This window comes from Pseudomonas sp. QE6, assembly GCF_041379005.1.
In the GTDB taxonomy this organism is placed as follows: domain Bacteria; phylum Pseudomonadota; class Gammaproteobacteria; order Pseudomonadales; family Pseudomonadaceae; genus Pseudomonas.
Genome location: NZ_CP166873.1, coordinates 3565042 through 3680384, shown reverse-complemented (window position 1 = coordinate 3680384; position 115343 = coordinate 3565042). Strand labels below are relative to the sequence as shown.

The window sequence follows — 115343 nt, the reverse complement described above, 5'->3', positions numbered from 1 at the left end:
AGTACGGAAAATAAATCTGTGGCGGATTCAACCAGTTAGTGCAACACCTCTTTATCAGTAGCTGAATCAAAAGCTGTTGCGCTGACCGTTTGAGGCCAAGGTCCCCTATTTCCTCAGGACCGACTCGCTGACGAACCTGTGTCCCCACACCGCATCCAGCAAGGCATCCTTTCTCAGCAGCGTGCCCGGTTCACGGGCAAGCGCGCACAAGAGTGCGAAGGGCGTGGGCGTGAGCGCCACGGCCTGTCCCTGCCGGGTCAGGCAGGCATTGGCCTCGTCGAGTTCGAAATCGGCGAAACGGATCCGCAGGGGATCGGGATTGGGCTGCAGACGCGCCACGTTCGATACCTATTGGCTCGGAAGATCTTTCATCGGTGCGTCTTCGACTCCATCGACGCAGCCCGCCGCAGGGCGCCATTGCGTCGCTCACGCGACACGGCCGCGCTGGGCGCGACGCCCGCCCAGGACAACGCCGGATGCCGGCAACCGACGGCTCCAAAATAGTGACACAAACTCCAATATTGATACTAGTCTCATTTTTAACTAACCTGATCGCGCCTGACGATGGGACCTCGCGTCTCACGATTTCAATCACAACAAGGGCTCGGTATGAACAACAAGCAAACCTCCGAACTGCTTCCGGAAACGGTCGATGTACTGGTAATAGGCAACGGTCCTGCCGGGGCGACGCTCGCCGCGCTGCTGGGACGCCATGGCGTCAGGACACTGGTGCTGGACAAGACCCGGGAGGTCATGCAGATGCCCCGCGCGATCGCCCTGGACAACGAGGCGCTGCGCATCCTGCAACTCGCCGGACTGGCGGAAGACGCCTTCGAGAAGATCGTGATTTCCGAAGTACGGATGCACTCGCCGCTGCTCGGTCAGTTCGGCCGGGCCAACACCGCAGGCTGCATCGATGGCCACCCGAAGCTGGTGACCTTCTACCAACCCGACCTCGAGCACGCGATGCGCGACAAGGTCGCCCAGCTCGATTCCGTCACCAGCCTGGGTGGCTACGAACTGGAACGACTGTCGGAACAGCCGGACGGCGTCGTCGCCTGCGTGCGGGACGAACAAGGCCAGGCGCACTTCATCCGCGCCCGTTATCTCGTCGGTGCCGATGGCGCCAGCTCCAGGGTCAGAAGCCTGATCGACCAGGACTTCGCAGGCGAGACCTATGCCGAGGACTGGCTGATCGTCGACGCCGGCAATCGGCACGCGTCGGCCATCGATCATGTCGAATTCATCTGCGACCCACGGCGTCCCGTGCCGCATATGCCGGCACCGGGCGGCAGGGAGCGCTGGGAGTTCATGCTGCAGCCGGGTGAGACCCGGGAAGAAATGGAGAACCCGGAGAACATCGCGCGCCTGATCGGCCCCTGGGTCGACCCGCGAGAACTGCAGGTCGAACGCAAGGCGGTCTATCGATTCCACGCCCGCTGCTGCAACAGCTTCAGCAAGGGGCGCGTCTTCCTCGTGGGTGATGCCGCCCACATCACGCCCCCCTTCGTTGGCCAGGGCCTGGTCGCCGGTCTCCGCGATGTCGCCAACCTCGCCTGGAAACTCGCCTGGGTGCTGCGCGGCCAGGCCAGCGCGTCGGTACTGGGCAGCTACGACCAGGAGCGTCGGCCCCATGCCAAGGCGATGATCGACATGGCCAAGCTCATGGGCCGCCTGGTCATGCCCAGAAGCAAGCCGGCAGCCCTCCTGACCCATGGATTGATGCGCCTGCTCGGACTGACGCCGGCCACCCGAAGGTACTTCGAGGATCTGGAGATCAAGCCGAAAAACATCTTCAGGCAGGGCCTGTTCAGACGCCATCGCCGCGGCGACCGGCTGGTTCGCGGCGGCCTGTTCCCCCAGGCCTGGGTTCGCGATGCGCAGGGCCGGATTCACCTGAGCGACGACGCACTGGGAGACAGCCTCGCCCTGGTGGGCTTCGGCATCGACCCGATGGCCCAGCTCTCCCCCACCCAGGTGTCGTCCTGGCTGAGCATCGGGGGCAGCTTCCTCCAGGTGGTGCCATGCGGCCAGCGCCCGACAGGCAACTCGACGACAGTGGAGGACCTGAACCACAGCCTCCTGCCGCTTGCGGCCAAGGGCACGCTGGTCGCGGTCCGCCCCGACCGCCACATCATGCATCACGCCCCTGCCGAAGAGGCGAGCGACCTGCTCGCGGCATGCCGCGAACTGATGGCCAGCGACGGCTCCAATGCCGGTGGCGTTTCCGCTACCATCAGCGAGCCTCCCCGATTGCGAGCCTGACAATGCCGTCCCCCACCCCCTCGTCCGAAACGGACTCGCCTCAACCGCTCACGCGCGGCCACAAGAAGCGCGAACGCACTCGCCGCGGCTTGATCGATGCGGCGTTGCGGCTGGTTGCGCGAAAGGAGGTGGGGGAAATCGCCCTGCTCGAGGTCGCCACCGAGGCGGAAGTATCCAACGGCACCATCTACAACTATTTCCGCACCCGCGAAGAAGTGCTCGAAGCCGCGGGCATCGCGATGGCCGACGAGTTTTCCGATGCCATTTATGCCTTGAGCTCTGACGTGCGGAGCGGCGCCCAGCGGCTTTCGATCGGCGTGCGCATGTTCATACTCCGCTCCGCCGATGATCATCAATGGGCCAGCGCCCTGCTGCGTATCTTCCATTTCGACCAGGCGATTCGCTCGCGACTGGCCGCCCACGTGCTCGAAGACTTGCAGGAAGGCCTGCGGGAAGGCGCTTTCAGCTACGACGACGAAGGCATCGCCCTGGACCTCGTGGTTTCCTGCACCACCGGGGCGATGCGCTCGGTCGTCGAGGGGCGCGCGGTAGCCGACCACGACATGCGGGTCGCGGAAATGATCCTCAAGGCCCTGGGGACCACGCCGGCCAGAGCCAGGAAGATCGCCAGCCTTCCACTGCCCACCGCCCCTGCAGGCACCTGATTGCCCCGCCACGGCGGGGAGCAGCGCTGCGGCTGAGTCCCGGCCCGCTCCCCCGGAGTCGGACTCAGCTTCGCCTGCCTGAAGAACATCGCACTGCCCTGATCAGCCCCTGTGGTCTGTCCATCACGCCGCGGGGTCTGTGTGCGAGCCGGCATGGTCGGGTCACACAGCGTCGCGCAGACACCAAAATTGAACATATTCGTTCAAAAATAAGCCTCCACAAGAAGCTGCAAACCCAGTACCACGCCAGGATAGCAGCCTGGCATATAGCTGGAATAACAGCTTTATGCGGCAAGCAATCGAAAATTCCCGTTGACGCAAATTGAACATGAATGTTCAATACCAATCCAGAACCGACTCTGGAGAGTGCATGTGAAACCCCTGAGCCCCGCACAGCGACGCATCCATCAAGCCGCCTTGCGCCTGTTCGCCGAACGCGGCGCGGCCGACGTGAGCATCAGCGACCTGGCGATCGAGGCCAACGTCGCCCGCGGAACCGTCTACAACAACGTGCCGAGCATGGAACAGCTGTTCGAATCGGTTGCCGCTCACCTCAGCGCCGAGATGCATGAACGGATCAATAAGAGTTTCGAGACCCTCGAAGACCCTGCTCAACGGCTTGCCAATGGCATCCGCTTCTTCATTCGGCGCGCCCATGAAGAGCCCCAATGGGGCTCCTTCATTCATCGCTTCGCCATGAGCGACGCGGCCCTGCGCGAGATGTTCGTCAGCCAGGCGACGAAGGACCTGCTGGAGGGCTTCGCCAGCCAGCGTTACCGCTTCCAGCAGGACCAGCTGCTCTCGGTGATCACGCTGATTTCCAGCGCGGTGCTGGGGGCGATGTTCCTGGTACTGGAAGGGCACAAGGCCTGGCGCGAAGCGGGCACCGACACGGCGGAACTCCTGCTCCGGGCGCTGGGCGTGCCCTTCGAGGAAGCCAGAAGCCTGGCGACCACGGAGCTACCGGCGCTTCCCGCGATCGGCTAGATCCGTCGAATGGATGTGGTTGACGCTCCCGTCAGACAGGGGGCGCGGCCGACTTTTGCCTGAAGAAAGTTCGGAGAACAAGAACAATGACCAGCAGTGCTGCATTACTTCGACTGGCGACGCCTCAACCGGCCCGGCACCCCGCTCCCACGGTCAAGGCCCAGCGCCTCGCCCACCTGATCTTCGAGCGCCCCGACCTCGAGGAGGCGGCACGCTTCCTGACCGACTTCGGCCTGACGGTCAGCCATCAGGATGCGGATAGGCTCTATCTTCGTGCAGCCGACCCCACGCCCTATTGCTATCGCATCCAGCGCGCCGCCCGGGCGCGCTTCCTCGGCCTCGGACTGGAAGTGGGCAGCGAGGAGGATCTGGTGCGCCTGACGCGGGTGCCCGGCGCCTCCCCGATCGAACAGATCCAGCATCCGGGCGGCGGCCGGCAGGTCCGGCTGACCGACCCTTCCGGTTTCGTGGTGGAGGCCATCCACGCACAATCGCCCTGCGATCCGCTGCCGCACAGGCCGGCACTTGCGCTCAACTTCGACGAGAGGCAGCCGCGGATCAATGACACCCAGCGGCCTCCGGTAGCGCCGCCCGAGGTGCTGAAGCTGGGCCATGTCGTCATCGAGGTAGCCGATTACCAGGCCACCTGCGGTTGGTACACGCAGCACCTCGGCTTCATTCCCAGTGACGTGCAGGTACTTCCGGACGGCTCGCCGATCGTCGCGTTCATGCGCCTGGATCGGGGTGACACGCCGGCAGACCACCACACCCTCGCCATCGCCCAGGGCTTCATGGCGACCTACAGCCACAGCGCCTACGAACTCGTCGACGCCGATGCCGTGGGCATGGGGCAGCGCGTCCTGCAGGAGCGCAGCTGGACGCATGCCTGGGGAATCGGCCGTCACATCCTGGGCAGCCAGATCTTCGATTACTGGCAGGACCCCTGGGGCGACAAGCACGAGCACTACTGCGACGGCGATGTCTTCACCGCCGCGCACCCCACCGGCGTTCACCTCGTCAGCCCTGAAGCCATGGCGCAGTGGGGGCAGCGAATGCCCAGGAGCTTCACCAAGCCCAAGCTCAGCCCGAGCAACCTGCTCGCCTTGCTGCGCAACCTGCGGCGCAGTCCGGACCTGACGCTGCACAAGCTGAAAGCGCTGATGCGCCTGTTCGCTTAACACCGCGTCAGCGCCCCGATGAATCTCAGCAGACGAGCGGCCCTTCGAGTGAGCGCCGCCCTGGCGGGCTGTGCGCTCATCGGCGGCCCGACCGAGTTCGCCGCATCCCCACAACAAAGCCCCCGAACCCGCGAATACGGGGCAAACGACGCTCCAGGAGTGCCTTCAATGCCAGCCGTACATGTCGTCCGCTTCGAACACCAGAACACCGTCCAATGGGGCGTGATCCGCCAGGGCCGCATCACGCCGATTCCCGGCGAATTCGCCACGACCGGCGACTTCATCCGCCAGAACAGCATCGAGGACCTGGATCTGCTCACGGGCAACGAGTTCGCCGAGAGCGAGGTGAAGGTGCTCTCCCCCGTGACCCGCAACCAGCAGTTCGTGTGCCAGGGCGCCAACTACCGCCAGCACATGATCGAGTCCGGCATGGACCCCGACGCGAAGAAATTCAACATGATCTTCACCAAGGCCACCAGTTGCCTGGTGGCGGCCGACAGCGACCTGATCAAGCCGCGCAACGTGCGCTTCCTGGACTACGAAATCGAACTGGGCCTGGTGATGAAGCGCCCGATCAGCGGTGCCGTATCGGTCACCGACAACAACCTGCACGAGTTCATCGCCGGTGTCGTCGTCGTCAACGACTACTCGGCCCGCGACATCCAGATTCCGCAGATGCAATTCTACAAGGGCAAGAGCTTCCGCACCTTCGGCCCGGTCGGCCCGTACCTCTGCCTGCTGGGCGAAAAGGACATGCACTACCTCAAGGCCTTGCAACTGCGCCTGACGGTCAATGGCCAGGTACGCCAGGACGACAGCACCGCCAACCTGGTCTACGGACCGGCCGAAACCCTTACCGAACTCTCGACGGTCCAGGACCTGGATACAGGCGACCTGATCGCCACCGGCACGCCGGCCGGCTGCGCCCTGTCGATCCCCTCTCCCGCCAAGCAGCGCATCGCCGCCCTGATGCCCGAAGCCACCAAGTGGAAGCTGTTCCTCAAGGCGCAGGAAAGCCGGTCGCAATACCTCAAGGTCGGCGATGTCGTCGAAGCGCGCATTCGCAGTGCCGATGGCGTGATCGACCTGGGGGTTCAACGCAATCGCGTCGTGGGAGAAGCCTGATGACCGTGCAGACACTAGCCGACATCACGGGGCTCGAAAGCATCCCGCTGGCGGAGCGCCACCTGGCCCCGAGCACCTACGAAGCCCTGCGTCGTACCGCCGAACGCGTTCCCGAAGCGCCGGCATTGAGCTTCTTTCCCCAGGCTTCGGACTTCAGACACACCTTCGACTGGAACTACGCGCAGCTCTTCGCGGAAATCACCCGCGCGGCGAACGCTTTCCACGACCTGGGCATAGCGCCCGGGGAGGTGCTCGCCTTCCTCCTGCCCAACCTGCCGGAGACCCACTTCACCATCTGGGGCGGCGAGGCGGCGGGGATCGTCATGGCAATCAACCCCTTGCTCGAGGCCAGGCAGATCACCAGCCTGCTGCAGTCGGCCAAGGCCTCCGTCGTGGTGACGCTGGCGCCCACGTCCGGCAGCGATTCCTGGGCCAGACTGGCCACGCAACTCGGTGACCTGCCAACGGTGCGGCATGTCGTCTGGGTGAGCATGGAAGCCTACGTCGGCGAGCCGCAACGCGCCGCGCTCCGGGCCATGGCAGAAAGGGAGCGTGCGCAGCACAGCGGTGTCTCCATTCATGACCTGCGCACGTTGATGGACGCCCAACCCGGAACCCATCTCAAGAGTGGCCGGCAGATTCGTCCCGACGAGCGCTCCTCCTACTTCTGCACCGGCGGCACCACGGGTCTGCCCAAGATCGCCGCCCGCACGCATGGTTCTGAAGTCTTCAACGCCTGGGCCATGGCGGCCCATCTGCAACCGCGCAGCAGCAGCCAGGTGATCTTCTGCGGCCTTCCGCTCTTCCACGTCAATGGCCAACTGGTCACCGGGCTGATGCCCTGGGCCCTGGGCGATCACGTGATTCTCGGCACGGCACAGGGCTACCGCGACCCCGAGGTCATTCCCCATTTCTGGGAAATGGTCGAGCACTTCGGCATCAACTTCTTCTCCGGCGTGCCAACCGTCTACTCGGCGCTGCTCAGATTCGACCCATCGACCCGCGAGCTGTCGAGCCTTCGATACGCACTCTGCGGCGCCGCACCGATGCCCGTCGAACTGTTTCGCGAATTCGAGCAGCGAACCGGCGTGCGTCTACTCGAAGGATACGGCCTGACCGAAGGAGCCTGTGTCTCCTCGGTGAACCCGCCCGACGGCGAGCGGCGTATCGGCTCCATCGGCATACGCCTGGCCTACCAGGACATGCGCGCGGTGGTCCTGGGCCCAACCGGCGAATACGAGCGCGACGCCCACACCGACGAGGTCGGCGTCATCGCCATTTGCGGCCCGAATCTGTTCGTGGGCTATCTGGATGAAAGCCACAACCAGGGTCTCTGGATCGAAATCGAAGGCCGACGCTGGCTCAACACCGGCGACCTGGGACGCCAGGATGCCGAGGGCTACTTCTGGCTGACCGGCCGCAAGAAGGAGCTGATCATCCGCGGCGGCCACAACATCGACCCGAAGCAGATCGAGGAAGTGCTGCAAGCCCATCCGGCCGTCGCGCTGGCCGCGGCGATCGGCAGCCCGGATGCCTATTCCGGCGAGATTCCGGTGGCCTATGTGCAATTGAAGCCAGGACTGTCCTGCAGCGGCGACGAACTCCTGGCATTCGCCAGCGAGAACATCAGCGAGCGCGCCGCCGTGCCCAAACGCGTCGAAGTCTTGAACGAACTGCCACTGACGGCAGTGGGCAAGATATTCAAACCCGACCTGCAACAGCGGGAAGCCGTCTGCGTCGTCAAACGGGAAATTGCAAACCTGGGACTTCCGGACATTCCGGTAGAAGCCGTGCAGGACAACAAGCGCGGGCTACTCGTGAACATTCACGCAGGAACTTACCAGCAGGCACTGGCGCCGGTGCTGGGACGATACAGCCTGCAGATTCAATGGCGTGAGTGAAGCCAACTCACTTCGATAGATAGAAAGAGCACCGGCTATCGGTGCCATTCCAGTCCAGGTAACGGAAAACCACCCCAAGGGATCCTGACCTATGCGCAGGCGGGCGGAGCTTTGCCTGCTGTTCACGCCTGCGCAATCCAACAAGAACAACAAGAGGTGAAAGATGCATCAGAAGCATTGCGTGAACCCTGAAGAATCCCTTCATCAACAGAGTTGGTTCAAGCTGGCCGTTAGCGCCGTATTGATCGGTAGTTCGACAACGGCACTCGCCAATGGCCTTACGCTCAACGAACAAAGCGCCAGCTCCGCAGGCACGGCCTATGCGGGAAGATCATCGTCCGCCCTGGATTCAAGCACGATATACGGAAACCCGGCCGGGCTGACCAAGTTGCGGCGCAGCGAGGTGAGCGGCGGCGCCGCCATTCTCGCGGTCAGTGACGATATCAGCGACGTCAGAAGCAATGCGTCGGGGACGAACAAGGGCGATTCCGTACCGACGGCCGTCATTCCCTTCGGCTACTGGTCGACCCCCATCGATGAGCGCCTTTCGGTGGGACTCGGATTCTACGTTCCCTTCGGCCTCGTCAATGATTACGAAAGCAGCTTCCAGGGGCGCTACTTCGGTTCTTACAGCAAGACCCGGATCATCACCTTGCAACCGACGATTGCCTATCGCATAAACGAGCATCTATCGATCGGCGGCGGCCCGACCCTCAATCGCTTCGACGCAAAACTTCAGAACAATCTGGCCACCGGCAATCTGAACAATGGCAAGGAGACATTGGTCACGATCAAGGGAGATGATACGGCGATCGGTTACAACATCGGCTTCCTGGTTGATTTCAATGAAGCCACGAGCTGGGGCGTCACCTACCACTCCAAGGTCAGTTATAAATTAAAAGGCCATACGGAAATCTCCGACTCGCCCGACTTTCTATCGTTGAACGGAAAATACAGCGCAACCGTAGACCTCGATACGCCGGAATCGCTGGACACCTCCATCACCCATCACTTCAACGATCGCTGGACCGGCTACCTGGGCACGACCTGGACGCGCTGGAGCCGCCTGGGCAAATTCGAGGCGAGCAACAGCAACGTCTCCCCGATCGGCCAGGCCGCCGGCCTGGGGCGTGTCGGTGAACAGCTGAACTGGCACGACACCTGGTCGACAGCAGTCGGCGCCTCTTATGAGCTGAATCCCCAGTGGCTGCTGCGCGCGGGTTTCGCCTACGACCCTGCACCGGTTCGCAACGCCGACCGTAGCGTGCGCATCCCCGTCGCCAACCGCAAGTCCGTGACTCTGGGCGCCGCCTATTCGCCGGACACCGACATGACTATCGACGTTGCCTACGGTTACCTGTGGGACTCCGAGGCCTCCGTCAATCAATCGAGCGACTCCGGCCTTCAACCGGCGTACAGCGCCAAGTTCAATAGCAGCGCGCACGGACTGGCCTTGCAGTTGACCTATCGCTACTGATCGACGACCGGCCAACGGATCGCGGGCTCCGAACGTCGCCGTCCCCTGACAGGGACCGCGCGCCCGAGCCCGCCAAGCAGCCCCGGCAACAGCGATTAATCCGCGTTGTCGGAACGTGCCCTGACCCGCAGCCGGTGGTCATCAATTGGCTGTCGGCAGAAACCAGCGTTGCGTTGCGCGAATAACCAGTATCGTCTGCCGCGCCAAGCTCGACCTCTCGTTACGGGCTGCTTCGGCTCTGCTACTGCAGCCAGCCCCATTCAAGATCAGTTGGAAAATGGGGTTTCAGCATCCAATTAGGCCAGCCTATGAACAGACCTTTTCCTTGCCCCCGACTGCGTTCTACGTCGGCCAGGCGACTGGCAGAAAACGGCCAAAAGCAGTCATCCATGACCTGCTGCATTCGGTCCAGGCTGTGTGAAAACGCTCGCTCGATTTTGAGGTTCACGTCGCTACGTGAAATCTGCGGATTTTTTTCCAGTTGGCCCGACAGGAATTCGCGAGAACGCGAGAAATCTGCTCTCTTTTTGAGCAGTGCCTGTTCTCAAAAACGTTTTCACACAACCTGGACCCGAAGCAGCCATTCAGCAAGCAATTGCAAACGATGACAGTCGAACGGCAGCGATGCGCTATTCACTAAGACGGCGCCGATGCGACAAAGAGGCCCCTCCAGACGGCGGGGCCTTGGGGGGCACTTCTACGGATTTGGAGTGGATGCGCCACCGCGATACTGCTGGTTCCACATCATGTTGTTCATCATCATCTGCTGCATGTTCAGGTACTGATCCATCATGTACTGCCGCTGGCGAATCTGCTCCGGGGTAAGGTTGGAGTAGTAGCCGCCCATATGGCCCCAGCCGCCGCCCATCATGCCTGGCCCCATTCCGCCATACCCCATCATCCCCGGCCCCCATAACGAATGCATCGAAGCCATGGCGCGCTGCATAGTGCCCGAGTGCTCGTCCAGCAGCTTCTGGCGCTCTTTAGGGTCCTGCGTGCCTTGGAACTTCTGCATTTGCTCCTGCATTGCGGCTAGCTGCTTCTGAACTTGCTCCAGTTGCTTATCAAACTCCGCAGGGTTTGGCGCCTGCGCCTGGGCCTTCTCTCCGGCTTTGGCAGGGCTCTTGTCTGCCCCCATGGCTGGCGCAACGGCAAGGCAGAACGCTAAGGCCGTTGCTAAAGCAATCGAATGATCTTTCATGGGAAGCGCTCTCCGTTTCCTGAGTGGCTGAAAACAACGATGCTTTCCCTTCTTAATCATCTACCCCAGGCCAGAGGGGAATTTGATCTAGATCAGATCACGACAACGCTGTGATCTCGTGAGGCGGTATGCGAGTCGGACTACTCGACTCCTGCCGAGTGTTTTGACCACGCTGCTGTGTCGACCGGTTGAGTCCACAGCCGAAAGCTGGCCTAGGCTCCGGGCATCCGTTTGCGTCCTTCCATCTTCAGCTCGCCGGTCAGGAGGCCCTGCAGCTTGAAGGATTCGTCGCGGCTAACCGACCGCGCTAATAGGCGCTCGCGCCTTGGTCGATTAACTAGCGAGTCTGCCCTTTGACCATTGAAGGGCATTCGCGGCGCTTCGAAGTGATCGAGAACATGAAATTGCTCGGAGCGTGGGCACCTTATCTCGCGAACGATACAGATATAGCAATGGACAAGTACCGAGCATCCATGACCAAGGCTATGAGCACTGGCCCGTGGTGCCCTGATCATCTTCAAGCCGCTCGCCGTCGAACAACCGGGCCATTTATCGACTAATCGGATTGCGCAGATCTAACACAGTACTGATCTGATTGAGATCAAAGTTCGGCATTGGCACCGTGATCATCGTGCAAGAGAAGCGAGCACCCGCTTAGACATGGGAGACCATCATGGCGATCAGTGAGTACTGCAACTGCGATGTCGTTATTGCTGCCCCTAACGTATCCGTCCTGACCGCCGCCAGGCTGATGAGCGAGTATCACGTCGGTGATCTTGTACTGGCTGAGAAAGTCGAGCGGGAGTGTTACCGACCCATTGGGATCATCACTGACCGAGACATCGTGCTCGGGGTTGTCGCGGGCGGCGATATCGAACCGGAACGCATCCAAGCGGCCAACCTCCAATCACGCGATTTGGTGACGGCGAAGGAAAGCGACGACGTGTTCGACGTCATCGCCAAGATGCGCCGGTTCGGCATACGGCGGATACCGATTGTCGATGACCGCGGTCTGTTGGTCGGGATCGTCGCAGCAGATGACCTGTTAGGTGTACTCGCCGAAACATTGCGTGATCTCTCGCAGTTGGTGGCATACCAGAGCTTGCGCGAGGAAGGTGAGTTCGAAAAAGACTATTAGGTAGACGCTAATGCGTAAGTCTCCAAGTGTGGACGTTAAGCCTCAACTGAGTGCTGCGTTGAGCAACGAGCACATAGCACGCGTGTTCGAGGAAATTGCCGATCTGCTTGAGCTGGAAGGGGCAAATCCATTCCGTATCCGCGCCTACCGTAATGCGGCGCGTAGCGTGCTCGCGTCGGAAATAGCGCTCGCTGCGCTTGTGCTTGCCGGTAAACCGCTGCCTAAGCTGCGAGGCATCGGCGATGACCTAGCCGAGAAGGTACGCGTCATCAGCCTCACCGGGAGTTGTCCATTGCTCGAACGCCTCAAAGGCAAGTTTCCGGATGATGGGACCAAACTATTGCAACTGCCTTTTATAGGGGCCAAAAGGGCCCGGCTGCTGCAACAGGAGCTTGGCATCGACACGTTGCCAGCCCTGCAGCGGGCAATGGTAGACGGTCGCCTCGCGCGCCTGCATGGCTTCGGGCCACGCTTGCTGGCGCACTTGGGGAAAGCGCTGCAAGCACTAGGCGGCACGGAGCGCCGCCACCTCCAGGTGGATGCCTTCGGTCAAGCCGAGCCGCTGCTGTCATTCATTCGTGGGCAGAAGGGGGTCATGGGCGTGCAGGTTGCCGGGAGCCTGCGGCGACGACGGGACACCATCGGCGATCTGGATTTCGTTGTGTGCGCGCAAGACAGCACCGAGCCGATTATGCCGTCCTTGCTGAACTATCCCCTGATTGTCGACGTAATGGCCTCAGGAGCGACTCGCAGTAGCCTGCGACTGGACAGCGGAATGCAGGTAGATATCCGCGTCGTTGAGCGGTCCAGTTTCGGCTCGGCGTTGCAGTATCTAACTGGCAGCAAGGCTCATGTCATCGCCCTGCGTCGACGTGCGCATGAGCGTGGCTTCAAACTCAACGAGTATGGCGTTTTCAAAGACACGATGCAGGTTGCGGGAGAGACGGAAGAGGATGTCTATCAGGCGCTTGGCCTCTGCTGGATTCCCCCCGAACTTAGGGAGGACCGTGGCGAAATCGAAGCGGCCGAGCGCAATACGCTACCAGCCCTGATCGAAACCGAGGATCTTCGCGGCGACCTGCACTGCCACACATCCGCGAGCGATGGTCGTCATAGCCTGCGGGAAATGGCCTTGGCGGCGCAGCGCCTGGGTTGGGAATACCTTGCGATAACCGACCACTCGCAACATCAGTACGCTGCCCATGGCTTGGACGCGGACCGCCTGGCTCGCCAGATCGATGAGATCGATCAACTGAATGAAGAGTTGGATTCGCTGACCCTGCTCAAGGGTTGCGAGGTGGATATTCTGCCCGACGGCACGCTGGACCTACCCGACAGCGTCCTGGAACGACTGGACCTGGTGGTGGGTGCCATCCACGGGTATTTCCTCCTGTCTTCTGCGCAACAGACACGCCGAATCCTGAGGGCCATGGATTCGCGATTCTTCACTATCCTTGCGCATCCATCGGGCCGATTGCTTCTGGAACGTGAAGCCTATGCCATGGATATGCCTGCCGTGATAAGACACGCGCGCCAACGTGGCTGCTTCCTTGAACTCAATGCTCAACCTCGGCGCTTGGACCTCGACGAAATCCATTGCCGGCTCGCCAAGGAGAAAGGCGTCTTGGTCAGTGTCAATTCCGACGCGTACCAGCTAGCTGATTTCGCCTTCCTCGACCAGGGAATCGGGCAGGCGCGGAGGGGCTGGCTTGAGCGTGATGATGTGCTCAATACCCGCAGTCTTAAGCAACTGCGCGCACTATTTAGGCAGAGCCGCTGAAGTGGAGGTGAATTTAGAGTGAGGCCGCATTTCATCGACCGCACCGATGCGGGTAGGGTGCTGGCACGGTTGCTGGAAACCTACCGTGGACGCACTGATGTGATTCTGCTTGCCCTCCCGCGCGGCGGCGTACCGGTCGCTTACGAAATCGCCAGCGAACTCGATATTCCAATGGATCTGTTGATCGTGCGAAAGCTTGGCACGCCCCTTTATCCGGAGGTGGCCATGGGGGCGATTGCCAGCGGAAACGTTCGGGTCCTGAACGACGACGTGTTGTTTTCTTATGGATTGGACGAGCGCGCAATCGAGTCGGTACAACGAAAAGAGAACGCGGAGCTGCATCGACGCGAGCGCGTTTATCGAGGCGAGCGGCCACCGCCTATGGTCCGGGGACAGCAGGTGATCCTGGTCGACGATGGTCTAGCAACGGGCGCGACCATGCTGTGTGCCGTGAAGGCCGTGCGTCGACAATTGCCTGCTCGGATCGTGGTCGCGATACCTGTGGCTCCATTGGAAGTGGTTGCCGAACTGCGCGAAGAGGTCGACGAAGTTGTCTGCCCGTACACCCCTGAGCCTTTTTCAGCGATCAGTCGCTGGTATGAACATTTCGAGCAAACGCACGACAAAGAGGTGCTGGAGCTACTACAGCGAGTCTGGCAACGAAAGAAGCAGGCCCGGTGAGCGAGGAGCTCACTGTGTGCTCCTTGAAATGTCCCTGACCAGGTTGAAGCGCCTCGGCACGAATGTCTGGGCAAAAGTGAATTGGCGTATTGCTGTACCTATCTCGAGCGAATGGGGATTGCTGGAATCGCTCTACGCAGGACGTCACTGAATTTGATCCAACGCAATGTTGCTATCACTGAACGTCTGAAACTCAATTCCAGCTCTTCCGCTCAGTGAAGCGACGCTTTGGTCAGTAGTGTGGGTTCTTGTGTGGACCTCGCTTTACCTCAGAGACCGGGATAAGCGCGTTTGCGGATGAGCTTTCGAAGTGAGCTCCCCCAAATGCCAAGTGGGCTGGCTCGCTGATGGCCCGGATCAAAACCCGCGAGGTGTGATATGAGCCAGATCCGCAAATTGTTGTACCTGACCCAACCCGAACAGCACCATTCTCCAGGTTTACAGCGCGCCCTCGCCCTGGCCTCAGCCTGCGACGCTACGCTCCATGTGATGGTCTACGTTGAGCCGTTGGCGACCTACCTGCTTGAAACCAGGCTTAGGATCGAAGTCCGTGACCGCCTTGTCACGCAACAGCGTGAGATGTGGGAAAGCGAGTGCAGAGTCTTGCGAGAGCGGGGAGTGAAGATCACGTCTTCTGTCCTTGCAGCCGAGGATCTGCGGGAAGAAATGCTGCAGAACATCTGCGAGTTGCAGCCCGATCTGGTCATCAAGGATGTTCAGCGTGAGTCAGCACTGATGCGCTCCTTCATTACGCCACTGGATTGGTATCTGGTGAGGCAGAGCCCGACACCAGTGCTGATGGTCAATGAGGTTCGTCACCCCTCGCCGCGAAAGATCGTGGCCGCAGTTGATCCGGCCGATCCGGACACTCAGGTCAGCGGCATCAACGACAAGATCATTTCGGTAGCCAATGGGCTCGCCCTGCAATGCGACGCCGAGCTGCACCTGTTGTTTGTCTACGATGTCATGCCTGTCATGACCGATGCTGGAGGAGGTGGCATAGCCTGGATCAGCCTCGCCGAAGAAATGCGAGGTGAGCTGCATGAGTCGTTCAAGGCTTTGGCGGACAAGTTCGGGGTACCTGAGGAGCGCCGCCATTTCCTGGTGGGGACGGCTGTTCAGAGTATCGCCAGTTTCACAAGGAAGAACGCGATTGACGTCGTAGTGATGGGGCGCATCCACCATAAGACGCTGGACAAGTTAGTCGGCAGCACAACTGAGCACCTGCTCAACCAGATCGACGGAAGCGTACTGACCGTGCGTCCATAGGGTTAGCAACGCGCCAGTGCTGCTCAGGGTGGAAATGACGAAGATGGCTTGGAGGATCTGGAAATGGCACCGACCAATCTCCTCTTCGGTAGCAAGGCACGCGAAAAGGTCCTACAAGGCGCGACTCAGCTCGCCAATGCAGTGCGGGTAACACTCGGGCCCAAGTCCAAGTCCGTCCTGATACGCCGCAGTTGGGGCGCGCCGATTGTATGCAACGACGGCGTGACTATTGCCAAGCAGGTTGACTTGGCGGATCCGGAGGAAAACCTCGGTGCGTTGATGCTCCGTCAAGCGGCAGAGCGCACTGGCGAATCGGTGGGCGACGGAACCAGCACTGCGACTGTACTCGCTCATGCGATTCTGGCTGATGGCATCCGCAATGTCGTAGCCGGTGCGAGTGCAATCGACATCAAGCGAGGGTTGGATCTTGGCTTGCAGTTGGCGGTTGCGTCTTTGAAACAGCAGTCCAAGACAGTTCGCGACCGTAAGGAGAAGGTCCAGGTTGCGAGTATTTCTGCGCACAATGACAGCGTCATTGGCGAACTGGTAGCAGACGCCATGGAAAAGGTAGGTACCGAAGGCGTGATCACCGTTGAGGAATCCCGGACCACCCAGACGGTCGTGGACGTGGTTGAGGGTATGCGATTCGACCATGGTTACCTTTCTCCCTATTTCATTACCGACACCGACAAGATGCAGGTAGTCCTCGAGGACGCCTACCTGCTGTTGAGCGACCAGAAGATCGTTCTCCTCAAGGACCTGATCCCCCTGCTGGAAAACATCGCCAAGAGCGGCCGACCACTGGTCTTCATCGCCGAGGATGTAGAGGGTGAGGCGCTGGCGACACTGGTCGTCAACCAGGTCCAGGGCATTCTGCATACGGTGGCGGTCAAGGCTCCTGGATTCGGTGATCGACGCAAGGAGCTGCTGCAAGACATCGCCGTGCTGACGGGCGGTCAGGTGATTTCCAGCGAACTGGGGCTGCGCATGGAGCAAGTTGATCTGAGTCGGCTTGGGCGCGCCCAGCGGGTAGTTGTGGATCGTGAGAGCACGACATTGATCGGCGGTGCGGGGGAGCGGCAGGCCATTGAGGCACGTATCCAGCAGATCCGCGCGCAAGCTGAGAAGACAACCAGCAGCTACGATCTGGAAAAGCTGCAGGAGCGCCTTGCCAAGCTGTCCGGAGGGGTCGCTGTGATTCGTGTCGGAGCTCCCACGGAGGCGGAGATGAAGACGCGCAAGGATGCTCTGGAAGATGCCATTTCTGCGACAAAGGCGGCTATCGCCGAAGGTCTCGTGCCAGGTGGGGGACTGGCTTTGCTGCGCGCCGTCAAGGCTATTGCTGCGCAAGAGCAGGGAAGCGTTGGCGACATCCGCACTGGTCTTCAAATCTTGCGACGTGCCTTGGAGGCTCCAGCGAGGACCATAGCCGAGAACTCGGCAGTGGATGCCGGCGTGGTCGTTGCGCGTCTTTGCGCCGAAGAAGGAAATATCGGTTTTGATGCCGCAAACAACCAGTATGTGGATATGTACGAAGCGGGCATCGTCGACCCGACAAAGGTAGTACGTATTGCCCTGGAAAATGCTGTTTCCGCTGCCAGCGTGCTGCTGTTGACCGAGGCGACGTTGACCGAGATGCCGGATAAGGAAAGTCGGGGCGGTTCTCCAACGATACCGGAGTAAGCAAGCCCGCGCCGGTCCGCGATTACGGATACGCATAACGAGGTGTCTACTAATTACAGAATCGCTTGGCGATCAGCAGATGGCGGACTTGCACCGTTGTGATCGTGCACACGCGGAGAGCGATTCAGCCGGACCTCTGCCCGTGCCGGACTACATCGATACGGAAGTCGCTTTCGTAAGGTGGAACATTGCATTCGACGATGTCGTTGCACGCCACCTGAAGGTAAATCCCCACAATATCGGCATGGATGGGCTGACGGCGGGCACAGCGGTCAACAAGCACGGCAGTCCGTATGCTTCGAGCCCCGAGTTGGGCAAGGTATGAGCAAGTACGAAGGAGCGAATGCCCTTCATAAAGCACATCATCCACTACCAGTAATGTCGTATCGGCGAGATCCAGCGCACCTAGCTCCTTGCTTTCGGTGAGTAGCGTTTCCGGGTGCAGTAGGCTGAGGTCGTCGGCATAGCGCTTTACCTTGAGGGGGTAGAGCGGTATTTCCTCTCGCCCAAGTTGCTGTACCAGTTTCTGTTGCAGCAGACGCGCCAAGGGCTCACCACGACGCAGAACACCGACCAGGGCGCTCCTACCCTTGGGTAGCAATGGATCGGCTCGACAGGCCATGTCCTGCAAAACGGCCTCCAGCTCCTCGGCTTCATACAAACAGAGGCGCCTGGCTTCGGTCTGGCTACTCATGGTGGAAGTCTTCCGGTGGCTACGATCACTGATTACCCCGCGCATTGGCATACGACTTGACTGCCGTCGGTATTCACCACTCCGCTATGCGCACCTATCAAACTCGATCTAACCCAAGCTCTACTTACACTATGAGTCTAGAAATATTTTTCGAATTTCGGAGATCCTGAGTGGGGGCATGAGCCAACTGGATTGCCATTTCGGCCGTCCGCGTGCTTGGTCGCCCACGACGCTGCTCAGGGAGCGGAGGGGAAATACAGAGCACATTTGATTCGCATCAAAGTGCGGAAACCCACATGGACAGAGGCTGTTTAAATGTCTTCGCGGAGTGCATGAGCAACAGGCCTGTCAGGCCGGAAATACTCGTGTAGCGGCATTGCCACCGGTCATCGATTGAGGAACTCAAGGCACGCCTCAGAAAGTGGGTAGTTTTCGATGAAACTGCGCTCTGTACCAGGACTTCCGTTCTGATGGAGGACTGTATGAATACTGATCGCCCCCATCTCTCCACACCTGGAGTATTGCTGACTGACTTGTACCAGTTGACGATGCTGCAGTCGTACTTCGAGCAGGGAATGTTCGGCACGGCGGTCTTCGAATTCTTTGCTCGAAAGTCGCCGGCATGCCGAAATTTCTATTTGGCGGCAGGGCTGGAGCAGGCACTCGACTACCTTGAGCAACTGAGGTTTTCCGCCGTAGAGCTGGAATGGCTCCGCAGCCAGCGTCTGTTCAAGACGGAGTTCATCGATTACTTGGCTGGCCTGCGCTTCACGGGTGACGTGCACGCCATGGCGGAGGGAACTCCGTTCTTCGCTAACGAGCCGATCCTGCGGGTGACCGCGCCGTTACCCGAAGCCCAACTGGTGGAGTCGCGACTGGTCAATCTTCTGCATTTCCAATCGTTGATCGCCAGCAAGGCCGCCCGCGTCGTTATCCAGGCCCGCGGGGCACGATTGGTCGACTTCGGTCTGCGTCGGGCGCATGGCGCTGAAGCCGGGTTGCTGGCGGCCCGGGCGAGCTACCTCGCAGGTTTCAACGCCACTGCGACTGTACTTGCTGGCGCCCAGTTCGGTATTCCCCTGGCCGGAACTATGGCGCACTCCTTTATCCAGGCCCATGCCAGCGAAACGGAGGCCTTCGAACATTTCGCCCAGAGCCTGCCGGATGCCGTGGTGCTGCTCATTGATACGTACGACACTGAAGCGGGCGCCGCGCGCGTGGTGGAGTTGGAGCCCCGACTGGCGGAGGAAGGGATCCGGGTAAAAGGCGTGCGTATCGACAGCGGCGATCTTGGCAAACACGCGCGAAAAGTGCGTGCAATTCTCGATCATGGTGGCCTTGAAAGGGCCTCGGTGTTTGCCAGCGGCAGCGTCGATGAATACTTGCTGTGCGATTTACTGGAGCAAAGCGCCCCCATCGATGGTTATGGTGTGGGCACAAAGCTGGTTACTTCTGCTGATGTCCCGGCTCTGGATTGCGCATACAAACTGCAAGAATATGCCGGTCTCCCTCGGCGCAAACGCTCTGAAGGCAAGGCTACGTGGCCTGGTCGCAAACAGGTGTACCGACAATACGACCGCGATGGATTCTGCTGTGCAGACGTGCTTACGTTGGAGGACGACAGCGCACCGGGAGTGCCATTGATTCAGCAAGTCATGCATCAGGGGCGACGCCTGAGGCCATCGCCGTCGCTGGACGAAATTCGGAGTTATACGCAGAGTCAGTTGGCCACCTTGCGAGCAACGATGCGTGGTCTACCGCCGGCGACTTATCTGGTGCGCGAGTCAAAGGCATTACAGGCATTGGCCGAGGAGGCCGATCGGCTTATCGAAGGCGCCACTGCCAGACAGTAACCCCGGATCAAAGGCCATTCACCACTGCAACACCGGCTTCGAGCATGACCTGAATGGAGCTTTCAAGCGATCCATTCAGGTCCAGCCCCCGGCAGGCATCGAGTAGCACGACGACCTCGAAGCCTTCTCGACGCGCATCCAGCGCTGAGTACAGTACGCAATAATCGGTAGCCAACCCTGCCAGGAACAGGCGCCTGATGCCCCGCTCACGCAAGTATCCCCCCAGCCCGGTCGGGGTGGTGTGGTCATTCTCGTAGAGTGCGGAGTAGGAGTCGATGGAGTGGCGAAAGCCTTTGCGCAGGATCAGCTCTGCCTTCGGTATGGCGAGCTCTGGGTGTAAAGCCGCACCATGCGTGCCTTGCACACAGTGCACAGGCCATAGTGTCTGCTCGCCATAGGGAAGCTGAATCTTGTTGAAGGGCTCCTGGCCAGGATGGCTGGTGGCGAAACTCTGATGATTGGCAGGGTGCCAATCCTGGGTCAGAACAATATGTTCGAATCGATCAGCGAGGTGGTTGATGATCGGCACCAACGAGTCTGCATTGGGTACTGCCAATGCTCCACCAGAGCAGAAGTCATTCTGTACGTCGATGACAAGAAACAGGTCGGTATTACCGGGAACGATACCGCTCATATCAAGTATCCGCCGATATGTGATGTTCAGTTGGGTGGTCCTTTGCAAGTGTAGAGGCGGATCCGGTTGTGCCGCCGAAACCAGATCGCCGTTGGCGTTCGCAGCGCCGCTTTGTCGCGGTCGATCTTGCCTGGCGGAGACGGTGCTTCCCGCTTAGCGGGGCGGTGCCCAGGCAAATCGTGGCCATCGCTGTTCCTTCCGGGAGGCTCATTCCCAAGGGGGCCTGCGCCGAGTTTCCAGTGCCTGGAGCCATAGCTGTGCAGAATTGTCGCTCGGTGCACGCCAGTCGCCGCGAGGCGACAGCGAGCCACCGGAGCCGACCTTGGGGCCATTGGGCATCGCAGAGCGCTTGAACTGGCTGCCGCCGAAGAAACGCTGCAAAAATACTTGCAGCCAGTGACGAATCTCGTCTCCACCATATGCCCGACGCTCGGTCGCCGGCACCAGCTCTGGCCAACTGCCTTGCTCGGCGACACCCCATGCCTGCTCTGCAAGGTAGGCGACCTTGGCCGGGTGATAGCCAAATCGGCACAGGTAGTAGAGGAAGAAGTCCTGCAGGGCATAGGGGCCAACCGTCTCTTCGGCACTCTGCGGTTCGGGGCCAGGCACCAACTCCGGTGACGGTGCGGTTGCAAGGATGCTGCGAAGCGCCCGACGCACTGCCGGTGGCTGACGTTTCTGCTGCCAGTGCAGCAGATAGCGGATCAGGGTCTTGGGTAGCGAAGCGTTCACCGCGTAGTGGGACATCTGGTCGCCGATGCCGTAAGTGGTGTACCCCAGGGCAAGTTCGGAAAGGTCGCCGGTGCCGACCACCAGGCCGCCGTGCAGGTTGGCCAGGCGAAACAGATGCGAAGTGCGTTCGCCAGCCTGGACGTTTTCAAAAGTGGTGTCGTACAACGGCTCGCCACGCGCGAACGGGTGCCCGATGTCGGCAAGCATCTGTCGGCAGGAAGGACGGATATCGATTTCCGTCGCCGTCATGCCGAGGCTGTGCATCAGCGCCATGGCATTGCGCCGAGTTTGTCGGCCGGTGGCGAGGCCCGGCAGGCTGTAGCCGAGGATCTGCCGGCGGGGACGCCCGAGCAGATCGAAGGCGCCGGCAGCGACCAAGGCAGCTTGGGCCGAGTCCGCACCGCCCGATATTCCAATCACAACGCATTGCGCATTGCAGGCCTGGAGGCGACGCGCGAGCCCCTGTTGTTGAATCGCGTAAACCTCGGCACAGCGCATATACAGCATCACCGGGTCGCTGGGAACATAGGGGTAGCGCGCGATGGGGCGCTCCAGAGGCAGCGAGCCGGCCGGCGGCTCAAAGTCAACAACAATACGCCTGAAGGCTCGCGAGTGCAGGCTCTGCACGCTGGCACAGTCCATAAAACTCGTCGTTCGTTGCCGATCCTGCAGCAGTCGGTCGATATCGATGTCCGCGATAATCATGCCCGGCTCGCTGGAAAAACGCTGGCTTTCGGCGAGCAGGTCTCCGTTCTCGTGGATCAGCGAGTGCCCATCCCAGGCCAGGTCGGTGGTTGACTCTCCGTAGCCGGCAGCGCTGTAAACGTAAGCAGCGATGCAGCGTGCGGACTGACTGGCGCCGAGCAAGCGACGAAACTCGGCCTTGCCGATAGTCGCATTGCTTGCTGAAAGGTTGGTCAACAACGTGGCCCCGGCAAGGGCGGCGTGACTGCTCGGCGGTACGGCAACCCAAAGGTCTTCACAGATCTCCGCATGTAGAGTCAGGCCACGGACATGGGCGAACTCCAGTAGGATATCGCTGCCGAATGGCACGTATCGCCCGGCGAGCCGCAACCGATCAGTGCGAATGTCCGAGGCTGACGCGAAGTGGCGTTTCTCGTAGAACTCCCGGTAGTTCGGTCGATAGGTTTTGGGCAGAGCGGCGAGGATCTCTCCCCGATGGATGGCCACCGCGCAGTTGAACAACGCGCTGTCGCCGCGTAATGGAGCGCCGACCAGCAAAAGCGGCAGCAGGTCCCGACTGGCTTCGCGGAGTTGATCCAGGGCCAGTTCCACCGCATCCAGTAAGGCGTCCTGGAGCAGCAGGTCGTCGATCGCGTATCCAGACAAGCCCAGCTCGGGAAACACCGCCACGCCCGCTTGGCGGTGGCTTGCATCGTTAGCCAGACGCAGCGTCGAGGCAAGATTGGCAAGCGGGTCCGCCGGCGTCACTAGCGGGGTGCAGGCGGCAACACGAAAGAACCCGTGTTGATAAGGCGATGCACTGCTCATGGTTGTCTCCAGTGCCGAACTCGAAGTCGGTACTTGGTCCACCATAGCTGGGCCAGTTAGCGCAGGCGAGGTTTGCTACCTATCCAGGTTGAGCCATGTTTCTTGGGAAGAGAGGGAGGCGGTGTTCAGCAACGGACTAGCGCAAGAGAATGCACTGCGTGAGGCCGCCATCGTCACGAGCCCGATCGTCGTGCCAGCCACTTGCGAGTTTCTTCGGCCACGAGCAGTGCCACGGCGAAGGGAACGATTCGGAGCCAGTCCGCCCAAGCCACCGTGGCGGTACCGAAGAAGTCATTGCCCGCCTCGGTCCAGCCGATCAGGAGCAGCGATCCCAATTCCACCAGTACCCCCGCCAACAGCATCCAGTTGCCGGTCAGGCCCGTGTCACGAATGGAGCGCAGGGGGCTGCGGCAGAGAAAGACGTTGATAATCTGCAGCAGGACGATGGTCCCCAGGGATGCCATCGTGGCATAGAGATAAAGCGGGTCGATCGCGGCGAGAGGCTCGCCATGGTGCCAGCCCGCACGGTGCAGTATCAGCAGGAAGATGGTCATGACGGCGGCAGCCTCAATCATGCCGAGGAACAGATAGGCTCGCAGCGCCAGGCCCGGATCAAGCAACCGCTGCAATGGCGGCCGCGGTGGTCGCATCATTACGTCCGGCTCGGGCGGCTCGACACCCAGGCCCAGGGCGGTCAACGAATCGGTACCCATGTCGACGGCCAGCATCTGGATCGGGGTGATCGCCAATGGCACGCGGAACAACGCGAAGGCCAGATAGGGCGCCAGTTCCGGGACGTTGTGAGCGAGGATATAAGTAAGGAACTTGCGGATATTGTCGAACACCGCCCGGCCTTCCTCAATGCCGCTGACGATGCTGGCGAAATTGTCGTCCATGAGCACGATATCGGCCGCCTCCTTGGCGACGTCGGTGCCGCAGCGTCCCATGGCGATGCCGATATGCGCACTCTTTAGTGCCGGGGCGTCATTCACCCCGTCACCGGTCACTGCGACTATGTGCCCCTTGCGAGCGAGCGACTCGACGATCCGTGTCTTCTGGTCCGCCGCGACGCGGGCGAAGATGATATCCGGATGGTCAAGCGCCAGTTGCAGCTGGGTATCGGACAGTAGCTGCAGCTCGTCGCCGACGATGACGCGAGCTTCCCGCCGGGGATCGGCCAGGCCGATCTGGCGGGCCATTGCCAGGGCGGTGCGCGGATGATCGCCGGTGATCATGATGACCCGGATGCCGGCGTTCCGGCAGGTCTCCATGGCCTTCGGAACCGCAACCCTGGGGGGATCCTCGAGCCCAACCAACCCGGCGAAGACCAGATCCCTCTCGGCCTCTGCCGCCGAAATTCCCGCCCCGACAGAGCGGTAGGCCAGCGCCAACACCCTGAGCCCTGCCTCGGCCATCGACTCCTGTGCCTTCACGATGGACTCGCGCATCGCCTCGGTCAAAGGCTGCACGCCGGTCTCGCACAGAGTCTCCACGCAGCATGGCAGGACCCGTTCTGGCGCCCCCTTGCAGTAGAGTGTGGCGCCTTCGGGAGCGGCCTGGATGGTCGACAGGCGCATGCGCTCGGCATCGAAGGGATACTCGTCGATACGGGGCCAGTCCGGCGGCTCGCCCAGCACCTTCCTGGCCAGGTCCAGCAGGGCTACCTCCATCGGATCCCCCTGCCAGGATCGCTCTCCGTCCTCCCGCTTTTCAACGAGGTCATGGCAAAAGGCGGTGGTGAAAAACAGTTGTCGATAGCGCGATTCCAGTTCCAGAGCCTCGCGCACCGGGACGGGACGGTCACCGGCTCCCAGTAGCAAGCTGACCACGGTCATGCGATTCTCGGTCAGGGTGCCGGTCTTGTCGGTGCAAATGATGGTCGTGGCTCCCAGCACTTCCACCGCAGGAAGGTGACGGATGAGCACATTGCGCCGGGCCATACGCTGGGTCGCCAGGACCAGTGCCAGGGTCAGGGTCGGCTGCAACCCTTCTGGAACCATGGCTACGATGATACCGATGGCGAAGACGAAATCCTGTCCGAGGGGCAATCCCATCAGCCAACCAGCGGTGAACAGCAGGACAGCGATCACAACCGCGAGGAGGATGATCGTCCGGCTCAATCGGCCGATTTCGCGGCGTAGGGGTGAAACAGCGCGCCCCCCGGACTGAGTGAGATGGGCAATCTTGCCGAACTCGGTATGCATGCCGGTGGCGAACACGACAGCCTTGCCCCTACCTGCCGCCACTGAGGTGCCAGCGAGCAGGATATTGCGGCCATGTATGCGCCCCTCCCGGTCCGAAGGGAATCCGTCCCGGGGCTGCGGTGCCGACTCGCCGGTGACACTGGCATTGTTGACCAGCAGGCCGAAGGCCTCGATCAGGCGGCAGTCGGCCGGAACGCTGTCGCCTTGATCAAATAGGACCAGGTCGCCAGGTACCAATTGTTCCGCCTCGATGTCCATGGCTTGACCGCCACGCATCACGGTGACCTTGAGGGGCAGGAGACTGCGCAGTGCGGCCAGGGTCCTCTCGACCCGGAACTCCTGCCAGAAGGAGAAGCCGCCGCTGACCAGGATGACTGCGACGATCGCCACCCCCAGTCTGGCCATGCCTTGCCCGGGTGTTACGGATTCCAGGAAGAAGGCTAGGCCAGCTGCAATCCAGAGCACCATGGAAAAGAAACGGGAGAACTCACCCAGCAGGCGTAGGATTGCTGGCTGTGAGCGCTCCCGGCAGATGCGATTGGCGCCATATTCACGAAGGCGTCGCTGTGCCTCTGCGACATCGAGCCCGAAGACGCTCGTCCGCAGGCTGGTCAGTACCTCCTCAGCGGTAAGCTGGGCAATCTTCATTGCCATCGGACTCCGAGTTCATGGAAGGGCACGCGGGGTCGAAACCACTTACAACTGCGGGCGCCGATAACCACCGGCCACGCCGCGCTTGGACAACACCCACTGCCAGAGCTCTATGTCGCGTGCGCGGAAAGCCCCAGCACAACACAGTAGGTAGTAGCGCCACATACGCCGGAAGCGTTCGCCAAGCCTGCAGAAGCGAGGCCAAGCGGCTTCGAAATTGGCGTACCAAGCCATCAGGGTGCGGTCGTAGTAAGCGCCGAAGTTGTGCACGTCCTCGACGACGAAGAAGCGATCTGCGGCATCGCCAATCTGTCCGATGGAGGGCAGGTCGCCATTGGGGAAGATGTAGCGATCGATCCATGGGTCGGGGCGGCCGCGACGCTCGTTCTTGCCAATGGTGTGCAGCAGGAGCAGGCCGTCATCGGCCAGGCATCGGTGGGCGACCTGCATGAACGTCCGGTGGTTCTTGTGCCCAACGTGCTCGAACATGCCCACGCTGGCAATGCAATCGAATTTTTCGTTCAGGCTGCGGTAATCCTGCAGGCGAAACTCCACTGGCAGGCCACGATAATGGTCACTCGCCCAGTTCGCCTGTTCCTGGGAAATGGTCACGCCCACGCACTCGACGCCTAGATGTTGTGCTGCATAAGACATCAGGCTGCCCCAGCCGCAGCCGATGTCTAGTAGGCGCATTCCGGGCTTGAGCTGGAGCTTGCGGCAGATCAGGTCGAGCTTGGCTTCTTGCGCCTGCTCCAGGGTCGTGGCGTTTTCCCAGTAACCGCAGCTGTAGGTCATGCGCGAGTCGAGCATGGCCCGATAGAACTCGTTGCCAAGGTCATAGTGCTGCTTGCCGACCTGCCAGGCGCGCTGACTGTTCTGCAGGTTGAGCAGACGGTAGCGCAATGCATGAACGAGCAGACGCAGCGGCTGGACTTCACGATCCAGGCGAGCACGCAGCAGACGATAGAAGAACTCGTCCAGGTGTTGGGCCTCCCAGTCTCCATCCATGTAGCTTTCGCCGAGGCCGAGGCTCCCCTGGCCGAGCACACGGTCGAATACTTGCGCTCGCAGCACCTGCATGTCCCATGGGCGCTGGCCATTGATCTCGATATCCGCCTTCTGTAGCAGCTTGGCTGCAATACGCCGGAGGTCCGGACCGTTGCTCGGCTGCGAGTCCATCGAGTGACTTCGCAGTGCCCCGTTCATACAGGGATCCTCGAGTCGCGACGCCTGAATTGCTCGGCATCGAACAGGCTGTGACTGAACGGAAGCCACAAGGGCGCGCGGCTGAATTCGTCGAAGAGGCTGTCGATCTGGCGGCGAAGACTCTCGAAGGGTTGCCACGGGTGAAACGGATTGCTGACCTGTCCTGAGATCTTGGCCGATTGGCTGGTGACTGTGGTGACGGGGACTTTTTTCGCGGGCTCGGACATGATGAATTCCTTCGCAGGAAGAAAGTCGCCTTATTGGCGAGATTATTCGATTCTGCGATCGTGAGGGGGAGCCACTTTGATGCCGATCAAACGCGCTGTCGGCGGGCGCGTTCATTTCCCAGGGCGCAACTTGATAGTGCTCAAGGCAATCGGCCTGCCCCCTTTATAGCTTGACGTAAAGCAGGATCCGAAGAGTCTGTTGGGCCGTAGAGCCTAAAGCCAGGATGTTGGGAATACTTGGCCTCCCGTTTATCGACGACTCTGTAGCGACATAGCGAAGCGGCTAAACTTGTATGATCGCCCTTTGGTCGGGGCTTAAGCCATGCCAGACAACCTGCGCCCATCACATCTTCCACAGGTTAACTGCTATGCCTGTTCGCTGAGCCGGCTTTGCCTTCCAGCCAGCCTGACTGATAGCGAGGTGGCGGAACTGGATCAGATAGTCAGGCGCAATCGTCCTCTGCATAAAGGGGAATATCTGTTTCGAGCCGGTGAGCCCATGCGGCAGATATTCGTGTTGCGTTCTGGTGCGCTTAAGACCTATTTGCTCGAAAGCAGCGGTGATCATCAGGTGACAGGCTTTGTTCTACCGGGTGAGCTGATTGGGTTGGATGCAATCGGTGCAGCAGAGTTTCGTAGTTTTGCGTTGGCATTGGAGACCGCAATGGTCTGCGCCATTGACCTTGAACAGCTCGAGGAGCTATCCGGACGTATCCCTGGTCTGCGTCACCAATTGCTGCATATTCTCAGTCAGGGCATCCACGGCGAACACGAACATCTCCGTTGCAATCGTGAGCGAGCGGAGCAGCGCCTTGCACAGTTCCTGCTCAGCTTGTCGGCACGCTATCAACAGCGGGGACTGCGGGAGGACCAGTTCATCCTTCCCATGACGCGCGGCGATATCGGCAATTATCTGGACCTCACACTGGAAACCATCAGCCGCTTGTTCACGCGTTTCGTTCAGAGCGAACTGATTGAATGCCAGGGCCGGGAAGTGCATCTGCTCAACCGCTCGGAGCTGTGTCGATTGAGCGGCATCGAGGAGCAGAACATTTCTCCAGGGCGCCACTGAGTTCCTGCCTTGACCGTTAACCCGATGTCGCACCGAAAGTCAGGCGCAGCGTGCATCAGCTTGGCCGACTCATTCTTCTTCCGAAGCAATCCACGTCGTGCGCAAATGGGCACAGGTCGCTACTTGATTCGCATCAAAGTGAAGCAATGCACGCAGGCACAGGCTGTTTCAGTGCCCGCCAGTACTTCCTGGCGATGCTCAGGAGGTCATCATGATCCAAGCCGGATATCCATTAGCCCCAGAGAACCTTTCGCCACGTCGATCAATAGCGGGTGACCTCGCTTACTGGGCAGATCCCACCCTGATCGAACAGACGCTTCGACAGACCGAGGGGAGATGATCATGAGCGATGCCGATTTCCTGGTCGCCAGGCTCATCGATCAGCAGGTGAATTTTCTTCATGCGGCCGAACGCATCGAAGGCGACACTGATAACGAGGCGTTACATGACTTGCGCATTGCGCTGCGAGGGGCGAGTAGTCTTTTGCTGCCACTGCGTGATCATCCGGGCCTAACCAGATTGGATCAGGCGGTCGCCGACTTGCTAAGGCGCACCAGCGCGCTGAGGGACGCTCAAGTATTGGCTGAAGAGCTGGAGCGTCGTGGATGGCAAGTCGAAGCAGACAAACGCCGTCAGAAGGTGGAAGAGACGTGTCGTCGCTGTATGCACGGACGTGTCGCAAGGCGGGTGAACGCCGAATTCGAGCGCTGGCCAACTGAACTACGCCGGGTCGACGCTGAAACCGGTCTCAGGAAGTTGAAGCGGCGAATTGGAAGGCGCATGGAGCGCGATCTCCAAAAGCTTCGCGAGGCGCTCGTGCTGCAGGGGGGCTGCACAAATGACTGGCATGTCCTTCGCTTGCGGATCAAGCGTGTGCGCTATCTGTGCGAGAGCTATGCAGATTGGCTGACAGCCAAGCGCAAGCTATTGGAAGAGCTCAAGCGCGCACAAACGGCGTTGGGAAGCGAGCGTGACCTGAGCCTATGGTGCAGTGCAGCAGAAAAGGACCCATCGCTTCAGCCCCTTTTAACCACCTGGCTGGTGAGCAAGGTAGATGCACAGCGTGATGTGCGCACGGCGATGGATCGATTGCTGAAGTGCCTTGATGATCGAAGGGGCAGGAAGGGGCCTGTGGCGGCATTGTCGCCCGTCGTTGGCTGACGACGCAGGAGTGTTGGGACACTGATGTCGAAAGCGAATGATCCAGCACCTACGCAATAGCTGCGGGAGGCGGATTGCACCGATTTGCCGCGACTGAAGCGGCCTCATCCGACTTCGATTTGTGATGGGACCGGTAAGCTGTAATGCGCAGCCCCAGGGATGAACATCATGGAACGCAGGTCATTCAACCGCTGGTCACAGTGGGGTGATCCCGCACTGCTGCTGATTACCAGCCTGGGGCTCGTGCTGGGTGGCTTGGCCCTGGCGCTGGGACGGGCGGATCTGGCCAGCCTGAGTTGGGCAGCAGGCAGCCTCTTGATGACGTTGGCCTTGCTCATCGAAGTTGTGCAACGCCTGCTACGTCGTGAAGCCGGCGTGGACTTGATCGCCCTGCTCGCCATCGTCGCGGCGCTGGGCTTCGAGCAATGGCTCGTGGCCGCGGTGGTGGCCCTGATGCTATCCAGCGGGCGTACGTTGGAATTCTATACCTCGCGCCGGGCCGTGCGAGAGCTTCAGGCCCTGCTGGATCGCGCGCCACGCTACGCGTGGTTGGTGGAGGGAGCCGAATTGCGCCGTATCCCCATTGACCAGGTTCGTGTGGGCCAGGTGCTGATGGTTCGACAGGGGGACGTTGTACCGGTGGATGGCCGGCTGCTCAGTGCCAGTGCAAGTCTGGATGAGTCGGCGCTGACCGGGGAGCCGCTGCCGGTTACGAACGTCAAGGGCAACACCTTGCCCAGCGGTATTGTCAATCTGGGGGAGCCATTCAAATTGGAGGCGTTGCAGACGGCGGAGCAAAGTACCTACGCCGGAGTGTTGCGACTGGCCGAAACGGCACGCCGCTCCAAGGCGCCCTTCGCTCGCCTGGCCGACCGCTACGCATTGCTCTTCGTCCCGGCGACGCTATTGCTGGCCGGGGCCGCCTGGCTGATCAGCGGCGAGCCACTGCGTGCTCTCGCCGTGATGGTGGTCGCCACGCCATGCCCGCTGATTCTTGCCGTCCCCATCGCAATCATGGGCGGAATCTCACGTGCGGCACGACGAGGGGTTCTATTCAAGGATGGCACCAGCCTTGAAGCGCTGGCGGAAGTGCGCGAGCTTTTCCTGGATAAGACCGGAACCCTCACCAGCGGCCAGGCGAAGGTACAAGCGGTGGAAGTGAAGGATGAGCGAGACGCAACGCAAGTCCTGGCCATGGCCGCTTCCCTGGCACAAGCATCGGTGCATCCCATTTCCCAGTCGGTGGTCAACGCCGCGAGGCTGCAGAAGCTGGAGTTGCATGAACCCTCGCACGTGGAGGAAATACCGGGCGCCGGGCTGGAAGGTCGGGTCGGCGAGCATCGTGTCCGGCTGGGCACTCTTCCCTTTGTCTGTGGTGGCGCAGACCCGGGCCAATGGGCTGGCCGCCTGCTGCGTCGAATGGACTATGGCTGTTACGGGGGCAGCTTCGTCGCGGTGGACGGAGAGTTGGCGGGAGCCGTCCTCTTTGCTGACGTCGTGCGCCGCGAGACGCCAGGTGTCGTGCGTCGCCTGAGGTCAGCGGGTATCAAGCGGATCGTGATGCTCACCGGGGACCGCCAGGAGAATGCAGAGGCAGTCGCCCTGGCTTCCGGAATCGATGATGTGCAGGCTGGTCTGGCGCCGGCGGACAAGGTTCGGGCGGTTCTGGAGGGAGGCCTATCGGGGCGTACCGCGATGGTGGGCGATGGCATCAATGACGCGCCAGCCCTGGCGGCGGCTGATGTCGGTGTTGCCATGGGGGCCGCGGGTACGGGCGCCTCCTCGGAAGCCGCCGGGGTAGTACTGATGGTGGACCGCCTGGACCGTCTGGTGGAAGCACTGGATATCGCTCGGCAGACCAAATCCATTGCCCGTCAGGCGGTATTAGTCGGCATGGGCCTGTCCCTACTGGCGATGCTGGTAGCGGCTTCTGGTTTCCTTTCCGCGCTTGCCGGAGCGGTTCTCCAGGAGCTGATCGATGTGGTGGCGATAGTCTGTGCCTTGCGGGCATTGGGTATGCGTCGGGCGCAGGTGAGGTGGCTGAGTGGAGAGCAAGTGGACCGTCTTCATCAGGAGCATGTGCAGTTGGACCGACTGCGAGCGCGGTTGCGACAACTGGCCGAGACATTCGCGCAATTACCACCTGATGTCGCTCGTGCCTCATTGGACATGCTTGTAGACGAGTTGCAGAAGCAACTGGCCGAACATGAGCGCGAGGACGAACGCACGCTCTATCCGATGTTGTCCGCGAAATTGGCGGGGGACGACCCACTGTCGGCGCTCAGTTATGGCCACCGCGAAATCTTCCGGCTGATCCTGTTGCTGACGCGAGTACGTGATGACCTCTTTCAGGAACCGTTGGCCGTGTCGCTGGAAGAGGTACAGACGCTGCTGATCCGCCTTGACACCCTGGTCCAGCTGCATTTTGACCAGGAGGAAGAGTTGTATCGATTCCTCGATCGGCGCTGATGCGGAAGCAGTCGTCGATGGGCTTGCACGCGTCCGTCGCCGCACACCGGTCGACAGTTGAATGATGAGATTGCGGCAGCTTGATCATGATCAAACCTGCGAGCCCCTTCCGGCGTACAAGTAAGTCAGCGGCTCACCCGCGTACCGACGCCCTGCCAGGAGGTTTCCATGTCAACTCACTGCGAAGCAGCTTGTGAATGCCCCGATGAACACTGGGTCGAGGCTTTGAATGACGGTAGCCATGTGTTGATCCGTCCGCTTCGACCCGATGACCGCGAGCGCGAGGCGGATTTCATTGCCCGGTTGTCGCCGGAGGCGCGTCATTTCCGATTTCTTTGCACCATGAGGGAAGCCAGTCCATCCCTGCTGGACCAACTGATGACGGTCGACTTCAAGGACAGTGTCGCCTATGTCGCCCTCGCGCATCAGGACGGGGAGTTGGTCGAGATCGGCATCAGTCGTTATGCGCGAGGGACAGATCCCCAGCAGTGCGAATGTGCGGTGACCGTGGCTGATGCCTGGCGTCATCGGGGATTAGCCGTGGCATTGATGCGCCATTTGATCGAAACGGCCAGGCTGCACGGCTTCAAGCAGATGTATTCGATCGACACGGCAGCCAACAGCGCGATGCACGAACTGGCGCGATTCCTTGGATTCAGCAGCCGCCAGGACCCCAGTGACCCCGCGCAGATCATTCATACCCTGCAATTGCAGCCAGCGCCGTAGGGCGGGGAGGCTTTCATGCGCACGCAACTACTCTGCACCAGTGACGGTCGATGCTATGTGCAGCTCGATCAATACCGGGTTCCTTTCGCCGATGAGCATCAGGCTCGCGAGTATCTGGATCGGCTCCATCAACGCCTCGCGGCTCCCCATGAGCTACCTAGGGGCACGCGTCGCGATAGTGAGCGGCGGCGCGCCGGTTGAGCGGGCCTTGGGCCGCTGTCATGGTCTGCGGAGCATGGGCCCACCTCTTTCTCCCGTATCCACCCACAGCAAACGAAGGTCACAGATGATTCTCGAAGGTTCGTTGATGGATACCAGACATATACGATTCTCCCAACGATCCCAGAGAAACACGTATTGGCTGTCACCGCCGGCGGGCGTGTAACGAAGCTCCATCCAGGCGACACAGGCGATCGCCCAGATAGAGAACAGCGCGACGAGAAACGCTAATACCTTCATGGGGTTGTCTCAGGGGCGAACCGCCAGAATGCTGGAGTTGATGCGATACAGCGTCTGCTCCGTGGTACTGCCGATGATCTTCGCCAGACCGGCGTGATAGAGCGTGCCCATCACCACAACATCCATCCGTTGCTGGACAGCGAACTCAGCGATGACTCGCATGGCGGGCCCCTTCGCCAGATGCTGACAGGGACGTCCCACGCCGAAGCGCGCGCCGATACGGTCCATGCGCTGGCGTGAGCGGCCGCTCAACTGTTCGTCCAGTTCCGCAGTCCAGGCCACCGGGCCGGCGGCATAGGCTAGAAAGCTGGCGCTCACATCGTAGGCCTGCAACAGATGCAACTCGGCGTCGCATTGCCGGGCGAACTTCTGGGCTGACTCGACAATCCGGTCGTTCAGCGCCTTGATCCCGGGTTCATCATGCGAAAGATCGATTGCCGCTACCACCCTGCGTGGCAATGGGTGCTCCGCCAGACTGACCAGGTGTACCGGCACCGGGCACTGGCGGAGGAGCTGCCAGTCGAGCGGGCGAATCAGGGCGCGGCTCAACGCTGGTTCGTACTGCGTATCCTTGACCAGTAGATCGATCTGGCGGGTTGTCACCAGACGAAGAATTTCCTCCAGCGGCTCTTCGCCCCAGATGGCCTCGACGCTGGCATCGATGCCATGACCACGGAGCCGTTCGAGCTGGTCATCAAGCCATGCTTGCTGGCGCGCCTGGATACTCTCCCGGGCCCGTTGCTGGGTGTTGTAATCGAGAAGGGCCAGACCATTTTGCAGGCTTCCCAGAACCACAATGTGCAGGCTTGCGCCAGAGGCGCCGGCCAGTGCCTGGGCGCGCGCCAAGGCAGGGGAATAGTGCAGGTCGGTGTCACAGATCAGGAGCAGGCGGGCAAAGGCGTTCATGATGCCTCCGGTGCGGCACGGATGGGCTGACGCTATGAGCCTGTGCTGCTCCGGCACGGTGTACTTTGATACTGATCAAGGGCGAGCTTGGCTACACCCGTTGAAACGGTCAAAGCGCCGCACAGGACCATCCGGATCTGGTATCGATCCGCCTCCGGCGGATGGCAAACACATTTCGTCCCGCACCCAGATTCGATGCGCCGGTACGCCATGCCACAGGCACAGGCGAGCAGCACGTTGCGCAAGGGGCGACGGAGCGGCGCAATACACGAGGTCAGGCACTTGCTTGCTAAGATGCTCCCGCAATCGCTCCAGCGGACAGGAGTCCAGGCCCGCATCGGAGAGCAAACCCAGCGACCGCAACCAGCTCCGGCAATCGTCGGGAAGACGGAGCGGACTGCTCGGATCGTGGATGAGTGTCACCCGCACCCAGGGCATCCAGCAGGCGAATTCGTCGATTGCGGCGACCACGGTCAAGATGCCGCCCTCGCTGGCGAAGACCAGTAGTCGGGAGACGCCCAGCGGCAAAGGCCACCCGGCACCGAAAGGGCCGTGATAGACAAGTCGATCCGTAACGCTCAGTGGAGGGCCGGGTTGGCTGGCGGCCACGATGAAGCGGCGCTCGCGCCCTGGCAGGGTCACGTAATTGAACGGGCGGGGTTCCCGCCGGTTGTCACTCAGTACGCAGTACTGCCCGGGAATGACGGCCTCTGCCTCGCTGCTTTCCAACAGCAGACGCAGGCACTGTGTCGAACCTGCAAGGGAGAGTTCATCGAGGACTCGAACGTGACAAACAGTCTCCCGTCCCATGCTGCGCGCTCCATGGCGAGCGTCGGCGAAATACGCCGGCTTCGGGTTCAGGCTAAGTAGCGACGTTGAGGCGACCTTGATCGTCATCAACTTGTCTTCGAGAAAATGGAAGCGGCGCCCGGAACGGCATTTGATCGGTATCAAAGTACAGCTCGATGGTGGTTGCAGAATCGAATGGCCTCGTCAGTGAGGCCACCTTCATCCTGCGGAGGAATGCATCATGTCCGAGCCCGCGAAAAAAGTACCCGTCAGCACGGTCCCCAACCAACCGACCAAGGCCTCTGCGCAGACCACCAGCCATTACAATCCATGGCATCCTTTCGAGAACCTGCGCCGGCAAATCGACAATCTCTTCGACGACTTCGGCCGTACCCCGTTACGTCTTCCGTTCGGCCATAGCGCCTTCGATGCCGATCCATTCTGGCATCGCGAACCATTCACCCATGGTTTGCCTGTGGTGGATGTCAGCGAACAGGCAGAGGAGTTCCGGATCAACGCCGAGCTGCCCGGCATGGATGAGAAGGACATCGAGATCAAGCTGGCCAATGGTTGCCTGATCATCAAAGGCGAGAAGAAGGAAGAAAAGGACGAAGCGCGGAAGGAGTACCACATCTCCGAACGCCGTTACGGCAGCTTCGAGCGGGTGTTCCGGCTGCCTCGGGAGGTGGACCCGGAAAAGATCCAGGCGCAGTTCAGCAAGGGTGTCCTGCAGGTGCAACTGCCCAAGCGCGCCGAGGCGGTTCATCCCGAGAAGGTCATTCCCATCAAGGCGGCCAAGTGAAGCACTGGCGCTCCCGGTGAACGGGAGCGCCCTTCTTCGATGGCTACGGTTACGGTATTGGAAGGTGCGGATTGCATCATCACCCTGTGCACGCCCTCCTCCCGACTGTCAGTCGATCGCAGCAGGCGTATCAGGTTTGCGACACACCGGCGCCGACGGTTTCCAGCCGCGCTGAGCCCATTGAAATGTCCGAGGTGCACCATGAGCCAGATTCAAAAATTGCTCCTGATTGCTCATCCAGACCTGCATGACACACCGGCGCTGCATCGCGCGACAGCCTTGGCGGCGGCCTGCGGGGCCTCCTTGCACGTACTCGCTTACGTAGAGCCTTTCGCGACGTTCAGCCTGCTGGCGCGGCATGTTCAGAACGATACCCGTGATAGCCTTCTGTCGGCGCAGCGTGAGCGCTGGGACAAGGAGTGCCACTTGCAGCGCGGGCTGGGCGCCGGAATCGATATGACTTCATCCGTGGCCTGGACGACCGATCTGCGAACCGATCTGCTCCAGGCCATCCGCGAACTGCAGCCGGACCTGGTGATCAAGGACATCCAGCACGAATCAGCGTTCAAGCGCTCATTCGTCACTCCGCTGGATTGGTTCCTGCTGCGCGAGTGCCCCAAACCACTGCATCTGGTCCATGACGCCAGCCACCCGCTGCCCCGCCAGATTGTCGCCGCGGTGGATCCGGCCGATCCGCGAACGCTGATCAGCGGCATCAACGAGCAGATCATATCGGCGGCGAATGGGCTGGCCCTGCAATGCAACGCCGAACTCCATCTTCTGTACATCTACGACTGCATGCCAGCCTACATGGCCAATCGGGGCGCAGGGGCCGTCGCCTGGGTGGACCTGGTGGAAGAGCTGCGGGCTTCCCTGCACCAATCCTTCGTCAAGCTGGCCGACCAGCACGGTGTGCCCCAGGAACGGCGCCATTTCCTGATGGGAACGCCGCTTCGTGGAATATCCCACTTCGCCCAGGAGAACAGGATGGACGTCGTGGTAATGGGCCGCGTACATCGCACGGGCGTAGATCGCCTGATTGGCAGTACGACGGAGCATGTTCTCGATCAGATTCCCAGCAGCGTGCTTGCCGTGGGCTCGAAAGGCTGAGCGCTGAGCATCGCTCAGGCCGTATGAGGCTGCTTATGGCAGTTGAGGTTACCGCCAGGGGCGCATGGGAAGGACTGAACTTGATGAATATCAAAGTCGGGCCGGCGACCTCGTTTCACGCTGCAGCTGAAGCGTTGCCGACAGCGGGGTAGCATGATGAACCAGTACCGGAAAGTGTTCCTAGTCGCGGCCCCTCATTGGCAGCAATCACCCGCTTATCGGCGTGCCTTGGCGATTGCTCGGAGAAGCAACGCTTCGCTGCATATCGGGATGTTCTTCGAGCCACGGCTAGGCCTGCCGTTCTTGATTGATCACCTGCGCGATGAACTGTTGACGCAGTGCCGGGCGGAATTGGAACGCGAAGCCGAAGTGCTTCGCGGCTCGGGACTGAGCGTGACCTGTGAGGCTACCTGGAGTGCCGATCCCTGCAAGGAAATTCTGGAACGCATAGCAACGCTCAAGGCAGACCTGGTGATCAAGAACGTGAATCACGAGCCGGCTCTGCGACGGGTATTCGTCACGCCACTGGACTATCGCCTGTTGCGGGCCTGCCAGGTCCCTTTGCATCTGGTTGCCGAGGCGCCCAACCCACTGCCGCTCAAAGTAGCAGCCGCACTGGATGTAGCGAGGCCGGAACTGCTCACGAGCGGGCTCAATGAGGGGATCCTCCAGGCCGCGCAGAATATGGCCAGCCTTTGTGGCGCCGAACTGCATCTGCTGCACGCCTGTGACCTGCCAACGGCCGTCGATTATGACTCGGCGACGCTGAGCAGCAGTTGGGATACCAGTTATGCAGAGCAAGTACGAATCTCGCTCTATCAAACGTTCAACCATGTAGCCGACAAATGGGGCGTCCCCATGGAGCGCCGCCACTTTGTCCTGGGTCCGGCGACTCAGGGAATCATGAACTTCATGTATGACCATCAGATCGATGTAATGGTGCTTGGGATGCAGCGGCGCCTGGGGCTGGACCGCATCCTCGGAAGTACCACCGAACGGCTGCTGTACCATGTTTCCGGCAGCTTGCTGGCAGTCGGCGCCGATGCTGCAGCCCAACCCAGGTTGCAACAAAGCATCGATGTTAAGCAGTGACGGTAGAGATCGTCCGTCTCTGGCCGATTTCTGCCGTTGGTGAGAAGCGGCTTTCGGCCAGAAGCAGACCTTGGATTTCTTATTCTCCAGCGCTGCGTCCCATTGGCCGAGTGATCACTTCCTCGATTAAAGAACCGTTAAGAGCTCTCCGAACGTTGAGGCCGAGAAGGAAGAACCATGCCCCGCTCAAACAGGACAGTACTGGCAAACTCGGTAAACGCGCGAACAGCCCGCGGAATGTGCCGCCTACTCGGAAAGACAAAGTAGACGCCTGCCTCATGGCTGTAGCCGGGCAAAACTTCCGTCAATACTCCTTGCTCCAGATGTGCGAGGGTGGTCAAGGCTGGCACCAGCGCAATACCCAGGCTTGCCAGCGCAGCGCCTAGTTGTGCCTGATGTGTGTTCACCTGAAATCGGCTGCTGACGGGCACTTCGATCATGCCGTCCGGACCGTGCAAGCGCCATGTGACCGGAGTGCCGCCGATCGCGGGCCGCGTGATGCATTCATGTTGGGTCAGTTCTTGCGGACTGATCGGTGTTCCATGGGTGGACAGGTAGTCGGGGCTGGCAACCATACGCCACTCAACCCAACCGATTCCCTTTGCCACCAGCATTGGCTCCACCATTTTTCCGGATCTGACCGCCACATCGATGCCGTCAGCCAGCAAGTCGGCGCGAGCATCGCTGAGCACAAACTCCACTCGCACGGCGGGGTGTCTGGCCATGAACTCGGCAATCGACTCCATGGGAAACCAGTTCAAGAAGTCCACGCCTGCTGCTACGCGAACCCGACCGCTCGGCTGTTTGCCGCTGTCTGCCAGATCCTGGGCGGACTGGCTTAGTGCGTCGATCTGCTCTGCACACTGCGCAAAAAAGGCTTGGCCGGCATCTGTCAATGCCAAACGGCGCGTTGAGCGCTGCAGCAAGCGTACGCCGAGGCTGCGCTCCAGTGCTTGCAGACGACGGCTGCCAGTGCTGGGCGGAATCCCCAACCGTCGCCCAGCCTCTGCAAGGCTGCCCGCACGTACCACGTGAACGAATAGGGCAATGTCATTCAAATCCAAGATCAATTATCCCAATAATGCACGAGTGCATGTCATTGCTTCATATTTTTCCATAATAACTCCCGACCTACCATTGCAGGCACCTTTTACGTAGGAGGTCTGTAATGCCCCATTCTTTGCATCACTCGGCGCAGCTTGGCGAACTGCATTTAAAAAATCGCGTCATCATGGCGCCGATGACACGCAGCCGGGCAACTGAAGCCAACACGCCCAACGCCTTGATGGCCGAGTATTACTCTCAGCGCGCATCCGCGGGGCTGATCATCGTTGAAGGCACCTCACCGTCACCGAACGGCCTGGGCTATGCGCGGATGCCAGCCATATTCAATAGCGCCCACGTACAAGGTTGGAAGCAGGTCACCACCGCCGTGCATGCCAAAGGTGGCAAGGTCGTACTTCAACTAATGCACGCCGGTCGGGTAGCGCATGTCGCCAATTTGCCCATCGGCGCAGAAGTACTTGGCCCTAGCGCGGAGCGCGCACCCGGTGACATTCATACCGACGCACATGGCATGCAGGCTCCCTCCACGCCACGCGCAATGAGTGTCGCCGATATTCAGGTGGCCGTCGCCGAGTTTGCGCGCGCCGCGAGTCTCGCCATTGAAGCCGGTTTTGACGGTGTAGAGTTGCACGCCGGCGGCGGTTATCTGCTTGATTCGTTTTTCAACGCAACCATCAATCGACGCAATGATGCATATGGCGGAAGTTCGTCCGCGCGTAACCGTTTCATTTTGGAAGTAGTTCGGGCTGTGGTGGGCGCAATCGGTGCGGCGCGTGTAGGCATCCGCTTCATGCCCCACAGCGGAGCCAATGGTGCATTCAACTATGCGGAAATGGACGCGCAATACGTCGAGCTCTGTCGGCAACTCTCCAGCTTCGGTCTCATGTACCTGCACCTGGTGAACTTCGAGTCGATGGGGCTGCCGCCGCTGCCCGTCAGCCTGCGCGAAGCCATGCGCAGCGCTTTCAATGCTCCGCTCGTATTGGCAGGTGGTTTTGACCAGACCAATGCAACGGGCGCACTGGAAAGAGGCGACGCCGAATTTCTTGCCTTCGGCCGGCCATTCCTGGCCAATCCCGATCTGGTAAATCGTTTGCGGGCCGGCGCTCATTTGAATTCCGCCGACTTCGCGACGTTTTATTCACGCGGATCACAAGGTTATACCGACTACCCAACTCTGGCTGAACAAAACGCAGCAAAGGTTGAAGCATGAAGACATCCCAAACCTATCGGCTGACAGCGCCAAGCCTGGAATCGCTCCAAATGTTTACTGAGAGCGTGCCTGCCATCGGCTCATACGAAGTATTGGTCCGGATGCGCGCCGCATCACTTAACTACAAGGACAATTTCTACCTGGCTGGCGCACAGGGTATTCAGCTGCCTCGCCCAACCGTGCCGCTATCGGACGGCGCTGGCGAAGTCGTAGCGGTGGGTGAGCGTGTAAATCGCTTCGCCGTGGGCGATAGCGTGGTAGGTAACTTTGTGCAGGACTGGCTGTATGGCCCTCTCGGCGATCACGCCGCAAATTCGAGCACGACGCTTGGTCACGGAATTGACGGCACGCTGACGCAATACCGGGTTTTCAACCAAGAGGGGTTGGTGACATTACCCCGTAATCTGTCTTACGAAGAGGGCGCCACGTTACCTTGCGCGGCGGTGACAGCCTGGAATGCCGTGCGAGAGGTACGTCCTTCGGAAACAGTGCTCATTCTGGGCACCGGCGGCGTAGCGCTTTTCGCATTGCAATTTGCCAGAGCGCTTGGCGCCCGAACTATTGTCACGTCTTCCAGCGATGCCAAGCTGGCTCGCGCAGCGGCAGTCGGGGCGGATCACTTGATCAACTATCAATACGATCCGGACTGGCACAAAAAAGCACGCGAACTGACCGGCGGCAAAGGTGTTGATCACGTAATCGAGACCGTTGGTCCTAATACGCTGGAACGCTCCATACTCGCGACTCGACGTGACGGTACAGTGCATTTGGTTGGCCTGATCAATCCAGTTGGGAAGATTGATCCAATGCTTATTCTTGGCGGTACGGTCACTGTACGTGGCGTGCGTGTCGGTTCGCGGCAATTGTTCGAAGAGATGAATACCTTCATCGAACGCAAAGGAATCCAACCGATTATCGGACATCGCTTTCACTTTAGCGATGCCTGGGATGCCTTCGCCCAGCAACTCAAAGGGCCAGAGTTTGGAAAGATCGTAATCAACTTCTGACGTGGAGTTGGTCGGCCGGAAGTCGTCGCTCACCAGTGGCAGCTTCTGGCCGATTTAGGCCATCCACGAGCGGCCGCAATGGGTCGGTAGCTGCTGGCCGTCAACAGCAGTAGCTCGCTGTTGCATCTACCGATTGCCCACAAAGGCGGAAGCGGCCATTCGGCACAAATGGCCGCTATCTCGCTCACTGCTTCACGGGAGCCAGCAGGGACTTCACCGCCTCGGGGAAGTAAGCCACCTGCAACGGGTACTCCTGCCCCAGCAGCTTGCCGTCGCCATACCAGGTCATGCCGTTCTGCTTGAGTACCAGGCCGCTGTCGGTGCCGTACTCGAAGTACGCGCCCAACGAGCTGCCGAAGGCGAAGCGCTCAGTATCCAAGCGCTTCAGCCGGTAAATCGCTCCATCCGGCGGCAACTGGTCCTTGATCCGCTGCAGATACTGCGGGGCCAGCCGAGCGAAGAGCTCACCAGACTGCTTGCGATACTCAGCCACTGTCAGACCCGGCCGCCGTTGCAACTCCGTAGCGATCAGCGCGAATACATCACCATTGGCCTTGGCCTCGGCCACCTTGATCGGCAGCACTTGGCCCAGGCGAGCAGGATCCACTTGCAGCGTCGGCTGGGCCGGCTTCCCCCCCTCCTCCGGCATCGCCACGCTCTTCATGAACTCTCCGGCGTCCACTGGCTGCAGCACGGTCGTCGCCAGGTAGGCAGCACAAGCCGTCGCCTGACCTGCCTTGTCACCGTTGTGCAAGAGAACGGTAGCGTCCTTGGCCTTGTCGTCGAGCTTGATTCCAGCCTTCTTCAAGTTGTCATCGACCTGCTGCTGGGTCAGCTCGCCGCGGGCCAGACCGCAGACCTGAGTCATCAGGCCTGCATCGCGCTTGCCACTGAAGGTCGGCTTCAGGGAGCTGACCGCCTCCTGGATGATCGGCAGCGCCGGTACGCTGACCCAGTTGCGTTGCACGACCTGCTCGTCAGAGCCCGGCTTGCAACCGGCGGAAATGACAAGGGAGCCCAGAAGGACGGCGCCAAGGAGAGGTTTGATGTTCATGGTGGGACACCTCGATAAACGAAACAGATAGGTTTTAAGAATCAGTGAGCCATTGCCTGGTGCCGTTCGGCGACCGGCGAGATGTGCGTCAGGCCATCCAGGCAGCCCTGCGGGAGGGCAAAGAAGGAGCGCGCCACCAGGTGGTCGTCGAACAGCACCTTGTACTGGCAGGTACGTTGCGCCGCGTTGGCGGAGGGACGGATGCGGAGCACGTAGTCCCATTCACGGACATCGAACATGCCCTCGGCAAAATGGGGAGGGCCGATGAGCTCTCGTACCTGGGCTTTGGTCATGCCCGGCAATACCTTCGACAGGTTTTCCAGGTTGACGTAGGTGCCTTCGGGGCGGTTGGCGTCCTGGACGGTCGGGAACACCGGCTTGTCGGTGGAGCCTTGGGCATCGACATCGCTGAGCATGCGGGTGCCGCAGGCGCTGAGGCCGGCGGTCATCAGCATGACAATGCTTACGACGACGGTACGGTGGAAGAAAGTGGACATGATGCTTACCTCGAATTCGAATCACTCGGAAAGGGCCCGGCTCGCGCCGGGCCCGAATGGGATTACCACTGATAACCGACGCCGACGGAGACACCGACTTCGCCCTGGGAATCCGCGCTGCCCTGCAGCTTGGTTACCCACTTGCCGTTGTCGGAGATCCGCGATACACCCACCGCCAGCGACGATTGACCGCGGTAGTTGCCGACCCCCGCCGCGGCCATGCTGGCGCCCGGACTGTAGGGTTGCGGCAGGCTGGCCATGGCCATGGCGCCGGCGATGCCCGCACTGAGCTGATCGTCCATCTCGTTGAGGTCATGGCGCAGGCCGTTGACCTGGGCATCGGTGTAGGCGTTCGCATTGTTGGTGATGTCCGCCACGCTCTTGTTCAGTTGGCCGAGGTTCACCGCATCGGTTTCGACAGTACCGGCCGCGACGTTGGTGATCTGCCGTTCGGCACCTGCACTACCCACCGAGACGCTGTTTTCGCGATCAGCCATCGAGTTGGCGCCAATTGCCACCGAGTTGCGGCCTCTGGCCTTGGCGTTGGAGCCGATGGCAGTGCTGTTGTCAGCGACCGCTTCGGCACCGGCGCCGCCTGCGGTGGATTGGGCGCCGGTGGCCTTGGGCTTGGGCAGACGGTTGGTGTTGTTCACCTGGAACATGCCGTCCGTGCCGTTCTGGATGTTGGTGACATCGCCCTCGACCTTGCTCACGCGCTTATCGACGTTGACCACGGTGTCGTTGATGGTCTTCACCGAGTTGTCGGTGTAGGCCTTCGACTCCGCGACGGCGCCGTCGAGCTGACGAAGGTTCACGGCGTCGGTGGCTTCCTTGCCGTCAGCGACATTACTGATAGTGCGGGTCTCGCCAGTTACCGCGTTGCCTACCGACACAGTGCCGACGCTGGCATTTGCCACGTTGGAATACTTGCCGGTGTAGGTCTCGGCACCACGCCCGTTGTCGCTGGCACCCTGCCCCAGGGCCATGCTGCCATCGGCCGAAGCTTTGGCACCGTCCCCCATGGCCATGGAGCCTTTACCGCTGGCCTGTGCGTTCGGGCCGATCGCCACCGAATCCACACCGCTGGCTACCGAGTCGGCCTTGGTGGAGTTGGCGTGGAAGTACTTGATGCCGCCGCCGTTGTTGATATTGGTGATGCTGCCTTCGATGTTGGTCACACGACCGTCGATGTTGGTGACACGCTCGTTGGTCTCGTTGAGCTGGGACATGTTCACCGCATCGCTGTCATCCACACCGCGAGCGACGTTGGTGATCTTGGTGCCGCCCACCTTGGTCACGCTGTTATAGGTAGGACCTCCCAGGGTGATGCTGCTGTGAGTGCTGTTGTCGTACATCACTGCGTCTGCGACGGAGCCACTGGTGATGGCTTTCAGCTGGGCGACGTTGACTGCATCGGTATCGTCAGCCCCAGCCGAAAGGCCGGTGATACGACGATTGCCAATGTTCACCTCGCCGGTGGCGGTACCGCCCACCAGATAGGCCTGATTGACCAGGGTGCTGCCATCCGCGATGGAGCCGGCGCCCAGGGCGACGCTGCCGTCATGGCTGGACACCGCGCCCATGCCGATGGCCACCGAGTCCACGCCCGAAGCGACCGAGTCGGTGCCGGTGGAGTTGGCGTGGAAGTACTTGGTGCCGGTCTCGTAGACATTGGTCACACGGCCGTCCAGGTTGGTCACATCACCCTGCAGGGTGGTGACGTCGCCTTCGACGTTGGTCACGCGGCCATCGAGGTTGCTGATGTTGGTGGTATTGGCGTCCACCTGCTGGTTGGTCGCATACAGTTGCGAGCCGTTGACCGCATCGACGGAGCTAGCGTTGACCGCACCGGCTGCCACGTTGGTCAGCACCTGTGCGTTGCCCGGGTTGCTGGCGTCGCCGCCGGCCGCGATCAGCGACAGCTGATCCGTACCCGTGCGCTGCACCGGCCCGATGGTGCCGTTGTCGATATTGGTGGTGAGGTTATTGATGTTGGTGTTGAGGTTGGTGACGCTGGTGTTGGTCTCGTTCAGTTGAGACATGTTCACTGCGTCGCTGTCGTTCACGCCGTCGGCCACATTGGTGATGGTGGTGCCGCCGGTGTGCGTGCTGTTGTCGTAGGTATCACCACCCAGGGTGATGCTGTTGTGGGTACTGTTGTCGTACATCACCGCATCAGCCACCGAGGCAGAAGTAACAGCCTTCAACTGAGCGACGTTGACCGCATCGGTGTCACCCGCACCGGCAGACAAGCCGGTGATGCGGCGGTCGCCGATGTTTACCTCGCCGGTGGCGGTACCGCCCACCAGATAGGCCTGATTGCCCAGGGTGCTGCCATCCGCGATGGAACCGGCGCCCAGGGCGACGCTGCCGTCATGGCTGGACACCGCGCCCATGCCGATGGCCACCGAGTCCACGCCCGAGGCGACCGAGTCGGTGCCAGTGGAATTGGCATGGAAGTACTTGGTGCCGGTCTCGTAGATGTTGGTCACGCGGCCGTCCAGGTTGGTCACATCACCCTGCAGGGTGGTGACGTCGCCTTCGACGTTGGTCACGCGGCCATCGAGGTTGCTGATGTTGGTGGTATTGGCGTCCACCTGCTGGTTGGTCGCATACAGTTGCGAGCCGTTGACCGCATCGACGGAGCTCGCGTTGACCGCACCGGCTGCCACGTTGGTCAGCACCTGCGCGCTGCCCGGGTTGCTGGCGTCGCCGCCGGCGGCGATCAGCGACAGCTGATCCGTACCCGTGCGCTGCACCGGCCCGATGGTGCCGTTGTCGATATTGGTGGTGAGGTTATTGATGTTGGTGTTGAGGTTGGTGACGCTGGTGTTGGTCTCGTTCAGTTGAGACATGTTCACTGCGTCGCTGTCGTTCACGCCGTTGGCCACATTGGTGATGGTGGTGCCGCCGGTGTGCGTGCTGTTGTCGTAGGTATCACCACCCAGGGTGATGCTGTTATGGGTGCTGTTGTCGTACATCACCGCATCGGCGACCGAAGCGGACGCGGCGGCCTGGAGCTGCGCAACGTTGACGGCGTCGGTGGCTTGCGTGCCGGCCGCCAACCCGGTGATCTGGCGGGTCAAACCGTTCGCCACATTGCCCACACTGACCGCGCCCAGGGTGCTCTTCCAGGTAGCGCTGGTGTTGGTGGAAGCCATCTTGGTCAGAGGGTCGTAACCCGCGATACCCGCCGCAGTACTCGCCACCGAACTCTGGCCCAGCGCCACCGATGTAACAGCCGTTGCCGAAGCCGCCTGTCCCAGCGCAAGGCTGCTATTACCGGTGGCTGAGGAATTTGCGCCCACCGCAGTGGATTGCCACGCCGAAGTGGAATATGTGCCAAGTGCGGTCGAACGCTCTGCACCTCCGGTTGTTTTGGCGTAGGCACCTACTATCGTAGAACCATTCGAGCCTAGGGCATTGGCAGCTCTGTAGCCGATGGCAACAGAATCGGTACCTCCAGTGGCGTTGGCCTCGGTGCCAACGGCCACGCCGTTGTTATTGTACGCTTGGGCGGAATCGCCGACGGCTACGCCGCCGGTCCATACCTTGGTGTTTCGGCCGATTGTCACGGCACCCACGTTACCCAAGGCGACAGCCCCCGAACCAATAGCGATGGCGCCTGCAGCATTTGAGGAGACGTCAGCCCCCCTCCCGATGGCGATGCCGTCAGTAGATGTCGGTGCCGTTTTCGCCCCCATGCCGATGGCCACAGAGTCCACGCCCGAGGCGACCGAGTCCGCGCCGGTGGAGTTGGCGTGGAAGTATTTGATACCGGTCTTGTAGATGTTGGAGATGTTGGTGGTATTGGCGTCCACTTGCTGGTTGGTCGCATACAGCTGCGAGCCGTTGACCGCATCGACGGAACTCGCGTTGACCGCACCGGCTGCCACGTTGGTCAGCACCTGGGCGCTGCCCGGGTTGCTGGCATCACCGCCGGCGGCGATCAGCGACAGCTGATCCGAACCCGTGCGCTGTACCGGCCCGATGGTGCCGTTGTCGATATTGGTGGTGAGGTTGGTGACGCTGGTGTTGGTCTCGTTCAGTTGAGACATGTTCACTGCATCGCTGTCGTTCACGCCGTTGGCCACATTGGTGATGGTGGTGCCGCCGGTGTGCGTGCTGTTGTCGTAGGTATCACCACCCAGGGTGATGCTGTTATGGGTGCTGTTGTCGTACATCACCGCATCGGCGACCGAAGCGGAAGCCGCAGCCTTGAGTTGTGCGACGTTGACCGCATCGGAATCCTCCGCGCCGGCCGACAGGCCGGTGATGCGGCGGTCGCCGATGTTCACTTCGGCTGTAGCGGTACCGCCCACCAGATAAGCCTGGTTGCCCAGGGTGCTGCCGTCCGCGATGGACTCGGAGCCCAGAGCGACGCTGCGATCGTGGTAGGCCATCGCGCCCATGCCGATTGCCACCGAGTCCCAGCCCAAGGCCATGGAATCCTGGCCCCAGGAGTTGGCGTGGAAGTACCTGGTGCCGAACTGATCGATATTCCAGACATGGTTGCTCAGGTTTTCGATCGCTACATTGGTGCCGAACAGCTGCGAGCCGTTGATGGCGTCGGTGCTGTCAGGGGCGATGCGACCGGCCGCCACGTTGGTTATGGTCCGCTCGTCACCCAGGCTACCCACACTGACGGTACCGGTCGGGTTGTCGCCGGCGAAGGTGTAGTAGCCCACATTGCCGATCATCGCACCGCTGGTGCCCACGGCAGCCTCGGTCACTGAGCCGGCGCCGAGAGCAACGCTATTGTCGTTTGTAGCCCTGGTATCGGCACCCAGCGCCAGCGACCTGTCACCAGTAGCCTGCGCTCCAGCACCTACTGCCGTCGCTCCTACCTTGTTGGCCAGGGAGCTGTTGCCCACGGCAGTGGCCCAGCCCTGGCCATCCACTGTCAAGGCCACGGCATTCTGGCCAGTAGCGGTGGAGTAACCGTCGGCGCGGCTGCCCGAGCCGAAAGCGGCGGCGAAGCCACCGAGGGCTTGGGCGCCCTGGCCAGCAGCGGTGGAGAAACCATCGGCGCGACTGCCCGAGCCGAAGGCGGCCGAGAAGCCACCGAGGGCTTGGGCGTCCTGGCCAGTAGCGGTGGAGGAGCCGGCGGCGCGGCTGCCTGAGCCGAAAGCGGCGGAGAAGTCTCCGAAGGCTTGGGCGTTCTGACCGAAGGCGCTACTCGACGTTCCCGCAGCAAGACTATCGCTGCCCAAGGACAAGGAATGAATTGCGCTCGCCTGGGCATTACTGCCGATGGCCACGGAGAATTGCCCGCTGGCCTTGGCATCGACCCCAATTGCCGTGCTTTTTTCTGCCGAGGCCTCAGAACGGGTGCCGACGGCGGTGGCGTCCATCCAGGTTGCGCGGGCGTCCACACCCGCAGCCAGGGCGTTCTGTCCGGTAGCAGAGGCATCGGCTCCCACCGCCGTCGCGCCGTATGCGTTCGCTGTCGCATTCTCACCGACCGCTACACTCCTCATGCCTGTAGCCGCCGCACCCGATCCAATTGCAGTGTTTGAAGCGTTCGCACCATCACTCGCGGTAGTACCGCCGTTTTGCAGGGAATCAGGATCAACCATATAGGCGTCGGCGTCCCCGCCTATCACCGCGAGCACTACAGCCGTGGCGATACCTGCCACGCGAGCCACACGGCTGGCACCCTTGCGGAAGGACTTGGCAATTTCGCTTGCTACCACCCAGGCATTGAGAGTGGTGTTCCAGACCAGTCGATATACCTTATTCATGGCGATATAACTCCTTCCCGACCCGAGAGAGTCGGATTTCAGTAGGGAAAAGGGATTGAGAAATTCAGCGAGATGCGGTGGGCAGCCTGGCGAGTGCCTGCTTCAGGAGCGGCCTCTCGATCGAAGCCCCCGGATGCGACAGTTCCTGCTGGTAGAGGCGCAGCGCGGCGGGAGAGTCCCGGCGAACGTATTGCAGATAACCGCCCGCGAAGAGCGCCGCTTCGCTGCGTGCGTCACGCCGTTGCAGCGGGTCGACAAGGCCCATGCCGTCGATGGCGGCGAACACGGCATCGACACTGCCCTTGCCGGCGTAGAGCTCGGCAAGTGCGCGTTGTTGCGGAGAGGCTGGCTTGACCTTGTCAGCGGCCGTGGCGAGCTTTGCGCGCAGGGCGGCAGACTTGCCTTTGTGCGTCCGCGCGGTCAGCCACAGCTGCCAGAGCTGGGAATAACCGGCTTCGTAGGCATTCTGGCTGCTCGCCAATGCCGCGAAGGCTTGCCGGGCCTGGGTAAATCGGTTGAGGGCGACGAGATTCACCGCGGAGGGCACCGCGGCAGCCCTGGCCAGAGGCCCTGCTTGCAGGCGGTCGTAACCTTTGCGGGCCCGGTCAGGGCGGCCGGCCGCATCATCCAGCAGGGCTTGCTCGAAGATGACGGAAGGATCGTTACGATCGACCACCGATGCCTGCTGCAGCATCGACTCGGCGGCTGCATTCTCGCCATTGATGAGCAACTGGTGGGCCTGTTGCGCCAGGCTGGCGGCGGACGTTGTAGCGTACGCAACACCACCCAGCGGCAGGCACGCCATCAACAAAGTGCAAGCGGCCTTGCGCAACTGAGAGACCGCAGACGGCGACAGGAAATTACCGCGGGTAGGCTTCGAGGCTACTTGCCAAAACGTTGAGCCAGACTCCCGAGGATCGACGACAGATTGGTTGACTTTCATGGCCGCGTACACAATGTGTTGAACATGTGTATAGGGTATGTACGAGCCTTCCTAGTCCATATCGGAAACAGAGTCGCGGCATGTAGGAATATTCTTGCCCTTATTCATTCTCTAGCGACACTGAATATTTTTTATATCTGTTCTTCCTAGCGCAGAGCCCATCACCAGATGCGAACTGATGATTCGAACCAACTACCCTGAACCTGGCAGCCAAACTTGATAAAGCAGACATAAGAAGGCGCAAGCAGGAGAATCCTGCTTGCGCCCGTTCGAAGAAGCCCGGAAGCGAGGCGTACCTGTTTTGACGCGTGGGTACTAGAACTCCAATACCTTGGAGACGAGTCCCGCAGCAGACTTACCCATGCAAAGCGCCCGGCGCAATTACAAGTCCATCCAGCGCATTGCGTAGCCGCGTCATGGAGAGTGGCTTTTCCACTACATCGAGCAAACCGACATGTTTCGCCCACGCCCAGTCGAAAAGGCCATATCGCTCATCCTCAACGAAGTTGCCAACCAGCACTACTTGATCGAAAGCCCTTGCCCTGTTCATCGTCTCCAGACGAAAAAGCTCGTCATGGTCGGGAGTGAAATCATCAAGTAGAAACAGATCGAATGATGACTGTTGTCGCGCACAGGCCCGCTGAACTTCCGTGAAATCCGTACACAGCGTCATCCTGAAGAATCCCAGGCAATTGAATATCGAGCTATAGATGAGTAAACGACCTGGATGTGGGCACAGCACCAGAACCCTGGCAGATACACCGAACATGGCTGTCACCTGAGAATGGAATGGACCTCTCCACTCTAAGAAAGCAATAGCCACGGCCGTAGCAGAATAGTCTTACTCAAAAGTAGGAAATTACTTATCGTCTCCGCGACCTCCAAGGCGCACTGCGTCGGGTTGCTTCACTGCCGGCAATATCAGTTTCGCAGACACACACGTACCCTCCCCCGGATTACTCTTCAATTCAATCTGGCCATTCATTCGTTCCACCAGGCGCTTGCAGAGGGCCAAACCAATGCCACTGCCACCACGACGAATGCGAAGGTCGTCCAGCCGCTGACTGAATGCTTCAAACATGTTCCCCTTGTCCTCCTCCGAAATACCAATGCCGGTATCACGCACCATCAACTCCACCTTGATCAGACCTTGGCCAAGTCCAGTGCAGCGCAGCTCCACCGAAACTCCCCCCTGTTCAGTGAACCTTAAAGCATTGCTCAGCAAGGCCTGGCAGATGCGGGTGAACGCATGGGGGTCGAGCCAGACATTGGTATGAAGGCTGCCAGCCGTGTCGAGCTGCAAAGTCAGCCCTCGCGCTTGCGCGGACGGTTGGAGTTCGTCTACGAGTTTTCGGGTTAACACCTTGACGTCCACCGGCTCCGGCAGCAGTGCGTGCTTGCCGGCTTCCAGGCGCAGATAACTCCGAAAATCTTCGAGCAGCTTCTGCATTCCCTGTGTCGCGGAATGTGCGATGGCAATTGCCTCGGCCTGCTTCGCCGGTTCCAGCGGAACGCTGGCGAGATCGAGCATGGCGGCAATATTGTTCAGCGAAGCAGTCATTTCATCGGTCATCCGTTCCATGAAACGCTCCTTGGCCTGGATTGCTATCTCCAGACGAGTGCTGCTGTTCCTCAAATCGAGTAGCTCGTCGTCCCGGTCGGTGACATCGACATTCCCGCAGATGAGGCCAAGCAGATTGCCCGCACTGTCTCTGTACGGCTTACCCCAGTGCCGTAGAACGCGATCTTCGCCACGGATCTTCAGCACAACGTCCGCAGAGTAAGGCTGTCCCTTGAGCGTCCCGGCTACCAGACGTTCGTGTATGTAGTGGGCATGCTCCTCCGGCCACTCCTGGGTTTCATATATGCGCCTGCCAACTACATCTTCGAGCTTGAGCGAATGCTGCTCAAGATAACGGCTGTTGCAGGTAATCAAACGCCCCTCGAGATCGCGCACACATACGGCGTGCGGAAGCGCATCGACGATTTCGTGCATCAGATCCAGTTCCCGCTGGTGTGATTCGTCCAGCAATGGCGACCTCGGGGATTCGTCGCTGAATGCGGTTGTCTCCACCAGGCCATAGCGTCTTGCGATATCGAACAGTTCCAGCATCGAGCCTGCCCGCAGCTTGTGCATGACCCGAGTCTTGTAGGTACTGATGGTCTTCTCACTCAGCAGCAGGCGCTCGCCGATGACGTTATTGGTCATCCCCTTGGCGAGCATCTGCAGTACCGTCAACTCGCGCGCGGACAACGCCTTCAACGGGTTGTCGTCGACCTTATCGGCCTGCACATGAGGCACCGCGAGGACGGTATCGCGCGGGAAGTATGTATGCCCGTTCAGCAGTGCCTTGACCGCCATGCCAACCTGTTTCAAGTCAGTCTGCTTGCTGATGAAGCCGAAGGCTCCGGCTTCGTGACTGCGGGCGGCAAAGTACTCGGTACTTTGCCCAGTAACTACCAGGACTCGCACTTCCGGTGTTTGCCTTGCCAGACGCTGAATGACTTCCAGACCACCCAGCCCAGGAATCGAGAGTTCGAGCAGGAGCAGATTCGGTCGGAGTCTACGAGCCATTTCTATCGCTTCGGTGCCGTTACTCGCTTCGGCGACGATTATGTGTCCTTCCGATTCCAGTAGCAGACGCAACGCATGCCTGGCAATCGGATGCTCGTCTACGATCATGATTGTGCTCATCGGCTTCCCTCCGGCAAATTCCATGACCGTAAGACTAGTTGGTTTGGAACACTCGCCTGTCCGCTCTCACATCGGATGCAGTTAACCTATAGATCCGAGGCAGGTTGGCAAAGCTGACGAGGCCGTCCTCGCCTATCACTCACAAGGCAGAGATGTGGCGTGACCTAAAGCGGACCTCTTCAACGAACAGCAGTCGATCCCCGTTACCATCGCTGATGAATGGGCTCCGGCGAACCTTGGGAACAAGAGAGCGCGGCGACACATGGCTGGCTTGCCGAGAAGCTTCTCGGTTCGAAAATGGACGTTGATAATCGAGGCTGAAAGCCTGGAGGACGACAAGCTGCCGAGATTTTTCAGCGTCGGGGCTCAGCGTCCGCTATGGGTCGCTATCGGCCTCTCATCAGGGGCAGAAACCGGCCAGTGGCGGACATCGGCCGGCGAACGCGAAGGGTGCTTCGCGTCTCCCGTTCCGTTGCCGCCCAATGCGAAGCGCGCTTCGCCCTCCGCCCCTTCGCCAATGCGCGAAGCCCCTGCCCCGCCGGCCTGCGCGCCGTGGCGCACGCCTGGCACGCTCTCTGCACTTTCTCCTTCGCGGGACCAATCTCGCCAACCTGATTCAAGGAGAAGGACATGCACGACATCGGCACATCCAGACCGGGCGGTTGGGGGCCTGGCTACAACGAGTTCGAACAGGAGCTGGCTGGCGAGTTCGGCCAGGAATTGGCAGGCGAATTCGAGTTCGAGTCGCAACTCGGATACGCCGAAACCGAGTTCGAGAACGAGTTTGAAAACGAATTCGAGACCGAGGTCTCGGGCGAGATGCAGGAGCTCGAACTCGCCGCCGAGCTGCTCTCGGTCAACAACGAGCAGCAGATGGAACAGTTCCTCGGCGGACTCATCAAGTCCGTGGGCCGGGTCGCGACCAACTTCGCAAAATCCTCGGCGGGCAAGGCGCTCGGCGGCATCCTGCGCTCGGCGGTGAAGTCGGCGCTGCCGGTGGTCGGCGGTGCCCTGGGCAACCTCATCGTGCCCGGCGCGGGCGGCGTGATCGGCGGCAAGCTGGCCAGCATGGCCGGCAGCGCGGTCGGGCTCGAACTGGAGGGGCTCAGCAACGAGGACCGCGAATTCGAGGTGGCGCGCCGTCTCGTACGTATCGGCCAGCACGCGGCCAATCACCTGGTGAGCATGCCGCCGAACGTCCCGCCATCGCGGGCCGCACGCATCGCCTTCCTGCGCGGGGCCAACCAGGTCGCACCGGGCCTCCTGCCCGTCATGCGACAGATCGCACGCACCGGCATTGCCGCGGCACGCCAGAGCGCCACGCCGATCTTCGGCCCGGCCGGCGCGTCCGTGGGTACGCCGGTGCCCGCCTATGGAGTGCCCAGACCCAATGCCCAGGGGATGACGGACGCCTCGGCGAGCTGCCCAAATTGCGGGAGTGCGCAGAGCCAGGCTGCGAACGTACCGAGCAGCGGCGTTTGGCGCCGTTCACGCAGCGGCCGCACGATCATCCTGTATCTCGGCGCGCCTCGACCTGGTTATTGATACCCCCTCGGGAGGTGAGCGCGATGAACGCGTGCACCATGGCCTTGCGGCTGATCGAACAGGAAGTGCTCGGCATACGCGCACGTCTCGATGCGCAGTTGCCCTATGCCCTGCAGATGCCGATGGTTCCGGCGGCCAATGTGAGTGACGAAGCCATGTCGGCGATCGAGCGCCACATGCAGGCGGCGCGCCAGCAGTTGCGCGTGCGTATCGCGAGCTTCCTGCAGCGGTTGCGCAGTCTGCGCTCGACGCCGCAGAACATCGCACTCGCGCAGCGCCACTACGCGCTCCTGAAGCTGTACTTCCACGCGTCGCTCACGCACTTCGAGATCTTCGCCGAAGTGCTCACGCAGCGCAGTCAGCACGGCACGGGAATCTGGCTGTCGGGACTGGACGTCGCCGCCCAGGATGGCCTCAAGCAGCCGGGCGTGAACCTGCAGGCGCCGCCGGTGATCTGCTACGTGGAACGCGGACACGGCGGCGCAATCAGGCGCGCACGCACGCGTTTGCCGGGAGGCGGGGCCAACCCGGTGGCCGTGATCCGCATTCCGCGCGAACGCATGGTCGGCACCGGCATCGCCGCGTCGCTGTTCCATGAAGTCGGGCACCAGGCGTCGGCGCTGCTCGATCTTGCCAACAGCTATCGCCGGGCGACGGCAGCCAACGTGTCCCAGGGACCACCCTGGTGGCGCGCATGGGATCGCTGGATCAGCGAGATCGTCGCGGATCTCTGGGCCGTTTCGAGGGTGGGCATCAGCGCGACCTGCGGGCTGATCAGCGTGGTGAGCCTGCCGCGCGCCTTCGTCCTGCGCATCAACCTGGACGACCCGCATCCGGCACCCTGGATTCGCGTCAAGTTGTCCGTCGCCATGGGCCGGGCGCTCTACCCGGACCCGCAGTGGGCGGACCTGGAGCAGATGTGGGAGCGGCTCTACCCGCGCACGCAGATGAGCGCCAGCCAGCGCGGCGCGTTCGAGATGCTCGACCAGGCCACTCCGCAGTTCGTGGCCGCATTGCTCGCCCTGCGCCCAGCGAGCCTGGGCGGGCGCAGCGTGGGCCGGGCGCTCAGCCTGCCGGGACGGCATCCACGCCAACTGCTGGCCCTGTGGGAGCGAGTGAAGGCACGGCCGCAGCAGCTTCTCGCCGACACCCCGACGCTCGCCTTCGCGGTACTGGGCCAGGCGCGCTTCAGCGGACTGTTGCCGGCCAGCCAGGAGCTGAAGGTCATCGCCGAACTGCTGCAACGCTGGGCGCTGGCCGGCTACCTGCCGTGGAGCGCCGGCAGTGCCCAATTGAGCGTGGTGCTGAACCAGCGCAAGACGGGGCCGATTCCGTTTGCATCCAATGTCTGACCCGTAAGGAGACGAACGATGAGCAACAAATTCGACGTCAGCTTCAAGCTGACCAGCATCCCGACGACCGACCACGGGAAGTCCTTCGCGATTTTTCCCAACATAGAGGCGTATGAAGCTCCCGGCATCACGGTGACGGCGAACCCGAACGTCTTCGGCGGCGAATTCAGCCTGGAAGACGCGGGCTCGGAGCTCGAGATCACCCTGAGCCTCGGCAGGAACAAGAAGGAGATCCGGTGGCCCACACTGGCAAAGAATCTCGACCAGATACTGGAAGATCTCGTCGACTTCAGTCAGTCCACGCGCGAAGTCAAAACCACCATCCTCCTGCAATTGGCCGGCGCGAGCAGCGTCACCCTCGTCGGCAGGATCCCCGAACCCTCGTCTGCCGAGACCGCGAGCCCTGGCACGGGCGACGGGGACGGTGACGACAACCCTCCCCCGTCCGACAACACCCTCTACGAACCGAACTCAGCCCCGCTGCCGTCAGGCAGCTACAAGGTCAGGAACCCGATCACGCTGCAAAGGACGACTCGCCCGCTGACCGGCGACGTGGCGCTGTGGCTGATGATCAAGATGAATGCCGACAACCTCAGCTGGGAAAACTACACGGCCCAGATGAAGCTGCTGTTCGGCTCCGACAGCGGGGAAGGCCGTGAAATGCTCGAAAGCGCCCAGCATCTGAGCCGCCGCCGCTTCCTGCCCTTCACCGACACCGATGCCTATCGCGCGCTCAAGGTCGCCACCGAGGCATTCGTGGTTACCTGGGGCGGCGTGGTCCCGGACAAGCGCAACATCCATTCGGTCGCCGAACTGATCCGCAAGGATGCGACCGCCATCAGGCTCGCATCGGAGCGGCTCGGCATCGACATCAGCCAGGACGCGCTCGTCGAGACCATGGCCAGCCAGTACTTCGGCACGTCATCGCCACCGACCATTCCCTATCTCACCCGCGTGGTCGAGGGCTTGCGGGGTACGGACGCGGAGCCGCCCGTCCAGGCCGCCCTGGACGAAGCCTGGAACTCCCCGGACAGGAGGGAAAACCTGTTTTGCGGGGAAACCTGCCTGTGGCTGGCCCACCTGAACCAGGACTACTCGGCGAAACTGACCAGGCCTCCGCTCATCGAGCTGATCTGGAGCTATTGGATGGAGGAAATGCAGCTCGTGCAGACGATGAATGCGATTTCCCGCCGTTTCCAGAATGTGTCCAGCGGTCCCCGCGATCCGCTGGCCCAGTTCGAGCTCGATGCCGTGCGCCCGCTCAACAACGTCATCTGGGGCTGGGTCCAGGACGAACAGCACCGCCTGCCGATCGAGCGCCGCGCCGCCGAGTACCAGCATGAATATGGCTTCCGCCTGTTCGGCCGCGCCGTACCGAGCACCCAGGCAGCGGACGTGCGCAGCAAGTTCCTCGCGGCCTTCCATACCCTGCTGAACCAGTGCGTGCCGTTCTTCCGCCAGACCGACGACACCACCGTGGTGCCGGACGGCTTCCCGCTCCTCAACGCGCTGCGCGAGGTCCACCTGATCCTTTCGGAAGGCGCCCACAATCAGTTCCGCGACCTGCCGAGCACCTCGCGCATCGAGATGATGATGCAGCAGTGGATTCTCGCCCGGCCGGAAATGCGCGAGTTCCTGCCGCGCCGCGCGATGATCGCCTACCCCGAGCCGTGGATGCATTCGGTGGAAAGCATGCGCAAGCTGCAGGGCTGGGGCGACTCGAACACCTACCAGTTCTGGCAACTGGCAACGACCGGTGAGCAGATCGTCTCGTCCATACGCTGGGGCAACTGGAACGCGATCAACGACCCGAACAACGCAGCGAACTGGGCCATGTTCTTCCGCCCCGAGATCCAGACGTATATCCATTCCTATCGCGCCGTCACCGGCATCGACGTGAGCGCCGAACCGGTCGACGTGCAGGTGCCCGGCATTCACCTGTTGCGCCGCCTCCACGCGCGGCAGGGGATGAAGGTCGAGCGCCAGGGCATGGCGCCATGATCGACTTCGCCTCCACGCTCTATCTGGGGATGCAGCATCCGTTCTCGGAGACCGGCGGCTACGACGCACTCACGACGGGCACGCCAGCCTCGCTCGCGGTGTCGCCGCTCTCGGGCGAGGTGGCGGCACAGGCCGCGGCGCTCCAGGGCTGCGAGGCGGGCATGGTCGCGCCGTCGACGCTGCATCTGTCGATCGACCTGTTCGACCGGCTGGGTCGCAGTCACGCGATCATCGCCGACGAAGCGCTCTATCCGGTGATGCGTTGGGGGCTGGAGCGCATCAAAGGGCTCGGCGTTCCGGTCGCCTGGTTCCGCCACGGCGACCCCGCCGATCTCGCGCGGCAGATGCGGCAATTGCCACGCGCTCGGCCGCCGGCGGTCATAGTCGACGCCACCGGCATCGAAGGCTCGCCGACGCCGATCGGTCGTTACCTGGCAATCGTCCAGCGCCATCGTGGATTGCTGGCCCTCGATCAAAGCCAGACGCTCGGGCTGCTGGGCGCGCGCCCTTGCGCATCGCATCCGTGGGGACGCGGTGGCGGCGGCGTGCTGCGCTACGCGGACATCACTTCGGCGGCACCCGTGTTGTTGCTCGCCTCGTGGGCGAAGGCATTTGGCGCGCCCCTTGCCACGCTCTGCGGCCCCGCCGCCCTGGTGAGCGAAATCGCCCGCGCTGGCCCGACGCAATCGCACTGCAGCACCGCCAGCCAGAGCGCCTTGCTCGCCGCAATGAGTGCACTGGCGATCAACCAGCGCGACGGCGAGCGTCTGCGCGCCGCGCTGTCGCGCCGGGTTGCAAGGCTCGACGACGGCCTGCGCTGGCTCGCACGTCACCGCCTACCCGACCTGCAGATACTGCGGCGCTTTCATCCGTTGCAGCAGATCCGCCTCGACTGCGCCGAACGAACCCTGGGCCTGCACGCGGCCTTGCGCGCACGCGGCTTTCGCACCGCCCTGCTGCGCCAGTACGGGCCTCACTATGCGCTGGCGTTGGTGGTGCGGGCCGACCATCGCACGGCGGAGATCGACGCGCTGACCGCGGCCATGGATGCGCTGGCCCCCGGACTGCCGCAACGCCGGGGGCATTCGTCCCGCCCCGTATCGAAGGAGGAACCCAGCCATGTTCAGAACCTTGGAGGGTGAAACACTGGAGCTCGCGCCCTGGCGCCTGCGTCGCTTCATGCGGCTGCTCGCCGACGCGCGCCGCTACCCTGCCGGTACGCCGCCCCACGTGCTGCTCCAGGACCTGCGCCAGATCATCGCCCGCGCGCGGCGAGTGAATACCCAACCGCACATCGGCACGGCGCGCTTCCAGAGTACCGGTGCGTGCTGCAAGGCCTGCCTGCTGGCGCAGCAGAGGACGGGCGTGCTGACACTGCTGGGGCTTTCCGTCGAATCCCTGCCCCAGGCCGCTTACCCACGCACAGGGGGCATGCCGGAGCTGGAGTTCGAGACGGCCACCCGCTCCGCAACCATCGACCTCAGCTGGGTGCGCTATCCGACCCTCGCTGCGGCAGTCGCCACAGCGAATGGTTCCGGCATCTACATCCTGCGGCGCGGCGATACCCCGGTCTACGTCGGCCAGGCGGTGAACCTGAAGCGGCGCCTGGCCCAGCATCTGTGGTGCTCGCAGCGGCATCGCGATTCCGGGCTCGCCGCCTGGGTGACCAAGGTTCCCACGAAGGACCTCTCGGCCGTCGAACATACGCTCGCGCGGGCGCTCAGGGGACGCGTGACCAACGAACTGCTGCAGAACAATCCGCTGGTTGTCGGCCCCGGCAAGCTGGCGATCACCCATCTCCTGCCCGCCGGCCTGACCTCTCGTCACATCAGCGACAACCAGTTGATCCTGCGCAGCGGCGATCAATTCGAGTGGGAATCATGATCCTCGACTTCCATGTCCATGCTGGCGAAGGCGACGGCATGACCGGGCCCTGGGATACCTGCGCGCCGCTCGATGCCTATGTGCGACGCGCGCAGGCGGCAGGCATCACCCGTTCGGTGCTGCTGCCGGTGTTCCAGTCCGACTATGCGCGAGGCAACCGTGAGATCGCCGACATCGTGCGTGCCAATCCGCGTCGCTGGATCGGCTTCGCCATGGTGCACGCGGACCGCGACCGCGACCGCGTGCAGCGCATGATCGAAGAGGCCGTGGTGCGGCTCGGCCTGCGCGGCATCAAGGTCCATCGCCACGATGCGCGCCTTCATCGCCAGGTCTGCGACGCCGCCAGGCACTGGCGCCTGCCCGTGCTCTACGACCCCGGCGGTGAAACGGACGCGCTGAGCCTGCTGGCCCAGACACATCCGGATGTCGCCTTCGTGTTCGCCCATCTGGGCAGTTTCGCCGACGACTGGGCGGCGCAACGACAGGTGATCGACCTGATCGCCCGCCACCCCAATCTTTTCGCGGACACCGCCGGTGTGCGCCGCTTCGATCTGCTCGAAGAGGCGTTCGTCCGGGCCGGTCCCGGCAAGCTGCTGTTCGGCTCCGATGGGCCGTGGCTGCATCCCGGGCTCGAGCTGGCGAAAATCCGCGCGCTACGGCCGACGCCCGCCGGGTTCGCGGACATCGCCGGCGGTAACGCCATCCGCCTGATCAATCGGGCACGCATACCGGTGACCCCGGCTGTCTTGCGCCGAAGCCCTTACTGACCCGTCGTCTCCGGACCGCGCATCTGTCGGCGCAGCTGTAGCGCGCGCGGCGTGATCTGCAACAGTTCGGCGGCACGACCGGTCGACCCGGCACGCCGCTCGGCGACCTGGACCGCCAGCGCCTCGGCGATCTGCCCGATCTGCTTCAGGCCCAGCCCGGCATCCAGCGCACGCTCCACGGCGCGCTCGAAGGTCTTCTCCCAGCAGGGGTCCTGATTCGCTCGCTCGGCCTCGACCATGAGGCCATCGAGGCAGCCGGTGCTCAGCACGCAGAAGCCACGCTGGCGCTCCGCCATGCGCCGCACGACGTTGCGCAGCTCGCGCACGTTGCCGCGATACTCGGCATTCACCAGTTTGCGCATGACTTCCGGCATGACCTCGGGCACGGCATCGCCCTGCTCGGCGAGAAAGTGCGTGACGAGCAACGGAATGTCTTCGCGTCGCTCGGCAAGGCTGGGCGCCCGTATCGTCCATTGAGTGATGCGGAAGTACAGGTCGCTGCGAAAGCGCCCCGCGCCCACTTCCGCCTCGAGATCGCGGTTGGTCGCACAAACGAGGCGGAAATCCGACTGCCGCCAGTTGTCCTCCCCGACCCGCTTGTAGGCGTGCTCCTGGATCACGCGGAGCAGCCGCGCCTGCAACGGCAGTTCGAGTTCGCCGACCTCATCGAGAAACAGCGTACCGTGGTCCGCCAGACCGACCGCGCCTTCGCGCGCCGCGACGGCGTTGGTGAACGCGCCCTTGGCATGGCCGAACAATTCGCTGCCCGCCAACTCGGGGCTCAGGATGGTGCAATCCACCACGATGAAGGGCCCGCGTCGGCGCTCCCGATCCAGATCGTGGATGAGCCGCGCCAGCAGCTCCTTGCCGCATCCGCTTTCGCCGAGCAGCAGGCACGTGCCGTGTCCGAAGCGCCCCACTTCCGTCAGTGCACGCAGGGTGCTGCGCCAGACGGGTGAGTCACCGACCGCTCGTCTCCTGAGCCAGCTGGAGGTCAGCACCTCCTCCATTTCCGCGAGGCGGGCCAGGCGCATCGCGACCTCGCCCAGCAGCACCTCGTGGTCGGACGCCGTGACCAGGTCGCACACCGCTGCGGGCCACCAGGGCTCCGGGCAGCAAAGGTTGCGCGTGGCCCGAGTGCAACCGACGATGAATGCATCCGGCAGCGCAACGCCTCGCAGCCACTGGTTCGCCGCCGTGCGCACACGATCGGCGTGCGAGAACACCACCACCACCTGCAGGCCTTCGCCGCTGCCAGACAAATCGACATGCTCCGGCAAGCCGTGCTCGCGTAACGACTGGCCAAGGCGCTGCGAATCCTCTCCGTACAGAACGACGCGCATCTTGCACCTCACTCTGCGGTGTCTGAGGTGGCAACGCGCCAGGGTGTTGTCCTCAGGCTGCAACGCGGCACTGCTACGGTACTGTCGCCGCACCGTCATCTGTCGTTCATCGGCGGCACTGGGAAATGCCGATCAATGCAGTCAGCCGGTCCGTTTCGTGCATTGCGCAAAACTCGAAATCAACCGCCTTCCAGTGGGTCGACTCGGTCCGGCTGTCTCACTAATGAAACGACAAAGCCCATGAAAGCTAGTACACGGCGTCGATTAAATAAAGGTCATCCGGGGGATCACCGGAGTGCGCTTGCATCCCTGCAGGAGCCACCCCCATCCCATCGTCAACTTCGTGGCCGAACCTGGGCCAATGACAATGCCAGGCCCAACTCCGAGCAGACCGGCCACCAGGGTCAATCGGCGTATAACGCGGAGCGTTATACGTCCTACGTTTCCGACGACCATGCGGCTCCGCCAAATGCCATGGAATCGTTCCGGCGACGCCGGTGCTAGAGTGACGCTCCTGTTTTCCCAGCCTGTGAGAGTCCGATGACGACCGCCGCCTTCTATCCCGTGGGAACCCCTGGCCAACCCTGGGGCGAAACCGAGCGCACCCAGTGGCGGGCACGCCAGTCGCGCCAGCGCCGTTATGACGAAGATGTGCTGCCGCGCATCGAGGCACTCTCCGAGCGCTTCGAGAAGGTGGCCTATGGCCGGCTCGACTATGCCGGCGAGAGCTACACCCTGTACGCCCTGCGCAACCGTGACTGGAACGCCGCGCTGCCGGCGGCCCTGGTGACCGGTGGTGTGCATGGCTACGAAACCAGCGGCGTGATGGGCGCGCTGGGGTTCCTGGAAGAACGCGCCGCCGGGTACGCCGGCAAGGTCAACCTGCTGGTGGCGCCCTGCGTGAGCCCCTGGGGCTACGAGCGCATCAACCGCTGGAACCACGATGCCATAGACCCGAACCGCAATTTCCGCGCCGACGGCCCTGCGCGCGAGTCGACCGCCTTGATCGAACTGGTGGCCCCGCTGCGCGGCCAGTTCCTGCTGCACATCGACCTGCACGAGACCACCGACAGCGATGCCAGCGAGTTCGTGCCGGCGCTCGCCGCCCGTGATGGCAAGGCGCACGAGCCGGAACGGGTACCGGATGGCTTCTACCTGGTCGATGACCGCGAAAACCCGCAACCGGCCTTTCAGCAGGCGATCATCGCCGTGGTCGAGCGGGTGACCCACATCGCGCCGCCGGACGACAAGGGCGAGATCATCGGCTCCCCGGTGGTCGCGCGGGGCGTGATCGAATACCCGCTGGCGGAGTACGGACTGTGCGCCGGTATCACCGGTGCGCGTTACACCACCACCACCGAGGTCTACCCGGACAGCCCGCGCACCAGCCCCCGACAGTGCAACGAGGCGCAGATCGCCGCCGTCTGCGCGGCGCTGGACTACGCCCTGGCGCACGCCTGAGGCCGCCGGCGGAAACGTAGGGCGTACCACCGTTCGCGGTTGTACGCCGACACACCCCTCCCATCGCCAACTTCGCCGTCGGACCTGGGGCAATCCCGGTGCCTGGCTCGACTCCGAGCAAATCGGAGTCGAAGGCCAATCGGCGTATAACGCGGAGCGTTATACGCCCCAGGTTCAGCTCTCCCCCGAGCCAGCCCGCCTGACCGGCACGCATAACGCCTCCAGCATAATGTAGTGAACACTACAAAAATAACGCATTGCCAATTTATGAAGTGCATTATACAAATAGAGCACACCAAGGGACGTCGCCATGCTCACACTCAAAGACCGCCTGAACTCCCCCGAAGTCGACCTCACCAAAGCCGAGCGCAAGGTGCTGCGCGCCCTGCTCGACGACTACCCGCGCCTGGGCCTGGGGCCGATGTCGCGCCTGGCCCGCCAGGCCGGCGTGAGCGACCCGACCATCCTGCGTCTGGTGAAGAAACTGGGCTTCGCCGGCTACAGCGATTTCCAGAATGCGCTGATGGCGGAGGTGGATGACCGCCTGCGCTCGCCGCGCACCCTGCTCGCCGGGCGCCGCGAAGGGATGAGCAACAACGACGCCTGGTCGAACTTCCTCAGCGACGCCAGCGAAGGCATCCAGCGCACCCTGGCGCTGACCCAGGCCGATGACATCCGCCTGCTCGGCGACTGGCTGCTCGATACGCGCACCCGCGTGTTCTGCCATGGCGGCCGCTTCAGCCGCTTCCTCGCCGGTTACCTGGTGGCGCACCTGCGCATGCTGCGCAGCGGCTGCCTGCTGCTGGACGACGGCGCTGCGCTGCCCGATCAACTCAACGACATCGACCGCCAGGTACTGGTGGTGGTGTTCGACTACCGCCGCTACCAGGCCCAGGCACTGGGCGTGGCCAAGGCCGCGAAGGCGCGCGGCGCACGGGTGGTGCTGTTCACCGACGTGTACGACTCGCCGCTGCGCGAGTTCGCCGACCTGATCGTCAGCGCACCGGTGGAGTCGCCCTCGCCTTTCGACACCCTGGTGCCCGCCATGGCCCAGGTCGAAGCACTGATTGCCAGCCTGGTGGCGCGCATGGACGGCCACCTCGATGAACGCCTCGAAGGCATCGATCACCTGCGTGCTGCCTTCGGCAGCCACATCCTGGAGGAATAACCGTGTTCAGCCTGCCCCACCAATCGCCCCGCGACCTGCCGTACACACCGGGCCAGACCGCCATCCTGTTCGTCGATATGCAGAACGCCTGGGTAATCCCCGGCCGCGACGCCCATGTCGATCCGCAGACGCACCGCTACTTCTACGATCGCGTCGAGGCGACCGTGGTGCCGAACCAGCAGCGCCTGCTGGCCGCGATGCGCGAGGTGGGCGGCGAGGTCCTGCACACCATCATCGAAAGCCTCACCGCCGATGGGCGTGACCGCTCGCTGGACCACAAGCTGTCCGACATGCACCTGCCCAAGGGCAGCCCCGACGCCCAGGTCATCGATGCCCTGGCGCCTGCGCAGAACGAAATCGTCCTGCCCAAGACGTCCTCGGGCGTCTTCAACTCCACCGCGATCGACTACGTGCTGCGCAACCTGAACACCCGCCACCTGATCGTCTGCGGCGTGGTCACCGACCAGTGCGTCGACATGGCGGTGCGCGATGCCGCCGACCGCGGCTATCTGGTCACCCTGGTGGAAGACGCCTGCGCCACCCACACCCCCGAGCGCCACCAGGCCTGCCTGGACGCGATCAAGGGCTACTGCTGGATCGCCGACACCGACACCGTGCTCGCACGAATCGCCGCGCTGGCCTGAAGCCAGGAGAACGCCATGAGCCACAACAATAAGAATCCCGGCACGCCGATGCGTCTGACCAGTTTCGTTACCACCGACCTCTGCGGCATCACCCGCGGCCGCTCGCTTCCCGAATCCGACGTCGCCGATCAACTGGCCACCGGCTGCGGCTGGGTGCCCGCCAACAGCGCGCTGACGCCCCAGGACATCATCGCCGAGGACAACCCCTGGGGCAGCCACGGCGACCTGCGCCTGCTTCCCGACCCGGATAGCCGGGTGCGCCTGGAAAGCGGCCCCGATCAACAGGCGGCGCCGCTGGACTACCTGCATGGCGACCTGGTGCTGACTGACGGTTCGCCCTGGCCGGTGTGCCCGCGCACCCTGCTGCGCAATGAGATCGCGCGCTATCGCCAACTCGATCTGCAGGTCACTGCGGCCTTCGAGCATGAGTTCAACCTGCTCGGCCTGCCGGACGAGCACGCCGCTGCCTTCTCCCTGCAAGCCCAGCGCCAGACCGGCAACTTCGGCGGCTGGCTGATGAGGGCGCTGGAGCAGATCGGCGCGGAGCCGGAAATGTTCCTGCCCGAGTACGGCCGAAATCAATATGAAGTGACCTGCCGCCCCACCCAGGGTGTCGCGGCGGCGGACCGTGCCGTGAACGTGCGCGAAGTCACCCGCGAAATCGCCCGGCAGTTCGGCTGGCGCAGCACGTTCACTCCCCTGCTCGCCCCTGGCGCGGTGACCAACGGCGTGCACCTGCACCTGAGCCTGCAACGCCTGGATGGCACCCCGGTGTTCTATGACGAGGCCAGCGCCACCAACCTGTCCAGGCTCGCCGAACACTGGGCGGCCGGCGTGCTGCGCCACCTGCCCGCACTCTGCGCCCTCACCGCGCCCACGGCCGTCTCCTATCTGCGGCTGAAACCGCACCACTGGAGCGCCGCCTACGCCTGCCTGGGCCTGCGCAACCGCGAAGCGGCGCTGCGCATCTGCCCGGTCGTGGAGATCGGCGGCAAGCCGAAAGCGCGCCAGTTCAACCTCGAGTTCCGCCCGATGGATGCCACCGCGAGCCCGCACCTGGCCATGGCCGCCGTACTGATCGCCGGGCGCCTGGGCATCGAGCAGGAGTTGCCGCTGTCGGCGGTGACCGATGTGGACCCACACGGCCTCAGCGCTACGGACCGCGAAAAACTGGGCATCAAGGCCCTGCCGGGGTCGCTCGGCGAAGCCCAGCGACTGCTGATGGAGGACGGCGAACTATGCAACGAGCTGCCGCCGGCCCTGCTGGAAACCTACTTCTCCATGAAGCGGCAGGAGCTGACCCTGACCTGCGACCTCAGCGAAGAACAACTCTGTGAATCCTATGCAAAGTTCTACTGAATCCGGCCTCTACCAGCACCCGCCGTTCCGGATCGTCAATCCGCAGGGCAAGAGCCCCGTGCTGCTGGTTTGCGAACACGCGAGCCGCTACATCCCCGAGGCGCTGGGCCAGTTGGGCCTGGACGACGCGGCGGCCCGCGAGCACATCGCCTGGGACATCGGCGCACTGGCCCTGGCCGAGGCGCTCTCGGCGCGCCTCGACGCCACGCTGCTGGTGGCCAATTACTCGCGCCTGCTGATCGACCTGAACCGGCCGCTGGCCGCGCCCGACGCCATCCCCGAGCACAGCGAGATCTACCCGATCCCCGGCAACCGGGGCCTCACGGCCGCAGCCCGGCAGGAACGGGTGTCGAGCATCTTCGAGCCCTTCCACCGGCAGCTCAGCGAGCTGATCGACGGGCGTATCGAGGCGAAACGTGCGCCGAGGCTGGTCGGGGTGCACAGCTTCACACCGAGCTACCGCGGCGAGACCCGCCCCTGGGTCGCCGGCGTGCTCTTCGGCAAGGCCGACGCCTACGCCAACCGCATCATCGGCGGGCTGCGCCAGAGCGGCGAGGAAATCGGCTCCAACCAACCCTATGTCATCGACCCACTGGAGGACATGACCGTCCCGGTACATGGCGACGAACGCGGCCTGGACGCCGTGCTGATCGAAATCCGCAATGACGGACTGCGGACCCCGCAAGGGGTGGAGACCTGGGCGGAACGCCTGGCTCCCTGGCTCTGAGGACCCTACCCGGCCGGCCATGTTCGACCGGCCGGGCAGGTTCTGAAAACAACAACAATTCAGCGCATACAGCGCCGAAACCTTAAAGCTGCCGTTCCCAGAGGAAGTGCCCCGTGGCTATCGAACAGTTCGGATACAAGCAACAACTCCGCCGTAGTCTCACCCTCAGCGACCTGGTGATCTACGGGATGATCTTCATGATCCCCATCGCGCCCTTCGGCGTTTACGGCTGGGTCCACGCGGACGCCCATGGCATGGTCCCCATGGCCTACCTGGTGGGCATGGTGGCGATGCTCTTCACCGCGCTCAGCTATGGCGCCATGGCCCGCGCCTTCCCCATCGCCGGTTCCGTGTACTCCTACGCCCAGCGCGGCATCCACCCCAACGTCGGCTTCATCGCCGGCTGGGTGCTGCTGCTCGACTACCTGCTGATCCCACCACTGCTCTACGTGTTCAGCGCCCTGGCGTTGAACCACCTGTTCCCGGCGATCCCCAAGCTGGTGTTCATGCTGATCTTCCTGGTGTCCGCCACCCTCATCAACCTGCGCGGCATCACCCTGGCGGCGCGCTTCAACCTGCTGTTCCTGATCGCCGAGCTGGTGGTGCTGGCTATCTTCCTGATCGTGGGTTACCAGGCACTGCAAGGCGGGTTGGGCAACGGTCGCCTGACGATGGAGCCACTGCTGCAACCGGAGCATTTCAACCTCGGGCTGGTGATGAAGGCGGTGTCCATCGCGGTGCTGTCGTTCCTGGGCTTCGATGCGATCTCCACCCTCGCCGAAGAGGTCAAGGGCGACCCCGCGAAGCAGATCGGCCGCGCCTCGCTGATCGCGCTGTTCGGCATGGGCGGCATCTTCATCGTGCAGACCTGGCTGGCCACCGACCTGGCCGCCGGCATGACGTTCAAGTCCGCGGATACCGCCTTCTATGAAATCGCCGAAGCGGCCGGCGGCAGCTGGCTGTCCACCCTGACCGCCGTCTCCACCGCGCTGGCCTGGGGCGTGACCGTGTCGATCACCTCCCAGGCCGCCGTCTCCCGCCTGCTCTACTCGATGGCCCGTGACGGCAAGCTGCCGCGCGTGCTGGCCAAGGTCCACCCGAAATACCAGACCCCGCACATCAGCCTCTACCTGGTCGGCGTGCTGTCCCTGGGCATCGGCATCTACTTCCTCGACAGCCCCGATGTGCTCACCTCCCTGGTCAACTTCGGCGCGCTGACCGGCTTCTGCCTGCTGCATGTCGCGGTGATCAACCACTACTTCATCCGCCAGAAGTCCGGGCAGGTGCTCAAGCACCTGGTCTTCCCGCTGATCGGCCTGGTGATCATCGCCTACGTGCTGGTGAGCATGAGCTTCGAAGCCCAGTCCCTGGGGATCGGCTGGATCGCGCTCGGCCTGGTGTATCTGGTCGTACTGAACCGGCGCGGCAACGGCACCGAGCTGGCCCGGGAGATCTGATCGCGCCTGTGCCGCCGTGAAGTTGATGGCGGTCTTTGACAGACGACGGAGCGTTACCCCATAAAGGCAAGGGCTGCCGGGCGCCATTCGATGAAGCGCGTCCGGCGGCCCTTTCCGCTTAGTCAGAACAGAAACCATGAGCACGAAAGAACAGGACACCTCGTCGTCATTCACTCTGGATCGCATCGACGAAGAGATCATCAGGATCCTCCGCCACCAGGGCCGCATTACCTACGGCAAGCTCTCGTCCCTGGTCCACCTCACGCCGCGTCCCTGCCAGGAGCGCGTGCGCAAGCTGGAGAAGCACGGGATCATCCGCGGCTACGGCGCCGTCATCGATGAACAGAAAATCGCCTCGGGCCTGTCGCTGCTGGTGCTGGTCGCCCTGTCGAACCAGAGCGGGCGCACCGCGCAGAAGGCCTTCGAGGCCTGTGTCATCGCCTGCCCGGAAGTGCTGCACTGCCAACTGATCAGCGGCACCTTCGACTACAGCGTACGCATGCGCTGCCGGGACATGGAGCACTACCGCGCGCTCACCGAGACCTGGCTGAACGACGAAAGCCTGCACATCGACAAGCTCGTCGCCCACCCCGAACTGACCACCATCAAGGAGTCGGCCAGCTAGCGCCCCCCCCCCTCGCCCCGCCCTGCCCCCGGCCGAAAAAACGCCCGTCTGCAGGGCGTTTCCTTCACAGCAGAATCGGCTGTCCGAAGGACTCAATACAGCCGGATCGGTCGGCGCACCCCGGCATTACAGCCGGGATTTCCCCAGGCCGGGTGGGAGAATGGCGCTATCCCACACGAACAATGGCCCTCTCCGGCCCACCGCAAAACACCTGTCGAATGGACCTGGCGAGCATTGGCGTTCGGGATATCAAGCTGAAATTCCAATACCAATCAAATTAGCTGGAGGTCCCGCCATGACTCGCTTCGTCGACGTCCCCACGATGTCTCAACTGGTGCAGGAAATCGGAGTCGCACGCTTCATCGGCGAGCTGGCCGACACCATCCAGCAGGATTTCGTACGGTGGGAATCCTTCGATAAATCGGCGCGGGTCGCCAACCACTCCGACATCGGCGTCATCGAGCTGATGCCGGTGTCCGACCCCGTGCGCTACGCCTTCAAGTACGTCAACGGCCACCCGCAGAACACCCAGCGCGGGCTCTACACCGTCATGGCCTTCGGCGTGCTGGCCGACGTCGAGACCGGCTACCCGGTGCTGCTCTCCGAGCTGACCGTGGCCACCGCCCTGCGCACCTGCGCCACCTCGCTGATGGCCGCCCGCGCACTGGCGCGGCCGAATTCGCGGCGCATGGCATTGATCGGCAACGGCGCGCAAAGCGAATTCCAGGCGCTGGCCTTCCATTTCCACCTGGGCATCGAGGAAATCGCCGTCTATGACATCGACCCGCTGGCGACCGAAAAGCTGATCCGCAACCTGGCCGAATTCCCGAACCTGAAGATCATCCGCGCCAGCTCCACCGCCGAAGCAGTGCGTGGCGCCGACATCGTCACCACGGTGACCGCCGACAAGGCCTACGCGACCATCCTGACCCCGGAGATGATCGAGCCCGGCATGCACATCAACGGCGTGGGCGGCGACTGCCCGGGCAAGACCGAGCTGCATGCCGACGTGCTGCGCGCCAGCAAGGTGTTCGTCGAGTACGAGCCGCAGTCGCGGGTCGAGGGCGAGATCCAGCAGATGCCGGCGGACTTCCCGGTGGTGGACCTCTGGCGCGTTCTGGCCGGCCAGGTGGCGGGGCGCGACAGTGACGAGCAGATCACCCTCTTCGACTCGGTCGGCTTCGCCCTGGAGGACTACTCCGCGCTGCGCTACGTGAACGATCAGGCGAGCCGGCTCAACCTCGGGCAGAAGATCGACCTGGTGCCCTGGGGCGAAGATGGCGAGGAAAACGATCCCAAGGACCTGTTCCGCCACACCCGCGCCAGCAAGGGACGCAAGGCACTGCGCCGCATCGCCTGATACTGCCTGATGAAAAAACCGGACCCGATGATCGGGTCCGGTTTTTCGCGTGCTTCATGGAAAGCACCGGTCGGCGGGCAACGGAGAAGGTGACGGGATCACCTTCCCCGCCGCACCGGCTCACATCACCCGTGCCGGATGCTGCACGCGCGGGCTGCCGAGCTGTTCGCGCCAGGACGGCGGCTGGCGGTCGTCGCTGTCCTTGATGCCGTAGCGCAGCGCCAGTTCCGCGCTGACCAGCGTCTGCCCGGAGAGCTCAGCCAGCTCGGGGTCGTCCAGCATCGCGCGGATGATCCGGCCGTTGAACTGCGGCGTCTCGGCCATCGCCAGGAAGGCCTCGTACTGCTCGGCCTTGGCCTGGCCGGCGATGGCGGTGCGCTCGGTCAGCTGCGGGCCGAGCCACAGGGAAACCGCCGCGACCGCGCTGTTCTCGAAGTCGATGGCCATGTCCGCCGCCAGCTTGTCCACCCCGGCCTTCTGCGCCCCGTAGGCCGGGCCGTGCATGTAGCAGCCGGCGCCGAACGAGGAGACGAAGGCCACCAGCGCCTTCGGCGCGCGCAGCAGCAGCGGCGCGGCGTAATAGCTGGCGACGTAGGACGAGCGCAGGCCTACGTCGAGGATGTCGACCATCTCCAGCGGCTTCTCCCAGAACGGGCCGGGCTCGATCAGTTGCTCGTGGATGAAGGTGACGTTGTTCACCAGCAGGTCCAGGCGCCCCTGCTCGTCCTCGATGCGCCGGAACAGCGCGCGCACCTGCTCGTCGTCGCTGTGGTCGCACTGCACGGCGATGCCCTTGCCGCCGGCGGCGTCGATGGCCACGGCGGTTTCATGGATGGAGCCGTGCATCACCTGGCCGTGCAGCGTGGCGCCGCCGGACTGCAGCGAGCGGCCACTGACGTAGACGGTCATGCCGGCGGCGCCCAGCGCCTGGGCGATGCCCTTGCCGACGCCACGGCTGGCGCCGGTGACCAGGGCGATGCGGGGAGTCTGTTCAGACATTGTTCGAAGCCTCCTGGCTGGCGCGAGCGCGGGTCTGCTCGGCCTGTTGCTGGATGTGCTCGGCGGCGAGGAAACCGAAGGTCATCGCCGGGCCGATGGTGGAGCCCGCGCCGGGATAGGTGGTGCCCATCATCGAGGCGGCGGAGTTGCCGATGGCGTAAAGGCCGTCGATGGCGCTGCCGTCTTCGCGCAGCACGCGGGCATGCACGTCGGTGAGCAGGCCGCCCTTGGTGCCGATGTCGCCGGCGTTGATCTGCACCGCATAGAACGGCGCCTTCAACAGCGGCGCCAGGCACGGGTTGGGCAGCACGGTGGGATCGCCGTAGTAGCGGTCGAAGGCCGACTCGCCCTTGTGGAAGTCCGGGTCCTGGCCCAGGGCCGCGTGGCTGTTGAAACGCTCCAGGGTGCGGGCGAGACCGGCGCCGTCGACGCCGATGGTCGCCGCCAGTTCAGCGATGCTGTCGGCCTTGTGGTAGTAACCGTGCAGGTGCTTGGGAAGGCGACTGTCGGGCTGTGCGTAGCCTGGCAGCAAGGCGCCGCAGGGGTATTTGCGGCGGAACTCGGCGTCGAACACCATCCAGCAGGGCACGCTGCGTGCCTGCTCGGTGTTATGCCCGTACATGGCATAGACGATGTCGGTGTAGGGCGCGGCTTCGTTGACGAAGCGCTGGCCGGCGGAGTCCACCAGCACGCAGCCCGGCAGGGTGCGCTCGACGAACAGCGCGCGCTGCTTTTCCTCACCCTCGACGTGGGTGGTCGGCGCCCACCAGGCGTGCTCCATCAGCGCGGTGGCCGCGCCCAGTGCCTGGCCGGCGCGGATGCCGTCGCCGCTGTTGTAGGGCGGCGTCGCGCTCCACTGGCTTTGCGACGGCTGCGGATGGTACTGGCTGCGCATCGCCTGGTTGCGCTCGAAACCGCCGGCGGCGATGACCACCCCGCGACGGGCGTGCACCCGCAACGGGCGTCCCTTGTGCAGCAGTTCGGCGCCCACGACCCGGCCGTCCTCTTCCACCAGGCCCTGCAGCGGCGCTTCCAGCCACAGCGGCACCTGGCGATCGAGCAGCGAACGACGCAGCGCGGCGACCAGGGCGTTGCCCAGGGTCAGGAAGCGGTCGCGCTTCGACTTCAGGCGTCCACCCAGGTCGCGCCAGTAGCGCCAGAGAATCCTCATGGTCAGCCCGACCCAGCCGGGACCGCGGCAGAGCAGCACCCGCGCCTCCTTCATGGTCATGCCCACGCGCCCCATCATCAGGGTACCCGGCGACGGCTCGCGCATCCGCGCGAATTCATCGCCCAGTTCGCGGGCGTCGAACGGCAGCGGGTCCATGGAGCGGAAGCCCGGCTTGCCCCCCGGGACTTCCGGGTAATAGTCCGCGTACTCGGGCTGCGCCTCGAAGCGCACCCGGCTGTTGGCCTCCAGATATTCGACCATGCGTCGGCCGTGCTCGACGTAGGCCTCGATGCGGCCGTCGGTCACCAGGTCCCGGGTCACGGTGCGGATGTAGCGAATCGCTTCCTGCGCCGAATCCTGGCCACCGAGGGCGGCGATCCGATGGTTGCAGGGAATCCAGATGCCGCCGCCGGACACCGCCGAGGTGCCGCCGTAACGGTCGCTCTTTTCCACCACCAACACGTCCATGCCCAGGTCGCGGGCACGCAGTGCGGCGGTCATGCCACCGGCGCCACTGCCCACCACCAGTACGTCACATTCGTGGTCCCACTCGCGGCTCCGCTGGCCGCTCGCCCTTGCGTTCATGCGCTGTTTTCTCCGGGAGCTGGCGTGGGTCCGACCCACGCATCCTCGGCGATTTTTCGCGCAGCCCATGAGCCCGAACATCGTCCGATGGGACTAGCCCGGAAGGGCCTCCGGCACCGTCTCGCCGGCTTAGTCCCTTCGGACGATGTTGACGATTCCGGGTGACCACATAGTCAGCCCCGCCACACTCCCGCCAACACAGTTCCGGGTCTGGACGAACGTGCCTGCCCGAGCAGAGGACGAAATGACAAGAATAAGAATCGCCTTCCAGCCGATGCCCCTTGCCGTTGCGATCAGCGCCTCCAGCCTGTTCCTGGCCAGCCAGGCCCAGGCACTGTCGTTCGACGTAAACGACGATCTGAAGATCAACTGGAACACCACCGTCAGCTACGGCCTCGCCTGGCGTACCGAGAAGCGCGCCCACGCGCTCTCCAACGGTGGCAGCAACCCGGCGATCGCCAACATCGATGACGGCAACAATGCCTTCGATCGCGGCAGCTTGATCAACAACCGCGCCAGCTTCCTCACCGAAGCCGATTTCAAGTTCCGCGACGACTTCGGCCTGTTCGCGCGAGCCTCCGGCTTCTACGACGACGTCTACCACCACAGCAACGACAACACGACCGGCACCTCCAACTGCCTGGCGTCCGGCCATTGCTCCAAGGCCGACGAATTCCCCGAAGACACCGTCGACCAGCACGGCGACCGCGTGCGCATGCTCGACACCTACGGCTATGGCAACTGGGACCTGAACGGCCACTCCCTCAACGCGCGCGTCGGCAACCAGGTGGTGAGCTGGGGTGAAAGCCTGTTCAACGGCTTCGGCATCTCCGGCGCGATGAGCCCGGTGGACGCGACCAAGGCCAACGTTCCGGGCATCGAGATCAAGGAGCTGTTCCTGCCGGTCGGCCAGGCGTTCGTCCAATACAGCCTCACCGACGCGCTCGGCGTGCAGGCCTACTACCAGTACGACTGGCAGAAGACCGAGATCGACGGCGTCGGCAGCTACTTCTCGATCACCGACCAGATGGACCGCGGCGGCTACAGCGATGCCTTCGGCATGACCCGCCGCATCGGCGACGACAAGCCCAGCGACTCCGGTCAGTTCGGCGTGGCGCTGACCTACAGCGCCGAGCAACTGAACAACACCGAATTCGGCCTGTACTACGTGCGCTTCCATGACAAGACGCCGCAGCTGGACTTCCTCAGCCACTGGAACCAGGCCGAGTACAACGTACGTTACTTCGACAACATCGACCTGTACGGCGCCAGCTTCTCCACCGTGCTGGGCGAGACCAACGTCAGCGGCGAACTGAGCTACCGCGACGGCCAGCCGGTGCTGGTGGATACCGGCCTGGTACCGCACCCGGTGCGCGCCAAGACCATGGAAGCGTTGATGTCCTTCATCCACTCCTATGGCAACCAGCCCTTCGCCGACAACGTCACCCTGACCGGCGAAGTGGGCTACAACCGCGTGCTGAGCAACGACAAGGCACCGAGCTTCGACGTGTTCGTGCCCACCGGCGCCGGCTACGCGCTGATCAATACCCCCAACACCGGCGAGCTGTACTACGACAAGTCCGCCTGGGGTTACACCCTCAACGTCACCCTCGATTACAACAACATCTTCAACGGCTGGGACCTCAGCGTTCCGCTCATCTACAGCCAGGCCGTCAACGGCAGCTCGTCGATGCCCGGCAGCTTCGGCCTGGGCGAAGGCGACGACCGCCTCGGCGTCGGCACCACCTGGCGCTACCTGAACAACTTCAGCATCGAGGCCCGCTACAACGTGTTCCTCGGCAATCCGAGCGAAACCGCCCTGTCCGACCGCGACAACGTTTCGCTGACCGCGAAATACAGCTTCTGACCCAGCAGGAGGAGCCCTCCCATGAACCGCAAACCCCACTTCTCAGCTCTACTGCTGTCCGCCGGACTCGCTTGCCTGATCGGCCAGGCGCAGGCCAAGGTCAGCCCTGAAGAGGCCGCCCGCCTCGGCACGGAACTGACCCCCATGGGCGCCGAGAAGGCCGGCAACGCCGATGGCAGCATCCCGGCCTGGTCGGGCAAATGGCGCGGCGCACCGCCCCATGTGAACTACGCAGGGCCGGGCAACCGTTACCCCGATCCCTACGCCGACGAGAAGCCGCTGTTCGTCATCACCGCGCAGAACATGGAGCAGTACTCTGCGCGCCTGACCGACGGCCAGCGGGCGCTGTTCAAGCGCTACCCCACTACCTTCAAGATGCCGGTCTACCCGTCGCACCGTGACTTCCGCTACAGCGAGAAGGCCGAAGAGCGGATCAAGGCCAACGCCGTCAGCGCGGAACTGACCCAGGAAGGAAACGCGGTGGCCGGTGCCTTCGGCGCCTCCCCTTTCCCGATTCCGAAGAACGGCAACGAGCTGATCTGGAACCATGCCCTGCAGACCCGCGCCTGGAGCGAGGAAGCGGTCTACGACCAGTCGGTGATCTATTCCAACGGCAACACCGCGCCGCAGACCGTCCACTACCAGATCTCCTGCCCCTGGTCGGACCCCAATGGCTCGGTCGAGCAGTCCGCCGCGAGCGGCATCATGAGCCACTTCATGCTCACCACCCTGAAGCCCGTGCGCTCCAAGGGCGAGATCATCGGCGGCAACGAGTTCATCGACCCCATGGCCAATCCGCGCCAGAGCTGGCAGTACCTGCCCGGTACCCGCCGCGTTCGCCGCGCACCCACCGTCGGCTACGACACCCCCACCGGCGCTGGCGGCTTCCGCGTCATCGACGAGGACCGCCTGTTCAACGGCGCGACCGACCGCTACGACTGGAAGATGATCGGCAAGAAAGAGATCTACATCCCCTACAACAACTACAAGCTCGACGATCCGAACGTGAAGTATTCGGATCTGCTCACGCCCAACCACATCAACCCGGACTACATGCGCTACGAGCTGCACCGCGTATGGGTGGTGGAAGCGACCCTCAAGCCCGGCGCACGGCACATCTACGGCAAGCGTACCCTCTACCTCGACGAGGACAGCTGGTCCGCCGCCCTGGCCGACAACTACGACAACCGCGGCCAGCTCTGGCGCACCAACATGCAGACCACCACCTATGCCTATGACATCCAGGTCAACCAGGCACGTGTCGCCCTGTTCCACGACCTGATCGCCGGCTCCTACCTGGCCGACCGCCTGTCCAACGAACAGCCGCAACCGCAACTGAACACCGTCAAGTACGACAGCAACTACTTCACCGCTGCGAACATGCGCAAGCTCGGCCAGTAAGGCCACAGGGCCGGCCGCTCCTGCTTGGGGGCGGCCGGTTTTTTTTCGCCCCGAATTCCTTTTTTGGCGCGGCGTTCTGCGTGCCAGTAACGATGACGCTCCCGTGCAGGACCCGCCCGGGCTCATCGCACCTGCGTCATGACCACCACCCCTCGATAAGGAACATCCCTCGTGGCCAAGCGACTGCTCATCCCTGCTGCTCTGCTCTGCCTGCCGCACACCACCGCCCTAGCCCTCGACCTCTCGCTGGATACCCCGCGCCTCGTCGGTGCGGACAACTTCCGCGACGTTGCCGGCACCACCCAGGCCGACGTCACCGCCAATGGCGGCGTGATGCGCTCCGGCGTGTTCTACCGTTCCAACGCCCTGACCCTGAAGGGCAATGACAAGGCGATCCTCGAAGGACTGGGGATCGGCGAAATCTTCGACCTGCGCACCCCCGGCGAAATCGCCCAGGCGCCGGATGTCCTCCCCGCCGGAGCCCGCTACCAGAACATCAACATCATCGGCGGCGAACAGGTGTACCCGCCCCTCACCAGCCCCGAGGCGGCGCGGGAGTGGATGCGCGACCTGAACCGCGACTTCGTCACCGATGCCGGCCAGCGTGCGCGCTACCACGACCTGTTCATGGAACTGGCCAGCGCCGAAGACCCGGTGATCTTCCACTGCACCTCCGGCAAGGACCGCACCGGATGGACCGCCGCCATGCTGCAATCCATCGCCGGTGTCGACTCAGCCACCATCATGCAGGACTACCTGGCCACCAACAGCTATAGCGCCGGCAGCATCAGCGCCACCCTGGCCAAGCTCAGCGCCCATGCACCGGCACTGGCCTCCGTCTATGCACCGCTGCTGGGTGTGGAGCCAAGCTACCTGCAGGCCGGCCTGGACCAGATCACCCAGAGCTACGGCACGGTCGACAACTACCTGAGAGAGGGCCTGGGCCTGGACCAGGAAACCATTTACGTACTGCGCGGCAAGATGGTCCGCTTTGGCAGCCTGCCCGGCCAGGCGGGGCTCGCGGGCAACGCCGCGGCCGGCGCCGGCCTGCTGGCCGCCTTGCAGGACAGCGACCTCTCCGGCCGCTACAGCGCCTACAACTACTACCTGCAATCGGCCATCGACGCCGGCAGCCTGGGCGGCCTGGAGCAACGCGTCGGCGGGCAGATCCACGCCGACTCGGCCAGCTACCTGCTGCGCCAGACCCAACTGATCGACAACGCCATCGCGCCCTACGCCAGCGGCCGCGACCTGCGCGAGGGCGAAAGCCAGCTGTGGATGAGCGCGCTGGCCAGCTACCTCGGCACCGATGGATCGTCCCATGCCGCCAGCAGCAACGAGCACAGCCAGGGCGCCCTGGTCGGCCTGACCCACCGCTTCGACAGCCAGGCCAGCGCCCGCGCCGGCTTCGGCTACTCCAATGGCGACGTGGCCAGCTCCGGCGCCTCAGCCGACGCCGACCTCACCTTCATCACCCTGGGCGGCCGCTACGCCTTCGACAGCCTGGAACAGGGCGCCTACGCCGACCTGCGCCTGGACGCCGGCTACATCGACTACGACAGCCGCCGCGACCTCGGCTACGGCCTGGGCCGCGCCAAGGGCGACACCCAGGGCAGCCTGTACAGCGCCCTGGCCAACCTCGGCTATCGCACCCACAGCGGCGACCTGACGCTGGAGCCGACCCTCGGCGTGCGCGTCAGCCAGGTCCGCCTCGACGGCTTCCGCGAAAAAGGCAGCGAACTGGCGCTGGACGTCGACACCGTCGACAAGACCGTCACCAGCCTGGTCGGCGGCCTGAACCTGGGCTTCGGCCAGTCCCGCGTCGGCGACTGGAGCCTGCAGCCGGGGCTGAATCTGGGCTACGAGCACGCCTTCGGCAATCCCGAGGTGAAGAGCCACGGGGCAGTCCAGGGCTTCGCTGTCGAGCAGGTCTCGGCCTTCAACGACCGCGACCTGTTCAAGGTCGGCGCCGGCCTCACCGCCCGCGCGGGCGCCGTCAGCGTCAGCGCCGACGTGCAGGGGCTGCAAGGCTCGGACAGCCACGGCCTGAGCGGCAACCTCAGCCTGGGGATCGCCTTCTAAGCGCCCCCCTGAGGAGCCGAACCGGCTCCTCAGGAAGAAGGCAAAAGAAAACGGCCTGCACCGGAAAGTGCAGGCCGTTTTTCCTGGTGCGCAAGCTGCGCCCTAGCGAACCGCCGCAAAGCTCTCCGGCCGGTTCAGCACGCAACGGATGCCACCGGGCAGCCCCATGCTCGCCACGCACTGGTTGCAGTGCGTGCAGCCGTTGGCGTAGCGCTCACCCTGCTGCTGGATATTGCGTACCAGATCCGGGTCGCGCAGCAGTGCGCGGCCCATGGCGACGAAGTCGAAGCCCTCGCTCATGGCGCGTTGCAGGCTGTCGCGGCTGCTCACGCCGCCCAGGTACACCAGCGGCATGTCGGTGGCCTGGCGCACTCGCCGGGCCTGTTCGAGGAAGTACATCTCGGTGTAGGGCGAGTCGGCGAACAGGCGGCCGCCAAACCATTTCATCGCGGTGCGCTGCAGCGGGTTGGTCTCCAGCGGGATCATCTGCTGCAGCGGGCTTTCGCCGCGGAACAGGTACATCGGCGAACGGCTGGTGAAGCCACCGCTCATGACCAGGGCATTGAGGCCATGCTCGGCCAGGCGCTGCGCGGCACGGCACGACTCATCGATCTCCAGGCCGCCGGCGAAGCCGTCGCTGAGGTTGAGCTTGGCCAGGATCGGGAAGTCGTCGCCCACCGCTTCGCGTACCGCCGCCAGCACTTGCAGCGGCAGGCGCAGGCGGTTGTCCAGGCTGCCGCCGTAGGCATCGCTGCGCTTGTTGGTGGCCGGCGAAATGAACTGGCTGAGCAGGTAGCCATGGCCCATGTGGATTTCGATGGCGTCGAAGCCGGCGCGTTTCACGAAGGCCGCGGCGTCGCGGTATTCGTTCAGGGTCTTGCGGATGTCCGCATCGCCCATGGCGCCGGCGAAGGGTACGCCGGAAAACAGCCCGTACTGGTTGATGCAGGCGCTGGGACCGCGCGGGCGCGGGATGTTCTGCGGGCGGTTGCGGCTGAAGAAGCCGCAGTGCGCCAGTTGCGCCGACACCGCTCCGCCCTCGCGATGCACCGCGCCGGCCAGTTCGCTGAGCTTGGCGAAGACGCCTTCGTGCATCCACATCTGGTCGGGGAAGGTCAGGCCGTCGGGCGATACCCCGCAGTAGGCCACGGTGCTCAGGCCAACGCCGCCACGGGCCATGCGCGCATGGTGCGCGACCAGGTCGTCACTGGGCACGCCGCCCTGGCACATGCCCTCGAAGGTGGCGGTCTTGATCACTCGGTTACGCAAGGCCAGTCCGGCCAGCCGGGCGGGGGCGAAAACCTTGTCCAGCGCGTCTTGCGGAGTCATCTCAGGCCTCCTGGGCCGGGGTGAAGGGGACGAACTCGACGACTTCCAGATCGAAGCCGGACACGGCCTTGTAGGGCGCCGGGAAGCTCATCAGGCGCATCTCGTGGACGCCCAGGTCGCGCAGGATCTGTGCGCCGACGCCGAGTGTACGCTGGGGGAAGTTCGGCGCCTGCAGGCGCGGCCCATGGGCCAGCTGGTCGAGGATGGCGGCGGCGCTTTCCTGCTGCGCCAGCAGGACCAGCACGCCGCTGCCTTCGGCGGCGATCCGCGCCAGGGAACGGTCCAGGCTCCATTGCTGCGGCCCGCGCGGCGGCTCGCCGGCCAGCAGGTCGCGGAAGGTCTCCACCGCCTGCACGCGCACCAGCACCGGCTGCGCCGGGTTCACTTCGCCGCGTACCAGCGCCAGGTGCACCACATCCTTGAAGGCGTCGTGGTAGGCACATACACGGAACGGGCCGTGGCGGGTGTCGATGCGGTATTCGCCGCTGCGGGCGATGGTGCCCTCGTGGAGGATGCGGTGGTGGATCAGCTCGGCGATGCCGCCGATACGCAGGTCATGGTTCCGGGCAAAGGCGCGCAGGGTTTCGCCACGGGCGTTCTCGCCCTCCTCGTCGAGGATCCCGGCGAGCAGCGCCGCCGGTTGCAAGCCGGCCAGGCGGGCCAGGTCGCAGGCCGCCTCGGCGTGACCGGCGCGACTCATCACCCCTCCGGGCAACGCGCGCAACGGGAAGACGTGGCCGGGGCTGACCAGGTCCGCCGGGCCGCTGGCCGGGTCCACCGCGACCTGCACGGTGCGCGCGCGGTCGGCGGCGGAGATGCCGGTGGTGATGCCTTGCGTGGCCTCGATGGAGACCATGAAGCCCTTGCCCTCTCCACGGGGGTTGTCGGTCATCGGCTTGAGGCCGAGCGCCTGGCAGCGCTCGTCGGTCAGCGCCAGGCAGATCAGCCCGCGCGCCTCGCGGGCGAAGAAGTTCAGCGCCGCGTCGTCGATGAACTCGGCGGCCTGCAGCAGCATGCCGTCGCCGCCGTCATCCTCGCCGTCGACCAGCACCACCGGCTGGCCACGACGCAGGGCTTCGATCAGGTGCAGTGGACTGTCCAGCGTCATGTTGGTCTCCTCAGGCCAGGTTGCCGCGCAGCCAGGCCGCCGCTTCCGCGAGGTAAGCGGCGGCGCGGGGGGCAAAGGGCGCGAAGCTGGCGAAACCGTGGATCATGCCCTCGGCGCGTACCAGGGCAACCTCGGCGCCAGCGGCGCGGGCGCGCTCGGCGAAGGCTTCGCCCTCGTCGCGCAGCGGGTCGTATTCGGCGCTCATCAGCAGGGTCGGCGGCAGGCTGCCGAGATCGGTGGCGTGCAGCGGCGAGGCCAGGGCATCCAGCGGCGCGGGCCACTGGCCCAGGTACTGGCGCCAGAACCAATGCATCATCGAGGCTTCGAGGAAATGGCCCTTGGCGAATTCGCGGTAGGAGGCGCTGCCGCAGCTCTGGTCGGTCACCGGGTAGAACAGGCACAGCGCGCTCGGGCGCGGCCCGCCGCGCTGGTTGAGCAGGCGCGCGGCGGCAATGGAGAGGTTGCCGCCGGCGCTGTCGCCGGCCAGGGCCAGGCGCGAGGCATCGACGCCCAGTTCGGCGGCGCGTTCCACCAGCTCGCAGGTGGCGCGGTAGCAGTCTTCCGCCGGCCCCGGGAAGCGGGTTTCCGGCGCCAGCCGGTAGCCCACCGACACGACCGCCGCGCCCGTGGCCAGGGCCAGGCGACGGCACAGGTCGTCATGGGTGTCGAGGGTGCCGGCGACGAAACCGCCGCCGTGGAAGAACACCAGCAGCGGCAGGCCGGCCTCGCCGCTCGGGCGGTACAGCCGCGCCGGCAGGTCATCGGCCAGGCGCAGTTCGCGCACCTCGGCCAGGGCAACGGGCTCGCCGGCCAGGCCCTGGTCGGCAAAGCTGCGGTAGGTGGTGGCGTCGAGGGTGTCGAAATCCAGGGCGAAGGCGCCAGCGAATTGGTCGAGCAGAGCCTGCATGTGGGGATCGAGGGCCATGGTCACTCCTTCTTAAACGTCGGCCATCAGGAAGACCGGATTGGTCTCGTCGAGGATGCTTTGCGTGCGTGCCTGCAGCGCAGGCTTGAAGTCCGGGTGCGGCAGGATCCAGAAGCGCTTCTCGTCGATCGCCTGGAACACGAGCCGCGCCAGCTCATCCGCCGGCATGCCCTGGCGGATGCTCTGCTCCAGCAGCGCGCCCAGCGCGGCGCCGGCGCCCTCTCCGCCCTGGTCGGAGGCCATGATGCGGCTGGCCACCGGCCCCGGGCAGAGCACCGAGACACCGACCGGCGCGCCGAGGGCGGCCATTTCGTGATGCAGCACTTCGGAGAGCGCCACCAGCGCCTGCTTGGTCACCGTGTAGGCGGCCAGGAACGGGCTGGCCAGCAGGCCGGCGAGCGATGCGGTATTGATCACGTGGGCCGGGCGGCCCTGGGCCAGCAGGGTCGGCACGAAGACGCGCAGGCCGTTGATCACGCCCACCAGATTGATGTCGAGCATGCGCTGCCATTGCGCCGCGCTCAGCTCCCAGCTGGCGCCGGTCTGCATCACGCCGGCGTTGTTGAACAGCAGGTCGACACCGCCGAACTGCGTCAGCGCGGCGTCCCGCAGGGCCGCAAGGTCAGCCTCGCTGGCCACGTCGGTCACCCGCGCGAGCACCTCGCAGCCACTGGCCCGCAGCTCGCCGGCCAGGTCGTCCAGCCCGGCCTGGTCGCGGTCGGCCAGCACCAGGCGCAGGCCCAGTTTCGCCGCGTGCTCCGCCAGCCCCCGGCCGATGCCACTGGCGGCACCGGTGATCACGGCCACTTGGCCTTGTCGAACGCTCATGGTCATACCTCTTGGGTCAGTCCGTCGTTACCCGCAGGACCTGCTTGGTCCGGGCCAGGCCCTGCTGCAGGCGTGTATGGGCCACGGCCACGTCGGCCAGCGGCATCTGTTCCAGGCGCGGCGGCAGCAGCGCGCCGCTGGCCAGCAGGTCGGCTACCCGTTGCAGGGTGGCGCCGCTGGGCATGCGGCTGTAAGCCACCGCGATGCGAACACCCAGGCGCTCGGCCACGGCCGTGTCCGGCGCGGTATCGCCCGGCGCCAGGGTGAGGATCGAGACGAGGACGCCGCTCCGACGCAGCAGTCCCAGCGGATCGGGCAGGCTGCCGCCGCCGATGCAGTCGAGGACCAGGTCGACGCCTTCGGCGGACCAGTCCCGCAGCACCGCGCCGATGTCGTCGCGGCGGTAGTCGATGACGCACTCGGCGCCGAGCGCGGCAACATGCTCGCGGTTGTCGGCGCTGCAGGTGGTGGCGACCCGCGCGCCGGCATGCCGGGCGAGCTGGATGGCGAAGCCGCCCACCGCGCTGCCGCCGCCGTGCACCAGCACGCGCTGTCCCGCTTGCAGGCCACCCTCGTCGAACAGTCCGGCCCAGGCGGCCAGGGCCGGGGTCGGCACCGCGGCGGCGGCGGCAAAGTCCAGGGCTCCCGGCATGCGCACCACGGAGGCACGGGAGACGCAGGCGTATTCCGCGTAGGAGCCCCACTTGCCGGCGCCGATATCGCTCTGGGCGAATACCCGCGTGCCGAGCGGCAGGTCCTCCACCCCTTCGCCCAGCTCGGCTACGGTGCCGGAGAGGTCAAAGCCCAGCACCAGCGGGAAGCGGTAGTCGAAGAAGTCGGAGAGATAACCCTCGCGGCATTTCCAGTCGGCCGGGTTGACCCCGGCACAGCGCACCCGCACCAGGACTTCGCCGGGGCCCGGGCGTGGCGTTTCGACCTCGGCCAGTTGCAGCACCTCGGCGCCGCCGAGGGCCTGAATGATCACCGCGCGCATCAGCGGGCACTCCGCCGGGCCAGGCTCAGGCCACGCTCGGCGCAGGACGGCAGCTGGAGCTCGGCCAAGGCCTGCATCACCGTATCGATGGGCTCGGCATCGAGGGTGATCTCATCGGGTATGCGGATCATCGAGAAATCCCGCGTCTTGTTGTTGTGCGGGCAGTAAATCGATCCCCTCTTTCCCGGCCATCGTCCATTCAGACGATGCCGTTACCGCCCTGGCTTGGAGAATCCCATCCAGGCCCTTGCCGCCACCCACCCCCTGCCTGCGGCATCTGATGGGAGAACAATAAGATGAGCACGCTGCACCGAATCGAAGCCCGCCCCGTGGAAGACCGCTACGCGCGCGGCTGGCACTGCCTGGGGCTGGCCAGCCAGTACCGCGACGGCAAGGCACACCGCCTGGATGTCTTCGGCACCCGCCTGGTGGCCTTCCAGGGTGAGGATGGCCAACTGAACATCCTCGATGGCTACTGCCCGCACATGGGCGCCGATCTCAGCGAAGGCTGCGTGGAAGGCAACAGCTTGCGCTGCCCGTTCCATGAATGGCGCTGGGGCGCCGACGGCGTCTGCGACGACATCCCCTACGCCAAGCGCATCCCGCCGCGGGCGAAGATCAAGTCGTGGCCGGTGATGGAGCAGAACCACCTGCTGTTCGTCTGGAACGACCCCGAAGGCAACCCGCCCATCGCCAGCCAGGCGATCCCGCGCATCGACGCCTGCTATGACGACGCCTGGGCCGAATGGGAAGTGGCTGACATCAAGATCGAGACCAACTGCCGCGAACTGGTGGATAACGTCGCCGACATGGCGCACTTCAAGAGCGTCCACGGCGCGCCCATCGACGAGTTCAGCAACCACTTCGAGGCGCACACCGCCACCCAGGTGATGCGCGGCCGCAGCGCCCGCCTGTCCGGCGACAGCGAGCTGACCACCGTGGCCACCTACTACGGCCCGGCCTACCAGATCACCGAGATGACCGGCGCCATGGGCGGCCAGCCGATCCATTCGATCCTGCTCAACTGCCACGTGCCGATCGACCAGAACAGCTTCACCCTGCGCTACGGCGTGCTGGTGAAGAAGGTGCCGGGGCTGTCCGCCGAGGAAAACCGCGCCATGGCCCAGGCCTATGTCGAGCAGGCGCGCCTGGCGTTCTACGAGGACGTGGCGATCTGGCACACCAAGACCCGCGTCGACAACCCGCTGCTGTGTGACGGCGACGGCCCGGTATACCAGCTGCGCAAGTGGTACGAGCAGTTCTATACCAACGTTGCCGAACTGCCCGCGAACCTGGATGAGCGCAAGGATTTCATCGTGCGCGCGGCGCAGGCCGAGCCGGCCTGATCCACCCGTCCCCTGCCTTGCAGGACGGATTGCCTTCTGCGGAAAACGCCGACTCAATCTTGCCGGCGTTTTCCTACTACAAAAATAAGAAATGGTTTACCAATGGCACACTCGCTTTCGCTCGACCAGTTCAGCGGGATGCTCGGCAATCTCTACCAGGGCCCGATGGAGTCCACGCCGTGGCAATCCTTTCTCAACCAGCTCAACCAGTTCCTCGACGCCAAGTACGTCACCTTCATCCTGCGTCCGCCCAGTGACCAGAACGAAGGACTGATGGTCAACACCAACGGCAGTTCGGCCGAAGTGGTGGCGTCGTACAACCAGTACTATTTCAACCTCGACCCCTTCGTCGATCTGCCCAGCGGCCAGGTGGTGATCCTGGATGAATTCGTCTCCCGCGAAGAGTGGCTGACCTCGGAGTTCTATCGCAATTTCCTCGAGCCGGTGGGGGTGTTCCACATTCTTGGCGCCGACATCCGCACCAGCGATGGCGCCCTGTGCCGCATCCGCGTCAGCCGTGGCGTCGAGTCCCCCGGTTTCACCGAGAACGACAAGGCCCTGCTGGCCTATTTCGTGCCGCACCTGGAACGCTCGGTGATGCTGCACACGCAGATCAACCGCATCGAAACCGAACGCAACCTCTACGCCGGCGCGGTGGACCAGTTCGCCGTCGGCACCATCATCCTCGACGAGACCGGCAAGATCCTGCAGACCAACCAGGTGGCCGAGAACCTGCTGCGCGAAAAGGACGGGCTGAAGATCAGCGGCGACAACCTGCAGGTCGGCACCCCGCGCGACTGCCAGGAATTCCGCCGGCTGGTGAAGCAGGCCCTGCAGTCGCAGAAAGGCTCGCAGCCCTCGGTGGTCGAGGCCATGCGCGTGCAGCGTCCGTCCGGACGCTCGGACCTGGGCATCATCGTGCGCTCGGTCCCCCTGAGCGAGTGGAACGAAGGCAAGCACTGCCCGTCGGTGGTGATCTTCGTCAGCGACCCGGAACAGGAATCCCGCGCGCCCCAGGAGATCGTCAAGGCACTGTTCGACCTGACCCCGGCCGAGGCGCAACTGGCGATGCTGCTGGCCAACGGCCTGACCCTGGACGAAGCCTCCGACGAGCTGGGCATCAGCCGCAACACCGCGCGTGCCCACCTGCGCTCGACCTTCTCCAAGACCGGGGTGACCCGGCAGACCATGCTGGTCCGCCTGATACTGCGCAGCGTGGCCACCCTTGGCTAGTCCGAGCGGACGATTTGGCGGCCGGCCTTCCGAGACTAACGTGAGCAGCATGGGGTTAGTCGACGAGGCCGATGCCATATCCCGATTCATTCCTCTGCTGATCGCGCTGGTCATCTGTTCCAGCCTGCTGACCGCGCACCTCATGCTCTGCCACTACGAGGACTCGAAACTGCAGGCCGCCCGCAGCGCCCTCCAGCTGCCGACCCCGCCCTGCATTCTCGGCAGTTGCCTGCGCCAGTTACCCTGACTCGCTAACGCAGGGCGTACAACCGTTCGCGGTTGTACGCCGATACACCGAGCTCATCACCGGCTCCACGATCAAGCCTGGAGCGTCCGAAATCGCGACTCCATACCTGGCTTCCAAGTGCTCGGCGACCACGCTGAAACGGCGTATAACGTCGAACGTTATACGCCCTGCGCACCGACAACTGCGGGGCGGCCCGGCACAGCACGGAGATGCAGCATGGAATGGCTCGAACACCGTATTCCCCCGCCCCTGGTGGCGGTAATCCTCGGCATATTGATGTGGCTACCGGCCCGCCCACTGCCGCCATTCGGCGGCCGGTTGTGGCTGGCACTACTGGTGCTGCTGTGCGGAATCGCGGTATGCCTGGCCGGCGTACTGTCCTTTCGCCGCGCGCGCACCACCGTCAATCCGCTGAAACCGGAAACCGCATCCTCGCTGGTAGTCGCCGGCATCTACCGCCACACGCGCAACCCCATGTACCTGGGCTTCGCCATCGTGCTGCTGGCCTGGAGCATCGCCCTCGCCTCCCTGCCAGCCTTGCTGGGAGTGGTTGCCTTCGTGCTGTACATGAACCGCTTCCAGATCGGCCCTGAAGAGCGGGCGCTGCGGCACCGCTTCGGAGCGAACTTCGACGCCTATTGCCGCCGGGTGCGGCGTTGGGTCTGACAGCCAGAGGAACGCTGGGGCGATGCTTTTCCTGTAGGACCGAGGGGGACGCCTAGTCCTTGCTCGCGAACGGAGGTCGCCGGACGCATTGGCGTTGGGCTGTTCGCGAGCAAGCTCGCTCCTACGAAGATCAAAGGCAGTCACACGGCTCCGGCAATCCGCTCCCTGAGCCACTGGTGCGCCGGGTCGCGGTGCGAGCGCTCATCCCAGAGCATCGACATCTCGTACCCCGGCACCTCCACCGGCGCCTCAACCACGCGTAGCGCCGAGTTATCCCGCACCAGCCGCGCTGGGACCATGGCTACCAGGTCGCTGCTGGCCACCGCCGAAATGACGAACAGGAAGTGCGGTACCGACAAGGTCACGCGACGGCTCAGGCCCACCGCCGCCAGCGCCTCATCCGTGACGCCACTGAAGCCGCCGCCATCGGGCGACACCATCACATGTTCCAGCTGGCAGAACTGCGCCAGCGGCGGCTTGCGCTTGAGCTTCGGGTGTCCGGCGCGCCCCACCAGCACGTAGCGCTCGGTGAACAGCGCACGGCGACGCATCCCCGGTGGCGCGCCCTCGGTGGTGTGGAAGGCCAGGTCGATCTCGCCCTGCTCCGCCTGCCGGGCGATGCGCGGCGGCACCAGTTCCAGCAGGGCCAGACGCGTCCCCGGCGCACTGCTGCGCAGCGCGCTCAAGGCCGGCAGCAGGATGGTGGATTCGCCATAGTCGGTCGCGGCGATACGCCAGGTGTTATGCGCCTGAGCCGGATCGAAGGGCGCCGCCGGCGCCACCGCCTGCTCCAGGGCTTCCAGGGCGATGCGCAGCGGCTCGCGCAGCGACTCCGCCCGCGCTGTCGGCCGCATGCCGCGTGGACCGGGGAGCAGCAGCGGGTCGTTGAAGATGTCGCGCAGCTTGGCCAGGTGCACGCTGACCGAAGGCTGGGAGAAGTTCAGCCGCTCCGCCGCGCGGGTCACGTTGTGCTCGGACAACAGCACATCCAGGGTCACCAGCAGGTTGAGGTCGAGCCGGCGCAGATTATTCATTCGTATACCTGGAATACTGGATATTCATTTCAACTATACCTTGGCAAATCGCATCCTGCGCCCATCCCATACCTCGCAGGAGATTCACCATGAAGGTACTGATCGTCTACGCCCACCCCGAACCGCGCTCGCTCAACGGCTCGCTGAAGGACTTCGCCGTACGCCGCCTGCAAACCGCCGGCCATGAAGTGCAGGTCTCCGACCTGTACGCGATGAACTGGAAAGCCACCCTGGACGCCGCCGACAGCCTGGACCGCGACCCCGAAGCGCGCTTCGATCCGTCTCTGGATTCCAAGCGCGCCTACGCCGCCGGCCGGCAGACCAGCGACATCGCCGCCGAGCAGGAAAAGCTGCGCTGGGCCGATGTGCTGATCCTGCAATTCCCACTCTGGTGGTTCTCCCTGCCGGCGATCCTCAAGGGCTGGGTCGAGCGCGTGTATGCCTATGGCTTCGCCTACGGCGTCGGCGAGCACTCCGACGCGCGCTGGGGCGACCGCTACGGCGAAGGCACCCTGGCCGGCAAGCGCGCCATGCTTGTGGTCACCACCGGTGGCTGGGAGTCGCACTACAGCGCGCGGGGCATCAATGGGCCGATCGACGACCTGCTGTTCCCGATCCACCACGGCGTGCTGCATTACCCTGGCTTCGACGTGCTGCCGCCCTATCTGGTCTATCGCACCAGCCGCGTGGATACCGAGCGCTACGCACAGATCGAACGGGAACTGGGCGAGCGCCTGGACAGCCTCCAGACCACCCCACCCATTCCCTTCCGCCGGCAGAATGGCGGCGACTACGAGATTCCCGCGCTGACCTTGCGGGAGGAAATCAACCAGGGCGCCTCTGGTTTCGCTGCGCATCTGAATTGAGTCCCCGCTCGCGAGCAAGCTCGCTCCTACAAATAGCTGCGAGCGTGAGCCTGTAGGAGCGAGCTTGCTCGCGAACCACCCAAACCTCAGGGCTTCACGCGAGGCTCTGCCTCGAAGGCACGGCGCAGCAGCTCGACGAACTCCGGCGCAGCCGGGATTTCCACGTCACCGATGCGGTTCACCGGCACTCCCGGCGTCCAGGAGTTCATCACCACGGCGCCGGTCAGGCCCGGCAGATCCTGAAGGTCGATGCCGCGTGTGACCTGGCGGACGCCCAGGCGCTCCAGTTGCCGCTGGAGAATGCCCATGGTGGTGCCGGTAAGCATCTTCGCCTTCGGCCAGATCACTGTCTCGCCGTCCCAGAACGCCAGGTTCCAGATGGTCGCTTCACTGAAGCGGCCGCGATGGTCGACGAATGCCGCGTCGTCGAAGCCGGCGGCGACCGCCTCGCGCAGGTACCAGGTCTTGGCGATCTCGCCGACGTGCTTGAGTTCCGGCAGCACCCGCTCATGGCTGGCGATGGCCAGGGCCAGCGGACCCTGCGGGCCGTCCGAGGGCAGCGCGGTGCGCACCAGCAACTCAGGCCGGTGCTCGGGGCCGGCGACGGTGAATTCGCCGGCGGGCGAGTACACCGTCGCCATCAGCGAAACATCCGCCGGTCCTTGCTCCAGCGCGGCGCGCAGGGCAGCACGGACTTCCTCGTCGGAGTGGCTCTGGCCGAACAGGCGCTGGGACGCGTTGCGCAGTCGTTGCAGGTGCAAGTCCAGGCCACGAACACCACCGTCGCGCACCTGCATGGCGGTGAAGTGGGCGTAACCGGCGAAGGCCAGCGGTGCAAGGTCGTCGGCGCTGGCCGGCTGGGCATTGCGCTGGGTGATGTAGGGATGGATGGCGGCTGACATGACGTAGGCTTCCTCTGCTCGATGATTTTCAAGTCGACTTACTATCGAGCTTTGACGAAGCCAGGAGAAACGAGTATTTCTCGACGGATCATCAAACAGGATTTGAAGATCGATGAGCCGCCCCTTCCCCGGCATCCGCTCCCTGCGCACCTTCGAGGCAGCCGGTCGCCACCTGAACTTCACCCGCGCCGCCGAAGAGGTCGGCCTGACGCCAGCCGCGGTCAGCCACCAGATCAAGGAACTGGAAGACCAGCTCGGCCTCGGCCTGTTCGTGCGCACCAGCCGCAGCATCCAACTGACCCCGGCGGGCGCGCTGTTGCTGGAAGCGGCGGCGGAATCCCTCGGCCTGCTGCACCGCGCCACCGTGCGTGCGCGGCGGCTGGCGCGAACATCCAGGCAGTTGCGGGTCTCGCTGACCCCGCGTTTCGCCACCCACTGGCTGCTGCCGCGCCTGCCCAAGTTCCGCGCGCTGCATCCGGGGCTCAAGCTCAGCTTCGACGTCAGCGACGAGTTGCGCGACTTTGCCGTCGACGACATCGACCTGGCCATCCGTTTCGGCAGCGGACGCTATCCCGGCCTGCTGGCCGAGCGCCTGTTCGAGACCCAGATAGTGCCGGTGTGCTGCCCTAGCCTGCTGAGCGAGGGGCCGCCCTTGCGCGAGCCGTGCGACCTGCTGGCCCACACCCTGTGCCATGTGGTGTGCGAGACCGAGGGCGCAGCCTGGCCGGACTGGTCGCGCTGGATGGAGGCGGCCGGCGTGGCGGATTTCGACGCCAGCGGCTGCGTCACCTTCGAGGACACCAGCCACGTGGTGCAGGCGGTGCTGGAAGGCGGCGCGGTCGGGCTGGTCGATCACGCCATGGTCGCCCGCGAGCTGGAGCAGGGCCTGCTGGTGCAGCCGTTCGAGTTGGGCGTGCGGGTTGCCGAGGGCTACGCCTACAACCTGGTCTATCCGCAGGCCAGCGCGGACGACCCGCGAGTCAGAGCCTTCCGCGAATGGATTCTCGAGGAAATGGCCATCGGCTGACCGCCGCGGACGGCTTGCAAATACCGGGCTTTCCTGCGAAAACCCACGCCCACGCGGCGGTCATGCCGCAGCCGCTTCACCGGAGAACCCCATGAGCAGCGAACTGCAGATCGAAGATATCGTCGTCGGCGACGGCAAGGCCGTGGTCAAGGGCGCCCTGATCACCACCCAGTACAAGGGCACCCTGGAGGACGGCACCGTCTTCGACTCGTCCTGGGACAAGGGCCGCCCCTTCCAGTGCGTAATCGGCACCGGCCGGGTGATCAAGGGCTGGGACATCGGCCTGATGGGGATGAAAGTCGGCGGCAAGCGCAAGCTGTTCGTGCCCGCGCACCTGGCCTACGGCGAGCGCCAGGTGGGCGCGCACATCCAGCCCAACTCCAACCTGCTGTTCGAGATCGAACTGCTGGAAGTCCTCACCCGCGACGACTGATCCTCACGCCGGGACCGGCGCGCTTTCCACGCTGCGCCGCAGGGCCAGGATCGCCGTCGGCCCCTGGGCCTGGCGGGTGAACCAGAGCACGCGGCTGACGCCCCGGGTGATCGCCACGTAGGCCAGGCGCAGTTGCTCGTCCTGCTGGGCCTGGTCGTAGCTGCTGGCGAAGAAGCCCGACGCCGCGTACAACGCGCTGCGCAGCGGGTGTTTCTCCGGCGGCGCGCAGTCGTCGACGATGATCGCCACTTCCGCCTGCAAACCCTTGGCGCGGTGAATGGTCATGCCCTTCACCGGCAGCTTGCGATCCAGCTCGCCGATAATGCTCTGCAGGGTCTCGTTGCGCCGGCTGAGCAGCAGTACGGCGGTTTTCTCCTTCGATCCACGCGCGGCGACGTGCTCGCACTGCTGGCGGATTTCCGCAAGCAGGATCGGCAGGTTGTTGCGCGCATCGAAGCGCTGCACCAGCTTCACCCCGTGATCGCCTGCCTCCGCTGACTTGAAGGCGCGGCAGGTCTTGGCCTGCTTGTTCGCCACCCCCACCAGCACCCGCTCGCCGTCGCGGATCACCGGGTCGATGCTGCGGTAGTTGGTCTCCAGCAGCAGCACGCGGCTCTTGCGCCGGCCCTTGCTGGGGAAGTGCCGGTCGAAGTCCATGAACAGCTCCGGCGAGCTGCCGCGCCAGGCATAGATGGACTGCCAGTCGTCGCCGATGGCCATCAGGCTGACCGCCTCGCCACGCTTGGCCAGGTCGCGGTGCAGCGCCTGCAGCCACTGGACGATCTGCGGCGACACATCCTGGAACTCGTCGATCAGCAGGTGCTGGAACGGCGCCAGGGCCTCGGCCGGCAGCTTGCCGTCGCCGAGCTGGTCGGTGAGGTGCTGGAAGGCCAGGTTGAAGGTCAGCTGGCCCTGCTCCTGCAGTGCCTTTTCGAAGGCCGCCCAGAACAGTTGCAGGGCCTCGACGAAGTGCCGCTCGCGCGCCGGGCAACCGAGCCTCGATGGCTGCAACCGGGCGATGCGCAGGCCGATGCTCTCGATGAAACCGGCCTGGGCGTAGAAGGCTTCGAACAGCGGCAACGCGATGAACTCGCCGGCCAGCTTGAAGGCATCCAGCGGCGCCTTGCCGATGCGTGGCGGCTTGCCGTCTTCCCCGGCTTCGGGTGGTGCCGGCAGGTCAAGCAGTTGATGCACCCGCACGCGGAATTCGTGCTGGTCGGCATAGCACTGCTGGTAGACCTGTTTGAGCAGGCGCTGCTGCGCGGGACGCAGGCGGCCGGCGAGCAGCGGGTTATCCAGCTCATCGGCCGGGGTGCGCTCGTCCAGTTGCTCGAACCAGCGCGGGTTCTTCAGCGCCACCTTGGCCAGGGTGCCCATGGCCGAGTGGAAGGTGCGCACGCACTGGCGGGCCTGTGCCGCGTCGAAGGGATGCCCCCAGTAGCCGAGCACCTTGACCAGTTGCTCGCGCAGCTGGGCGCAGGAGGCGTTGGTGAAGGAGATCACCGTGACCTTTTCCACGTCGATACCCAGGTGGCAGAGCATGTAGACCACCCGCAGCACCAGCGTGGTGGACTTGCCGGAACCGGCGCCGGCGAAGATGCGGGTCAGCGGATCGGGCGCGAGGATCATCGCCCACTGCTCGTCCGACGGCAGGCTGACCACCCCGTGGGCGGCGGCCTGGGCCACGCGCTGGCGCATGTCGAGCGCGTGCTGTTCATCCGGCGCCTTGGCGGTTCCGTAGATGCCGGCGACAGCGGGGGCTCGTGGGCGCTTGGGCGCCGGCGCGTCGCCCTCCTTCTTGGCCTTCGCGGCACGCCTGGCCGGCGCCTTGGCTTTGCCCTTGGCCTTGCCGCGCCCACGGGGCTGCGGCTGCGCCGCTTCGCGTTCGGCGCGCAGGTATTCGGTGGTACGGGGGAAATAACGCGCCAGGGCCTCGGCGAGCAGGCGTTTGTAGCGTTCGACAGCAGACTCCATGGGCCCTACTCGATCAATTACAGCGTTGAATCATAAGCGCTTTGCGACAAGGACAGGCAATCGGATCAGCGGTTCCACAAGGCGATCAAAATTGATAACCATTAGCGATTGAATTAGAGTCGGACTCCCGCTTTTTCCGGCCCAGCCGCCCTGATGGATGACCTCATGTTCGAACTGGAAAATGTCAGTTTCAGCGTCCCCGGCCGCACCCTCCTGCAACCGCTGAGTCTGCAGCTGGCCGACGGCAACATGATCGGCCTGATCGGCCACAACGGCTCGGGCAAATCCACCCTGCTCAAGCTGCTGGCCCGCCAGCAACAGGCCAGCGGCGGAAGCATCCGCCTGGACGGCAAGCCGCTGCAGGACTGGGGCAACCGCGATTTCGCGCGCCAGGTGGCCTACCTGCCGCAGCAACTGCCGCAGACCGACGGCCTGACCGTGCGCGAACTGGTCGCCTTCGGCCGCTACCCGTGGCACGGCGCGCTGGGGCGTATCACCGGCGAAGACCGCCAGCAGATCGACCGCGCGCTGGACCTGACCGATACCCTTGCCTTCGCCGAGCGCCCGGTGGACCTGCTCTCCGGCGGCGAACGCCAGCGCGTCTGGCTGGCCATGCTGCTGGCGCAGAACAGCCGCTACCTGCTACTGGACGAACCGACCTCGGCGCTGGACATCGCCCACCAGGTGGAAGTGCTCTCCCGCGTCCACGAACTCAGCCGCGAACTGGGCCTGGGCGTGCTGGTGGTGCTGCACGACATCAACATGGCGGCGCGCTATTGCGATCACCTGATCGCCCTGCATGGCGGGCGCCTGCTCGCCCAGGGCACGCCAGCGGAGCTGATGCACGGGGAAACGCTGGAAGACATCTACGGCATTCCCATGGGTGTGCTGAGCAATCCGGTGGATGGGTCGCCGATCAGTTATCTGCGTTGAGTTGACCGAGTCGTTTTTCGTCGGAGCGGACCTTGTCCGCTGAATCACCTGCGGCGTATTCCGGGCCCATCGCTTACAGCGTCGTTCCAACGCAGCGCCTGCGGCTACACCATTGCGTCGGTGCCGTACGGTTCGCGAGCAAGCTCGCTCCTACAGCCCAGCCCTGGCTTTGGAGCGATTTTCGTAGGAGCGAGCTTGCTCGCGAACAGAGCGCCCGCAGACGCTGGCCTCATAGGTCGCTCGCTTCCGGCAGCGGCTCATCGATCAGCGGGCAGTTGTCGCAGTTTCCGATACTGCCCAGCCGGTAGCGAATGCAACACGTCCGCCGCTGCCGCCAGAGTCCGCCCGGGCGCTGCTCGCAGGACACCTCGACGTACTGGATCGGCTTGTACAGCGGGTTGCGCGTCCCGTCCGGACGGCGCTCGGTCTCCAGCAGTTCGCGGCCATGCCCCAGCATCGGCGCCAGCGGCGGCAGCTTGGCCATCTCGCCGATGAACCATTCGAAGTAGTTGCCGGCGTTGCTCCAGAGCACCCTGGGCGACAGGCGCGCCTCGGCGGCGAGGGTCTGGATGAAAGGTTGCAGGTGCCCTTCCAGCAGGTGGGCGAAGCGCTGGAACGGATCGTCCGGCGGCGCGGCGAATGGCCCGCCCTCTCCCGGCAATTTGAAGGCTTGAGGAATCCCCTGGGCGTCGAGCACCACGTCCACGTCATCGAAGGCCAGCGGCAGCCTGCGACCCAATACCAGCGCGGCGGCCACCACAGGAGGGATAAGCCGCACCAGGTACCATTTCGACCACTGCGAGGCCAACGCGCGACGATCGCCATCGGCGTGCGGCGGGTCGAAGCGGCGCAGCACGCTGTCGAGCATCTCCCGCTCCAGCAATGTGCGGGCAGGAATCGAGGGTCGCGGATCGTCGCGGGTCACCAGCACCTCGCGGTAGCTGGCGAACTCGCCGAAATAAAGGGGCGCCAGGGCTGCGATCACCGGCAGCCCTCAGCCACGCCGAGAATCGCCGTCAGCACAGGCCGCAACGCTCGAAGAAGGTTTCCCGGCTCTGCACCATCAGCGCGGCGCGCTTGTGCGGGAAGTCGAATTCCTTCTCGCGCCAGAAGCCCAGGCGCTGCATATGGCCGATCATCCTGGCGTTGTCGGCGCGCGGCTCGGCGACGATGCGCTGGGTGCGCGGGTCGTCCAGCAGCAGGTAGTGCACCAGGGCGGTCATCCAGCTTTCCACCTTGTGCGGGCCGCGGTGGCTTTCCTCGCCCACCAGCATGTGGATGCCACGGTCGTAATCGCCCACCTCGTAGAACGGCGCGATGCGGTCTTCCTTGGCCCAGTAGGCTTCGTAGTAGGCGAAGGGCTGGTCGTCGATGCAGCCGATCAGGGTGGTGGTGTGCGGGTCCGCAGCGGCCTTTTCCAGGTAGGCGCGGTGCTGCTCCAGGGTGCCGCCTTCCTGCCAGAACTCCAGCACGCGCGGGCTGTTCTGCCAGCGGTTGAAACGCTCCAGGTCCAGTTCGATGTCCAGGGTGCGCAGGGAAATCCATTGCCCCAGCCTGGCATCGAAGCGGCGATAGACCTCGCCCTGCGGCTTGGGCGCACGCAGCGGATGGCGGCGGCCGCTGCTCATGCGGTAGACCTGCGGGTAGTTCGCGCCGGCCACGCCCTTGTGCCAGACGGCGGGCAGCTGCCAGAACGCCGCGCGCTCGATCTGCAGACACCCGCCGACTTCATCGCGATTGACCAGCCCTTGTGCGAAAGCCTCTGCCGGAACGTTGGCCGCAGCGAACTGCACGCGCTCGCACTGCGCATCGCTGGCGAAGGTCCAGTATGCCAGCGCCCGGAGTGCCTCCTCGGCTGGCGCCGAAGTCAGCTGCCAGCACTCACCGTCAAGTTGCGCGGTGAGCAGCGGCTGGCCGTCCAGCAGCAGAGTCAGGCCTTGGCTACCGCGGTCGGCGGAGAGCGTGCGGCCATCGGGCAGCGGCAGGGAAAAATCGGGCGTCATGGTGGGTTCCCTTTCGTGAATGCAACGACCCCGCCCGTATGACGAGCAGGGTCGGCCGGAATTTAGTCGGCCCGGAAGAAATCTCTTCCGGGCCACGTGGCTCAGGCGCTTTCCGCGGTCAGCGGGCGCGACGGTTTGTGTGCGACTTCGTGTGGCGGCAGGCGCTCGAACATCGAGGCGGCGATTTCCTGGGCGCGGATCGGCAGCACCGACAGCAGCGTGTCGCTCAGGCCGTGACTGTCCTGGGTGAAGCCCTGCAGGTAGATACCGGCGTGCAGGCGTTCGTCGGCCAGCACGCGATAGTCGCGGCCCACCTCGAAGTCGCCCAGGTAGTCCTGGAGTGGCGCCAGCAGCTCGCGGTGGGAGGTACGCTCATAGCCGGTGGCGAGGATCACCGCGTCGTAACGATGGGTTTCCACGGCGCCGGTGGCGCTGTCGCGCAGGGTCAGCTCGATGCCGTCGGCGTCGGCGCGGGCCACTTCCACGTTGCGCCGGCAGAGGAAGGCGTGGCGGCCCACGCCCGCCACTTTCTGGCGATAGAAGATGCCGTAGATGCGCTCGATCAGGTCCAGGTCCACCACCGAGTAGTTGGTGTTGTGGAACTCCTGGATGAGCTTCTCGCGCTCGCCCTTGGGCTCGTTGAACACCAGGTCGGTGTAGCGCGGGGCGAAGATTTCGTTGACGAAGGGGCTGTCGTCGGCCGGCTTGAGCACCGCCGCGCGCAGGACCATGTCGACCTGCACCGAGGGGTAGCTGTCGTTCAGGTCGATGAAGGCTTCGGCCGCGCTCTGGCCGCCACCGATCACGGCGATGCGCATCGGCTCGTTCCGGTTGCAGCGTTGCCGGGCCATGCACTCCAGGTAGCGGGCATGGTGGAACACGCGCGGGTCGTCACGCAGGTGGCTGAAGGCGGAGGGGAAGCGCGGCGTGCCGCCGGTGCTCACCACCACGCTGCGGGCCAGACGGAAGCGCTCGTGGCCGTGGGCATCCGCCGAGATCACTTTCACCAGCTCGATGCCGTCGGGGCCCTGCACCGGCTCGACGCGTCTGACCGTCTCGCCGCAGACGCGCTGCTCGGCGAACTGTTCGCTGACCCAGCGCAGGTAGTCGTTGTACTCCATGCGGCAGGGGTAGAAGGTGCCCAGGTTGGTGAAGTCGATCAACCGGCCCATGGCATGCAGGTAGTTGACGAAGCTGTACGGGCTGGTGGGGTTGCGCAGGGTCACCAGGTCCTTGAGGAAGGAAATCTGCAGCTCGCTCTGCGCCACCAGGGTGTTGCCGTGCCAGCGGTAGTCGGCCTGCTTGTCGAGGAACAGCGCATGGTAGTGGCGGCCCTCGCGCCGCGCCTGCTCCTGCAGGGCGATCGCCAGCGCCAGGTTGGAAGGGCCGAAACCGATGCCGAGCACGTCGTAGGTCGGGGTGATCATCTGAGTCATGGTGCCAGTGTCCTGTGTCGCGATGGCCGTGTGGCGTGACGACGCGGGAGCCGGCGGCGTACTACGCCAACCCGCTACTCCGGCAGCCCACCTGCTGGCGGTCGGCGGCCGATCCTGCGTGTCGCCCGGAAATTGCGCTGTCAGCAGCGCGTTCTCTGGAGAGACGAGGCAGGCACGATGAAATTTAGAATGATTATCAGTAAGAAAAGAGAATGCCAGGCCAGGGACAAGGTCTCGAACGAGGCCGGACGTTCGACTCAGCCCTGCCCGCCCCAGGCCTTCAGGCGCACACGGCAGTGCTTCATCGCATTGACGATGTGCTTCTCCACCATGTCGCGGGAAATCTCCAGGCGCTGGGCGATCTCGGCATGGCTGCAACCGTCCACTTTGCGCAACAGGAAGGCCCGGCGGCACGGCTCGGAAAGCTCGTCCAGGGCCCGTTGCAGCAGTTGCAACTGCTGTTGCCGGCTGACTTCCTCCTGCGGGCAGCGTTCGTCGTGGACGCCTTCGCGGTCCAGGACGTCGAGCTCCTCGGCACGGCGCACACGGGCGCGACGGTGCAGGTCGATGCTCAGGTTGAGCGCGGTCCGGTAGAGAAATGCGCGGGGCTGTTCGATAGGCTCGCAGGCCTTGCGATCGAGCAGGCGCAGGAAGGTTTCCTGGGTGACATCGGCGGCCGTCTGGCGATCGCCAAGGGTGCGGTTCAGATACAGGACCAATTCCTGGTAATAACGGATCAACGCGCTCTCCACCCCGTCGTGGCGTCCATGAATACAGTCGAGGCTGCTGGCGCCTGCTGACAGTCCGAGTCAGGCTTATTTATAATCACTCGCATCAACTCGAAAAGAAAGTGTGATAAAGGGTCCGCTCCGGACCCGCACCAGGACCCTCGATGACCTCCTCTTCCGCCCCGCTCGACGACGACCGCATCAGCGCCGAGGCCGCGCACTGGTGCGCTCGCCTGCACGACGCCGACTGCAGCGCTGCCGAACGTGAGGCGTTCACCCGGTGGTTCGCGGCCGATCCGCGCCATGCGGAGGAATACCGGGCGATGCTGGAGATCTGGCAGTTGTCCGAGCTGCTGCCGTCCAGCCAACCCATCGTCGAGGCGCCGCTGGCGGCTCCCCTGCGCCGCCCTCGCGCGCACCGGCCGCGCAGCGGGCGCCGGGTCGCAGCGATCGCCGCGGGCGTGCTGGTGGCGCTGGGCGCTGCCTGGTCGGCGGGCTGGTCCGCCGGATGGCTGCCGTCCCGCGTCGGCTACTACGCGGCACAGCCCGCACCACGCGAAGTGCGATTGGCGGATGGCTCGACGGTGGAGCTCAACAGCGGCTCTCAGCTGATCTTCGCCGACTTCCGCGATCGCCGCAGCGCCTGGCTCGCGAGTGGCGGCGAGGCCTATTTCCAGGTTGCCCACGACACGCTGCAACCCTTCTCCGTGCGCACCGACAACGGCAGCGTGCGGGTCACCGGCACGCGCTTCAACGTCTGGACCGATGACAACCAGATGCTGGTGACGCTGCTGGAAGGATCGGTGGTGGTCAGCCCGCCGGACGACGTCGACGGCAACAGCGCCCAGCTCACCCCGGGCATGCAGGCCCGCTACCTGCGCGGCAGCCAGCGCATCGAACTGGCCCAGGTCGCGCCGGCCGGCGCGATCGCCTGGATCGAGGGCAAGCTGGTGCTCGACGACCTTTCCCTGCAGGCCGCCATCCCGCTGATCAACCGCTACCTGAAACAACCGGTCCGCATCGAGGACACCGAGGCCGCCGCCCTGCGCATCGGCGGCATCTACCGCACCGACGACCTGCAGGCGCTGGTGGATTCCCTGCCCAAGGTACTGCCGGTGGAGCTGCGCAAGGACAGCGCCGGACGTATCGTCCTCGCCAGCCGCTACGTGCAGCTGTAGTACGCCCTTCGGCTTTTTTGCGAATCCTTCGCAAATTCCCTTCAGTTTTTCCCCGCCTCATTCGTCTTAACAAGAACGATTCGGATTTGCAGATCAATCCCCCGATCCGCATGGCCGTCTCGCCCTCGATTTCCGGCACGCCGCGCGGCGGGCCGAGCCTAGGAAAAGACGATGCACACGCCTGCGCAAAGCCCTCTGGGCGAACTCTTCAAGCTGCTCCAGCCGTTCTGGCTGCCCCTGTCCATCGCCACCCTGCTGGGTATCGTCGGCGGCGCCAGCATCACCGCGCTGCTCGCCACCATCAACTACAGCCTGCACTCCGAGGGCGGAACGCCGTCAGGCCTGCTGCTGGGCTTCGCCGGTCTCTGCCTGCTGGCCCTGCTCGGCTCGATCATCTCTGACATCGGCACCAACTACGTCGGCCAGCACGTCATCGCCCGGCTGCGCAAGGACCTGGGCAGCAAGATCATTTCCGCGCCCATCGAGCAGATCGAGCGCTACCGCAGCCACCGCCTGATTCCGGTGCTGACCCACGACATCGACACCATCAGCGACTTCGCCTTCGCCTTCGCGCCGCTCGCCGTGTCCCTGACCGTCACCCTTGGCTGCCTGGGCTATCTGGCCAATCTGTCGCTGCCGATGTTCCTCACCACCGCCGTGGCCATCGTCATCGGCAGTGCCGTGCAGTACGTGGCGCGCAGCAAGGGTATCAAGGGTTTCTTCGAGGCCCGCGACGAGGAGGACGTGCTGCAGAAACATTACCGCGCCATGGCCGAGGGCTCGAAGGAGCTGCGCATCAGCCGGCCGCGCCGCTTCCAGCACTACAGCGAGCGCCTGCAGGGCACCGCCGACCGCATCTGCGATATCCAGGTGCGTTCGATCAACCTGTTCGTCATCGCCAAGGGCTTCGGCTCCACCCTGTTCTTCATCGTGATCGGCGTGGCGCTGGCCTACCAGTCGCTGTGGCCGAGCACCGACAAGGCCACCCTCAGCGGCTTCATCCTGGTACTGCTGTACATGAAAGGCCCGTTGGAGCACCTGGTCGGCCAGTTGCCCATCGTCAGCCGCGCCCAGGTCGCGTTCCGCCGCATCGCCGAACTGTCGGTGCGCTTCTCCTCGCCCGAACCGAACCTGCTGCTGGCCGACGACGGCCGCGCCGCACTGGACATGCAACAGATCCAGCTGCGCGACCTGAGCTACCACTACCCCACCGAGGACGGCTCGCGCGGCTTCGGCGTCGGCCCTCTGAACCTGACCCTGCGTCGTGGCGAAATCCTCTTCATCGCCGGCGACAACGGCTGCGGCAAGACCACCCTGATCAAGCTGCTGCTCGGCCTCTACGCCCCGCGTGGCGGCGAACTGCTGCTCAATGGCGAACCGGTGAGCGACGGCAATCGCGACGACTACCGCCAGCTGTTCACCACCATCTTCGCCGACTACTTCCTGTTCGAGGACCTGCTCAAGGACAGCGACGAGATCCCCCTGGAGGCCAATCGCTACCTGGAGCGCCTGGAAATCGCCCACAAGGTCAGCCTGAAGGGACAGGAGTTCTCCACCACCGACTTGTCCACCGGCCAGCGCAAGCGCCTGGCGCTGGTGCAGGCCTGGCTGGAGAAGCGCCCGGTGCTGGTGTTCGACGAATGGGCCGCCGACCAGGACCCGGAGTTCCGCCGCATCTTCTACACCGAGCTGCTGCCCGAGCTGCGCGCCCAGGGCAAGACGCTGATCGTGATCTCCCATGACGACCGCTACTTCGACGTCGCCGACCGCCTGCTGCGCATGAGCGCCGGGCAGATCGTGGCGATCGAGGAGCATCGCGCGAAGCGGGCCAGCGATACGCCGGACGTTGCCCTGCACTGACCTGCGCGCCGCGAAGGCACTCGGAGTTCTTCAAGGAGCGCTTCCGGTTTTCCCGGGGCTGCGCGTCACATAAAACCTAATCATTCTTATTAGAAACTGCATTACAAGATCATAGGAGTCTTCAAGTGAGTCGCACCCGCTCCGCGCTGCACCCCCAGCATCCGCTGAAGCCGCTGGCCCGCCTGGTCCGCGCCACCGCCTTCGGCATGGTCCTGGCGGCCACCGCCGCCCAGGCTGCGCCGGTCCGCATCGACATCCCGGCCCAGCCGCTGGCCTCCGCCCTCACCACTCTGGGTGCGCAGTCGAACCTGCAGATCGTCTTCAACCAGAGCCAGGTGCAGAACCTGCGCAGCGCCGGCGTACGCGGCGAAATGGAGCCGGCCCAGGCCCTGGAGCGCCTGCTGCAAGGCACCGGCATCCAGTATCAGGTCGAGGGCAGCCGCGTGACCCTGCTGGGCGCCAACGCGGGCAACGGCGACACCCTGAGCCTGTCCGCGCAGACCATCACCGGCGCCGTCGAAGGCGAAGACAGCTATGTGCCGCGCACCTCCACCAGCGGCAGCAAGACCGACACCCCGCTGGTGGAAATCCCCCAATCGATCTCGGTAATCACCCGCAAGCAGATGGACGCCCAGGGCGCCCAGACGGTGACCGAAGCGCTGCGCTACGTACCGGGCGTGAAGGTGGAAGCCTACGGCCTCGACCCCAAGGGCTTCGACTGGCTGTACATCCGTGGCTTCAACGCCCAGGCCACCAGCGACTATCTCAACGGCCTGCGCCAGCAGAACAACAGCTACGCCTTCTTTCGCAGCGAGCCCTACGCCTTCGAGCGCATCGACGTGGTCCGCGGCCCGTCCTCCAGCCTGTTCGGCCTGGGCGACGCCGGCGGCATCGTCAACCGTGTGAGCAAGAAGCCCACCGCCAATCACGTCAACGAAATCCAGCTGACCGGCGGCAACCACGACCGCAAGCAGGGGCAGTTCGACGTCGGCGGCGCCCTGGATGAACAGAACCAGTACCTCTACCGCGTGGTCGGCCTGGCCCGTGACGCCAACACCCAGGCCGAGTACGACGACGGCCACGAGATCCGCGACGACCGCCAGTACCTCGCGCCCTCCTTCACCTGGGCGCCGGACGAAGACACCAGCCTGACCCTGCTTGCCGACTTCCTGCGCGACCGCAACGGCGGCTCGATCTTCGACTACAGCGTCAACGGGCATACCACCGGAACGCTGCTCGGCGACCACAGCTACAACCACTTCGACCAGGACCAGTACACCCTGGGCTACGAATTCCGCCACCGCTTCGACGATGTCTGGGAGTTCCGCCAGAACGCCCGCTACGGCCAGGTCGACCTGATCTTCAACAACCTGCTGCCGCAGGGCGTGATCGCCGGCAACGTGATCCGCACCGCCGACCGCTTCGACCAGCACATGAACACCTTCAACCTGGACAACCAGTTGCAGGCCAATTTCGACACCGGTCCGTTCAAGCACACCCTGCTGATGGGCGGCGACTACAGCTGGCAGGACGCCGACATCGCCCGCTGGCGCACCCTCGGCCCGTCGATCAACCCCGGCAACCCGATCTACGGCCAGGACGTGCAGCGTCCGAACAAGGACACCACCATCCCCGGCCAGGCCATCGACTACGACCAGAACATCGAGCAGATCGGCGGCTACGTGCAGGACCAGATCAAGTACGACGAGCGCTGGATCCTCACCGCCGGCGGTCGCTACGACTACGTGCGCAACGACCTGGACAGCCACACCGGACCGCACAGCATGCAGAAGGACAACGCCTTCACCGGCCGTGTCGGCCTGACCTACCTGACCGACTTCGGCCTCGCTCCCTACATCAGCTATTCCGAGTCCTTCGCCCCGAACTCCGGCCTGGACTCCTCCGGCAACGCGTTCAAGCCCAGCGAAGCCAACCAATGGGAAGTCGGTGTCAAGTACCAGCCCACCGAAACCCTGCTGGTCACCCTGGCCGCCTTCGACCTGATGAAGACCAACGCGCTCACCCCGCAGCTGAACGCCAACGGCATCCCCACCGGATACAACGAGGCCACCGGCAAGCAGCGCTCGCGCGGCATCGAGGCGGAACTGAAGGCCAAGCTGGACGAGAACTGGGACCTGCTCGCCTCCTACACCTACACCAAGGCCGAGATTCACAAGAGCAACGACGGCAACCAGGGCAACCGACCGGCCAACGTGCCCGAACACATGGCCTCCGGCTGGCTCAACTACACCTTCCACGAAGGCGTCCTGGGCGGCCTCTCCGTCGGTGGCGGAGCGCGCTACACCGGCTCGCTCTATGGCAACAACGCCAACACCTTCCACGTCGACAACTACACCCTGTTCGACGCTGGCGTGAGCTACCCGCTGAACCAGAACGTGACCGTCTCGCTGAATGCCCAGAACCTCCTCGACGAGGACTACGTGGCCACCTGTGACAGCGCGATTTCCTGCTACCCGGGCCTGCGCCGCACCGTACTGACCAGTGTGAAGTACAGCTGGTAAGCCGGCAGGCGGCGGGCCGCCCCGCCGCTTCACCGGGCTCCCTGTTCGCAGGGGGCCCGTTGTCGTTTCAACGGACGTAGAGAAGTACCCATGCCCCTCACCCGCCGCCACCTGCTGCAGAACCTCGCCCTGGGCTCATTGGCCTGCGCCAGCGGCCTGCCCCTGATTGCCGGGGAACGCCTGACGCGGATCGTCGCACTCAACTGGGTGGCCGCCGAGACGCTGCTGACCCTGGGCGTCCCGCCGCTGGCGATCTCCGACGACCGCTACTACCGGGTGCGCATGCCTACCCTGGCGCTACCCGAGAGCGTGCGCGACGTGGGCCCGTACTGGGAACCGAACCTCGAACTGATCCAGCAATTGCGCCCGCAGTTGATCCTCAGTGACCCGATGACCCCGACCCTGGAGCGACGCCTGAACGGCATCGCCCCCACCGAACGCGTGGCCATCTATCCCGCCCCCCAGGGTGCCTGGCGCGCGACCACCGGGTTCATGCACGACCTGGCGCGCCGGCTGGGCGTCGAGCAGGTCGCCGCCGATTACATCGCCGCCGGCGAGCGGCGTCTCGCCGAACTGAGGGCGAAGCTGGCCGACCGCCCGCAGCCGCCGGTGTGCGTCGCCGTCCTCAACCAGGACGGCCGCCACGCCGCGGTGTATGGCAGGAACAGCATGGTGCAGGACGTGCTCGATCGCCTCGGCGTCGAGAACGCCTGGCAAGGGCCGGTCGGCCCGGTGGGCCTGGCGATGGTCAGCATCGAGCGCCTGGCCGAGCGCCCGGACGCGCACCTGGTCTACGTCGACATCCCAACCACCTCGGCGCGCCTGCAGAGCCTGCGTCAGCCCAACGACCTGTGGGCCAACCTGCCCGCCGTGCGCCGGGGCCACACCCTGACACTGGAGCGCTTCTACCCCTACGCCGGCGCCGCCTCGGTGCTGGACCTTGCCGAGCGCATCGCCGCCTATCTCTACAGCGCCACGGAGGCTGTGCATGCCTGAATCGACCCTCGGCCTCACCCTCCCCCGTAGCGGCCTGCCGCTGGGCCCGGCGATCTGCACACTGCTGTTGACGGTGCTCGCCGCGCTGCTGGTGCTCCATGGCCTGCAGGGCGCCCTGCCCCGCGAGCTCTGGTGGCAGGCGCTGTGGTCGCCGAACCTCGACGACGTGCGCCAGGTGCTGATGCACTTCAGCTTCTACCCGCGCCTGGCCGTCAGCCTGATGGCAGGTGCTGCACTGGCCCTGGCCGGCACGCTGTTCCAGCAGATCCTGCGCAACCCGCTGGCCGAACCGGTGACGCTGGGTGTATCCGCCGGGGCCAATCTGGCGTTGTCCGCCGCCACCATCTTCGCCCCGGCGTTGCTGGTGCATGGCATGGAGGCGGTCACCCTGAGCGGTGCGGCGCTGGCGGCCTGTCTGCTGTTCGCCTTCGCCTGGGGCCGCACCCTGTCGCCGCTGCGCTTCATCCTCGCCGGCATGGTGATCAGCCTCTATTGCGTATCGCTCAACGCACTGCTGGTGCTGTTCAACCACGACTACCTGATCGACCTGCTGCTCTGGCAGGCCGGCTCGCTGAACCAGAGCGGCTGGGACGGCGTTTTGTACCTGGCGCCGCGTCTGGCGATGGCCATGGTCGTCGCGCTGCTGATGGCGCGTCCGCTGGCCGCGCTGGGGCTGGAGGACGAAGGCGCCGCCGCGGTGGGCGTGAATCTGCGCCGTACCCGCGTGCTCGGTCTCGCCGTGGCGGTGTCACTGAGCGCCTTCGTAACCAGTGCCGTGGGCATGCTCGCCTTCGTCGGCCTCGCGGCGCCCACCATCGCCCGGCTGTGCGGTGCGCGCACGCTCAAGCAACGGCTGATCTGGGCGCCACTGCTGGGCGCCGCGCTGCTTTGCGTGGTGGACCAGATCGCCCGCGAACTGTCGCGTTTCGCCGGGGAGATTCCCGCCGGCATCCTCACCGGCATCTTCAGCGTGCCGCTGCTACTGTGGCTGCTCAGCCGCCAGCGCAGCGGCGGCATCGTCCCGCGCCCGGCACCAGCCAAGCCGCAACGCGAACATCCCTGGCGACTGATCATCGGCGCCGCCATCGTACTCGCCCTGTTGACGCTGCCGGCGATCTACTTCGCGGTGGACGCCAACGGCTGGCACTGGGGCGATGCCGGCCTTGCTGACGCCATCGTCCAATGGCGCCTGCCGCGCGTGCTCGGTTCGCTGGCCGCCGGCGCCATGCTCGCCGTGGCAGGCCTGCTGGTGCAGCGCCTGACCGGCAACCCCATGGCCAGCCCGGAAGTGCTCGGCGCCACCTCCGGCTCGGCCATCGCCGTACTGGTACTGTTCCTGGTGCTGCCGCAGCCGCAGGCCTACATGGTCCCCGCCGCCAGCGTCGGCGCCCTGCTCACCCTCGGCCTGCTGCTCTGGTTCGCCTGGCGCAAGACCTTCAACGCCGAGCGCCTGCTGCTCACCGGCGTCTGCCTGACTACCCTGCTCCACTCGCTGAGCACCCTGCTGCTGGCCAGCGGCGACCCGCGCATGACGGCAATGATGAGCTGGATGACCGGCTCGACCTACCAGGTCGACGTGGCGTCGGCGGGCACCGGAGTGGTCGTCGCTACCGTGATGATCGGCGTGAGCCTGCTGCTGGCCCGTCCGCTGGACCTGCTGTCCCTCGGCAACGGCACCGCGACGGCCCTGGGCTTGAAGCTGCGCCTGAGCCACCTGGCGATCCTGCTCAGCGCCGCGGTGCTCACGGCAACCGCCACCATCATCGTCGGGCCGCTCAGCTTCGTCGGCCTGATCGGCCCGCATATCGCCCGTCACCTGGGCGTGCGCCGCGCCGCTCCGCAGTTGCTGCTGAGTGCGCTGGCCGGCGCGCTGATCATGGTGGTGGCCGACTGGCTGGGAAGGAACATCGCCTACCCCTGGCCAGTGTCGGCGGGACTGCTGGCGGCGTTCATCGGCTGCCCGTATTTCCTCTGGCTGATGCGCCGGGAGCGCAAGGGCTGATTCAGCGTAAGGCGTATAACCGTTCCCGGTTGTACGCCGCTTCATTTCAGCTCATCACTGACGCCGGCATCAGATCGGAGCGCCTTGATCCATCGGCAGAGTGCGGTTCGCGAGCAAGCTCGCTCCTACAGGTGGCACCGCGTGCTCTTCGTAGGAGCGAGCTTGCTCGCGAACCAGCTTGACGCCGGGCTCGCCGGCTTACCAGCGCGCCGCGAGGAACTCCGCCACCCGGCGATAATATCCCTCCACCTCCGGCACCAGGTTGCCCATGCGCAGGAAGTCGTGGGTCATGCCGCAGCAGCGCTCCGCCTCGACTTCCACGCCCTGCTGCACCAGTGCCTGGGCATAGGCCAGGCCTTCGTCCAGCAGCGGATCGAACTCGGCGGCGAACAGCAGGGCCGGCGCACTGCCTTGCAGGGCCGCGCCGGCACGGAGCGGCGAGCAACGCCAATCGCCACGCCGGGCAACCTCCGGCATGTACTGGTCGTAGAACCAGTCCAGGCTGGCCGTTTCCAGCAGGTAGCCCTCGGCGAACAGTTCCTGGGACTCGCTGCGCGCGCTGGCATCCGCCGCCGGGTAGAACAGCAGTTGGGCGCAGGGCTGTTCGGCGCCCTCCCCCGCAAGTTCAGCACTGAGGACGGTAGCCAGCGTGGCACCCGCGCTGTCGCCTCCGACGGCAATGCGCCGTGGATTCAGCCCCAGGTTGGCCGCTGAACTCAGCAGCCAGTCCCAGGCGTCGCGGGCATCGTGGATAGCCGCCGGGAAGGGTGCCTCCGGCGCCAGGCGGTAGCCCAGCGAAATCACGGCGCACTCGCAGTGCTTCGCCAGCAGCCGACACAGGCCGTCGTGGGAATCCAGGCTGCCGACCGTGTAGCCGCCGCCGTGGAAGTACAGGATCGCGCCCTCGCCCGCGCCTAGCGGCCGGTACAGGCGAGCCGGCAGTTGCCGGCCCTCCCGCGCCGGGATCAGCAGTTCTTCCACCGGCATCGACGGTGCGCCGGCCTTGAGCGACTCGGACGAGGCTTCGAACTCCTCTCGCGCCTGCCCCACCGGCAGTTCGTGCAGCGCCGGTCGACCATTGCGGCGGCCTTCGTCGACCATGTCCAGGAAGGCGGAAATCTCCGGGTGCAGCATGCCGACCTCTTTCATCAATGTGTTCATACCGTGGCCTTTTCCTTGGCGGTTTCTACCTGCGCACAGCAGTGATCGATCACGCCGCCCAGCTCTTCGCGCAGCCTGGCCATCAGCGCCTCGATGCGCGACGGCCGGAACACCCGGCGGCTGAACATGCAACGCAGGGTCAGTTCGCCGTCGTAGACCTGGCCGACGATCTCCAGCCAGTTGTTCATCGGCGTGCTGGCGGCGTAGGTGTCGCCGGGTTTCTCCTGCAGCGGCACGAACAGGGCCTGGTCGTCGAAGCTCTGGTCGAACTGGCCGAGGTAGTTGAAGGTGACGCGCGGCTCGGCGCGTGCGGCGAGCTGGCGGCGCAGCGCGTTGTCACCCAGATAGCGCAAGGCGCCGTAGCCGATACCCTTGTCCGGCACCGCTCGCAGCTGCTGGCGGATCGCCGTGATGGCCTGGGCGTAGTCGCCCTGCCCCGGAGTCAGGCGCAGCGGGAACAGGCTGGTGAACCAGCCCAGGGTGCGGCTGTGATCGACCGCGTCGAGGATGTCCTCGCGGCCATGGCCTTCCAGAGCGATCAGTACCGACTCGCTGTCGCACCATTGGCACAGCGTGCGGCCCAGGGCGGTCAGCAGCAGGTCGTTGATCTGCGTGCGATAGGCCTCCGGCGCCACCTTCAGCAGGCGCTGGGTCTGCTGGCGGTCCAGGCGCAGGAACAGTTGCTCCAGGTGCGCCATGCGCTCGGCGCCGCGCGGGTTGTCGCGCTGCGGCTCGCCCAAGCCGGCGGTCTCGGTCTGCTCCAGCCAGTACGGCAGGTCGCCCTGCGCCAGTTGGCTGTCGGCGTACTCGCGCAGGCCCTCGGCCCAGGCGCGGTAGGCGCTGGTGCGTTCGAAGCGCGGCGCCGGTTCGCCAGCGAGCTGCGCGGCGTAACGCTGTTGCAGCTCCTCCAACAGGATGCGCCAGGACACGCCGTCCACGCCCAGGTGGTGGATCACCAGCAGCAGGCGCTGGGTGCCGTCAGCCATGTCGGTGAGCACGCCGCGTAGCAGCCGGCCTTCGCTCAGTTCCAGGCTGCGCTGCGCCTGGTTGGCGATCAGCAGCGCTTCCTCGGCGTTCGCCGCCTGACGCTGCCAGAGCAGCGCACCGGTGACCTCGCTGGCCTCAAGAGTGCGCTGGCGCCACACGCCGTCCGCGCCACGGGCGAAGGACAGACGCAGGCTGCCGTGTTCGGCCAGCAGGCCTTGCAAGGATGCCTCCAGCGCATCAGCGTCGAGACGCTGGCGGCACTCCAGCAGCACCGCCTGGTTGAAGTGGTTGGGCTCCTCCAGCTGCTGCTCGAACATCCATTGCTGGATCGGCACCAGGCCGAAGGATTCGCCATCGTCCGCGACCTCAACCGCAGCGGTCGGCGCCGCTTCGTCCGCCCCCTCGGCACGCTCCAGCAGGCCGGCGATGGTCTGGTACTGCAGCAGGTCGCGCAGGCGGATCTCCACGCCCTCGCCGGGCGCCTGGCGGGCGCGGGAGACGATCTGCAGGCTGAGGATGGAATCGCCGCCGAGGTCGAAGAAGTTGTCGCGGATACCGACGCGCTCCACTTGCAGCACGTCCTGCCAGATGTCGGCCAGGGCGCGCTCGCGCTCGTTGCGCGGCGCCTCGTAGGCTTCGCCCTGCCAGGTCGGTTCGGGCAGCGCCTTGCGGTCGATCTTGCCGTTGGGCGACAGCGGGAAGCGTTCAAGCTTGAGAATCTGCGCCGGCACCATGTAGTCCGGCACCTGCTCGCGGAGGAAGCTGCGCAGCGCGTCACCTTCCGCTTCACCCACCACGTAGCCGACCAGTTGCTTGCCGCTGATGCCGTCGCGGGCGACCACCAGCGCCTCGCTGACCTGCGGGTGCTCCTGCAGGCGCGCCTCGATCTCACCCAGCTCGATGCGGAAGCCGCGAATCTTCACCTGGTGGTCGATCCGTCCGACGTAGTCGATCACGCCATCGGCGCGGCCGCGCACCAGGTCGCCGGAGCGGTAAAGGCGGCCACCGCTCGCATCGAACGGATCGGCGACAAAGCGCTCGGCGGTCAGGCCTGCGCGCTCGTGGTAACCGCGCGCCAGGCCGTCGCCGCCGATGTACAGCTCACCGGCCACGCCCAGCGGAACCTGCCGCAGTTGCTCGTCGAGGATGTACAGCTTGCGCGCGCCGACGCCCTTGCCGATGGGTGCATAGGCGGCATCGCAGGCCGTCGCGCGGTCGGCCTTCCACAGCAACGGCGTGACCACGGTTTCCGTGGGGCCGTAGCCATTGATCAGGTGTTCGGCGCGCAGCGCGCGTTTGGCCAGTTCGAAGCTGGCATTGGGCACCGCGTCGCCACCGAAGCAGTAGATGCGCACCGGCGGCGGGTTGCCGTCACGCAGGGCATGCTCGGCCAGTTGTTGCAGGTAGACCGGCGGGAAGGCCGCCACGCTGACCTGCTTGTCGTGCAGCACGCGGTAGGTCTGCTCCGGAGTCCACAGCTCATCGCCGCGCAGCACCAGGCTGCCGCCGTGAACCAGGGTGGTCAGCCAGCGCTCGTGGGCACCGTCGAAGGCGAAGGACATGAAGTGCAGCTCGCGGGTCGCTGCGTCCATCCGGTACAGCTCGCCGATGGCCGTGCAGTGCATGGCCAGCGGGCCGTGGCTCACCGCCACGCCCTTGGGCTTGCCGGTGGAGCCGGAGGTGTAGATCAGGTAGGCGAGGTTTTCCGGCTCCAGGGCCACCACGGGCAGGTCGCTGTCTTCGCCGCTCAGATCGAGCGCGTCCAGCTCCAGGCACTGCACGCCCGCCGGCAGAGGCAGTCGCTCGCGCAGGCGGCTGTCGGTGATCAGCAGCGCGATGCCGGCATCACTCATCTGGAACTCCAGGCGCTCGCGCGGGTACTCGGCGTCCAGCGGCACATAGGCACCGCCGGCCTTGAGCACCGCCAGCAGCGCCAACGGAATGCGCACGCTGCGCGGCAGGGCCACGCCGACGCGGACTTCCGGACCAATACCCAGCGCCATCAGGCGATGGGCCAGGCGGTTGGAGTCGCGCTCCAGCATCGCGTAGTCGATCTCCTCGTTGCCGCAGATCAGCGCCACCTCATCGCCGCGCAGAGCGGCCTGACGCGCAATCGCCAGGTGCACCGGCTCGGCTGGCGGCAGCAACTGGTGCGGGCCACGGCAGGCGGCCAGCGCGGTGCGGTCATTAGCCGACAGGCATTGCAGCTCGCCGACGCGCTTGCCCGCGCCGTGCAGCAGGCTGTCCAGCACCTGCTCCATATTGCCGCGCAGGCGTGCCACGGCCGACACGCTGAAGTGTGCGCGCAGGTACTGGTATTCGATCTCCAGCCGGTCGCCGACGCGCACGGCGAGGTCCATGGGAATGCTGGTCTCGTCCTTGGATTTCAGCTCGCCGAAGCGCGGGCCCTGGGCGCTGCGCAGCACTTCGTCGACCGGGTAGTTCTCGAACACGATGATGCTGTCGAACAGTGCCTGCCCGGCCTGGCCGGCCCAGCGCTGGATGTCGTACAGCGGCGTGTGCTCGAACTCGCGCACGTCCAGGTTGTAGGCCTGCAGCTCGCGCAGCCAGTCGCCGAGGTCGGCGTCCTCGCTCGGCGCCTGAACGATGGGCAGGGTGTTGATGAACAGGCCCAGCAGGCTGTCGGCCCCCGGCAACTGCGCGGGCCGCCCGGCCACGGTGGCGCCGAAGGCGACGCGCTGCTGCCCGGTGTAGCGTTGCAGCAGGAGAATCCACGCCGCCTGCACCAGGGTATTCAGCGTCACCCGCTGGCTGCGGGCGAAGGCTTTCAGGCGCTCGGTGGCCGCCGCGTCGTAGCGGCTGTACTCCAGGCCGTGGCCACTGCCTTCGACCGGGCGCGCGAGGCTGTCGGCAAGCAGGGTGGACTGGGCGAAGCCTCGCAGGCGAGCGCTCCAGAAGTCCTGGGCCTGCTGCGGGTCCTGGGCTTGCAGCCAATGAATGTAGTCGCGGTAGCGGCCCTGCTCGGCGATGCTCTCGCCGTTGTAGCGGCGCAACACTTCAGCGAACAGCTGAGCGTTGCTCCAGCCGTCGAGCAGGATGTGGTGATGAGTGTAGATCAGCTGGTGGCAGTCCTCGGCGCTGCGCACCAGCACCAGGCGCAGCAGCGGCGGACGCGCAAGATCGAAGCTGCGGCTGCGCTCGGCGGCGGCCAGTTCGTCCAGCGCCGCGCCCAGGTCTTCGCGGCCACGCCAGTCGAGCACCTCCAGCGGCAACTCGACGTACCGGTGCACGGCCTGCACCGGCTTGTCGAGACCTTGCCAGTGCATGCCGGCCCGCAGGTTGTCGTGGGCATCCAGCGCGGCCTGCCAGGCGGCGCGGAAGCGCTCCACATCCAGGTCCTGCACCTCCACGCGCAGCTGGTTGACGTAGACCCCGCCTTCGCTGCCGTCCACGCCGTGGAACAGCATGCCCTGCTGCATGGGCGACAGCGGATAGAGGTCTTCGATCTCGGCCGGATTCAGATCGAGCGCGGCCAGCCGTGCGGCGTCCGGCGCTTCGATGGCTGCGATGGCAACCGGCGCATCGGCCGTCACGACATCGCCAGCCACGCGGGCCAGCGCCTGCAGCGTCTGGTGCTGGAACAGGTCCTTCGGGCGAAGGTGCAGACCGGCGGCGCGGGCGCGGCTGACCACCTGGATGGAGACGATGGAGTCGCCGCCCAGCTCGAAGAAGTTATCGTCCAGCCCCACCCGTTCCAGGCCCAGCACGGCGCACCAGATGCCCGCCAGAGTCTGCTCGCGTTCGCTTTCCGGCGCGCGGTAGGTCTTCTGCAGCAGGCTGAAGTCCGGCTCCGGCAGGGCCTTGCGGTCCAGCTTGCCGTTGGGCGTCAGCGGCATACGCTCGAGCGGGATGATCTGCGCGGGGACCATGTAGTCCGGCAACGCTTCCAGCAAGGCGGCACGCAGGTCGCTCTCGATCTGGCCGGTCACATAGCCCACCAGCTGTTTCACCTGCCCCGCGTCGCGGGCGATCACCACCGCCTCCCGTACGCCGGACTGGCCCAGCAGGCACGACTCGATCTCGCCCAGCTCGATGCGGAAGCCGCGCATCTTCACCTGATGGTCGATACGGCCGAGGTATTCCAGCACGCCGTCGGCGCGCCAGCGCGCGAGGTCGCCGGTACGGTACATGCGCGCACCCATTTCCCTACCGTAGGGATCGGCGACGAAACGCTCGGCGGTCAGTTCCGGGCGGCCATGGTAGCCGCGCGCCAGGCCGTCGCCGGCGATGTACAGCTCGCCGGCCACGCCGATGGGCGCCGGTTGCAGCTCGCCATCGAGGATGTACAGCCGGGTGTTGGCGATGGGCTTGCCGAGCAGAGCACGGGCGCCCTTCTCGATCTTCCAGGCCGCCGACCAGATGGTGGTTTCGGTGGGCCCGTAGAGATTCCACAGCGCTTGGGTCTGAGCCGTCAGCTTGTCCGCCAGCTCGGCGGACAGCGCCTCGCCGCCGCAGAAGAAGCGGCAGCCGGCCAGGCGCGGGAAGTCCTCGTGGCCACTGAGCAGCGTCCAGGTGCTGGGGGTCGCCTGGATCACCGTCACGCCCTGCTCCAGCGCCACGCCGAGCAGGCGCGACGGATCGCGAGCGACGTCGCGGTCCACCAGCACCACCCGGCCGCCGACCAGCAACGGCAGGTACAGCTCCAGCGCGGAGATGTCGAAGGACAGCGAGGTCAGCGCAAGCACTCGGTCCCGCGCCTCCAGGCCCGGCTCGCGGGCTATGCCGAGCATGAAGTTGACCACCCCGCCGTGGCGCACCGCTACGCCCTTGGGCTTGCCGGTGGAGCCGGAGGTGTAGATGACGTAGGCGAGATCATCGGGCTGTGCGAGGTTCGCCAGATCGCTGTCAGCGTAGCCGTCCAGTCGGGCCCAGTCGCGATCCAGACAGAACGCGCGGGCGCCTGTCTGCGGCAGCTCGCCGAGCAGGTGCTGCTGGGTCAGCAGCAGGCGTACGTCGCCGTCTTCGAGCATGTGCGCCAGGCGTTCGGCGGGGAATTCCGGGTCCAGCGGCACATAGGCGCCGCCGGCCTTGAGTACCGCCAGCAGGGCCACCGGCAGTTCGACGGAGCGCTCCAGGGCAACGCCGACGCGGCTGTCCGGGCCGACGCCCTGCTCGCGTAGCCAGTGCGCCAGGCGGTTGGCGCGGCGGTTGAGCTCCGTGTAGCTGAAGCTGCGTTGGCCGTCGGTGACGGCAATATCGTTCGGCGTGCGCGCCGCCTGTTGCTCAATCAGTTGATGCAGGCAGGCATCGCGCGGGTAATCGAAGTCGCTGGCATTCCAGCCGTAGAGCAGTTGCTCGCGTTCGCTACCGTCCAGCAGCGGCAGGCGCGCCACCGGGCACTGCGGATCGGTGACGATGCCGCGCAGCAGGTTGAGGAAATGCCCAGCGAGACGCTGGATGGTCGCCGCGTCGAACTGGTCGGTGGCGTACATGAACTGCCCGCGCACCTGGCCGTCGCGGCTTTCCTCGGTGTTCAGGGTCAGGTCGAACTTGGCGATGCAGCTCTCCAGCTCCAGGCTCTCCAGCTGCAGCCCGCCGGGCAGCTCGCGCAGGGCGTCGCGGCGGCTCGGCTGGTGGTTGCACGCCACCTGGAACAGCGGGTTGTAGCTCAGGCTGCGCTCGGGTTGCAGTGCGTCCACCAGTTGCTCGAACGGCAGGTCCGGGTTGGCCTGGGCGCCCAGCACCGCTTCGCGGGTGCGGACCAGGAAGGCGCTGAAGGATTCGCCGCCGTCGATACGCGCGGACAGCACCTGGGTATTCACGAAGAAGCCGATCAGCCTTTCGCTCTCGGCGCGGCCACGGCCGGCGATGGGCACGCCGACGCGCAGCTCGCGCTGGCCGCTGTAGCGCGACAGCAGCAATTGGTAAGCGCCCAGGATCAGCATGAACAGCGTGGCGCCCTGCCCCCGCGCCAGGTCGCGCAGCGCGTCGCTCAGTTCGCGCGGCAGCTCGAAGTCGAAGGTGGCGCCGCGATAGCTCTGCACCAGCGGACGCGGCCTGTCGCCCGGCAGGGTCAGCAGCAGGGATTCGCCGCCCAGCTGCTCCTTCCAGTAAGCCAGCTGCCGCTCGCCCTCGCCGGCCGCCAGCCACAGGCGCTGCCAGCGGGCCATATCGCTGTACTGGACAGGCAGCTCGGCCAGGGCGGTCTTAACGCCTTGCACCTCGGAGCTGTACAGCGCCGCGAACTCATCGATCAGCACACCGATGGACCAGCCATCGGCAATGATGTGGTGCAGGTTCACCAGCAGCAGCGCTTCGCCCGGCAGGCGCGCCAGGTGCAGGCGCAGCAGCGGGCCTTCGGCGAGGTCGAAGGAGCGTTGCGCGCAGTGGTTAAGCCATTGCCGCGCCTCGGCTTCATTCTCGAAATCCCTGGTTTCCAGATGCGCAGGGCCCGGCGGCAGGGTGCACTGCATGACTTCGCCTTCCGGCTCTTGAAGGGCGCATAACGCGCCAGCGTTATCCGCCGAAGCCCCCTGCGCCATCATCGGCGGATAACGCTTCGCGTTATTCGCCCTACCAGCGCGGTCCTCTGCGCTGCGGAAAACCGTGCGCAGGCTTTCATGACGCACGATCAGCGTGGTGAAGGCGCGTTCCAGCGCACCTTCGTCCAGCGCGCCACGCAGCCGCACGGCGGCCGGAATGTTGTAGGCGGCGCTGTGCGGCTCCATCTGCCAGAGGAACCACAGGCGTGCCTGGGCCGCCGAGAGCGGCGCCTGCTCGCGCCCCTCGCGGAGGATCGGCAGGCGCGACAGGCTGACGCCTTTCTCGCGAAGCTGGCGCAGGAAGACGATCTGCTTGTCCTCGGGCAGCGCGCCAAGGCGCTCCGCGACCTGTTTCAGCTGGGCGTCCATCGGGTCGGTCATTACAGGTTCTCCAGCTCGCCGAGCAGTTCGTCCATCAGGTCCAGTTCCTCTTCCGCGCTGGCGGAGCCTGCCCGCT

The 115343-nt window shown here is 64.2% G+C and carries 88 protein-coding genes and 1 pseudogene (1 of these 89 running past the window's edge); 52 read left to right on the top strand and 37 right to left on the bottom strand.

Translation table 11 applies throughout. The features are described 5' to 3' along the window. Positions 1 to 105 precede the first annotated feature (105 nt). A complete protein-coding gene (locus ACAW63_RS16990; RefSeq protein WP_371227052.1) occupies positions 106 to 339 on the bottom strand; it encodes a transcriptional regulator in 234 nt (77 codons plus the stop codon). 270 nt (positions 340 to 609) lie between these two features. Between ACAW63_RS16990 and ACAW63_RS16985 the strand changes: the two genes are divergently transcribed. The 7 genes from ACAW63_RS16985 to ACAW63_RS16955 all read left to right on the top strand — a co-directional run bounded on the left by ACAW63_RS16985 (position 610) and on the right by ACAW63_RS16955 (position 9598). Continuing rightward, the gene (locus ACAW63_RS16985) at positions 610 to 2265 is read left to right on the top strand and encodes a bifunctional 3-(3-hydroxy-phenyl)propionate/3-hydroxycinnamic acid hydroxylase (RefSeq protein ID WP_371227050.1); all 1656 of its coding nucleotides are present in this window, start codon (positions 610 to 612) and stop codon (positions 2263 to 2265) included. A 2-nt stretch (positions 2266 to 2267) separates the two neighbouring features. Then, on the top strand, positions 2268 to 2930 hold the full coding sequence (locus ACAW63_RS16980) for a TetR/AcrR family transcriptional regulator (protein ID WP_371227048.1): 663 nt from the start codon (positions 2268 to 2270) through the stop codon (positions 2928 to 2930). 372 nt (positions 2931 to 3302) lie between these two features. Next, positions 3303 to 3917: a TetR/AcrR family transcriptional regulator gene (locus ACAW63_RS16975; RefSeq protein ID WP_371227046.1), complete on the top strand. Its 615-nt coding sequence runs from the start codon at positions 3303 to 3305 to the stop codon at positions 3915 to 3917. Positions 3918 to 4003: 86 nt separating this feature from the next. Continuing rightward, a complete protein-coding gene (locus ACAW63_RS16970; protein WP_371227044.1) occupies positions 4004 to 5095 on the top strand; it encodes a VOC family protein in 1092 nt (363 codons plus the stop codon). A gap of 168 nt (positions 5096 to 5263) precedes the next feature. Continuing rightward, positions 5264 to 6220 carry a fumarylacetoacetate hydrolase family protein gene (locus tag ACAW63_RS16965; protein ID WP_371227042.1) on the top strand — a complete coding sequence of 319 codons (957 nt, stop codon included), beginning with the start codon at positions 5264 to 5266 and terminating at the stop codon, positions 6218 to 6220. Next, positions 6220 to 8121: an acyl-CoA synthetase gene (locus ACAW63_RS16960; RefSeq protein ID WP_371227040.1), complete on the top strand. Its 1902-nt coding sequence runs from the start codon at positions 6220 to 6222 to the stop codon at positions 8119 to 8121. The genes ACAW63_RS16965 and ACAW63_RS16960 overlap by 1 nt, the downstream gene beginning before the upstream one ends. A gap of 163 nt (positions 8122 to 8284) precedes the next feature. Continuing rightward, positions 8285 to 9598 carry an OmpP1/FadL family transporter gene (locus ACAW63_RS16955; RefSeq protein ID WP_371227038.1) on the top strand — a complete coding sequence of 438 codons (1314 nt, stop codon included), beginning with the start codon at positions 8285 to 8287 and terminating at the stop codon, positions 9596 to 9598. A gap of 697 nt (positions 9599 to 10295) precedes the next feature. On the opposite strand, the gene ACAW63_RS16950 is transcribed toward ACAW63_RS16955, so the two are convergent. After that, the gene (locus tag ACAW63_RS16950) at positions 10296 to 10799 is read right to left on the bottom strand and encodes a hypothetical protein (RefSeq protein WP_371227036.1); all 504 of its coding nucleotides are present in this window, start codon (positions 10797 to 10799) and stop codon (positions 10296 to 10298) included. Positions 10800 to 11472: 673 nt separating this feature from the next. Between ACAW63_RS16950 and ACAW63_RS16945 the strand changes: the two genes are divergently transcribed. The 5 genes from ACAW63_RS16945 (at position 11473) to groL (ending at position 17350) form a co-directional block, all read left to right on the top strand. Beyond that, positions 11473 to 11937 (top strand): CBS domain-containing protein, encoded by a 465-nt coding sequence (locus ACAW63_RS16945; protein ID WP_371227034.1) that lies wholly within the window; start codon positions 11473 to 11475, stop codon positions 11935 to 11937. Positions 11938 to 11947: 10 nt separating this feature from the next. After that, positions 11948 to 13717, top strand: a complete 1770-nt coding sequence (gene polX, locus ACAW63_RS16940; protein WP_371227032.1) for a DNA polymerase/3'-5' exonuclease PolX — start codon at positions 11948 to 11950, stop codon at positions 13715 to 13717. An 18-nt stretch (positions 13718 to 13735) separates the two neighbouring features. Further along, positions 13736 to 14398: a phosphoribosyltransferase gene (locus tag ACAW63_RS16935; RefSeq protein WP_371227031.1), complete on the top strand. Its 663-nt coding sequence runs from the start codon at positions 13736 to 13738 to the stop codon at positions 14396 to 14398. 378 nt (positions 14399 to 14776) lie between these two features. Then, entirely contained in the window at positions 14777 to 15667 is an 891-nt protein-coding gene (locus tag ACAW63_RS16930) for a universal stress protein (protein WP_371227029.1), read from the top strand. 63 nt (positions 15668 to 15730) lie between these two features. Then, on the top strand, positions 15731 to 17350 hold the full coding sequence (gene groL, locus ACAW63_RS16925; protein ID WP_371227027.1) for a chaperonin GroEL: 1620 nt from the start codon (positions 15731 to 15733) through the stop codon (positions 17348 to 17350). A gap of 124 nt (positions 17351 to 17474) precedes the next feature. On the opposite strand, the gene ACAW63_RS16920 is transcribed toward groL, so the two are convergent. After that, on the bottom strand, positions 17475 to 18044 hold the full coding sequence (locus ACAW63_RS16920; protein WP_371227025.1) for a phosphoribosyltransferase family protein: 570 nt from the start codon (positions 18042 to 18044) through the stop codon (positions 17475 to 17477). Between the two features lie 482 nt (positions 18045 to 18526). Between ACAW63_RS16920 and ACAW63_RS16915 the strand changes: the two genes are divergently transcribed. After that, complete coding sequence (locus tag ACAW63_RS16915) at positions 18527 to 19897, top strand: nicotinate phosphoribosyltransferase (protein WP_371227023.1); 1371 nt, start codon at positions 18527 to 18529, stop codon at positions 19895 to 19897. A gap of 7 nt (positions 19898 to 19904) precedes the next feature. Here the strand turns inward: ACAW63_RS16915 and pncA are convergent, their stop codons facing one another. From pncA to ACAW63_RS16890, 5 genes are all read right to left on the bottom strand, one after another. Then, positions 19905 to 20531 (bottom strand): bifunctional nicotinamidase/pyrazinamidase, encoded by a 627-nt coding sequence (gene pncA / locus ACAW63_RS16910; protein ID WP_371227021.1) that lies wholly within the window; start codon positions 20529 to 20531, stop codon positions 19905 to 19907. A gap of 207 nt (positions 20532 to 20738) precedes the next feature. Beyond that, positions 20739 to 22775 carry an NAD(+) synthase gene (locus ACAW63_RS16905; protein WP_371227019.1) on the bottom strand — a complete coding sequence of 679 codons (2037 nt, stop codon included), beginning with the start codon at positions 22773 to 22775 and terminating at the stop codon, positions 20739 to 20741. Positions 22776 to 22948: 173 nt separating this feature from the next. After that, the gene (locus ACAW63_RS16900; RefSeq protein ID WP_371227017.1) at positions 22949 to 25627 is read right to left on the bottom strand and encodes a cation-translocating P-type ATPase; all 2679 of its coding nucleotides are present in this window, start codon (positions 25625 to 25627) and stop codon (positions 22949 to 22951) included. Positions 25628 to 25675: 48 nt separating this feature from the next. Then, positions 25676 to 26809 carry a cyclopropane fatty acyl phospholipid synthase gene (gene cfa, locus ACAW63_RS16895; protein WP_371234693.1) on the bottom strand — a complete coding sequence of 378 codons (1134 nt, stop codon included), beginning with the start codon at positions 26807 to 26809 and terminating at the stop codon, positions 25676 to 25678. Positions 26810 to 26832: 23 nt separating this feature from the next. Beyond that, entirely contained in the window at positions 26833 to 27063 is a 231-nt protein-coding gene (locus ACAW63_RS16890; RefSeq protein ID WP_371227015.1) for a hypothetical protein, read from the bottom strand. A gap of 322 nt (positions 27064 to 27385) precedes the next feature. Here ACAW63_RS16890 and fnr point away from each other — a divergent pair, with 322 nt between their 5' ends. The 4 genes from fnr to ACAW63_RS16870 all read left to right on the top strand — a co-directional run bounded on the left by fnr (position 27386) and on the right by ACAW63_RS16870 (position 32491). Continuing rightward, positions 27386 to 28135 carry a fumarate/nitrate reduction transcriptional regulator Fnr gene (gene fnr, locus ACAW63_RS16885; RefSeq protein ID WP_371227013.1) on the top strand — a complete coding sequence of 250 codons (750 nt, stop codon included), beginning with the start codon at positions 27386 to 27388 and terminating at the stop codon, positions 28133 to 28135. Between the two features lie 342 nt (positions 28136 to 28477). Then, positions 28478 to 29296: a CHAD domain-containing protein gene (locus ACAW63_RS16880; RefSeq protein ID WP_371227011.1), complete on the top strand. Its 819-nt coding sequence runs from the start codon at positions 28478 to 28480 to the stop codon at positions 29294 to 29296. A 168-nt stretch (positions 29297 to 29464) separates the two neighbouring features. Further along, positions 29465 to 31765 (top strand): heavy metal translocating P-type ATPase, encoded by a 2301-nt coding sequence (locus ACAW63_RS16875; RefSeq protein ID WP_371234692.1) that lies wholly within the window; start codon positions 29465 to 29467, stop codon positions 31763 to 31765. 168 nt (positions 31766 to 31933) lie between these two features. Then, positions 31934 to 32491, top strand: a complete 558-nt coding sequence (locus ACAW63_RS16870) for an N-acetyltransferase family protein (RefSeq protein WP_371227009.1) — start codon at positions 31934 to 31936, stop codon at positions 32489 to 32491. A gap of 468 nt (positions 32492 to 32959) precedes the next feature. Here the strand turns inward: ACAW63_RS16870 and ACAW63_RS16865 are convergent, their stop codons facing one another. Continuing rightward, positions 32960 to 33856: a universal stress protein gene (locus tag ACAW63_RS16865; RefSeq protein WP_371227007.1), complete on the bottom strand. Its 897-nt coding sequence runs from the start codon at positions 33854 to 33856 to the stop codon at positions 32960 to 32962. Positions 33857 to 33931: 75 nt separating this feature from the next. Continuing rightward, positions 33932 to 34753, bottom strand: coding sequence for a hypothetical protein (locus tag ACAW63_RS16860; protein WP_371227005.1), 822 nt, complete (start codon positions 34751 to 34753; stop codon positions 33932 to 33934). 133 nt (positions 34754 to 34886) lie between these two features. On the opposite strand from ACAW63_RS16860, the gene ACAW63_RS16855 reads away from it, so the two are divergent. From ACAW63_RS16855 to ACAW63_RS16845, 3 genes are all read left to right on the top strand, one after another. Continuing rightward, a complete protein-coding gene (locus ACAW63_RS16855; protein WP_371227003.1) occupies positions 34887 to 35447 on the top strand; it encodes an Hsp20/alpha crystallin family protein in 561 nt (186 codons plus the stop codon). 201 nt (positions 35448 to 35648) lie between these two features. Continuing rightward, positions 35649 to 36557, top strand: a complete 909-nt coding sequence (locus tag ACAW63_RS16850; protein ID WP_371227001.1) for a universal stress protein — start codon at positions 35649 to 35651, stop codon at positions 36555 to 36557. Positions 36558 to 36710: 153 nt separating this feature from the next. Beyond that, positions 36711 to 37649, top strand: coding sequence for a universal stress protein (locus tag ACAW63_RS16845; RefSeq protein WP_371226999.1), 939 nt, complete (start codon positions 36711 to 36713; stop codon positions 37647 to 37649). 137 nt (positions 37650 to 37786) lie between these two features. Here the strand turns inward: ACAW63_RS16845 and ACAW63_RS16840 are convergent, their stop codons facing one another. Continuing rightward, positions 37787 to 38713 (bottom strand): LysR family transcriptional regulator, encoded by a 927-nt coding sequence (locus ACAW63_RS16840; protein ID WP_371226997.1) that lies wholly within the window; start codon positions 38711 to 38713, stop codon positions 37787 to 37789. Positions 38714 to 38817: 104 nt separating this feature from the next. On the opposite strand from ACAW63_RS16840, the gene ACAW63_RS16835 reads away from it, so the two are divergent. Together ACAW63_RS16835 and ACAW63_RS16830 are read left to right on the top strand one after the other, a co-directional pair. Further along, entirely contained in the window at positions 38818 to 39927 is a 1110-nt protein-coding gene (locus ACAW63_RS16835; protein ID WP_371226995.1) for an alkene reductase, read from the top strand. Continuing rightward, on the top strand, positions 39924 to 40934 hold the full coding sequence (locus tag ACAW63_RS16830; protein ID WP_371226993.1) for an NAD(P)-dependent alcohol dehydrogenase: 1011 nt from the start codon (positions 39924 to 39926) through the stop codon (positions 40932 to 40934). The genes ACAW63_RS16835 and ACAW63_RS16830 overlap by 4 nt, the downstream gene beginning before the upstream one ends. A gap of 184 nt (positions 40935 to 41118) precedes the next feature. Here the strand turns inward: ACAW63_RS16830 and ACAW63_RS16825 are convergent, their stop codons facing one another. The 7 genes and pseudogenes from ACAW63_RS16825 to ACAW63_RS16795 form a co-directional block, all read right to left on the bottom strand. Then, entirely contained in the window at positions 41119 to 41988 is an 870-nt protein-coding gene (locus ACAW63_RS16825; protein ID WP_371226991.1) for a hypothetical protein, read from the bottom strand. Positions 41989 to 42029: 41 nt separating this feature from the next. Then, on the bottom strand, positions 42030 to 42485 hold the full coding sequence (locus ACAW63_RS16820) for an outer membrane protein assembly factor BamE (RefSeq protein ID WP_371226989.1): 456 nt from the start codon (positions 42483 to 42485) through the stop codon (positions 42030 to 42032). 62 nt (positions 42486 to 42547) lie between these two features. Next, entirely contained in the window at positions 42548 to 47908 is a 5361-nt protein-coding gene (locus tag ACAW63_RS16815) for a YadA-like family protein (protein WP_371234691.1), read from the bottom strand. A 21-nt stretch (positions 47909 to 47929) separates the two neighbouring features. Then, positions 47930 to 48229: pseudogene (locus ACAW63_RS16810) on the bottom strand (ESPR domain-containing protein); the annotation flags it as partial. 64 nt (positions 48230 to 48293) lie between these two features. Beyond that, on the bottom strand, positions 48294 to 49172 hold the full coding sequence (locus ACAW63_RS16805; RefSeq protein ID WP_371226987.1) for a hypothetical protein: 879 nt from the start codon (positions 49170 to 49172) through the stop codon (positions 48294 to 48296). Positions 49173 to 49527: 355 nt separating this feature from the next. Next, positions 49528 to 49941 (bottom strand): hypothetical protein, encoded by a 414-nt coding sequence (locus tag ACAW63_RS16800; RefSeq protein ID WP_371226985.1) that lies wholly within the window; start codon positions 49939 to 49941, stop codon positions 49528 to 49530. A gap of 90 nt (positions 49942 to 50031) precedes the next feature. Continuing rightward, positions 50032 to 51867: a response regulator gene (locus tag ACAW63_RS16795; RefSeq protein WP_371226983.1), complete on the bottom strand. Its 1836-nt coding sequence runs from the start codon at positions 51865 to 51867 to the stop codon at positions 50032 to 50034. A gap of 630 nt (positions 51868 to 52497) precedes the next feature. On the opposite strand from ACAW63_RS16795, the gene ACAW63_RS16790 reads away from it, so the two are divergent. Genes ACAW63_RS16790 through ACAW63_RS16765 form a run of 6 tightly spaced genes read left to right on the top strand, consistent with a single transcriptional unit; the run spans position 52498 to position 59416 of the window. Next, positions 52498 to 53412, top strand: a complete 915-nt coding sequence (locus tag ACAW63_RS16790; protein WP_371226981.1) for a hypothetical protein — start codon at positions 52498 to 52500, stop codon at positions 53410 to 53412. Between the two features lie 23 nt (positions 53413 to 53435). Beyond that, a complete protein-coding gene (locus tag ACAW63_RS16785) occupies positions 53436 to 54764 on the top strand; it encodes a hypothetical protein (RefSeq protein WP_371226979.1) in 1329 nt (442 codons plus the stop codon). 18 nt (positions 54765 to 54782) lie between these two features. Beyond that, positions 54783 to 56765, top strand: a complete 1983-nt coding sequence (locus ACAW63_RS16780; RefSeq protein WP_371226977.1) for a hypothetical protein — start codon at positions 54783 to 54785, stop codon at positions 56763 to 56765. After that, a complete protein-coding gene (locus tag ACAW63_RS16775) occupies positions 56762 to 57907 on the top strand; it encodes an aminotransferase class I/II-fold pyridoxal phosphate-dependent enzyme (RefSeq protein ID WP_371226975.1) in 1146 nt (381 codons plus the stop codon). The genes ACAW63_RS16780 and ACAW63_RS16775 overlap by 4 nt, the downstream gene beginning before the upstream one ends. Further along, positions 57885 to 58649 (top strand): GIY-YIG nuclease family protein, encoded by a 765-nt coding sequence (locus tag ACAW63_RS16770; protein WP_371226973.1) that lies wholly within the window; start codon positions 57885 to 57887, stop codon positions 58647 to 58649. The genes ACAW63_RS16775 and ACAW63_RS16770 overlap by 23 nt, the downstream gene beginning before the upstream one ends. After that, a complete protein-coding gene (locus tag ACAW63_RS16765; protein WP_371226972.1) occupies positions 58646 to 59416 on the top strand; it encodes an amidohydrolase family protein in 771 nt (256 codons plus the stop codon). Before ACAW63_RS16770 ends, ACAW63_RS16765 begins: the two co-directional genes overlap by 4 nt. Here ACAW63_RS16765 and ACAW63_RS16760 read toward each other — a convergent pair. Further along, complete coding sequence (locus tag ACAW63_RS16760; protein ID WP_371226970.1) at positions 59410 to 60759, bottom strand: sigma 54-interacting transcriptional regulator; 1350 nt, start codon at positions 60757 to 60759, stop codon at positions 59410 to 59412. The two genes, ACAW63_RS16765 and ACAW63_RS16760, sit on opposite strands and share 7 nt — an antisense overlap. Before the next feature lie 540 nt (positions 60760 to 61299). Here ACAW63_RS16760 and ACAW63_RS16755 point away from each other — a divergent pair. The 8 genes from ACAW63_RS16755 to ACAW63_RS16720 all read left to right on the top strand — a co-directional run bounded on the left by ACAW63_RS16755 (position 61300) and on the right by ACAW63_RS16720 (position 69560). Further along, positions 61300 to 62220, top strand: coding sequence for a M14 family metallocarboxypeptidase (locus tag ACAW63_RS16755; protein ID WP_371226968.1), 921 nt, complete (start codon positions 61300 to 61302; stop codon positions 62218 to 62220). 310 nt (positions 62221 to 62530) lie between these two features. Continuing rightward, positions 62531 to 63388: a MurR/RpiR family transcriptional regulator gene (locus ACAW63_RS16750; RefSeq protein WP_275607439.1), complete on the top strand. Its 858-nt coding sequence runs from the start codon at positions 62531 to 62533 to the stop codon at positions 63386 to 63388. Between the two features lie 2 nt (positions 63389 to 63390). After that, positions 63391 to 64032 carry a cysteine hydrolase family protein gene (locus tag ACAW63_RS16745; protein WP_371226966.1) on the top strand — a complete coding sequence of 214 codons (642 nt, stop codon included), beginning with the start codon at positions 63391 to 63393 and terminating at the stop codon, positions 64030 to 64032. Between the two features lie 15 nt (positions 64033 to 64047). Continuing rightward, positions 64048 to 65391 (top strand): glutamine synthetase, encoded by a 1344-nt coding sequence (locus ACAW63_RS16740; RefSeq protein ID WP_371226964.1) that lies wholly within the window; start codon positions 64048 to 64050, stop codon positions 65389 to 65391. Then, a complete protein-coding gene (locus ACAW63_RS16735; protein ID WP_371226962.1) occupies positions 65375 to 66118 on the top strand; it encodes an N-formylglutamate amidohydrolase in 744 nt (247 codons plus the stop codon). Before ACAW63_RS16740 ends, ACAW63_RS16735 begins: the two co-directional genes overlap by 17 nt. A gap of 113 nt (positions 66119 to 66231) precedes the next feature. Then, entirely contained in the window at positions 66232 to 67575 is a 1344-nt protein-coding gene (locus ACAW63_RS16730) for an APC family permease (protein ID WP_371226960.1), read from the top strand. Between the two features lie 136 nt (positions 67576 to 67711). Next, positions 67712 to 68200: an Lrp/AsnC family transcriptional regulator gene (locus ACAW63_RS16725; protein WP_275607444.1), complete on the top strand. Its 489-nt coding sequence runs from the start codon at positions 67712 to 67714 to the stop codon at positions 68198 to 68200. A 295-nt stretch (positions 68201 to 68495) separates the two neighbouring features. Next, positions 68496 to 69560: an ornithine cyclodeaminase gene (locus ACAW63_RS16720; protein WP_371226957.1), complete on the top strand. Its 1065-nt coding sequence runs from the start codon at positions 68496 to 68498 to the stop codon at positions 69558 to 69560. A gap of 120 nt (positions 69561 to 69680) precedes the next feature. Here ACAW63_RS16720 and ACAW63_RS16715 read toward each other — a convergent pair whose 3' ends face one another. Further along, complete coding sequence (locus ACAW63_RS16715; RefSeq protein ID WP_371226955.1) at positions 69681 to 70559, bottom strand: SDR family NAD(P)-dependent oxidoreductase; 879 nt, start codon at positions 70557 to 70559, stop codon at positions 69681 to 69683. After that, positions 70552 to 72315, bottom strand: a complete 1764-nt coding sequence (locus ACAW63_RS16710) for an FAD-dependent oxidoreductase (protein ID WP_371226953.1) — start codon at positions 72313 to 72315, stop codon at positions 70552 to 70554. The genes ACAW63_RS16715 and ACAW63_RS16710 overlap by 8 nt, the downstream gene beginning before the upstream one ends. Positions 72316 to 72559: 244 nt before the next feature. Here ACAW63_RS16710 and ACAW63_RS16705 point away from each other — a divergent pair, with 244 nt between their 5' ends. The 3 genes from ACAW63_RS16705 (at position 72560) to ACAW63_RS16695 (ending at position 77665) form a co-directional block, all read left to right on the top strand. Then, a complete protein-coding gene (locus ACAW63_RS16705; RefSeq protein ID WP_371226951.1) occupies positions 72560 to 74182 on the top strand; it encodes a DUF1302 domain-containing protein in 1623 nt (540 codons plus the stop codon). Positions 74183 to 74203: 21 nt separating this feature from the next. Continuing rightward, positions 74204 to 75583 carry a DUF1329 domain-containing protein gene (locus ACAW63_RS16700; protein WP_371226949.1) on the top strand — a complete coding sequence of 460 codons (1380 nt, stop codon included), beginning with the start codon at positions 74204 to 74206 and terminating at the stop codon, positions 75581 to 75583. 171 nt (positions 75584 to 75754) lie between these two features. Next, positions 75755 to 77665 carry a tyrosine-protein phosphatase gene (locus ACAW63_RS16695; RefSeq protein WP_371226947.1) on the top strand — a complete coding sequence of 637 codons (1911 nt, stop codon included), beginning with the start codon at positions 75755 to 75757 and terminating at the stop codon, positions 77663 to 77665. A gap of 102 nt (positions 77666 to 77767) precedes the next feature. Here the strand turns inward: ACAW63_RS16695 and ACAW63_RS16690 are convergent, their stop codons facing one another. The 6 genes from ACAW63_RS16690 to ACAW63_RS16665 are packed head-to-tail and all read right to left on the bottom strand — an operon-like array spanning position 77768 to position 82980. After that, on the bottom strand, positions 77768 to 78994 hold the full coding sequence (locus ACAW63_RS16690) for an NADH:flavin oxidoreductase (protein WP_371226945.1): 1227 nt from the start codon (positions 78992 to 78994) through the stop codon (positions 77768 to 77770). Between the two features lies 1 nt (position 78995). Beyond that, on the bottom strand, positions 78996 to 80102 hold the full coding sequence (locus tag ACAW63_RS16685) for a 3,4-dihydroxy-2-butanone-4-phosphate synthase (RefSeq protein ID WP_371226943.1): 1107 nt from the start codon (positions 80100 to 80102) through the stop codon (positions 78996 to 78998). Between the two features lie 10 nt (positions 80103 to 80112). Continuing rightward, positions 80113 to 81027, bottom strand: coding sequence for an alpha/beta hydrolase (locus tag ACAW63_RS16680; protein WP_371226941.1), 915 nt, complete (start codon positions 81025 to 81027; stop codon positions 80113 to 80115). A 12-nt stretch (positions 81028 to 81039) separates the two neighbouring features. After that, positions 81040 to 81855 (bottom strand): SDR family NAD(P)-dependent oxidoreductase, encoded by an 816-nt coding sequence (locus tag ACAW63_RS16675; protein ID WP_371226939.1) that lies wholly within the window; start codon positions 81853 to 81855, stop codon positions 81040 to 81042. A 16-nt stretch (positions 81856 to 81871) separates the two neighbouring features. Continuing rightward, positions 81872 to 82849 carry an NADP-dependent oxidoreductase gene (locus tag ACAW63_RS16670; RefSeq protein ID WP_371226937.1) on the bottom strand — a complete coding sequence of 326 codons (978 nt, stop codon included), beginning with the start codon at positions 82847 to 82849 and terminating at the stop codon, positions 81872 to 81874. Next, complete coding sequence (locus ACAW63_RS16665) at positions 82849 to 82980, bottom strand: hypothetical protein (RefSeq protein WP_371226935.1); 132 nt, start codon at positions 82978 to 82980, stop codon at positions 82849 to 82851. Before ACAW63_RS16665 ends, ACAW63_RS16670 begins: the two co-directional genes overlap by 1 nt. Positions 82981 to 83145: 165 nt before the next feature. On the opposite strand from ACAW63_RS16665, the gene ACAW63_RS16660 reads away from it, so the two are divergent. From ACAW63_RS16660 to ACAW63_RS16645, 4 genes are all read left to right on the top strand, one after another. Beyond that, complete coding sequence (locus ACAW63_RS16660) at positions 83146 to 84195, top strand: Rieske 2Fe-2S domain-containing protein (protein ID WP_371226933.1); 1050 nt, start codon at positions 83146 to 83148, stop codon at positions 84193 to 84195. A gap of 102 nt (positions 84196 to 84297) precedes the next feature. Then, positions 84298 to 85428, top strand: coding sequence for a helix-turn-helix transcriptional regulator (locus tag ACAW63_RS16655; protein ID WP_275607458.1), 1131 nt, complete (start codon positions 84298 to 84300; stop codon positions 85426 to 85428). 49 nt (positions 85429 to 85477) lie between these two features. Next, entirely contained in the window at positions 85478 to 85675 is a 198-nt protein-coding gene (locus ACAW63_RS16650) for a hypothetical protein (RefSeq protein WP_371226931.1), read from the top strand. Between the two features lie 216 nt (positions 85676 to 85891). After that, positions 85892 to 86341: an isoprenylcysteine carboxylmethyltransferase family protein gene (locus ACAW63_RS16645; protein WP_371226929.1), complete on the top strand. Its 450-nt coding sequence runs from the start codon at positions 85892 to 85894 to the stop codon at positions 86339 to 86341. A gap of 140 nt (positions 86342 to 86481) precedes the next feature. Here the strand turns inward: ACAW63_RS16645 and ACAW63_RS16640 are convergent, their stop codons facing one another. Further along, complete coding sequence (locus ACAW63_RS16640; RefSeq protein WP_371226927.1) at positions 86482 to 87375, bottom strand: LysR family transcriptional regulator; 894 nt, start codon at positions 87373 to 87375, stop codon at positions 86482 to 86484. Between the two features lie 89 nt (positions 87376 to 87464). On the opposite strand from ACAW63_RS16640, the gene ACAW63_RS16635 reads away from it, so the two are divergent. Then, on the top strand, positions 87465 to 88241 hold the full coding sequence (locus ACAW63_RS16635) for an NAD(P)H-dependent oxidoreductase (protein WP_371226925.1): 777 nt from the start codon (positions 87465 to 87467) through the stop codon (positions 88239 to 88241). A gap of 86 nt (positions 88242 to 88327) precedes the next feature. On the opposite strand, the gene ACAW63_RS16630 is transcribed toward ACAW63_RS16635, so the two are convergent. Continuing rightward, a complete protein-coding gene (locus tag ACAW63_RS16630) occupies positions 88328 to 89143 on the bottom strand; it encodes an aminotransferase class IV family protein (protein ID WP_371226923.1) in 816 nt (271 codons plus the stop codon). Between the two features lie 112 nt (positions 89144 to 89255). Between ACAW63_RS16630 and gcvA the strand changes: the two genes are divergently transcribed. Beyond that, positions 89256 to 90170 (top strand): transcriptional regulator GcvA, encoded by a 915-nt coding sequence (gene gcvA, locus ACAW63_RS16625; protein ID WP_371226921.1) that lies wholly within the window; start codon positions 89256 to 89258, stop codon positions 90168 to 90170. 91 nt (positions 90171 to 90261) lie between these two features. After that, complete coding sequence (locus ACAW63_RS16620; RefSeq protein ID WP_371226919.1) at positions 90262 to 90603, top strand: FKBP-type peptidyl-prolyl cis-trans isomerase; 342 nt, start codon at positions 90262 to 90264, stop codon at positions 90601 to 90603. Positions 90604 to 90606: 3 nt separating this feature from the next. On the opposite strand, the gene ACAW63_RS16615 is transcribed toward ACAW63_RS16620, so the two are convergent. Beyond that, positions 90607 to 92577: a UvrD-helicase domain-containing protein gene (locus tag ACAW63_RS16615; protein WP_371226917.1), complete on the bottom strand. Its 1971-nt coding sequence runs from the start codon at positions 92575 to 92577 to the stop codon at positions 90607 to 90609. 165 nt (positions 92578 to 92742) lie between these two features. On the opposite strand from ACAW63_RS16615, the gene ACAW63_RS16610 reads away from it, so the two are divergent. Then, complete coding sequence (locus ACAW63_RS16610; RefSeq protein ID WP_371226915.1) at positions 92743 to 93510, top strand: ATP-binding cassette domain-containing protein; 768 nt, start codon at positions 92743 to 92745, stop codon at positions 93508 to 93510. 229 nt (positions 93511 to 93739) lie between these two features. Here the strand turns inward: ACAW63_RS16610 and fhuF are convergent, their stop codons facing one another. The 4 genes from fhuF to ACAW63_RS16590 form a co-directional block, all read right to left on the bottom strand. Further along, positions 93740 to 94495, bottom strand: coding sequence for a siderophore-iron reductase FhuF (fhuF, locus tag ACAW63_RS16605; protein WP_371226913.1), 756 nt, complete (start codon positions 94493 to 94495; stop codon positions 93740 to 93742). A 31-nt stretch (positions 94496 to 94526) separates the two neighbouring features. Further along, positions 94527 to 95513, bottom strand: a complete 987-nt coding sequence (locus ACAW63_RS16600) for a GNAT family N-acetyltransferase (protein ID WP_371226911.1) — start codon at positions 95511 to 95513, stop codon at positions 94527 to 94529. Between the two features lie 101 nt (positions 95514 to 95614). Beyond that, positions 95615 to 96949 carry a lysine N(6)-hydroxylase/L-ornithine N(5)-oxygenase family protein gene (locus ACAW63_RS16595; protein WP_371226909.1) on the bottom strand — a complete coding sequence of 445 codons (1335 nt, stop codon included), beginning with the start codon at positions 96947 to 96949 and terminating at the stop codon, positions 95615 to 95617. 257 nt (positions 96950 to 97206) lie between these two features. Next, a complete protein-coding gene (locus tag ACAW63_RS16590; protein WP_371226907.1) occupies positions 97207 to 97689 on the bottom strand; it encodes a sigma-70 family RNA polymerase sigma factor in 483 nt (160 codons plus the stop codon). Between the two features lie 152 nt (positions 97690 to 97841). On the opposite strand from ACAW63_RS16590, the gene ACAW63_RS16585 reads away from it, so the two are divergent. The 5 genes from ACAW63_RS16585 to fhuB all read left to right on the top strand — a co-directional run bounded on the left by ACAW63_RS16585 (position 97842) and on the right by fhuB (position 106235). Next, on the top strand, positions 97842 to 98855 hold the full coding sequence (locus ACAW63_RS16585; protein ID WP_371226905.1) for a FecR domain-containing protein: 1014 nt from the start codon (positions 97842 to 97844) through the stop codon (positions 98853 to 98855). A gap of 171 nt (positions 98856 to 99026) precedes the next feature. After that, a complete protein-coding gene (locus ACAW63_RS16580; protein WP_371226903.1) occupies positions 99027 to 100715 on the top strand; it encodes a cyclic peptide export ABC transporter in 1689 nt (562 codons plus the stop codon). A 125-nt stretch (positions 100716 to 100840) separates the two neighbouring features. Continuing rightward, positions 100841 to 103237 (top strand): TonB-dependent siderophore receptor, encoded by a 2397-nt coding sequence (locus ACAW63_RS16575; protein ID WP_371226901.1) that lies wholly within the window; start codon positions 100841 to 100843, stop codon positions 103235 to 103237. Positions 103238 to 103327: 90 nt separating this feature from the next. Further along, positions 103328 to 104233 carry an ABC transporter substrate-binding protein gene (locus ACAW63_RS16570; protein WP_371226899.1) on the top strand — a complete coding sequence of 302 codons (906 nt, stop codon included), beginning with the start codon at positions 103328 to 103330 and terminating at the stop codon, positions 104231 to 104233. Next, on the top strand, positions 104226 to 106235 hold the full coding sequence (gene fhuB, locus ACAW63_RS16565; protein ID WP_371226897.1) for a Fe(3+)-hydroxamate ABC transporter permease FhuB: 2010 nt from the start codon (positions 104226 to 104228) through the stop codon (positions 106233 to 106235). The genes ACAW63_RS16570 and fhuB overlap by 8 nt, the downstream gene beginning before the upstream one ends. Before the next feature lie 198 nt (positions 106236 to 106433). Here the strand turns inward: fhuB and ACAW63_RS16560 are convergent, their stop codons facing one another. The 3 genes in view from ACAW63_RS16560 to ACAW63_RS16550 are tightly spaced (each overlapping or abutting the next) and all read right to left on the bottom strand, a layout consistent with a single transcriptional unit that may run on beyond the window. Then, positions 106434 to 107396 carry an alpha/beta hydrolase gene (locus tag ACAW63_RS16560; RefSeq protein WP_371226895.1) on the bottom strand — a complete coding sequence of 321 codons (963 nt, stop codon included), beginning with the start codon at positions 107394 to 107396 and terminating at the stop codon, positions 106434 to 106436. Next, entirely contained in the window at positions 107393 to 115267 is a 7875-nt protein-coding gene (locus tag ACAW63_RS16555; RefSeq protein ID WP_371226893.1) for an amino acid adenylation domain-containing protein, read from the bottom strand. The genes ACAW63_RS16560 and ACAW63_RS16555 overlap by 4 nt, the downstream gene beginning before the upstream one ends. Next, on the bottom strand, positions 115267 to 115343 hold the end of the coding sequence (locus tag ACAW63_RS16550) for a non-ribosomal peptide synthase/polyketide synthase (protein ID WP_371226891.1). The gene runs 12697 nt beyond the window's last position; only the last 77 of its 12774 coding nucleotides appear in the window; its start codon lies beyond the right edge, outside the window — the gene reads right to left on this strand; the stop codon is at positions 115267 to 115269. Before ACAW63_RS16550 ends, ACAW63_RS16555 begins: the two co-directional genes overlap by 1 nt.

What these genes read in the sequence shown, in the direction of transcription:
- ACAW63_RS16985 (WP_371227050.1), top strand. Translation starts at nt 610, where the DNA reads ATGAACAACAAGCAAACCTCCGAACTGCTTCCGGAAACGGTCGATGTA.
- ACAW63_RS16980 (WP_371227048.1), top strand. Translation starts at nt 2,268, where the DNA reads ATGCCGTCCCCCACCCCCTCGTCCGAAACGGACTCGCCTCAACCGCTC.
- ACAW63_RS16970 (WP_371227044.1), top strand. Translation starts at nt 4,004, where the DNA reads ATGACCAGCAGTGCTGCATTACTTCGACTGGCGACGCCTCAACCGGCC.
- ACAW63_RS16965 (WP_371227042.1), top strand. Translation starts at nt 5,264, where the DNA reads ATGCCAGCCGTACATGTCGTCCGCTTCGAACACCAGAACACCGTCCAA.
- ACAW63_RS16960 (WP_371227040.1), top strand. Translation starts at nt 6,220, where the DNA reads ATGACCGTGCAGACACTAGCCGACATCACGGGGCTCGAAAGCATCCCG.
- ACAW63_RS16955 (WP_371227038.1), top strand. Translation starts at nt 8,285, where the DNA reads ATGCATCAGAAGCATTGCGTGAACCCTGAAGAATCCCTTCATCAACAG.
- ACAW63_RS16950 (WP_371227036.1), bottom strand. Translation starts at nt 10,799, where the DNA reads ATGAAAGATCATTCGATTGCTTTAGCAACGGCCTTAGCGTTCTGCCTT.
- ACAW63_RS16945 (WP_371227034.1), top strand. Translation starts at nt 11,473, where the DNA reads ATGGCGATCAGTGAGTACTGCAACTGCGATGTCGTTATTGCTGCCCCT.
- polX (WP_371227032.1), top strand. Translation starts at nt 11,948, where the DNA reads ATGCGTAAGTCTCCAAGTGTGGACGTTAAGCCTCAACTGAGTGCTGCG.
- ACAW63_RS16930 (WP_371227029.1), top strand. Translation starts at nt 14,777, where the DNA reads ATGAGCCAGATCCGCAAATTGTTGTACCTGACCCAACCCGAACAGCAC.
- groL (WP_371227027.1), top strand. Translation starts at nt 15,731, where the DNA reads ATGGCACCGACCAATCTCCTCTTCGGTAGCAAGGCACGCGAAAAGGTC.
- ACAW63_RS16920 (WP_371227025.1), bottom strand. Translation starts at nt 18,044, where the DNA reads ATGAGTAGCCAGACCGAAGCCAGGCGCCTCTGTTTGTATGAAGCCGAG.
- ACAW63_RS16915 (WP_371227023.1), top strand. Translation starts at nt 18,527, where the DNA reads ATGAATACTGATCGCCCCCATCTCTCCACACCTGGAGTATTGCTGACT.
- pncA (WP_371227021.1), bottom strand. Translation starts at nt 20,531, where the DNA reads ATGAGCGGTATCGTTCCCGGTAATACCGACCTGTTTCTTGTCATCGAC.
- ACAW63_RS16905 (WP_371227019.1), bottom strand. Translation starts at nt 22,775, where the DNA reads ATGAGCAGTGCATCGCCTTATCAACACGGGTTCTTTCGTGTTGCCGCC.
- ACAW63_RS16900 (WP_371227017.1), bottom strand. Translation starts at nt 25,627, where the DNA reads ATGAAGATTGCCCAGCTTACCGCTGAGGAGGTACTGACCAGCCTGCGG.
- cfa (WP_371234693.1), bottom strand. Translation starts at nt 26,809, where the DNA reads ATGGACTCGCAGCCGAGCAACGGTCCGGACCTCCGGCGTATTGCAGCC.
- ACAW63_RS16890 (WP_371227015.1), bottom strand. Translation starts at nt 27,063, where the DNA reads ATGTCCGAGCCCGCGAAAAAAGTCCCCGTCACCACAGTCACCAGCCAA.
- fnr (WP_371227013.1), top strand. Translation starts at nt 27,386, where the DNA reads ATGCCAGACAACCTGCGCCCATCACATCTTCCACAGGTTAACTGCTAT.
- ACAW63_RS16880 (WP_371227011.1), top strand. Translation starts at nt 28,478, where the DNA reads ATGAGCGATGCCGATTTCCTGGTCGCCAGGCTCATCGATCAGCAGGTG.
- ACAW63_RS16875 (WP_371234692.1), top strand. Translation starts at nt 29,465, where the DNA reads ATGGAACGCAGGTCATTCAACCGCTGGTCACAGTGGGGTGATCCCGCA.
- ACAW63_RS16870 (WP_371227009.1), top strand. Translation starts at nt 31,934, where the DNA reads ATGTCAACTCACTGCGAAGCAGCTTGTGAATGCCCCGATGAACACTGG.
- ACAW63_RS16865 (WP_371227007.1), bottom strand. Translation starts at nt 33,856, where the DNA reads ATGAACGCCTTTGCCCGCCTGCTCCTGATCTGTGACACCGACCTGCAC.
- ACAW63_RS16860 (WP_371227005.1), bottom strand. Translation starts at nt 34,753, where the DNA reads ATGACGATCAAGGTCGCCTCAACGTCGCTACTTAGCCTGAACCCGAAG.
- ACAW63_RS16855 (WP_371227003.1), top strand. Translation starts at nt 34,887, where the DNA reads ATGTCCGAGCCCGCGAAAAAAGTACCCGTCAGCACGGTCCCCAACCAA.
- ACAW63_RS16850 (WP_371227001.1), top strand. Translation starts at nt 35,649, where the DNA reads ATGAGCCAGATTCAAAAATTGCTCCTGATTGCTCATCCAGACCTGCAT.
- ACAW63_RS16845 (WP_371226999.1), top strand. Translation starts at nt 36,711, where the DNA reads ATGATGAACCAGTACCGGAAAGTGTTCCTAGTCGCGGCCCCTCATTGG.
- ACAW63_RS16835 (WP_371226995.1), top strand. Translation starts at nt 38,818, where the DNA reads ATGCCCCATTCTTTGCATCACTCGGCGCAGCTTGGCGAACTGCATTTA.
- ACAW63_RS16830 (WP_371226993.1), top strand. Translation starts at nt 39,924, where the DNA reads ATGAAGACATCCCAAACCTATCGGCTGACAGCGCCAAGCCTGGAATCG.
- ACAW63_RS16825 (WP_371226991.1), bottom strand. Translation starts at nt 41,988, where the DNA reads ATGAACATCAAACCTCTCCTTGGCGCCGTCCTTCTGGGCTCCCTTGTC.
- ACAW63_RS16820 (WP_371226989.1), bottom strand. Translation starts at nt 42,485, where the DNA reads ATGTCCACTTTCTTCCACCGTACCGTCGTCGTAAGCATTGTCATGCTG.
- ACAW63_RS16805 (WP_371226987.1), bottom strand. Translation starts at nt 49,172, where the DNA reads ATGAAAGTCAACCAATCTGTCGTCGATCCTCGGGAGTCTGGCTCAACG.
- ACAW63_RS16800 (WP_371226985.1), bottom strand. Translation starts at nt 49,941, where the DNA reads ATGTTCGGTGTATCTGCCAGGGTTCTGGTGCTGTGCCCACATCCAGGT.
- ACAW63_RS16795 (WP_371226983.1), bottom strand. Translation starts at nt 51,867, where the DNA reads ATGAGCACAATCATGATCGTAGACGAGCATCCGATTGCCAGGCATGCG.
- ACAW63_RS16790 (WP_371226981.1), top strand. Translation starts at nt 52,498, where the DNA reads ATGCACGACATCGGCACATCCAGACCGGGCGGTTGGGGGCCTGGCTAC.
- ACAW63_RS16785 (WP_371226979.1), top strand. Translation starts at nt 53,436, where the DNA reads ATGAACGCGTGCACCATGGCCTTGCGGCTGATCGAACAGGAAGTGCTC.
- ACAW63_RS16780 (WP_371226977.1), top strand. Translation starts at nt 54,783, where the DNA reads ATGAGCAACAAATTCGACGTCAGCTTCAAGCTGACCAGCATCCCGACG.
- ACAW63_RS16775 (WP_371226975.1), top strand. Translation starts at nt 56,762, where the DNA reads ATGATCGACTTCGCCTCCACGCTCTATCTGGGGATGCAGCATCCGTTC.
- ACAW63_RS16770 (WP_371226973.1), top strand. Translation starts at nt 57,885, where the DNA reads ATGTTCAGAACCTTGGAGGGTGAAACACTGGAGCTCGCGCCCTGGCGC.
- ACAW63_RS16765 (WP_371226972.1), top strand. Translation starts at nt 58,646, where the DNA reads ATGATCCTCGACTTCCATGTCCATGCTGGCGAAGGCGACGGCATGACC.
- ACAW63_RS16760 (WP_371226970.1), bottom strand. Translation starts at nt 60,759, where the DNA reads ATGCGCGTCGTTCTGTACGGAGAGGATTCGCAGCGCCTTGGCCAGTCG.
- ACAW63_RS16755 (WP_371226968.1), top strand. Translation starts at nt 61,300, where the DNA reads ATGACGACCGCCGCCTTCTATCCCGTGGGAACCCCTGGCCAACCCTGG.
- ACAW63_RS16750 (WP_275607439.1), top strand. Translation starts at nt 62,531, where the DNA reads ATGCTCACACTCAAAGACCGCCTGAACTCCCCCGAAGTCGACCTCACC.
- ACAW63_RS16740 (WP_371226964.1), top strand. Translation starts at nt 64,048, where the DNA reads ATGAGCCACAACAATAAGAATCCCGGCACGCCGATGCGTCTGACCAGT.
- ACAW63_RS16735 (WP_371226962.1), top strand. Translation starts at nt 65,375, where the DNA reads ATGCAAAGTTCTACTGAATCCGGCCTCTACCAGCACCCGCCGTTCCGG.
- ACAW63_RS16725 (WP_275607444.1), top strand. Translation starts at nt 67,712, where the DNA reads ATGAGCACGAAAGAACAGGACACCTCGTCGTCATTCACTCTGGATCGC.
- ACAW63_RS16720 (WP_371226957.1), top strand. Translation starts at nt 68,496, where the DNA reads ATGACTCGCTTCGTCGACGTCCCCACGATGTCTCAACTGGTGCAGGAA.
- ACAW63_RS16715 (WP_371226955.1), bottom strand. Translation starts at nt 70,559, where the DNA reads ATGTCTGAACAGACTCCCCGCATCGCCCTGGTCACCGGCGCCAGCCGT.
- ACAW63_RS16710 (WP_371226953.1), bottom strand. Translation starts at nt 72,315, where the DNA reads ATGAACGCAAGGGCGAGCGGCCAGCGGAGCCGCGAGTGGGACCACGAA.
- ACAW63_RS16705 (WP_371226951.1), top strand. Translation starts at nt 72,560, where the DNA reads ATGACAAGAATAAGAATCGCCTTCCAGCCGATGCCCCTTGCCGTTGCG.
- ACAW63_RS16700 (WP_371226949.1), top strand. Translation starts at nt 74,204, where the DNA reads ATGAACCGCAAACCCCACTTCTCAGCTCTACTGCTGTCCGCCGGACTC.
- ACAW63_RS16690 (WP_371226945.1), bottom strand. Translation starts at nt 78,994, where the DNA reads ATGACTCCGCAAGACGCGCTGGACAAGGTTTTCGCCCCCGCCCGGCTG.
- ACAW63_RS16685 (WP_371226943.1), bottom strand. Translation starts at nt 80,102, where the DNA reads ATGACGCTGGACAGTCCACTGCACCTGATCGAAGCCCTGCGTCGTGGC.
- ACAW63_RS16680 (WP_371226941.1), bottom strand. Translation starts at nt 81,027, where the DNA reads ATGGCCCTCGATCCCCACATGCAGGCTCTGCTCGACCAATTCGCTGGC.
- ACAW63_RS16675 (WP_371226939.1), bottom strand. Translation starts at nt 81,855, where the DNA reads ATGAGCGTTCGACAAGGCCAAGTGGCCGTGATCACCGGTGCCGCCAGT.
- ACAW63_RS16670 (WP_371226937.1), bottom strand. Translation starts at nt 82,849, where the DNA reads ATGCGCGCGGTGATCATTCAGGCCCTCGGCGGCGCCGAGGTGCTGCAA.
- ACAW63_RS16665 (WP_371226935.1), bottom strand. Translation starts at nt 82,980, where the DNA reads ATGATCCGCATACCCGATGAGATCACCCTCGATGCCGAGCCCATCGAT.
- ACAW63_RS16660 (WP_371226933.1), top strand. Translation starts at nt 83,146, where the DNA reads ATGAGCACGCTGCACCGAATCGAAGCCCGCCCCGTGGAAGACCGCTAC.
- ACAW63_RS16655 (WP_275607458.1), top strand. Translation starts at nt 84,298, where the DNA reads ATGGCACACTCGCTTTCGCTCGACCAGTTCAGCGGGATGCTCGGCAAT.
- ACAW63_RS16650 (WP_371226931.1), top strand. Translation starts at nt 85,478, where the DNA reads ATGGGGTTAGTCGACGAGGCCGATGCCATATCCCGATTCATTCCTCTG.
- ACAW63_RS16645 (WP_371226929.1), top strand. Translation starts at nt 85,892, where the DNA reads ATGGAATGGCTCGAACACCGTATTCCCCCGCCCCTGGTGGCGGTAATC.
- ACAW63_RS16640 (WP_371226927.1), bottom strand. Translation starts at nt 87,375, where the DNA reads ATGAATAATCTGCGCCGGCTCGACCTCAACCTGCTGGTGACCCTGGAT.
- ACAW63_RS16635 (WP_371226925.1), top strand. Translation starts at nt 87,465, where the DNA reads ATGAAGGTACTGATCGTCTACGCCCACCCCGAACCGCGCTCGCTCAAC.
- ACAW63_RS16630 (WP_371226923.1), bottom strand. Translation starts at nt 89,143, where the DNA reads ATGTCAGCCGCCATCCATCCCTACATCACCCAGCGCAATGCCCAGCCG.
- gcvA (WP_371226921.1), top strand. Translation starts at nt 89,256, where the DNA reads ATGAGCCGCCCCTTCCCCGGCATCCGCTCCCTGCGCACCTTCGAGGCA.
- ACAW63_RS16620 (WP_371226919.1), top strand. Translation starts at nt 90,262, where the DNA reads ATGAGCAGCGAACTGCAGATCGAAGATATCGTCGTCGGCGACGGCAAG.
- ACAW63_RS16615 (WP_371226917.1), bottom strand. Translation starts at nt 92,577, where the DNA reads ATGGAGTCTGCTGTCGAACGCTACAAACGCCTGCTCGCCGAGGCCCTG.
- ACAW63_RS16610 (WP_371226915.1), top strand. Translation starts at nt 92,743, where the DNA reads ATGTTCGAACTGGAAAATGTCAGTTTCAGCGTCCCCGGCCGCACCCTC.
- ACAW63_RS16600 (WP_371226911.1), bottom strand. Translation starts at nt 95,513, where the DNA reads ATGACGCCCGATTTTTCCCTGCCGCTGCCCGATGGCCGCACGCTCTCC.
- ACAW63_RS16595 (WP_371226909.1), bottom strand. Translation starts at nt 96,949, where the DNA reads ATGACTCAGATGATCACCCCGACCTACGACGTGCTCGGCATCGGTTTC.
- ACAW63_RS16585 (WP_371226905.1), top strand. Translation starts at nt 97,842, where the DNA reads ATGACCTCCTCTTCCGCCCCGCTCGACGACGACCGCATCAGCGCCGAG.
- ACAW63_RS16580 (WP_371226903.1), top strand. Translation starts at nt 99,027, where the DNA reads ATGCACACGCCTGCGCAAAGCCCTCTGGGCGAACTCTTCAAGCTGCTC.
- ACAW63_RS16570 (WP_371226899.1), top strand. Translation starts at nt 103,328, where the DNA reads ATGCCCCTCACCCGCCGCCACCTGCTGCAGAACCTCGCCCTGGGCTCA.
- fhuB (WP_371226897.1), top strand. Translation starts at nt 104,226, where the DNA reads ATGCCTGAATCGACCCTCGGCCTCACCCTCCCCCGTAGCGGCCTGCCG.
- ACAW63_RS16560 (WP_371226895.1), bottom strand. Translation starts at nt 107,396, where the DNA reads ATGAACACATTGATGAAAGAGGTCGGCATGCTGCACCCGGAGATTTCC.
- ACAW63_RS16555 (WP_371226893.1), bottom strand. Translation starts at nt 115,267, where the DNA reads ATGACCGACCCGATGGACGCCCAGCTGAAACAGGTCGCGGAGCGCCTT.